The sequence below is a fragment of the Roseburia sp. AF20-18LB genome (genome assembly GCF_003461185.1).
Taxonomy (GTDB): domain Bacteria; phylum Bacillota; class Clostridia; order Lachnospirales; family Lachnospiraceae; genus Roseburia_C; species Roseburia_C amylophila.
The window spans coordinates 306-92,019 of record NZ_QTWP01000008.1; the positions used below are offsets into that span (position 1 = coordinate 306).

92 protein-coding genes, 11 tRNA genes and 1 pseudogene are annotated in these 91,714 nt (G+C 42.1%); 93 read left to right on the forward strand and 11 right to left on the reverse strand.

The window, feature by feature from the left end; all coding sequences use genetic code 11:
- Nucleotides 1–9 precede the first annotated feature (9 nt).
- The 29 genes from DWX65_RS12420 (at nucleotide 10) to DWX65_RS12555 (ending at nucleotide 19,331) form a co-directional block, all read left to right on the forward strand.
- Nucleotides 10–83: transfer RNA gene (locus DWX65_RS12420), tRNA-Asp, on the forward strand.
- A gap of 4 nt (nucleotides 84–87) precedes the next feature.
- Nucleotides 88–160 (forward strand) — tRNA-Val (locus tag DWX65_RS12425).
- A 3-nt stretch (nucleotides 161–163) separates the two neighbouring features.
- Nucleotides 164–247, forward strand: a tRNA-Leu gene (locus DWX65_RS12430).
- 31 nt (nucleotides 248–278) lie between these two features.
- Nucleotides 279–352 (forward strand) — tRNA-Arg (locus DWX65_RS12435).
- 75 nt (nucleotides 353–427) lie between these two features.
- A complete protein-coding gene (gene nudC, locus DWX65_RS12440; protein ID WP_117841675.1) occupies nucleotides 428–1,369 on the forward strand; it encodes an NAD(+) diphosphatase in 942 nt (313 codons plus the stop codon).
- Between the two features lie 79 nt (nucleotides 1,370–1,448).
- Nucleotides 1,449–2,057, forward strand: a complete 609-nt coding sequence (locus DWX65_RS12445; protein ID WP_117698507.1) for a hypothetical protein — start codon at nucleotides 1,449–1,451, stop codon at nucleotides 2,055–2,057.
- 39 nt (nucleotides 2,058–2,096) lie between these two features.
- Complete coding sequence (locus DWX65_RS12450) at nucleotides 2,097–2,540, forward strand: DUF1700 domain-containing protein (protein WP_117841676.1); 444 nt, start codon at nucleotides 2,097–2,099, stop codon at nucleotides 2,538–2,540.
- Between the two features lie 54 nt (nucleotides 2,541–2,594).
- Complete coding sequence (locus DWX65_RS12455) at nucleotides 2,595–4,964, forward strand: Crp/Fnr family transcriptional regulator (RefSeq protein ID WP_118173533.1); 2,370 nt, start codon at nucleotides 2,595–2,597, stop codon at nucleotides 4,962–4,964.
- Nucleotides 4,965–5,239: 275 nt separating this feature from the next.
- Nucleotides 5,240–5,416, forward strand: coding sequence for a hypothetical protein (locus DWX65_RS15035; RefSeq protein ID WP_022243479.1), 177 nt, complete (start codon nucleotides 5,240–5,242; stop codon nucleotides 5,414–5,416).
- A 115-nt stretch (nucleotides 5,417–5,531) separates the two neighbouring features.
- Entirely contained in the window at nucleotides 5,532–5,822 is a 291-nt protein-coding gene (locus DWX65_RS12460; RefSeq protein WP_117698510.1) for a rhodanese-like domain-containing protein, read from the forward strand.
- 63 nt (nucleotides 5,823–5,885) lie between these two features.
- A complete protein-coding gene (locus DWX65_RS12465) occupies nucleotides 5,886–7,043 on the forward strand; it encodes a THUMP domain-containing class I SAM-dependent RNA methyltransferase (protein ID WP_118173534.1) in 1,158 nt (385 codons plus the stop codon).
- Entirely contained in the window at nucleotides 7,040–8,755 is a 1,716-nt protein-coding gene (locus DWX65_RS12470; protein WP_117698512.1) for a lectin like domain-containing protein, read from the forward strand. The genes DWX65_RS12465 and DWX65_RS12470 overlap by 4 nt, the downstream gene beginning before the upstream one ends.
- 11 nt (nucleotides 8,756–8,766) lie before the next feature.
- Complete coding sequence (locus tag DWX65_RS12475; protein WP_117698550.1) at nucleotides 8,767–9,846, forward strand: N-acetylmuramoyl-L-alanine amidase family protein; 1,080 nt, start codon at nucleotides 8,767–8,769, stop codon at nucleotides 9,844–9,846.
- 1 nt (nucleotide 9,847) lies between these two features.
- Nucleotides 9,848–10,447 carry an XTP/dITP diphosphatase gene (locus DWX65_RS12480; RefSeq protein ID WP_117698513.1) on the forward strand — a complete coding sequence of 200 codons (600 nt, stop codon included), beginning with the start codon at nucleotides 9,848–9,850 and terminating at the stop codon, nucleotides 10,445–10,447.
- 13 nt (nucleotides 10,448–10,460) lie between these two features.
- Nucleotides 10,461–10,970, forward strand: coding sequence for a metallophosphoesterase family protein (locus DWX65_RS12485; protein ID WP_117698514.1), 510 nt, complete (start codon nucleotides 10,461–10,463; stop codon nucleotides 10,968–10,970).
- A 124-nt stretch (nucleotides 10,971–11,094) separates the two neighbouring features.
- A tRNA-Pro gene (locus DWX65_RS12490) sits at nucleotides 11,095–11,169 on the forward strand.
- 6 nt (nucleotides 11,170–11,175) lie between these two features.
- Nucleotides 11,176–11,246, forward strand: a tRNA-Gly gene (locus DWX65_RS12495).
- Nucleotides 11,247–11,268: 22 nt separating this feature from the next.
- A tRNA-Arg gene (locus tag DWX65_RS12500) sits at nucleotides 11,269–11,342 on the forward strand.
- A gap of 46 nt (nucleotides 11,343–11,388) precedes the next feature.
- A tRNA-His gene (locus DWX65_RS12505) sits at nucleotides 11,389–11,462 on the forward strand.
- Between the two features lie 36 nt (nucleotides 11,463–11,498).
- Nucleotides 11,499–11,570 (forward strand) — tRNA-Gln (locus DWX65_RS12510).
- 70 nt (nucleotides 11,571–11,640) lie between these two features.
- Nucleotides 11,641–11,713: transfer RNA gene (locus tag DWX65_RS12515), tRNA-Lys, on the forward strand.
- A gap of 306 nt (nucleotides 11,714–12,019) precedes the next feature.
- Nucleotides 12,020–12,247, forward strand: a complete 228-nt coding sequence (locus DWX65_RS12520; protein WP_118173535.1) for a hypothetical protein — start codon at nucleotides 12,020–12,022, stop codon at nucleotides 12,245–12,247.
- A complete protein-coding gene (locus DWX65_RS12525) occupies nucleotides 12,244–12,732 on the forward strand; it encodes a pyridoxamine 5'-phosphate oxidase family protein (RefSeq protein WP_117698516.1) in 489 nt (162 codons plus the stop codon). Before DWX65_RS12520 ends, DWX65_RS12525 begins: the two co-directional genes overlap by 4 nt.
- A gap of 242 nt (nucleotides 12,733–12,974) precedes the next feature.
- A complete protein-coding gene (locus DWX65_RS12530) occupies nucleotides 12,975–13,643 on the forward strand; it encodes a response regulator transcription factor (protein WP_022243470.1) in 669 nt (222 codons plus the stop codon).
- On the forward strand, nucleotides 13,631–14,551 hold the full coding sequence (locus DWX65_RS12535) for a sensor histidine kinase (RefSeq protein ID WP_022243469.1): 921 nt from the start codon (nucleotides 13,631–13,633) through the stop codon (nucleotides 14,549–14,551). The genes DWX65_RS12530 and DWX65_RS12535 overlap by 13 nt, the downstream gene beginning before the upstream one ends.
- A complete protein-coding gene (locus DWX65_RS12540) occupies nucleotides 14,527–15,234 on the forward strand; it encodes an ABC transporter ATP-binding protein (RefSeq protein WP_022243468.1) in 708 nt (235 codons plus the stop codon). The genes DWX65_RS12535 and DWX65_RS12540 overlap by 25 nt, the downstream gene beginning before the upstream one ends.
- On the forward strand, nucleotides 15,227–17,779 hold the full coding sequence (locus DWX65_RS12545; RefSeq protein ID WP_158564743.1) for an ABC transporter permease: 2,553 nt from the start codon (nucleotides 15,227–15,229) through the stop codon (nucleotides 17,777–17,779). The genes DWX65_RS12540 and DWX65_RS12545 overlap by 8 nt, the downstream gene beginning before the upstream one ends.
- Before the next feature lie 101 nt (nucleotides 17,780–17,880).
- Complete coding sequence (locus tag DWX65_RS12550) at nucleotides 17,881–18,399, forward strand: RNA polymerase sigma factor (protein WP_118173537.1); 519 nt, start codon at nucleotides 17,881–17,883, stop codon at nucleotides 18,397–18,399.
- Between the two features lie 110 nt (nucleotides 18,400–18,509).
- Complete coding sequence (locus tag DWX65_RS12555; protein WP_117698521.1) at nucleotides 18,510–19,331, forward strand: hypothetical protein; 822 nt, start codon at nucleotides 18,510–18,512, stop codon at nucleotides 19,329–19,331.
- Between the two features lie 69 nt (nucleotides 19,332–19,400).
- On the opposite strand, the gene DWX65_RS12560 is transcribed toward DWX65_RS12555, so the two are convergent.
- Both DWX65_RS12560 and DWX65_RS12565 read right to left on the reverse strand, forming a co-directional pair.
- Nucleotides 19,401–19,480: transfer RNA gene (locus DWX65_RS12560), tRNA-Leu, on the reverse strand.
- A 49-nt stretch (nucleotides 19,481–19,529) separates the two neighbouring features.
- Nucleotides 19,530–19,781, reverse strand: coding sequence for a kinase to dihydroxyacetone kinase (locus tag DWX65_RS12565; protein WP_117698552.1), 252 nt, complete (start codon nucleotides 19,779–19,781; stop codon nucleotides 19,530–19,532).
- A 259-nt stretch (nucleotides 19,782–20,040) separates the two neighbouring features.
- Between DWX65_RS12565 and dltA the strand changes: the two genes are divergently transcribed.
- The 11 genes from dltA (at nucleotide 20,041) to DWX65_RS12620 (ending at nucleotide 29,924) form a co-directional block, all read left to right on the forward strand.
- Entirely contained in the window at nucleotides 20,041–21,579 is a 1,539-nt protein-coding gene (gene dltA / locus DWX65_RS12570; protein WP_118173538.1) for a D-alanine--poly(phosphoribitol) ligase subunit DltA, read from the forward strand.
- Complete coding sequence (dltB, locus tag DWX65_RS12575) at nucleotides 21,576–22,730, forward strand: D-alanyl-lipoteichoic acid biosynthesis protein DltB (RefSeq protein ID WP_117698523.1); 1,155 nt, start codon at nucleotides 21,576–21,578, stop codon at nucleotides 22,728–22,730. The genes dltA and dltB overlap by 4 nt, the downstream gene beginning before the upstream one ends.
- A gap of 86 nt (nucleotides 22,731–22,816) precedes the next feature.
- Nucleotides 22,817–23,056, forward strand: a complete 240-nt coding sequence (gene dltC / locus DWX65_RS12580; RefSeq protein ID WP_118173564.1) for a D-alanine--poly(phosphoribitol) ligase subunit DltC — start codon at nucleotides 22,817–22,819, stop codon at nucleotides 23,054–23,056.
- A gap of 2 nt (nucleotides 23,057–23,058) precedes the next feature.
- Nucleotides 23,059–24,255 carry a D-alanyl-lipoteichoic acid biosynthesis protein DltD gene (dltD, locus tag DWX65_RS12585; RefSeq protein WP_117698524.1) on the forward strand — a complete coding sequence of 399 codons (1,197 nt, stop codon included), beginning with the start codon at nucleotides 23,059–23,061 and terminating at the stop codon, nucleotides 24,253–24,255.
- The gene (locus DWX65_RS12590; RefSeq protein ID WP_117698525.1) at nucleotides 24,224–24,373 is read left to right on the forward strand and encodes a teichoic acid D-Ala incorporation-associated protein DltX; all 150 of its coding nucleotides are present in this window, start codon (nucleotides 24,224–24,226) and stop codon (nucleotides 24,371–24,373) included. Before dltD ends, DWX65_RS12590 begins: the two co-directional genes overlap by 32 nt.
- Before the next feature lie 214 nt (nucleotides 24,374–24,587).
- A complete protein-coding gene (locus DWX65_RS12595; RefSeq protein WP_117698526.1) occupies nucleotides 24,588–25,739 on the forward strand; it encodes an ABC transporter substrate-binding protein in 1,152 nt (383 codons plus the stop codon).
- A 97-nt stretch (nucleotides 25,740–25,836) separates the two neighbouring features.
- Nucleotides 25,837–26,712, forward strand: a complete 876-nt coding sequence (locus tag DWX65_RS12600; protein WP_117698527.1) for a branched-chain amino acid ABC transporter permease — start codon at nucleotides 25,837–25,839, stop codon at nucleotides 26,710–26,712.
- A 9-nt stretch (nucleotides 26,713–26,721) separates the two neighbouring features.
- Nucleotides 26,722–27,801 (forward strand): branched-chain amino acid ABC transporter permease, encoded by a 1,080-nt coding sequence (locus DWX65_RS12605; RefSeq protein WP_117698554.1) that lies wholly within the window; start codon nucleotides 26,722–26,724, stop codon nucleotides 27,799–27,801.
- Between the two features lies 1 nt (nucleotide 27,802).
- The gene (locus tag DWX65_RS12610; protein WP_117698528.1) at nucleotides 27,803–28,561 is read left to right on the forward strand and encodes an ABC transporter ATP-binding protein; all 759 of its coding nucleotides are present in this window, start codon (nucleotides 27,803–27,805) and stop codon (nucleotides 28,559–28,561) included.
- Between the two features lie 13 nt (nucleotides 28,562–28,574).
- Nucleotides 28,575–29,285, forward strand: a complete 711-nt coding sequence (locus DWX65_RS12615; RefSeq protein WP_117698529.1) for an ABC transporter ATP-binding protein — start codon at nucleotides 28,575–28,577, stop codon at nucleotides 29,283–29,285.
- A gap of 9 nt (nucleotides 29,286–29,294) precedes the next feature.
- Nucleotides 29,295–29,924, forward strand: a complete 630-nt coding sequence (locus tag DWX65_RS12620) for a cytidylate kinase-like family protein (protein ID WP_117841843.1) — start codon at nucleotides 29,295–29,297, stop codon at nucleotides 29,922–29,924.
- A gap of 128 nt (nucleotides 29,925–30,052) precedes the next feature.
- On the opposite strand, the gene DWX65_RS12625 is transcribed toward DWX65_RS12620, so the two are convergent.
- Entirely contained in the window at nucleotides 30,053–30,703 is a 651-nt protein-coding gene (locus DWX65_RS12625) for a potassium channel family protein (RefSeq protein WP_117698530.1), read from the reverse strand.
- A 33-nt stretch (nucleotides 30,704–30,736) separates the two neighbouring features.
- Nucleotides 30,737–32,080 carry a TrkH family potassium uptake protein gene (locus DWX65_RS12630; protein WP_118173539.1) on the reverse strand — a complete coding sequence of 448 codons (1,344 nt, stop codon included), beginning with the start codon at nucleotides 32,078–32,080 and terminating at the stop codon, nucleotides 30,737–30,739.
- A 216-nt stretch (nucleotides 32,081–32,296) separates the two neighbouring features.
- Here DWX65_RS12630 and DWX65_RS12635 point away from each other — a divergent pair, with 216 nt between their 5' ends.
- Together DWX65_RS12635 and DWX65_RS12640 are read left to right on the forward strand one after the other, a co-directional pair.
- Nucleotides 32,297–32,824 (forward strand): hypothetical protein, encoded by a 528-nt coding sequence (locus tag DWX65_RS12635; RefSeq protein ID WP_118173540.1) that lies wholly within the window; start codon nucleotides 32,297–32,299, stop codon nucleotides 32,822–32,824.
- Nucleotides 32,825–32,853: 29 nt separating this feature from the next.
- Nucleotides 32,854–33,408: a DUF1653 domain-containing protein gene (locus DWX65_RS12640; protein ID WP_118173541.1), complete on the forward strand. Its 555-nt coding sequence runs from the start codon at nucleotides 32,854–32,856 to the stop codon at nucleotides 33,406–33,408.
- On the opposite strand, the gene DWX65_RS12645 is transcribed toward DWX65_RS12640, so the two are convergent.
- Nucleotides 33,401–33,856 carry a CYTH domain-containing protein gene (locus DWX65_RS12645; RefSeq protein WP_118173542.1) on the reverse strand — a complete coding sequence of 152 codons (456 nt, stop codon included), beginning with the start codon at nucleotides 33,854–33,856 and terminating at the stop codon, nucleotides 33,401–33,403. The genes DWX65_RS12640 and DWX65_RS12645 overlap by 8 nt on opposite strands.
- A 208-nt stretch (nucleotides 33,857–34,064) precedes the next feature.
- Between DWX65_RS12645 and DWX65_RS12650 the strand changes: the two genes are divergently transcribed.
- From DWX65_RS12650 to DWX65_RS14855, 11 genes are all read left to right on the forward strand, one after another.
- The gene (locus DWX65_RS12650; protein ID WP_118173543.1) at nucleotides 34,065–34,616 is read left to right on the forward strand and encodes a DJ-1 family glyoxalase III; all 552 of its coding nucleotides are present in this window, start codon (nucleotides 34,065–34,067) and stop codon (nucleotides 34,614–34,616) included.
- Between the two features lie 124 nt (nucleotides 34,617–34,740).
- Nucleotides 34,741–34,956: an alpha/beta-type small acid-soluble spore protein gene (locus tag DWX65_RS12655; RefSeq protein WP_022243446.1), complete on the forward strand. Its 216-nt coding sequence runs from the start codon at nucleotides 34,741–34,743 to the stop codon at nucleotides 34,954–34,956.
- Nucleotides 34,957–35,211: 255 nt separating this feature from the next.
- Entirely contained in the window at nucleotides 35,212–36,555 is a 1,344-nt protein-coding gene (gene tig, locus DWX65_RS12660; protein WP_118173544.1) for a trigger factor, read from the forward strand.
- A gap of 115 nt (nucleotides 36,556–36,670) precedes the next feature.
- Nucleotides 36,671–37,252 (forward strand): ATP-dependent Clp endopeptidase proteolytic subunit ClpP, encoded by a 582-nt coding sequence (clpP, locus tag DWX65_RS12665; RefSeq protein WP_022243444.1) that lies wholly within the window; start codon nucleotides 36,671–36,673, stop codon nucleotides 37,250–37,252.
- Nucleotides 37,253–37,381: 129 nt separating this feature from the next.
- Entirely contained in the window at nucleotides 37,382–38,635 is a 1,254-nt protein-coding gene (gene clpX, locus DWX65_RS12670; protein WP_117698536.1) for an ATP-dependent Clp protease ATP-binding subunit ClpX, read from the forward strand.
- Nucleotides 38,636–38,651: 16 nt separating this feature from the next.
- Nucleotides 38,652–40,979, forward strand: a complete 2,328-nt coding sequence (gene lon / locus DWX65_RS12675; RefSeq protein WP_118173545.1) for an endopeptidase La — start codon at nucleotides 38,652–38,654, stop codon at nucleotides 40,977–40,979.
- Nucleotides 40,980–40,993: 14 nt separating this feature from the next.
- Nucleotides 40,994–41,587 (forward strand): ribosome biogenesis GTP-binding protein YihA/YsxC, encoded by a 594-nt coding sequence (gene yihA / locus DWX65_RS12680; protein WP_118173546.1) that lies wholly within the window; start codon nucleotides 40,994–40,996, stop codon nucleotides 41,585–41,587.
- Nucleotides 41,577–42,581 (forward strand): metal ABC transporter substrate-binding protein, encoded by a 1,005-nt coding sequence (locus tag DWX65_RS12685; RefSeq protein WP_118173547.1) that lies wholly within the window; start codon nucleotides 41,577–41,579, stop codon nucleotides 42,579–42,581. The genes yihA and DWX65_RS12685 overlap by 11 nt, the downstream gene beginning before the upstream one ends.
- A complete protein-coding gene (locus tag DWX65_RS12690; RefSeq protein WP_022243439.1) occupies nucleotides 42,578–43,324 on the forward strand; it encodes a metal ABC transporter ATP-binding protein in 747 nt (248 codons plus the stop codon). Before DWX65_RS12685 ends, DWX65_RS12690 begins: the two co-directional genes overlap by 4 nt.
- A complete protein-coding gene (locus tag DWX65_RS12695) occupies nucleotides 43,321–44,136 on the forward strand; it encodes a metal ABC transporter permease (RefSeq protein WP_118173548.1) in 816 nt (271 codons plus the stop codon). The genes DWX65_RS12690 and DWX65_RS12695 overlap by 4 nt, the downstream gene beginning before the upstream one ends.
- Nucleotides 44,111–44,560, forward strand: coding sequence for a hypothetical protein (locus tag DWX65_RS14855; RefSeq protein WP_147339168.1), 450 nt, complete (start codon nucleotides 44,111–44,113; stop codon nucleotides 44,558–44,560). The genes DWX65_RS12695 and DWX65_RS14855 overlap by 26 nt, the downstream gene beginning before the upstream one ends.
- On the opposite strand, the gene DWX65_RS12700 is transcribed toward DWX65_RS14855, so the two are convergent.
- The gene (locus DWX65_RS12700) at nucleotides 44,466–45,785 is read right to left on the reverse strand and encodes a DNA polymerase Y family protein (protein ID WP_118173549.1); all 1,320 of its coding nucleotides are present in this window, start codon (nucleotides 45,783–45,785) and stop codon (nucleotides 44,466–44,468) included. The genes DWX65_RS14855 and DWX65_RS12700 overlap by 95 nt on opposite strands.
- Before the next feature lie 165 nt (nucleotides 45,786–45,950).
- Between DWX65_RS12700 and DWX65_RS12705 the strand changes: the two genes are divergently transcribed.
- The gene (locus DWX65_RS12705) at nucleotides 45,951–46,709 is read left to right on the forward strand and encodes an adaptor protein MecA (RefSeq protein ID WP_118057272.1); all 759 of its coding nucleotides are present in this window, start codon (nucleotides 45,951–45,953) and stop codon (nucleotides 46,707–46,709) included.
- A gap of 18 nt (nucleotides 46,710–46,727) precedes the next feature.
- Nucleotides 46,728–47,111, forward strand: coding sequence for a hypothetical protein (locus tag DWX65_RS12710; protein ID WP_118173550.1), 384 nt, complete (start codon nucleotides 46,728–46,730; stop codon nucleotides 47,109–47,111).
- 94 nt (nucleotides 47,112–47,205) lie between these two features.
- Here the strand turns inward: DWX65_RS12710 and proC are convergent, their stop codons facing one another.
- Entirely contained in the window at nucleotides 47,206–48,024 is an 819-nt protein-coding gene (gene proC / locus DWX65_RS12715) for a pyrroline-5-carboxylate reductase (protein ID WP_117947573.1), read from the reverse strand.
- A gap of 81 nt (nucleotides 48,025–48,105) precedes the next feature.
- Entirely contained in the window at nucleotides 48,106–48,900 is a 795-nt protein-coding gene (locus tag DWX65_RS12720; RefSeq protein WP_022243431.1) for an enoyl-CoA hydratase-related protein, read from the reverse strand.
- Nucleotides 48,901–49,591: 691 nt separating this feature from the next.
- Between DWX65_RS12720 and DWX65_RS12725 the strand changes: the two genes are divergently transcribed.
- From DWX65_RS12725 to DWX65_RS12745, 5 genes are all read left to right on the forward strand, one after another.
- Nucleotides 49,592–50,761, forward strand: a complete 1,170-nt coding sequence (locus DWX65_RS12725; protein WP_118087975.1) for a pyridoxal phosphate-dependent aminotransferase — start codon at nucleotides 49,592–49,594, stop codon at nucleotides 50,759–50,761.
- 114 nt (nucleotides 50,762–50,875) lie between these two features.
- A complete protein-coding gene (locus tag DWX65_RS12730; RefSeq protein ID WP_117698545.1) occupies nucleotides 50,876–51,070 on the forward strand; it encodes a hypothetical protein in 195 nt (64 codons plus the stop codon).
- A 58-nt stretch (nucleotides 51,071–51,128) separates the two neighbouring features.
- The gene (mutY, locus tag DWX65_RS12735) at nucleotides 51,129–52,217 is read left to right on the forward strand and encodes an A/G-specific adenine glycosylase (protein WP_118173551.1); all 1,089 of its coding nucleotides are present in this window, start codon (nucleotides 51,129–51,131) and stop codon (nucleotides 52,215–52,217) included.
- A gap of 346 nt (nucleotides 52,218–52,563) precedes the next feature.
- Complete coding sequence (gene glf / locus DWX65_RS12740) at nucleotides 52,564–53,709, forward strand: UDP-galactopyranose mutase (RefSeq protein ID WP_022243429.1); 1,146 nt, start codon at nucleotides 52,564–52,566, stop codon at nucleotides 53,707–53,709.
- 30 nt (nucleotides 53,710–53,739) lie between these two features.
- Nucleotides 53,740–54,756: a glycosyltransferase family 2 protein gene (locus DWX65_RS12745; protein ID WP_117698548.1), complete on the forward strand. Its 1,017-nt coding sequence runs from the start codon at nucleotides 53,740–53,742 to the stop codon at nucleotides 54,754–54,756.
- A gap of 174 nt (nucleotides 54,757–54,930) precedes the next feature.
- Here the strand turns inward: DWX65_RS12745 and DWX65_RS12750 are convergent, their stop codons facing one another.
- Nucleotides 54,931–56,379 (reverse strand): nicotinate phosphoribosyltransferase, encoded by a 1,449-nt coding sequence (locus DWX65_RS12750; RefSeq protein ID WP_118173552.1) that lies wholly within the window; start codon nucleotides 56,377–56,379, stop codon nucleotides 54,931–54,933.
- 263 nt (nucleotides 56,380–56,642) lie between these two features.
- Between DWX65_RS12750 and DWX65_RS15425 the strand changes: the two genes are divergently transcribed.
- The 13 genes from DWX65_RS15425 (at nucleotide 56,643) to DWX65_RS12815 (ending at nucleotide 70,963) form a co-directional block, all read left to right on the forward strand.
- Nucleotides 56,643–57,215 carry a DUF4190 domain-containing protein gene (locus DWX65_RS15425; protein WP_242997873.1) on the forward strand — a complete coding sequence of 191 codons (573 nt, stop codon included), beginning with the start codon at nucleotides 56,643–56,645 and terminating at the stop codon, nucleotides 57,213–57,215.
- 20 nt (nucleotides 57,216–57,235) lie between these two features.
- A complete protein-coding gene (locus DWX65_RS12760) occupies nucleotides 57,236–57,784 on the forward strand; it encodes a DUF4190 domain-containing protein (protein ID WP_117699086.1) in 549 nt (182 codons plus the stop codon).
- Nucleotides 57,785–57,967: 183 nt separating this feature from the next.
- Nucleotides 57,968–58,744, forward strand: coding sequence for an ABC transporter ATP-binding protein (locus DWX65_RS12765; protein ID WP_117699085.1), 777 nt, complete (start codon nucleotides 57,968–57,970; stop codon nucleotides 58,742–58,744).
- Nucleotides 58,741–59,928, forward strand: coding sequence for an ABC transporter permease (locus DWX65_RS12770; RefSeq protein WP_118173553.1), 1,188 nt, complete (start codon nucleotides 58,741–58,743; stop codon nucleotides 59,926–59,928). The genes DWX65_RS12765 and DWX65_RS12770 overlap by 4 nt, the downstream gene beginning before the upstream one ends.
- A 120-nt stretch (nucleotides 59,929–60,048) precedes the next feature.
- Complete coding sequence (locus DWX65_RS12775; RefSeq protein WP_117841706.1) at nucleotides 60,049–61,074, forward strand: branched-chain amino acid aminotransferase; 1,026 nt, start codon at nucleotides 60,049–60,051, stop codon at nucleotides 61,072–61,074.
- Between the two features lie 647 nt (nucleotides 61,075–61,721).
- Nucleotides 61,722–64,880: an isoleucine--tRNA ligase gene (gene ileS, locus DWX65_RS12780; protein ID WP_118173554.1), complete on the forward strand. Its 3,159-nt coding sequence runs from the start codon at nucleotides 61,722–61,724 to the stop codon at nucleotides 64,878–64,880.
- Between the two features lie 88 nt (nucleotides 64,881–64,968).
- Nucleotides 64,969–67,443 (forward strand): glycogen/starch/alpha-glucan phosphorylase, encoded by a 2,475-nt coding sequence (locus tag DWX65_RS12785; protein WP_118173566.1) that lies wholly within the window; start codon nucleotides 64,969–64,971, stop codon nucleotides 67,441–67,443.
- A gap of 323 nt (nucleotides 67,444–67,766) precedes the next feature.
- The gene (locus tag DWX65_RS12790; RefSeq protein ID WP_118173555.1) at nucleotides 67,767–68,138 is read left to right on the forward strand and encodes a hypothetical protein; all 372 of its coding nucleotides are present in this window, start codon (nucleotides 67,767–67,769) and stop codon (nucleotides 68,136–68,138) included.
- A 30-nt stretch (nucleotides 68,139–68,168) separates the two neighbouring features.
- Nucleotides 68,169–68,690 carry a hypothetical protein gene (locus DWX65_RS12795; RefSeq protein ID WP_118087774.1) on the forward strand — a complete coding sequence of 174 codons (522 nt, stop codon included), beginning with the start codon at nucleotides 68,169–68,171 and terminating at the stop codon, nucleotides 68,688–68,690.
- Nucleotides 68,691–68,717: 27 nt separating this feature from the next.
- The gene (locus DWX65_RS12800) at nucleotides 68,718–69,266 is read left to right on the forward strand and encodes a histidine phosphatase family protein (protein WP_117699079.1); all 549 of its coding nucleotides are present in this window, start codon (nucleotides 68,718–68,720) and stop codon (nucleotides 69,264–69,266) included.
- Nucleotides 69,267–69,319: 53 nt separating this feature from the next.
- Entirely contained in the window at nucleotides 69,320–69,946 is a 627-nt protein-coding gene (locus tag DWX65_RS12805) for a YczE/YyaS/YitT family protein (RefSeq protein ID WP_118173567.1), read from the forward strand.
- Between the two features lie 170 nt (nucleotides 69,947–70,116).
- Nucleotides 70,117–70,470: a hypothetical protein gene (locus tag DWX65_RS12810; RefSeq protein WP_022243417.1), complete on the forward strand. Its 354-nt coding sequence runs from the start codon at nucleotides 70,117–70,119 to the stop codon at nucleotides 70,468–70,470.
- Between the two features lie 115 nt (nucleotides 70,471–70,585).
- On the forward strand, nucleotides 70,586–70,963 hold the full coding sequence (locus DWX65_RS12815) for a hypothetical protein (RefSeq protein WP_118057280.1): 378 nt from the start codon (nucleotides 70,586–70,588) through the stop codon (nucleotides 70,961–70,963).
- A 117-nt stretch (nucleotides 70,964–71,080) separates the two neighbouring features.
- Here the strand turns inward: DWX65_RS12815 and DWX65_RS15430 are convergent.
- Nucleotides 71,081–71,259 (reverse strand): annotated as a pseudogene (locus DWX65_RS15430) (ATPase); the annotation flags it as partial.
- Between the two features lie 191 nt (nucleotides 71,260–71,450).
- Between DWX65_RS15430 and DWX65_RS12825 the strand changes: the two are divergent.
- The 8 genes from DWX65_RS12825 to DWX65_RS12860 all read left to right on the forward strand — a co-directional run bounded on the left by DWX65_RS12825 (nucleotide 71,451) and on the right by DWX65_RS12860 (nucleotide 78,596).
- Nucleotides 71,451–71,876, forward strand: a complete 426-nt coding sequence (locus tag DWX65_RS12825; RefSeq protein WP_118173556.1) for a GNAT family N-acetyltransferase — start codon at nucleotides 71,451–71,453, stop codon at nucleotides 71,874–71,876.
- A 28-nt stretch (nucleotides 71,877–71,904) separates the two neighbouring features.
- Nucleotides 71,905–72,531 (forward strand): alpha/beta fold hydrolase, encoded by a 627-nt coding sequence (locus DWX65_RS12830; protein ID WP_118087772.1) that lies wholly within the window; start codon nucleotides 71,905–71,907, stop codon nucleotides 72,529–72,531.
- Nucleotides 72,515–72,925, forward strand: coding sequence for a VOC family protein (locus DWX65_RS12835; protein ID WP_330414822.1), 411 nt, complete (start codon nucleotides 72,515–72,517; stop codon nucleotides 72,923–72,925). The genes DWX65_RS12830 and DWX65_RS12835 overlap by 17 nt, the downstream gene beginning before the upstream one ends.
- Before the next feature lie 208 nt (nucleotides 72,926–73,133).
- A complete protein-coding gene (locus tag DWX65_RS12840; RefSeq protein WP_118173557.1) occupies nucleotides 73,134–73,271 on the forward strand; it encodes a helix-turn-helix domain-containing protein in 138 nt (45 codons plus the stop codon).
- A gap of 211 nt (nucleotides 73,272–73,482) precedes the next feature.
- Nucleotides 73,483–74,175, forward strand: a complete 693-nt coding sequence (locus DWX65_RS12845) for a response regulator transcription factor (protein WP_015533258.1) — start codon at nucleotides 73,483–73,485, stop codon at nucleotides 74,173–74,175.
- Nucleotides 74,172–75,203, forward strand: coding sequence for a sensor histidine kinase (locus DWX65_RS12850; protein ID WP_118173558.1), 1,032 nt, complete (start codon nucleotides 74,172–74,174; stop codon nucleotides 75,201–75,203). The genes DWX65_RS12845 and DWX65_RS12850 overlap by 4 nt, the downstream gene beginning before the upstream one ends.
- A 220-nt stretch (nucleotides 75,204–75,423) precedes the next feature.
- Entirely contained in the window at nucleotides 75,424–76,089 is a 666-nt protein-coding gene (locus DWX65_RS12855; protein WP_101872281.1) for an ABC transporter ATP-binding protein, read from the forward strand.
- 14 nt (nucleotides 76,090–76,103) lie between these two features.
- Nucleotides 76,104–78,596: an ABC transporter permease gene (locus tag DWX65_RS12860; protein WP_118173559.1), complete on the forward strand. Its 2,493-nt coding sequence runs from the start codon at nucleotides 76,104–76,106 to the stop codon at nucleotides 78,594–78,596.
- Nucleotides 78,597–78,852: 256 nt separating this feature from the next.
- Here the strand turns inward: DWX65_RS12860 and DWX65_RS12870 are convergent, their stop codons facing one another.
- Nucleotides 78,853–79,893, reverse strand: a complete 1,041-nt coding sequence (locus DWX65_RS12870) for a DUF6076 domain-containing protein (protein WP_008816376.1) — start codon at nucleotides 79,891–79,893, stop codon at nucleotides 78,853–78,855.
- A 302-nt stretch (nucleotides 79,894–80,195) separates the two neighbouring features.
- Here DWX65_RS12870 and DWX65_RS12875 point away from each other — a divergent pair, with 302 nt between their 5' ends.
- The 12 genes from DWX65_RS12875 to DWX65_RS12930 all read left to right on the forward strand — a co-directional run bounded on the left by DWX65_RS12875 (nucleotide 80,196) and on the right by DWX65_RS12930 (nucleotide 91,665).
- Nucleotides 80,196–80,420 carry a helix-turn-helix domain-containing protein gene (locus DWX65_RS12875; protein WP_005362423.1) on the forward strand — a complete coding sequence of 75 codons (225 nt, stop codon included), beginning with the start codon at nucleotides 80,196–80,198 and terminating at the stop codon, nucleotides 80,418–80,420.
- A gap of 147 nt (nucleotides 80,421–80,567) precedes the next feature.
- Nucleotides 80,568–80,771, forward strand: coding sequence for a hypothetical protein (locus tag DWX65_RS12880; RefSeq protein WP_004614949.1), 204 nt, complete (start codon nucleotides 80,568–80,570; stop codon nucleotides 80,769–80,771).
- A 286-nt stretch (nucleotides 80,772–81,057) separates the two neighbouring features.
- Nucleotides 81,058–81,375 carry a DUF3847 domain-containing protein gene (locus DWX65_RS12885; protein WP_008816380.1) on the forward strand — a complete coding sequence of 106 codons (318 nt, stop codon included), beginning with the start codon at nucleotides 81,058–81,060 and terminating at the stop codon, nucleotides 81,373–81,375.
- Between the two features lie 2 nt (nucleotides 81,376–81,377).
- Nucleotides 81,378–82,850 (forward strand): MobQ family relaxase, encoded by a 1,473-nt coding sequence (gene mobQ / locus DWX65_RS12890; protein WP_074104019.1) that lies wholly within the window; start codon nucleotides 81,378–81,380, stop codon nucleotides 82,848–82,850.
- 47 nt (nucleotides 82,851–82,897) lie between these two features.
- Nucleotides 82,898–83,638, forward strand: a complete 741-nt coding sequence (locus tag DWX65_RS12895; RefSeq protein WP_014079457.1) for a CHC2 zinc finger domain-containing protein — start codon at nucleotides 82,898–82,900, stop codon at nucleotides 83,636–83,638.
- The gene (locus DWX65_RS12900; protein ID WP_009321442.1) at nucleotides 83,523–84,863 is read left to right on the forward strand and encodes a virulence-associated E family protein; all 1,341 of its coding nucleotides are present in this window, start codon (nucleotides 83,523–83,525) and stop codon (nucleotides 84,861–84,863) included. The genes DWX65_RS12895 and DWX65_RS12900 overlap by 116 nt, the downstream gene beginning before the upstream one ends.
- 270 nt (nucleotides 84,864–85,133) lie before the next feature.
- Nucleotides 85,134–85,319: a hypothetical protein gene (locus DWX65_RS12905; protein ID WP_004849804.1), complete on the forward strand. Its 186-nt coding sequence runs from the start codon at nucleotides 85,134–85,136 to the stop codon at nucleotides 85,317–85,319.
- A 107-nt stretch (nucleotides 85,320–85,426) separates the two neighbouring features.
- Nucleotides 85,427–87,049: a recombinase family protein gene (locus DWX65_RS12910; protein ID WP_008791695.1), complete on the forward strand. Its 1,623-nt coding sequence runs from the start codon at nucleotides 85,427–85,429 to the stop codon at nucleotides 87,047–87,049.
- Between the two features lie 69 nt (nucleotides 87,050–87,118).
- A complete protein-coding gene (locus tag DWX65_RS12915; RefSeq protein ID WP_118173560.1) occupies nucleotides 87,119–87,637 on the forward strand; it encodes a hypothetical protein in 519 nt (172 codons plus the stop codon).
- On the forward strand, nucleotides 87,630–87,929 hold the full coding sequence (locus DWX65_RS12920) for a hypothetical protein (RefSeq protein WP_118173561.1): 300 nt from the start codon (nucleotides 87,630–87,632) through the stop codon (nucleotides 87,927–87,929). Before DWX65_RS12915 ends, DWX65_RS12920 begins: the two co-directional genes overlap by 8 nt.
- A 279-nt stretch (nucleotides 87,930–88,208) precedes the next feature.
- Nucleotides 88,209–89,927, forward strand: a complete 1,719-nt coding sequence (locus tag DWX65_RS12925; RefSeq protein WP_118173562.1) for a methyl-accepting chemotaxis protein — start codon at nucleotides 88,209–88,211, stop codon at nucleotides 89,925–89,927.
- Between the two features lie 46 nt (nucleotides 89,928–89,973).
- Entirely contained in the window at nucleotides 89,974–91,665 is a 1,692-nt protein-coding gene (locus tag DWX65_RS12930; RefSeq protein WP_118173563.1) for an EAL domain-containing protein, read from the forward strand.
- Nucleotides 91,666–91,714 lie beyond the last annotated feature (49 nt).

A 91,714-nucleotide genomic window follows, 5' to 3' on the forward strand; every position in this document is an offset into this window, starting at 1 on the left:
AATTTATTTGGCCCAATGGCTCAGTTGGTTAGAGCGCCGCCCTGTCACGGCGGAGGTCGCGGGTTCGAGTCCCGCTTGGGTCGTTTTGGGATCTTAGCTCAGCTGGGAGAGCATCTGCCTTACAAGCAGAGGGTCACAGGTTCGAGCCCTGTAGGTCCCATATGCCCGCGTGGCGGAACTGGCAGACGCGCAGGACTTAAAATCCTGTTGTGGTGACACAGTACCGGTTCGATTCCGGTCGCGGGCATTCATACCGATGGTATGTAATAATTTAATATGTGCGTGTAGCTCAGCTGGATAGAGCACTTGGCTACGGACCAAGGTGTCGGGAGTTCGAATCTTCTCACGCACGTGGAAAAAGGACTTTGAATCTTTGTTTAGCAGAGATTTGGGGTCTTTTTATTATATAAAAAAGGGTGGCGCAGGTATGATACAGGATATTGCACCAATGAAATTTCACAATGAATATCAACAGAGAGAATGCCGGGATAAGGATATCGTATTTTTATTTTCGGGAAATAAACTCCTGGTAAAAAAAGATTCTAAAATCAGTTTCTTCTATATAAAAGAGTTTTCAAAAGAACTTATAAAAGAGACAGAACAAGAGGCTGACGGATTCGGTAACAAAAGATTGCAATATCTGTTTTCTATTGATGATGTACAGTATTATCTGCTGAATGTATGGACAAAGGAAGAAGCAGAAAAAGAGGTAGAAAAGCAGCTTGATGAGCAGGTCAATAGGCAGAGCAAAAAGCAGAACCATAATATTGGAAATATGGAATGGGTTACGATTCGCAGCCTGCGGGAAACAGTTTCAAAGAAAGATTGTTTTGCTGCGGCAACGGCATATCATTTGTATGTGTGGTATCGGGATAACCGTTATTGTGGCAGATGCGGAAAGGAATTGCAGCCGGATACGAAGGAGCGGATGATGCGTTGTGCATGCTGTGGCAATATGGTTTATCCGAAAATTGCTCCGGCAGTAATTGTGGGAGTAATATACGATAATAAAATATTGATGACAAAATATTCAGACAGGGAATATAAGAAATACGCATTGATTGCAGGTTTTACAGAAATTGGCGAAACTGCGGAAGAGACAGTTCGCAGGGAAGTCATGGAAGAAGTAGGATTGAAAGTAAAGGATATTGTATACTATAAGAGTCAGCCATGGGGCTTTGATTCCAATCTTCTGATGGGATTTTATGCCAGAGTGGAAGGAACAGATGCCATTACTTTAGATAAGAATGAACTTTCACTGGCTGAATGGGTACCAAGAGAACAGGTTGCAGGCATGGATGATAAAATCAGTCTTACCAGGGAGATGATGGAGAATTTCTATCAGAATGGCGAAAAATGTTTGCAATAACTACATTTTCTTGACAGTTTTGCATAAAAAATATATGATATAGAAGTGAAAAATCTTTTCAGAGAGGACTGATTTATTAATGAAGAATGAGAGTAAAAAGGCGAATGCAAAGCTTACATCAGTTCTTGCAGCAGTGCTTATTATAGTAGTAGCCATTGTAGCGGTAATTGCTGTAAAGACAAAGGATAGTGGAAGTCTTGGAACTTATTCATGTGAAATTATGTCAAGCGATAATTCATCGACTGTTTTTGAAATTACATTTAATGAAAAGAATAATACTTATAAAGAGAATATCAGTGTGGGAGACAAGGCAGTAGAGCTGGCATCAGGAACATTTGTCATGGATGGAAATAAGCTTACACTGACCTCCGATGGTGGCGATGTACAGAATCTTGTAAAACAGGGAAAATACCTGATTGCAAAAGATTATTTATATGAAGGTGAGATACCGGATGGAGATACTTTTGATGCTACCTGTACATTTAAGAATAGTAATAATGTGGTATATTCCATTACCTTTAAAGCGGATGGAACTTATGTACAGGATGATAATGGAGATGTATCGGAAGGAACTTATACGCGTGACGGAGACTGGATTAAACGTGAGAGCAGTTCTGGCACAAGCGTAGGAATTGATTATTTGATTTATAGCGGAAGAATAACTAATTCCTACTATATAAAAAAATAAAACAAAAAAGTAATGGAATAGAAGAGTTGAGGAAAATAAATGTCAAGAGAGGAATTCCTAACAGAATTAAGAAAGGCTTTGCAGGGAAGGGTAAGCCAGCAGGCGGTGAATGATAATCTCCGCTATTATGAAGAATATATTCTTACAGAATCTCATAAAGGAAAGACGGAGGCTGAAGTAATTGCAGAATTAGGAAATCCAAGACTTCTTGCAAAAAGCATAATTGATGCAGAAAATGCAACGGCAGAGAAAACTACAGCAGAACCACAAAAGGGAATGGATGGGCAGGAAACAGCTTCCGGAGAGTATTCTTTTAAGAAGATTAAAATTCGAATCTGGCTTATATTAGCGGCAGTATTTCTGTTTGTAATTTTGCTTATAATTCTGCTTGCACAGGTAGTTGCATTTTTACTTCCGGTTCTGCTTCCGGTAGCAATCATTTTCTTTTTATTTATAGCAATGGGTATGAACAAAAGATTTTAATAAGCAAGTATAATAAAGTAATTTTAATATAGAAATAACAGAGGAATTGGTGTTATGGCAATGATTAAGGTCCCGGCAGGGAAATGCTTTATCAAGCATGGAACAGCGGTAAATGCACTGTATATGGTAATTCATGGAACAGTGAGACAGGTGTCTAAGCTGGAAGAAGTGCAGATTGGAAGCGGTAATATAATAGGTCTGATGGATTGTGCAGAAGAAGAATATATAGCAGATTATGTGGCAGCGGATGATGTAACACTTTATCCGTTTCATTATCATGCTCCGGAGGACTTTGGTAAGATATTTATCAGTCAGCCGAAATATGCAGCAGCATTTTTATCTGTGGCAATTCGTGAGGCAGACCATATGCTTGGACGAAACCAGAGATTTCAAAACAGTACAGAAAAATATTATAGCTTTGCACTGGCAATGTATCAGAAATATCAGGAGTTATGTAGAAAATATTGCATTCAGGAGAAAAGTTTCCGGAGAATAGAGAGCCTGCAGCCTTATGTAAGAACCAATATGGCACCGAAATGGGAAGCGGATTATTTCCATGAACTGGCAGAACTTGGGAATAGTGGAACTATGGATTTCTTTCAGCAGAAAGAGGATTTGCTGACGGGACAGATTATGCAGGCAGCAAGAGCTATGTGCAAAGCGGTAAGAGAGATTGACCATGCAAAAGAATATTTACAGGAGCATGTAAATCTGTATCTGGATATCAATCGAATGGATTTATTACAGCTTTATTTTGACATGGCAGCCCGTGCAGCAGCAAGTGGAGCTGACATCGAGGAAATACGACAGGCAATAGAGCCATTGTTACAGTTTATCAAGGACAACCGTCTGGGAGATGCAGGAGAACGGGACAAACGAATTACGGAATATCAGACTTATGATTTTAGCAATATAAAGATAAAGGCAGATGCAATATATAACTTTGCAGGAGAACTGATTGGTGAAGTACCAAAGCCGCAGGCAGAGGATAAGCTGGTTCAGGGAACGGAAGATTTACTGGAACAGGAATATGCGGAAACCGATGGAGAAGAGGAAGAAGAAACAGAGGACTGTCTGGTACATATCTTAGAATATGCAGGAGTGGCAGCAGAGGATGTACATAAAATTCGAAGCAAAATGCATGAATATGATGCAATTCCGGATAATTTTGATAATGATGAGAAAACGAGAAAACTTCGGAAAGAGTTGACAGCATTATTCTATGCTACTTATAAAAATGTATTTAAGCATGCCATGAAAGATGCGGATGACCTAGACCCGGTTATTCAGATGTTTTTGAATTTTGGATTTATGGATGTGGGAATGGTAGGAGAAGATACCGCTAATGAACTTTATGATTTGACAGATAAACTGTTCAAGTGTAAAAGCGACCATGTCTATACCATGTTTGAGTGGCTAAAGAGCATCTATGAAGGAAAGAATGAACCAAGCCGGAATGAATTTGACCTGGATTATAATGGATATCTGGCAGAGCAGAAGCGGATGGGTAAGCTGGATGCAGCAGGAATGGAGCGGTTGAAAACAGACTGCTGGGAAAAGACCAAATATGAGATGAATAATATGTTTGTGTCAACGAACCGGGCAACTTATGGAAAAGTAAGTACCTTCTGTCCGATTCTGAGCAAGCATGACATGGTGCAGGAAACAGAGAAGATGCTGGTGACTGCAGAGCGGATTGAGGAGGCAATCAAAAAAGTCCGTGAAGTTGATTATTCGTTGTTCTACCGTGAAGTGATTTTTTCAGATCCGATGCATGGTGTAAATGCTGAACCGGTGCAAAAAGAAGTATTTCCAGATGTTATTCTGATGCCGAATGTGGGAATGAAAGCAATGATGTGGCAGGAGACTGCCGGAGTAAAACGTGATACATCCGCCCGATTTGTTTTCCCGGTTATGACTATCTACAGCCTGCAGGATATGATGATAGAGACCTGCGGAAGATTCCGTTGGGAAATGTGCCGTAAGATACAGGGAATGCGTTGGAATGATATTACAGAGAAATCCCTTACTTCAGAATATTGTGATTATATCCAGTACTATCGGAAAAACCGTGATTTATCCACAGAGGCAAAGGAGAAGATTAAGAATACACTCTGGAAGTCAAAGAATAACTATCGTGAAGTATTTATTTCTGATTATATCGGATGGATTAAATACGAGGCAGGCGGCAGTTTCCGCCTGAACCGTGTAGCAAGGGATATTCTGTTCCGTTATTGTCCGTTTGCCAAGAAATACAGGGATGCATTAGAGGCAAACCCGATGTATCAGGATATGATCAGCCGGTTTAAAATATTCCAGGAACGTAAACTGCGTCATATCGATGGATTCCGTACCAGATATGAGAAGAACGGCGGCGAGATGAATATGGAACTGCAGGAAAATATGAATTTCTATAATATGTAAAGAACAATAACTACGAGAAATACGTTTTGCGAGCTACTCGTGTAAATAAGAAAGCCACATGAATCTTAGGATTCCTGTGGCTTTCTTGAGGGGAGTATAAATAATTAATAAGGGGTATAACTGTATAAAAAAACAATTCTTATACGAAAAAAATTATAATATAAAAGTTTTTAAAATGCAATGCAAATGAGAATAATAATAAGAAATTAAGAAATAATATCACTGTATCAGAGAATCAAAAGAAAAAGTATCTGATAAAAAAAGGAGGCGATATTATGGCAAAAAATGCAGATAATGCAAAAAACAAAACAAGCAATGTAAACCGCACAATGAATGCTGATAATGACTTTGAAAATGCGGATAACAAAACCGGCAACAAAGCAGGCAATAGGACCAGCAACAGAAGTGATAACAAGGCGGATAACAAGACATCCAACAAATGCAATTACTAGGTCAATCTTATTGAAAAACTGCATATATTAAAATAAGAAACAGATTACAAGGAACACTTTGTAATCTGTTTTTTCATAGCAGAAAAAGTCAGGAGATTTTTGGGGGAGATGGCATATGAGATTTACGGCTATCAGTGTAGCGGAATTATGGAAACTAAAAGATGATCCACAGATATATATTGTTGATTTGAGAAGCAGGGAGGATTTTCAGGTATTTCATTTGAGAAATGCCCATTGTTATCCTTATGATGAGATAGAACACTGGGAGCATAAGCTGCCGAAAAATCGCAAGATACTGCTGTGTTGTGAGTATGGAAATACAAGTATGTATGCAGCAAAAAGACTGACGCGGCAGGGATATCAGATATATACTCTGATTGGAGGCCTAAATGCACTAAATGGATAGAAAAGAACATTGACAGTGTCATTTAGAACAGATAAGATAGTAGTGATAATGGAGAAAGAACATATGAAAACATACGAATTAACAGTGCCATGTCATTTTGGCTTAGAATCAGTTTTGAAAAAAGAAATATATGATCTGGGATATGAAATCTCAGAGGTGGAAGATGGAAGAGTGACTTTCATTGGTGATGCAGAGGCAATCTGCCGTGCAAATATTTTCCTGCGTACAACGGAGCGTGTGCTGCTTCGGGTAGGAAAATTTAAAGCGGAGACATTTGATGAATTATTTGAAGGAATCAAGGCACTTCCATGGGAAGAGTATATTCCGGAAAATGGTAAATTCTGGGTCACCAAGGCTTCTTCCATAAAGAGTAAATTGTTCAGTCCGTCAGACATCCAGTCTATTGTTAAGAAGGCAATGGTAGAACGGCTGAAACAGAAATATCATACCAATTGGTTTGAAGAAAGTGGTGCATCCTATCCGGTACGAATTTTCCTGTTGAAGGATGAAGTAATGGCAGCATTAGATACCTCCGGAGAATCTTTACATAAGAGAGGCTACCGGACTCTTACCAGTAAGGCACCAATCACAGAGACCCTTGCAGCAGCATTGATAATGCTGACACCATGGAATAGGGACAGAATTTTAGTAGATCCATTCTGCGGAAGTGGAACATTTCCGATTGAAGCAGCAATGATTGCAGCCAATATAGCACCGGGCATGAACCGTAGTTTCCTAGCAGAGCAGTGGACAAACCTGATACCGCGTCAGCTCTGGTACGATACAGTAAATGAAGCCCAGGAAATGGTGGATACCAATATTAAGGTGGATATCCAGGGATATGATATTGATGAAGAAATTGTGCGTGCAGCAAGAGAAAATGCAAAGCGTGCCGGTGTGGATGGCATGATTCATTTCCAGCAGAGACCGGTAAGCCAGTTGAACCATCCGAAAAAATACGGTTTTATCATATCCAATCCGCCATATGGTGAGCGATTGGAAGAAAAGGCGGCATTGCCGGAATTATACCGGACAATTGGTGAGGCATACAGAAGGCTGGATTCATGGTCTATGTACCTGATTACCAGCTATGAGAATGCACCAAAGGATATCGGAAGAAAACCGGATAAAAACCGCAAGATTTATAATGGAATGTTAAAGACATATTTCTATCAGTTCATGGGACCGAAGCCACCAAAACGGAAAGGGACAAAAGAGTGAGGGAAAAAGTACGTTATTCTAAGAGATATGTAGTATTCACGTTACTTTTAGTTCTTGCATTGATACTGAAATTTGCCAATTTTAAGGGTGTAACCGAAGAAATCGGACAGTTCCGTGGTGCAGATTTGCAGAGCAGCGACTGGAACCCTCTGATTGCAAAAAGCATCAATGAGAAGAATCTTACGGTAGCGATTGATAATAAAGTATATACCAACAAGGACAATGGAATCTATATGGATGAAAATCTGAATCTGATGGTACCATTGGACTTGATCCGGGACAGTTATAACTGCAGCGTGCATCTTTACGATGACACGGCTCTTTTGATAGAAAAATATTCAGACAGCTTGTGGATGAGCTTAGATGACCAGGAAGTACAGATAAATGATGAGAAGGAGAAATTTTCTTCTACATTGACACGGATTGATGACCGTTATTATGTGCCGGCAGAGGTCATTGCCTCGAAGCTTGGTTATTCTTATGCATGGGATGTTAATAAAAATGAAGCAGTGGTGGTGAATACTTCTTCTGAGACAAGCATTCTGCCATCTCATTATGACTTGCGGGAGAAAGGAAGAGCACCGCAGGTGAAGAACCAGGGAAATAAGGGAACCTGCTGGGCTGCATCTTCTCTGGCAGCACTGGAATCCATGCTGCTTCCGGAAGAAAATGATATATTTTCCACCGATAACATGAGTCTTGGAAACAGTTTTGGCTTAGGACAGAATGATGGTGGGGAGTATACTATGAGTCTGGCATATCTGACTGCATGGCAGGGTCCTGTATTGGAAAAGGACGACCCATATGACGGTGAGCTGACAAAGAATTTAGCTCCGGTCAAACATGTGCAGGAAGCACAGATTATTGAAAGCAAGGATTTGGAGAAGATTAAAGAGGCAGTTTTTAAATATGGTGCAGTCGAGACTTCTATTTACAGTACATTGCAGAATGTCAACAGCCGTTCCGAATATTTTAATCAGGAGACCAATTCTTATTGCTATGTTGGTTCAGAAAAGCCGAATCATGATGTGGCGATTATTGGCTGGGATGACAGTTATGCGAAAGAGAATTTCCCGGGAGATTTAGAGGGAGACGGTGCATTTATCTGCCAGAACAGCTGGGGAAAAGATTTTGGAGACAATGGAGTATTCTATGTCTCTTATTATGATACCAATGTAGGAATTCACAATCTGGTTTATACCGGAGTAGAAGATACCGATAATTATGATATGATTTATCAGTCCGATTTATGTGGCTGGGTCGGTCAGCTGGGATACAACCGTGATACCATTTATGGAGCAAATGTATATACAGCGGAAAGCAATGAAAATTTAGAGGCAGCAGGCTTCTATGCAACCGGGAAAAATACGGAATATGAAGTATATGTAGTAAAGGACTATGATGGAAGGGAAAGTCTGTCCAAACGGCAGAAAGTAGCTTCCGGAAAGTTTGATAATGCAGGTTTCTATACCGTTACTTTTGATAAGAAAATTGCAGTGAACAAGGGAGAAAAATTTGCCATTGTACTGATGATAAAGACTCCGGATTCCGTGCATCCAATGGCAATTGAATATAAGGCAGATGAATCAACCAGAAACGTAGATCTTTCCGATGGAGAGGGATATATCAGTACCAACGGCAAAAACTGGGAAAATGTAGAAGAAACCCAGTCTGCAAATCTTTGTATAAAAGCATATGCAAAAGAAAGGTAAGTCAGAGCGGGATGGAAGAGAAAGTTATTAAAGCAGCTACCGTGATTATTACTGCCATAAGCATTATTGTGGCAGGAACGCTGCTGTTTTTTCCACAACTTCATATCCGGGCAGAGGAAAACAGGGAACTTCGGGCACAGGAAGCCATCGAGCGCAAGGAAAATATGGATGCGCTGGAAATGCTGCAGTATAATACGGCAAATGTAGACAGCCAGGAGGGCATCAGCTTTGACCAGCAGCTTCGTATTGCGTTACCGGAAAATGTGACACCGGAAGATGTCAGCGTAGAAAATGACTATCTGACCCAGACCATTATCATTAAAATTCCGGGAGCAGATGAGAATTATCTTTATAACTATCCCATGATAGGAAAGAGCTATCATATAGATAATCTGACTTATGAAAGTGAGCCGGAATATGGTGTAATTGAGATCTCTTTAGATAGTGTGGTGGAATTACAAAAGACATCTGACGAGCATTATATTTATATGGATTTTTTGACACCACATGAAGTCTATGATAAAGTTGTGGTAATAGATGCAGGACATGGTGGAAATGCACCGGGAGCTACAAAGCAGGGCATTAATGAGAAAGATATTGACCTTGCTATAGTGCTTAAAGTAAAGGAATTATTTGATGAAGCAGGAGATGAGAGCGTCGGAGTCTACTATACGAGAACGGATGACAGCAATCCAAGTCTTGAACAGCGTGTAGATATGGCAAATAAAGCCGGGGCAGACCTCTTTATCAGCGTACATAATAATTCTACCAAGAGCGGAAGAATGTCCAGTATCAACGGAACAGCAGTCATGTATGATGAAGAGAAGGCATCTGAGGAAAATGGAAGTATGCAGTTAGCCCAGATTTGCTTAGAAGAAATGACAGCGGCGTTAGGAAGTACCAGTAAGGGAATTGTAAAAGGACACGAGATTTATATTATACGAACAGCAGAGATGCCGGTAGCATTGATAGAAGTAGGCTTTATGACAAATCAGGATGAACTGAACCGGTTGAATGATGAAGCATATCAGAAAGAGGCAGCACAGGCAATTTATAATGCAATTTACCGGGCATTTCAGGAGGGATATTAAGATGAATAAAATAATATTTGCAACAGGAAACAAGGACAAGATGAAAGAAATCCGCATGATTTTATCGGATCTTGATGTAGAGATTCTTTCTATGAAAGAAGCCGGAATCAGTGTGGATATTGAAGAAAATGGAACTACTTTTGAAGAAAATGCACTGATTAAGGCAAATGCTGTGGCAGCATATACAGATGCTATTGTTTTAGCTGATGATTCTGGTCTGGAAATTGATTATCTGAATAAGGAACCGGGTGTATATTCCGCCCGTTATATGGGAGAAGATACCTCTTATACCATAAAAAACCAGAATCTTTTGGACCGTCTGAATGGAGTACCAAAGGAACAGCGGACCGCACGCTTTGTATGTGCAATTGCGGCTGTATTACCGGATAAAGAAACACTGGTAACCCGTGAGACAATTGAGGGATATATTGGATTTGAGCCTCAGGGTGAAAATGGATTTGGCTATGATCCAATCTTTTATGTGGATGAATATAACTGCTCCACAGCAAGCTTGCCACCGGATAAGAAGAATGAAATGAGCCATCGTGGAAAAGCATTACGCGCAATGAAAGAAGCACTCATGGGAAAAGGTTTATCATAAAGGAAGATAAAAGATGAGAGTATTGATAGTAAGTGATACCCATAAGAAACATGAAAATCTGATAACGATTATGGAAAAAGAAAGACCTTTTGACCGTATGATTCATCTGGGAGATGCAGAAGGTTATGAGGACTATATTGCGGAACTGGCAGGATGTCCACTGGACATTGTGGCAGGAAATAATGACTTTTTCTCTGAACTTCCGAAAGAAAAGGAAATTGAAATCGGAGGATTAAAGGCATTGATTACCCATGGACATTACTATTATGTTTCTGCCGGCCTGGAGGATATCAAGAAAGAGGCAAGGGGAAGAGGCATGGATATTGTAATGTTCGGACACACCCACAGACCGCTTATAGAAAAGGATCATGGTGTAGTGGCATTGAATCCGGGCAGCACATCATATCCTCGTCAGGATGGACATCTGCCGTCTTATATCGTGATGGAAATCGACGCAAATGGTACTCCGGACTATCAGCTCAAATATCTTTCTGAAGAAGAAAAATCAAAAAAACCTTTATAAATTGGGGCAAGATTCGGAGTTGTAAAAATTTTTTGAAAAAATTTGAAAATAAATGTTGACAATTGGTATATGCTATAATATAATATGTCTTGCGTCACGGAAAAAGAAATTTAAATAGCGTTGACGGGGTGTGGCTCAGCTTGGCTAGAGCGCCTGGTTTGGGACCAGGAGGTCGCAGGTTCGAATCCTGTCACCCCGACTTCATGCGGGTGTAGTTCAATGGTAGAACACCAGCCTTCCAAGCTGGATACGTGGGTTCGATTCCCATCACCCGCTTTCTAATTGGAAAATTAGATATGTGTTCGTAGCTCAGCTGGATAGAGCAACGGCCTTCTAAGCCGTGGGTCGGGGGTTCGAATCCCTTCGAGCACATTTTCCCAAGAGGGAAGAGAGACCGCCTGATGGCCGGAATCTTATGGTGGGTATAGCGCAGTTGGTTAGCGCGCCAGATTGTGGCTCTGGAGGCCCAGGGTTCGAATCCCTGTATCCACCTTGATGCGATGGTTAGAGCATCTTTTGTAAAATTGATGGGCTATCGCCAAGCGGTAAGGCACAGCACTTTGACTGCTGCATACGTTGGTTCGAATCCAACTAGCCCAGTTAAGCTGTGATGTATCTTGAAGGATTCCAAAAGGATTTGGAAAGAGCACTTATCGAACTAAATATGTATGGGATATTAGCTCAGTTGGTAGAGCACTTGACTTTTAATCAAGTTGTCCGGGGTTCGAATCCCCGATGTCTCATTAACAGTGAAAAGCGTCATTCATATGAATGACGTTTTTTTGTACGAAAAAATATCTGTAAAGCCGCTATTAATGCGGGGGTTGTGGGAAGAATGAAACAGCACGGAAATGTAAAGTCCGATGAGAAGAGTAAAGAAAAATAATACTAAGAGGCTGACATTTTTATCTTTATTTTATTTTTAAGAGGGATTTTGAATATCTTCGTCTTCATTTCATCTTCAAAAGGAGAAAAAGAAGCGTTTGCGTAATTAGGTAGAATGCTTTATGATTAAGACAATGAGGTGTTAGGAAGGCTTTCAAAAATCTTTGGAGAAATATATAAAGATTGGAAGGAATGGTGAAACAATGTATTATGGGAAAGAAACAGGTGAATTAAAAAAAGCAAGAGAAGAGTATGAAAGTATTTTTGGTTATGACCCAAATGGAGAAATAGAATTAGAGTTTAATGAACAAGACGAATATTTAGCAGTTTTATTACAGTGCATAGAAGAAAAGAAAGATATGTTTGATGTACTTGGAGGAGAGAAAGCATGACAAGAAGAGAACGTGAAGTAACAGATATAAATGAAATCCTTAAGATTATGGATGCCTGCAAGATTGTGCATGTGGGACTTGTGGATGGTGACCAGCCTTATGTGTTACCGATGAATTACGGCTATACCTATGAAGATGGGAAAATGGTGATTTACCTTCATGGAGCAAAGAAGGGATATAAGTATGATTTAATAGAGAAAAATCCAAAGGTATGCTTTGAAATGGAGTGTGATGTGGTGCCATTTGAAGGAAAGGTGGCATGTCAGTATGGTAATTCCTATTCCTGTGTTATGGGAAAAGGGAAAGCTGTTATCGTAGAGGATGTAAATGAGAAAATGCAGGCACTTTCCATTTTGATGAAATGCCAGACCGGAGGCGATTTTACTTTTAATGAAGAACTGGTATCCATTGTCAATGTGATTCGGATTGATGTAAGTGAATTCAGCGCAAAAAGAAGACCGATTCCGGAAGGATTGAAAAAGTAACAGAATAACAGAAGATTGAAAAAGAAATATTGACAAAGAAATATTGATAAAGTAGAAAGCAGGATTATGAAAGTGTAATTCCTGCTTTTTTCTATCCAAAATCATTTATCACAAAACTGTGACAATCTATTCGTTGCGCGACGTAGGAAGCATTTGTATAATGAGACATAGGAATGAACCGGGGAAAAGTAGGAAAGAAAAAAACGAATGACAACAGATAAGAAAAAGGATGTTTAGGGAAGATGGATAGAATATTAGTAGTGGAAGATGACCGGGAACTGAACCAGGGAATTTGCTTTGCACTGCAGCAGGCAGGGTATGAGACAGAAAGTGCCTATTCCACTCAGGAGGCAAAGCTTGCGGGTTTGCAGCAGGAATATTCGCTTATGATACTGGATGTAAATCTTCCGGATGGAGAGGGCTTTGGCTTTTGTAAATGGATTATGGAGCACAGGAAAGTGAAGGTCATGTTTCTTACGGCAAGAGATTTGGAAGAAGATGTGTTATCCGGGTATGAGTTGGGAGCAGAGGATTATGTGACAAAGCCATTTTCCATACATATTCTGCTAAAGAAGATAGCGGTCATTTTAAAACGGGAGACGGAAAATCCAAGAAATATTTATGAAGATGGATATCTGCGGATAGACTTTGACCGGGTCAAGGTAGAAATAGAGGGGAAAGAGTGCATGGTAACACCTACGGAATTTCGGATGTTACGCTTATTTATTGAACATGCAGGACAGCTGCTTTCTTATAATGTGCTGTTAGAGCAATTGTGGGACTGTGATGAAGCATATGTGGACCGACACACACTGGCAGTCAATGTGAACCGGCTCCGTGGAAAGATAGAGGATGCAGAACACAAATATATTTCAAATGTATATGGGATGGGATATCAATGGTTGCGATAGGAATAATAGCAGGCTGTGGCATTGTGATAAGTTATCTTCTAGTCAGACTGTATCGGCAGAAGAAGGAAATCTATGATTTTACGGAAGAACTACAGCGGTGTCTGACGCTGATGAAAGCAGGTGAAGACATTGGAAATGAAGCGGAGTTTAAGGACAGCCTTTGGGATAAGATTTATCAGGATTTGCAGGAGCTTATGGATGTTTGGAACAGGAAGAACCGACAGAGCCATAAGGAAAAAGAACAGATAAAAGAGCTGATTTCTGACATTTCCCATCAGGGCAGAACGCCAATGGCGAATATTAAAATATATCTGGAAATTTTAGAAGAGGAACAGGAAGATAAGGTGCGGCGGCAGGAGTGTATTGGAAAGCTGATAAAACAGACAGAACGGCTGGATTTCCTGATGCAGAGTCTGGTGAAGCTTTCGCGCCTGGAAACCGGAATCATAGAAATATGTGAAAAGGACACAAAGATTTTTGAAGTGTTAGGACTAGCGGTTGCGGCAGTGGTACCGGGAGCGGAAGCAAAAGAGATTTCTGTCCATGTGGACTGCCCGGAGACATTGAAACTGTTTTGCGATGCCAAGTGGACACAGGAAGCAATTTTTAATCTTTTAGAGAATGCAGTGAAATATACTCCAAAAGGGGGAAGCATCTATATTTCAGTAATGGAACAGGAGGTTTTTGGAAAAATCAGCATCCGGGATACCGGAAGGGGAATCCCTGCGGAACATCAGGCACAGATTTTTCAAAGGTTTTACCGGGAACCGGAAGTCCATGATGAGGATGGAATCGGGATTGGCCTGTATCTGGCACGAAAGATTGTGACGATGCAGGACGGCTATATGGAAGTGCATTCAGAAAGTGGAAAGGGGGCAGAATTTTGCATTTATCTGCCAATGAAATAAAAGAAGTAGTACGGACAGAGGAGTTAAAGAAATATTATCCGTTGGGAACCCATACGGTAAAAGCCTTAGATGGAGTGAACCTTACCGTAAAAGAGGGAGAATTTGTGGCAATCACCGGAAAGTCCGGAAGCGGGAAAAGTACGCTGCTGCATATGTTAGGAGCATTGGATGTGCCAACATCCGGAGAAGTCTATATTGATGGGAAAAGCCTTGCGTCAATGACGAGGGAAGAGCAGGCAGTCTTTCGAAGAAGGAAGGTTGGTGTAGTATTTCAAAGCTATAACCTGATTCCTGATTTGAGTGTGTATGAGAATATTGTGCTGCCCATCGAGCTGGATGGAGGTTATGTGGACAAGGCATATATAGAAGAATTGTTAAGGCAACTGAAAATAGAAGATAAGCGGGATGCACTGCCGGGTACGTTATCTGGCGGTCAGCAGCAGAGAACAGCAATTGCCCGGGCATTATCTTATAAGCCGGCTATTCTTTTAGCGGATGAACCCACGGGAAATCTTGACACACAGACCAGCCATGATGTTATGGGATTGTTAAAAACAGTGGCACGAAAATATCAGCAGACTACAATTCTGATTACCCATGACATGGACGTGGCGCAGTTGTCAGACCGGATTGTATACATGGAAGATGGGAAAATCAGGAAGGAACGAAAGCTCTATGCTTAAAAATAATAATCAGGCTGTCATCCGTAAGATGGCAGTCCGTTCCATAAGGAGCAACAGAAAGAAAAACAGCCTGTATCTTGTGGCAATTGTATTGGCGGTGCTGATGCTGTTTACGGTTATGCAGACAGGGGCTTCCTACATGCATATGCAGTATGTCTGGCGGCTGCATTCTGTGGGGGAACTCTATGATGGAATTCTGATGGGCGGAGTCACAAAAGAGCAGGAAGAGACGGTAAAAGCAGATCCTGGTATTGAGGTAGTTGGAATTACAGAATTTATGCTGGGAAGCATCGGTGAAAAGAATATTTCTATCATATATGAGGATAAAAATTACCGGGAGAAAATGCATCAGCCCGGCATTCTGCGTCAGGAGGGAAGGTATCCTGAGACAGCCGATGAGGTGATGGTTACAAAGACGCTGTTGGAAAAGCGGAAGTCGGAAAATTTTACAATTGGTGATACGCTGCTTTTAAGCTATCAGAAGAAAGATGGAACCCAGGTAGAAAAGCCCATGAAAATTACGGGCATCATAGATGACTATGAAGAAACTGCCAACTGTTTCGTGACGGAAGAGGTGTTTCAACAGGCAGGCTACAGCCAGGCAGACTATGGCTGTGGTATTCTCTACTATCAATATCGCTTCTGGTTTGCATCAGACCGGATAGAGAACCGGCTGAAAGAAGAATTAAATCTGGAACGGAAGCAGAACATTCAGACAACGTGGGACTGTGATAAGGTAAAGGGAATTTTTCTTGGAATGATAGGAATCATTATGTTAACCTGCCTCAGTGCCTATTTACTGATTTACAATATCATGTATTTATCCATAGAAGATAATATCCGCTATTATGGATTGCTTCGTGCTGTGGGAATGACAGAAAGCCAGATGCACCGGCTGTTGTGGCAGAAACAGATTATTCTAAGTGGAATCGGAATTTTAATGGGAATAGTTTTAGGATTTCTGACGTCCTATCTTGTGATTCCCGGAACAATCCGGGTACTGGGACTTCGCTCAGAAAAGATGGCTGTAACGATAAAACCGGAATTTCTGGTGCTGACGATTGCTATTATGGCAGTAACCGTCTATTTTGCCAGCCGTAAGCCGGTAAGAGTAGCAGAGCGCATTTCTGTCATGGAGGCACTGGGATATCAGACTTCGAAGGTAGTCTATACCGGAAAGAAAAGACGAACCGGGAAAAATATTATTTACCGTCTGGCATGGCAGCAGCTGTGCCGGATGAAGAAGAAAACAATCCTTGTCATCCTTTCACTATCAACCAGCCTGACTGTATTTTTATGTGTGGTAACGCTGGCGGGAAGCCAGAGCAAACGGACAGCGGAACTGCAGTATATGAATGCAGATATGGAACTGACCAATAAGAGTATGGTGGCAGATGTATCAGACTGGAAACAGCCTTTTGATGATGCATTTTGTGAGAAACTTTTAAAAATAGATGGAGTGAAGGAAATTCATAAATTAAATTACAGTACAATCGTTGTACCCTGGGAGCCGGATTTTTCGGATCAGTGGATGCGTGATTTCTATGACCAGTGGATGTATATAAAATATGACGATGTAAGAGAAGAATATCAGCAGAATCCGGAACATTTCATGGCGCTGGTGGTTGGAATCGATGAAAAAACATTTCATTATATCAATCAGCAGAATGAAACGGCAATCGATGAGAAATCATTTTTGGCAGGGGAAAGCTGCCTTTTATGCCAGCAATATATGGGATATACCAATGCGGATGTCAAAAATAAGAAAATAAGCTTTTATTTTCCGGGGCAGGAAACAAAGAAATACAGCACATCTGTTGCAGGGCTGCAGAAGGATGACAGCCCATATCGTGGACCCAGCGAGGTAAGTTTATCTGTTGCGGGAATACAGGAGGATGACAGTCCGTATCTCGGTCCGACTGCCATGGGACCGACGATTATGATTTTAGTCAGTGACTCTTTTTTAGAGGATAAGGCAGAGAGCCTGTGGACATACAAGGTATCGGTGATTTATGACGAGGAATACGATAAGGAAACAGAAAAGAAAGTCAAAGAGCTGATACAGGAATCTAAGGATGCAAAAGATATTACCTGGAGCAGCAAGTTAAAGGGCATCAAAGAGCAGAAGCCGGCAGAACAGAAGATGTGGCAGCTAGGAATGGGAATCGCTATAGTTTTGGGATTTATCGGTGTGATGAATTATATCAATACAGAGCTTGGCAGTATATCCGGCAGAAGGCGGGAAATTGCAATATTAGAAAGCATTGGCATGACCGGAAAACAACAGAGCAGACTGCTTTTGACAGAAGGGATGTATTATGCGGGAATTTCGCTTTTCCTGACGGCAACGGTGGGACTTGGCATTGATGTGCTGCTGTTTCAGCGGATGAATTATCATAAGGTAGCATTTTCCATCCCTGTCATTCCGGTGGTTGTCATGATAGTGACACTGTTTGCACTGTGCATTTTCGTACCGTTGGCAGCAGGTAGATTTATGGAAGGAGATGGCACTCTGGTAGAGCGGATTCGTCATGTGGGAGAATAAAAAATAACTTTCACTGCAACCGTTTCTTCTGTTATTACAATATATAGGTGTAAGGGAAACATCCCAAAACAAATGACGGCGCGGTCTGGGAGATTGGAAACATGAACAAACAATTACTGGAACATTACATTGAGGCATACGGAACGGACATTTATTCCTTTTGTATCCGGCTGACACAGAACTGGGAACAGGCAGAAGAACTCTATCAGGATACCTTTCTTGCAATGTGTGAGAAGGAGGACTGGAAGGAAGAGGGAAATGTCAAAAGCTATCTGCTTGGAATTACCATAAAGCTCTGGCAGAACCGGAAGCGGAAATTTGCCTGGCGAAAGCGAATCGCAGCGGAGATTCCCATATCGAAGGAGCAGGGACTGGAAGCATTTTCGGCAGATGAAAATTTAGAGCAGCATATGGTAAGCAAAGAAGAGCAGGAAGCCGTGTGGAAGGCTGTATACAAATTGCCGGAGCAGCTTCGCATCGTGATTCTTCTATATTATATGGAAGATTTCAAGGTGGCTGAGATTGCAGAAAAGCTGTCCCTCTCTATCAGTAATGTGAAAAGTAAACTGATGCGTGCACGTAGATATCTGAAGCAGGAATTGGAGGATTTTATCATATGAAACCAACCTTAGATGATTTATTACACAACTCCCTTATAGCAACTGATATTCCCTCGGAAGAACTCAACGAGAGGATTTTAAACCAGTCAACCCAAAAGGAGGTTGTACCTATGCGGAAGAAAGAAACGAAGAAACCATGGAAAATGGCACAGACAGCAGCGGCTGTGGCACTTCTTGTTTTAGTCACCGGCTGTGGTGTATATGCGGCAGAGCGGATCCTTGCACAAAAACAGATTGCTATTATTGATAATGAAACGGAATTTATGGAAAATGTCACAGAGACAACGATTCATTATGAAGAATTTTCAGGAGAAAATCTTGATTTTGCAGACAGCAAGGTGACCGACCGGACAGAGGAATTTATTCAAACTTCTGATTTCGTTGGAACCGTTACCGAAGGAACCAAGGATGATCTATGGAGCTTGAAGGCAGAAGAAAAGATTGATGGCAAAATAGAGGTGGGTTATGTCTATCCGAAATTAAGCGATGCTTTTAAAGACCAGAATATTGGCATTGACCTTTCTTATATAGAAGCAAATTATCCAACACTCTGGAGTGAAAAAGCCTGTCAGCTTTGCTATGATTCCAGGGATGCAGACACTTTTTCCCGGGGAGCATTCTTTGCCAGTTACCGGAAGGGAGACAGTCAGGCGGTGTCTATCCAGTATGAAGTATCGGATATAACAAATGAGGATGATTATATTTTTAAAGAAGCTTATGACAGCACCGGTACTTATACCACAGCAGATGGTGTGACACTGACCATTACCAGTCAAACAGCAGACAGCGGCTATACGATTACCTATGCCCACATGATTACGGAATATAGTGATTTCGTTCTGACATTGCGGGGAGATTTTTCAGAAGAAGAAAGCCATGTGATTTATGACAGCTTAAATCTTTCTTCTATCTGTGAGACTGGGAAGCAGTAGTGGAAATACCTGTGAAGGCATAATAAAAAACGGTTCAGGATAATTCCTGAACCGTTTTTGTGGTTGGACTGCGGGCAACAGGACTTGAACCTGCACGGTCTCCCACTAGAACCTAAATCTAGCGCGTCTGCCAATTCCGCCATGCCCGCAAGACAAGAACTATAATAATATAAAAATGCAGTTCATGTCAAGTGTAGATTAACCCTGAAGCCCCCGTGCCTGACGGTCCATATCTTCTACTACAATGTCATAGATTTCACCAAGACCTGCGCAGTATTCTAAGACCTTCCAAGGCTCGTTGGTGTGATAATGAATCTTAATCAGTTCTTCATCACCAACTGCCAGAAGGCAGTCTCCTTTGAAATTTTCAGTAAAGTAATCATTAATTGCATCCTCGTTTAGATTTTCCCCTTCAATTAAGAGCTGAGTGTCATATCTGAATTCTAACATCATCGAATCCTCTCTTTCTGTCTATTTCCCTTTTATCAGGAATAAATTTCAAACACAGTATAGCATAACGTGGTAAGAGAAGAAAGTATTTCATAAAGCAGCAGGACTTTGTTGAGACAGATTAACCAAGTAGAAAGTTTTAGATTTCTTTAAGAACTGCCTAAGCAAAGATTAATGTTCTTTAAGAATTCGTAACTGTGATATTCTTGTGATTTTATTGTGCTATAGTTGTCCCTAGAAAAAAGAAAAGAGGGATGATATGGATATTTTAAAGAACATCAGAGAAACTGCCCTGACACATCCGAAGCGGTGTGCAGTGCAAAGCAGAGAACAAAAGCTGACTTATGAGGAGTTAGAAGAATATTCCAACCGGCTTGCAGTATGGATTGCGAAGAACAGCCAGAACCGTAAGCGGCCGGTTATTGTATATGGACATAAGAACCCGTATATGGTGGTATGCTTCCTTGCCTGTGCCAAGGCAGGTAGAAGCTATGTGCCGCAGGATATCTGCATTCCGGTAAGCCGGGTGGATGAGACGGTATTAAGCGTAGAACCGGAACTGACCTTTGTGGTAGAAGGTGTTTATCAGACAGAAATCGGAATGGTAATCGGAAAAGAGAAGATAGAAGAAATCGTAAAACAGGAGACAAACGAGACCGATGTGCTACAGCCTCTGGCCAAAGATGAAGTATGGTATATCATATTTACTTCCGGAAGCACCGGAAAGCCTAAGGGCGTAGAGATTACAAGAGACTGCCTCAGCCATTATCTTGACTGGTCGGTGCAGTTAGGCAGCACCATGGAAGAAAAGGGCGGTGCCCATTTTATGAATCAGGCACCATTTTCTTTTGATTTATCGGTAATGGATTTATATACTTCCCTGGTCTGTGGCGGAACGCTTTATACCATGGATAAGAAGATGCAGAGTGACTATAGTGAGATGTTGGGCTTCTTAGAACAGTCAGAAATAGAAATCTGGGTATCGACACCGTCCTTTGCGGATATGTGTCTGGCAGACCGGAATTTCTGTGGGGAAAAGATCAAAGCCTTAAAACTTTTCTTATTCTGTGGGGAAGTGCTTACTACAGCTACGGTGGAGAAGTTAAAGGAACGTTTCCCGGAGGCAGTCATTATCAATACCTATGGCCCGACAGAATCTACGGTGGCAGTCACAGATGTGACCATAACAGAGAAATTATTGCAGGAGACCATTGCCCGGGGCAAATCCCTTCCGGTAGGCCATGAAAAGCCAGGAACTTATATCGAAATCTGGGATAAAGCCGGAAAAGTGTTGCCGGAAGGAGAACAGGGCGAGATTGTTATTATCGGAGATACGGTAAGCTGTGGTTATTATATGAGAGCAGATTTGACAAAGAAGGCATTTTTCCATTGTATCCTTGATGGAAAAGCTTACCGGGGTTATAAGACCGGAGATGCCGGATATTTAAAAGGCGGGCAGCTTTATTATAATGGAAGAATTGATTTGCAGGTGAAGCTGCATGGATACCGCATTGAAATTGAAGATATTGAGAATAACATGGTAAGACTTCCTCAGATTGACCATGCAGTCGTAGTGCCGAATCTGGAAGAAGGAAAGGTAAAGAGCCTGACGGCATTTGTGACAGGAGCACAGATGGCAGGAAAGAAAGCATCTGAGATTTCAAGACAGGTAAAAAACGGTCTGAAGGAATTCCTTCCGGGTTATATGATCCCAAAGAAAATAAAATATATCGAAACCATGCCAATGAATAACCATGGCAAGGCAGACCGAAAATATCTTGGAGGTCTGGCAGAATGAGTTTTTACAGCGGAGCACCATTCTTTGGCACATTGATTCTGTTATTGCTTTTCGCATTGATTCTTGGCTGTATGGAAAGGAGCCTGCGCTGGTATAACCTTATCGTATCCGGTGTAATGGTTGTCTGCGTGTTAGGCGGAAATCTGACGGCGCTTGCGTATTTTGCAGGATATTTTCTGATTGAGTGGATGCTGGTCAGAGGATATGAATACATAAGAAAGAAATATGGAAGAAAGGCAGCATTTTATCGCAGTTTTGTGCTGCTTTCCATTCTGCCACTTGCATTATGTAAATTATGTGATCTTCCATGGTTAAAGGAGATGAATCTTTTTCAGTTTACCGGAATTTCCTATCTTACGTTCCGGGTGGTGCAGATTATCATTGAACTTTATGATGGCACCATAGAAGAGGTGAAAATCCTTGATTTTTCAGCATTTTTAATCTTTTTTCCAACCTTTAGCTGTGGACCCATTGACCGGAGCAGAAGATTCTTGGAGGATTATCATAATGTGCCGGGAAGAAGAGAATATCTTGAGCGGTTTGGAATTGGTTTACAGAAGCTTGTTTTAGGAGCAGCATATAAATTCGTATTTGCGGATTTCTTCTATCAGATTATGAACCAGTTCATGAACCAGACAGCAGGGAATATGGTTTGTTATGCATACAGCTATGGTTTTTATATGTTTTTTGATTTTGCGGGATACAGTCTGATGGCAGTGGGAACCGGCTATATGCTTGGCATCTGCGTACCGGATAACTTTAAGAAACCGTTTATCAGCCGGGATATGAAAGAATTCTGGGCAAGATGGCATATTTCCCTGTCCGAGTGGTTCCGGGATTTCGTCTTTTCCAGATTTATGATGTTATCCATGCACAAAAAATGGTTTAAAAGCAGATTAAACGGTGCAGCAGCAGGCTTTCTTATCAATATGCTGGTGATGGGTGTGTGGCATGGTCTGACGGTGCATTATATTTTGTACGGACTCTATCATGGCATATTGCTGGCAGTTACGGAAATCTATCAGAAGAAGTCGAAGTTCTATAAGAAATATAAGAAGAAAACCTGGTATGCACTGGCATCATGGGGAATCACATTAAATCTGGTGATGTTTGGTTTCCTGATTTTCTCAGGACATTTTATTACAATTTAGGTTATCCCAACTTATATATAGAAGAAAAATTTTAGATGCAGAATCATTTGCAAAGAAAAATAGAAAGAGAAAAAGGAGATTATAAGATGAAAGAAAAGATTTTGGATATTATTGAAAAAGTATGTGAGGATGACAGCATCCGGGAAGACCTTACGATGAATCTTTTTGAAGAGGATTTACTGGATTCCTTAAGCTTTGTAGCACTTCTGGTGGAACTTGAGGATAACCTTGGTGTTGTAATTTCACCATCGGAAGTAATAAGAGAGGATATGGATACACCGGAGAAAATTATTGCGCTGGTAGAAGCGAAAGCACAGGAGAAGTAAGCATGAAAACGATAAAAGCATTTGCAGTTTCGCTGCTGTTATGCGCACTTACGATAGTGGGACTGCATTTATACAGCGGCAGAGGTTTTTCGGCAGAGGGAAAAGCAGGCACCTGGGTCAGTGATGCAAAATCCCAAAGCGGCAGTACATTAAAGAAGATGGCAGCCGATGAAAATGCATTGCTGATATTCGGCTCTTCGGAGCTGCGGCATGGACAGGGCAGTGGATTCCATGGAGATACGATTTTTGATGGTGCGGATATGGATCCCATTTATGTAGGAAAAGCAGGGTATCAGAGCCTGACCCATGCCATTACGCTGGGCGCGGTGGGCAGTCAGGCAGCCAATAAGAAGGCAGTATTAATCGTTTCGCCCCAGTGGTTTAAAGAAAATGGAGTAAAATCCACGGCGTTTGAAGCTGCTTTTTCAGAAGAAGAATATATTGCATTGCTGGAAAATCCGGATATCAGTCAGGAAACCAAAGATTATATCAATGGCAGACTGCAAAATATCATGGCAGATAATGAAAACATGTCAGAAAGAGTAAAAAAAGCCAGGGAATGGTATCAGCCGAAGGATGATAATACAGCAGAACAACCAGGCTGGCTGGAGCAGAAAAAAGCAGATTTTCATAAGGTACTGTTGGAAGAAAAGAATAATTATAAAGTGATGGCAGAGGCACTGATGGATGGAATCAGCAATCATAGGAGCAGGGAAAGTGGTGCAAAGCTGTCACAGGCTACCTGGGAGCAGCTTCGAAAGGAAGCTGAAACAGAAGGACATAAGCTTTCGGATGGCAACGACTATGGCATGTTTGACAGCGTATATAAAGGAACGTACCAGACGCTGATTGCCAATGGAAAACATAAGAATCCGAAGTACACCTTAGATTCCATGGAATTTTCGGATTTGGAATGTTTTTTGTCAATTTGCAGGGAGGAGGGAATAGAGCCTTTGGTAGTAATCCTTCCCTTTAATGGATACTGGTATGATTATACGGAACTGACGGCAGAAGAGCGGAGTGCATTTTATGAAAAGATAAGATGCATAGCAGAAGATTATGGTGTGCAGTGTGCCGATTTGAGTGGAAATGAATATACAGAGTATTACTTTGAGGATAATTCCCATCCAGCATTGAAAGGACTGGTAGATTTAAATGAAGCGATTTATGAATTTTATCGGAAAGATAAGACAGAATGAGAAGGCAGTATTTCTTGGTAAAGTGATTTTCTTTTACCTGCTGCTGATGATTCTATGGATGCATTTTATGCTGGCAAAGGATTCTGCAGCACCGGCGTTTATTTATGAGCAGTTTTAAACTATACCGGTTTGGAATGCGATATATAACCTGCGGTTATATATTAAAATAAATCAACCTAGTAAAATCAATACGTCTTTAGTACTTTAACGCGGTGAAGGGCATGAAAAACCTAGAAAAATCAAGGAGTAGCAGGGAAAATGAGTATTGCTTTTCAAATTTTCATGTAGTAAGATAAGGCACATGAAACCTAGGAGTTAAAGGAGGAACTATTATGAAGAAAAAAATAGTCAGTGTAATACTGGTCGCAGCGATGGCAGTTGGATGCCTTGCAGGTTGTGGCTCAAAAGAAGCAAAAAATGAAGATGCATTCTATATCGGAGGAATTGGACCGGTTACCGGTGATGCAGCAATTTACGGAACAGCCGTTCAGAACGGTGCACAGATTGCTGTCGATGAGATTAATGAAGCCGGTGGAATTAACGGTCATCAGATTGAATATAATTTCCAGGATGATCAGGGAGACCCTGAAAAAGCAGCAAACGCATACAACACCTTAAAAGACTGGGGTATGCAGGTATTAATGGGAACTGTTACAACAGGTCCTTGTGTATCTGTGGCAGATTTAACTGCAGCAGATAATATGTTCCAGATTACACCATCTGCATCATCTACAGATGTAATCAAGAACGACAATGTATTCCAGGTATGCTTTACAGACCCTGCACAGGGAACAAAATCCGCACAGTATATCGGTGAGAATAACCTTGCCAAGAAAGTGGCAATTATTTACAACAGTTCAGATATCTATTCATCAGGTATCGAAGCAAAATTCGTAGAAGAAGCAGCAAACCAGAACTTTGAGGTAGTTGCAGAAGAAGCATTTACTGCAGATTCCAAGACAGATTTTTCTACACAGTTACAGAAAGCAAAAGATGCAGAAGCAGATTTGGTATTCCTTCCAATCTACTATACAGAAGCATCTATTATCTTAACCCAGGCAGATTCTATGGGATATGCACCGACATTCTTCGGATGCGACGGTATGGACGGAATCTTAGGTGTTAAGAACTTTGATACTTCTTTAGCAGAAGGACTTATGTTATTAACACCGTTTGCAGCAGATTCGAAAGATGAAAAAACTGCAAACTTCGTTTCTAAATATGAAGAGAAATATAAAGATACACCAAACCAGTTTGCAGCTGATGCTTATGATGCAATTTATGCAATCAAAGCAGCATTGGAAGAAGCAAATGCAACACCGGATATGAGTGCTTCTGATATTTGTGATTTATTGAAAGACGCAATTACAAAAGTCAACATTGATGGTGCAACAGGTAGCGGAATGACATGGTCAGCAACTGGTGAAGTAAACAAAGATCCTAAAGCGGTTGTAATTCAGAATGGTGAATACGTAGGAATGTAATGTATTTTATCAGATAAGCCAAAGAGGGGTTGCCAATGGCAGCCCCTTTTATGTATTATAGAGGTATATATTCTAAGAGAAAGCAAGAGGTGTTGTTATGAGATTCATAACGTATTTAATCAACGGTATCAGCCTTGGCAGCATCTATGCAATCATTGCACTGGGTTACACCATGGTGTATGGAATTGCTAAGATGCTGAATTTTGCCCATGGTGATGTTATCATGATTGGCTGCTATGTCGTATTTATGACAATGAGCGGCATGAACATGAACCCGCTTTTGAGCGTAATCCTTGCAGTTGTAGTCTGCACTGTGCTTGGCGTGATAATTGAAAAAGTGGCATATAAGCCTTTGCGTAAGGCATCTCCACTGGCAGTATTGATTACCGCAATTGGTGTCAGCTATTTGTTGCAGAATATTGCATTACTGATATTTGGTGCAGATACCAAATCCTTTAGTTCTGTGGTTCCACTGCAGAATATTAAGATTGGCGGAATTACCATAACCGGTGTTACGGTAGTGGCAGTCCTGGCATGTATTGTTATCATGATTGGTCTGATGATTTTTATTAAAAAGACAAAAGCAGGACAGGCAATGCTGGCAGTATCCGAGGATAAGGATGCAGCACAGCTTATGGGGGTAAATGTTAACGGGACAATTTCACTTACTTTCGCAATTGGTTCCGGACTTGCGGCAATTGCAGGTGTGTTACTGTGTTCAGCATATCCGACACTGACTCCATATACCGGCGCTATGCCTGGTATCAAAGCATTTACTGCAGCTGTATTTGGTGGAATCGGTTCCATTCCGGGAGCATTTATCGGAGGAATCCTTCTTGGTATTATCGAAATCTTAGGAAAAGCTTATATTTCTTCACAGCTTTCCGATGCTATCGTTTTTGCCGTGTTGATTATTGTGTTATTGGTTAAGCCTACCGGTATTCTTGGTAAGCCAATTCATGAGAAAGTGTAGGTGGCAGGAATGAGTAAAATGAATTTAAAAACAATGAAGAAGACAACAAAGAGTAATCTGATTACATATGCTATGGTAATCGTCATTTTTGCCGTAGTACAGATTCTGGTAGCAACCGGAAGCATGTCCAGTCTGATGCAGGGACTTTTGGTACCCCTTTGTACTTATTCTATCGTTGCAATCGGATTGAACCTCTGTGTAGGCTATCTGGGTGAATTAAGTCTTGGTCATGCAGGCTTTATGTGTGTCGGCGCATTTTCCAGTGCTTTCTTTACCAGATGTATGGAAAATTCACCGATGAATCCAACCCTGCGTTTTATCATCGCTTTATTAATCGGAACTGCTGTTGCAGCATTCTTTGGATTCTTAATCGGAATTCCGGTACTTCGTTTAAGAGGTGATTACCTTGCAATCGTAACACTGGCATTTGGAGAGATTATCAAGAATGTCATCAATGTTCTTTATGTAGGCAAAGATGAAAACGGTCTGCATTTTGCAATCAATGACAACAAGGCTCTTAATATGTCGGGAACCGGAGAAATGATTATCGATGGTGCAAAGGGAATCACCGGAACACCAAGACAGTCTACTTTCTTAATCGGTGTTATTTTAATTCTGGTTGCATTGTTTGTAGTATTTAATCTGGTTAATTCCAGAAGCGGCCGTGCTATCATGGCAATCCGTGATAACCGTATTGCAGCAGAATCCGTTGGCATTAATATTACAAAGTTTAAACTGATGGCATTTACTATTTCAGCAGCAATCGCAGGAGCAGGTGGAGTGCTTTATGCACATAACCTTTCCAGCCTGATTGCCCAGCCGGCAAACTTTGGATACAATATGTCCATCATGATTCTGGTATTTGTCGTACTCGGTGGAATGGGAAGCTTCCGTGGTTCCATTATTGCAGCCGTAGTACTGACCATGCTTCCGGAAGTATTGCGTGGACTGCGTGATTACCGTATGCTGATTTACGCAATTGTTCTGATTGCAATGATGCTCTTTAACTGGGCACCGGCAGCAATTACCTGGAGACAGACACATTCTTTGAAGAATTTATTTGCAAAGAAAACGAAGGAGGTACAATAAGATGGCAATGTTAGAAGTAAAGAATCTTGGAATTTCCTTCGGTGGACTCCGGGCGGTAGATGGATTTGAAATGCAGATTGAAAAAGGTCAGTTATACGGACTGATTGGACCGAACGGTGCAGGTAAAACAACCGTATTTAATATGCTTACCGGTGTATACAAACCGGATGATGGAAGCATTGTACTGGATGGAAAAGATATTACCGGAAAGAAAACCATAGATATTAATAAAGCCGGAATTGCAAGAACCTTCCAGAATATCCGCCTTTTTAAAGACCAGTCCGTGCTGGATAATGTAAAAGTCGGACTGCATAATCATCATACTTATTCTACTTTAACCGGAATTCTAAGACTTCCGAAGTATTTTAAAGTAGAAGCAGAGATGAATGAAAAGGCAATGGAGCTGTTAAAGGTATTTGGTCTTGAGGATGAAGCAGATTATCTGGCATCCAATCTTCCGTATGGTAAACAGCGTAAACTGGAGATTGCAAGAGCACTGGCAACTGAACCAAAACTTCTGCTTTTAGATGAGCCGGCAGCCGGCATGAACCCAAATGAAACCAAAGAATTAATGGATACCATCCGCTTTGTAAGGGATGAATTTGATATGACCATTCTTCTGATTGAACATGATATGAAACTGGTATCCGGTATCTGTGAGAAACTGACTGTATTGAACTTCGGCCAGGTACTGGCAAGCGGAAATACCAGTGACGTATTGAATAATCCACAGGTTATCAGGGCATATCTGGGCGAATAGGAGGGATGATAAAATGGCAATGCTTGAAATAAAAGATTTGGAAGTATATTACGGCGTGATTCAGGCAATTAAAGGGATTTCCTTTGATGTCAATGAAGGAGAAGTCATTGCATTAATCGGAGCCAATGGTGCAGGTAAGACAACTACACTGCAGACCATCACCGGAATGCTCAGTGCCAAAAAGGGAAGCATTCTTTTTGAAGGAACAGATATCACCAAGGTTCCGGGACACAAGATTGTATCCATGGGAATGGCACATGTTCCGGAAGGAAGACGTGTATTTGCAGAGCTTTCAGTATATGAAAACTTAAAGCTGGGTGCATATACCAGAAAAGATAAGCAGGAAATTGCAGAGTCTTTAGAGCGTGTATACAAGAGCTTTCCAAGATTAAAGGAACGTAAGAATCAGCTGGCTGGAACCTTAAGTGGTGGCGAACAGCAGATGCTTGCCATGGGCCGGGCGTTGATGAGTAAGCCGAGGATCATCCTTATGGATGAGCCGTCCATGGGATTGTCTCCAATCTTTGTAGAAGAGATTTTTAACATTATCAAAGAAATATCTGCATCCGGTACAACTGTTCTATTGGTAGAACAGAATGCAAAGAAAGCATTATCGATTGCAGACCGTGCATATGTACTGGAAACAGGTAAAATTGTATTGAGCGGTGATGCCAAAGAGCTTATGAATAATGAGTCTATTAAAAAGGCATATTTAGGAGAGTAGGTGTTAAATATGAAACATACGGTAATAACCATTGCAAGAAGTTATGGAAGCGGCGGAAGAACGCTGGGTAAGAAGCTGGCAGAAGAACTTGGAATTCATTGCTATGACCGTGAGTTAATAAGAATGGCTTCTGATGAAAGCGGAATCAATGAGGCATTGTTTGGAGAGGCAGATGAGAAACTGCGTAAGATGCCACTGTTTCGTATTGCGAAGAAAGCATATCATGGGGAAGTGCTTCCACCGGATAGTGATGAGTTTGTATCCAACGACAATCTCTTTAACTATCAGGCGAAAATTATCCGTGAGGTAGCCAAAGAAGAGTCCTGTATTATTATCGGACGTTGTGCGGATTATGTTTTAAAAGATTGTGATTATGTAAAGAGTCTGTTTTTCTACGCACCGCGTAAGGACTGCATTGAACGTGTCATGCAGCAGAATGGTGGAACTAAGAAGGATATTGAAAAGAAGATAGACACCATTGATAAGTATCGCGCAGATTATTACAAATACTATACCGGCAGGGAGTGGAACGATGCCAGAAATTACGATTTCTGTCTGGACACTACATCCTTAAGTTATGAGAAGCTGGTACAGGTTGTAAAAGCATATTTAGAAATCAGTGAGGCAGAGGAGCCTTAGGAACAATATTGTAGCAGAATATGAGAAAGAAGAGGTATCTGATGATTCGGGCATCGGATACCTCTTCTTTCAATGCTTATGCGGGTAGTGGGAAAACGCTGGACTTGTAAAGCATGTTTTCTGTAGTTTTACAGTTTCTTTAAAATTTTATCGATGTCATTTCTGTGGCCTAATATCATCAGATGGTCCGTGTCTTTAAAAATATAATTGGCATCCGGCAGCAGGCTCATGACACCATCTGTTTTAATACCGATGATATTGGCATGATAGCAGGCACGGAAATTTAGATCCTTAATACTCTTTCCAATCCATTCCGGTAATGGCGGAATCTCATAAATGGAGAAGCCACCGCCTAATTCAAAGTAGTCAAAGACCTGGTCGGCAGAGAAACGGACTGCAGTTTTTTCAGCGATATCCCGGTCAGGGTAGATAACTTCGTCAGCACCGTTCCGCAGCAGAAATTTGGCATGAATATCACGGTTTGCTTTGCTGACGACATATCTGGCACCCATTTCCTTAAGCAGGCTTGTAATCTCTAAGCTGCTCTGGAAATTACTTCCGATACAGACAAAGCAGACGTCAAAATTGCCAACACCTAAAGTGGCAAGTACTTTTTCATTGGTGCAGTCGCCAATTTTTGCACTGGTGACAAAAGAGAGAACATCTTCCATTACGGCTTCATTCTCGTCCACAACCATAATCTCATTATCCAGTTTGGATAAGTCTTTGCAAAGGTGAGTGCCAAATCGGCCCAGTCCAATAATTAAAAATGATTTCATAGAATCCTCCTAGTATAATCAAGATATTTGATATTAACCGACATTGATTTTTTCTACCGGCTGCATCACATGCGCAATCCTTTTCTTATCCGTAAATGATAAGGCAAAGGAAAGGCTTCCCAGTCGTCCTAAATACATTAACAGAATTAGAATGATATGACAGCTGGTACTAAGGCTGCTTGTAATACCGGTTGACATTCCGACAGTGTCAAGAGCTGAAAATGCTTCAAAAGCCACATCAATGACTGGATAACCGGAAATAGCAGTAATTGCCAGTGTGGCGCTGAGTGCCAGCGTCAACTGGAACATAAGGACGACGACTGATTTGGTGATAACAGATTCTTCCAGTCTGCGTCCGAAAATATTTGTTCCGGTAGTACGGGTTAAGGTGGAACGTACGGATAACAATAGAACAAATATGGTTGTAACCTTTACACCGCCGGCGGTAGAACCCGGGGCACCACCGATAAACATAAATACAATAGAAAGAAATTTACTGCTTTCGCTTAACGCACCATTATCAACAGCGTTAAAACCGGCAGTTCGTGGGGTAACAGTACAGAAGAAAGAATTCAAAAGCTGTTCTCCGAAACTCATACCGGCAAATAAGCGGTTATGCTCAAAAAGATAAAAGAGCAGCGTGCCGCCAAAGAGGCAGACTGCAGTAGCACTTAAAACCATTTTGGTCTGCAGGGCATAGTGGCGGCAATGCAGCCCGTGTTCCCTAAGGTCATTCCATACAAAGAAACCAATACCACCAATCAGGATCAGGGCACTGATGGTAAGAATTACTACAGGATCATTGTAGAATCTGGTAATGGATGAAAATGGACTGTAACGCCCCATTAAATCGAATCCTGCATTACAAAAAGCTGAAATAGAATGGAAGATACCATAATAGATGGCATGTAAAACATCCATGTCTTTCAGAAAACGCAGTGTAAGAATGAATGCACCTGACATTTCAAAAAGAAATGTGCCTCCGATGACACGGCGGACAAGCCGCACGACACCGCCGATTTCAAGGGTGTTTAAACTTTCTTTAATAAGACCACGCTGCTTCAGCCCGATTTTCTTACGTAACATCAAAGAAACAGTAATGCCAATGGTGATAAAACCAAGACCACCAATCTGAATCAGAACTAATAAAACAAGCTGTCCGAAAATGCTCCAGTGGGTAAAGGTGTCGACCAGAACCAGACCGGTTACACAGGTAGCACTGGTTGAGGTGAAAAGGGCAGTTATAAATGGAGTCCATTCACCATTCCGGCTGGAAACCGGAAGCATCAGAAGTATGGTTCCGATAAAGATGAGCAATAGAAAACCAAGAGCTATCATCTGTGTACCGGACATACGTTTTTCAAATTTCCCAAACATAATAAAATTCCTATTCCTGATTTAAATAATTTTCGATAAATCTTATTTATCTATTATAGTAATTCTACTCCGCTTTGTCCAGAAAAGACAGTCTGACAGCAAGAAAAAATTATAGAATGAGTTGTTGTCTTAGCTGGTTTGTTTGAGTATAATAAAATAATAGGGTAAACTTGAAAAGAAAAAACTTGAAAAGGATAGAAAAAGGTAGGTTTTTATATGGGACTTTTTATTGTATTTATCATTATTATCATATATGTTGCTTTGTCCCAGAGTGTAAAGCAAAGCAATAATCAAAACAGGCGTGGAAATAATCCGGCTATGGGGCGGCCGCCACAGCAGATATATCGTCCACAGATGAACCAGCCGCAGCGTACATATCAGCAGGTGCCAAACCAGCAGCATACATATCAGCAGACCATGAACCAGCCACAACGGGCATATCAGCAGGCACCAGTCCAGCCGCATCCCATGTATCAGCAGGCACCTGATCCGCAGATGAACAGACAGCAGGCACAGCAGCAGTTAAAGAACCGGCTGGCGGAAAAATATCAGTCTGCAGCGGCAGAGGAAATGTCTGCCATGGAAGTAATAGAACCGATGGAATTTACTTATGATATTCCACAAAGTGATAATATGAAGAAAGTGCAGGAGCTGATGGTAACTGGCTTCAGCGGCAATCTGAATTTTGAAAGAGATTTTGTGGCAGAAGGAATTGAAATGTTAAACCGTTTTGAATTACAGTAAAGAGCATAGATAAGTGGAGGATGACAGCAATGGAAGGCAGAAGACCGGCAACCGGGGAGATTTACAGACATTTTAAAGGAAAATTATATCAGATTGTAGCCATAGCAACACACAGCGAAACAAGAGAAGAACTGGTGATTTATCAGGCACTTTACGGAGCTTATAAAGTATATGCAAGACCGCTTGCCATGTTTGTAAGCGAAGTTGATCATGAGAAATATCCGGCAGCAGAGCAGAAATACAGATTTGAAAAAGTAAAACTGCAGGAAGAAGCAACTCCACAGGAAGCGGTAAGGGTTAGTCAGGAGACAACACAGCCGCAGGCAACAGCCCAGCCGCAGGAAACTTCAGAATCCGAAGAGCAGGCGAATCCGTTCCTGCTGCGTTTCTTAGATGCAGATACCTATGAGGAGAAATATAAGATTTTAAATGAGATGGAAAATGATATTACAGACCGTCTGATTAATGATTTTTCCGTAGTATTGGATGTGGTAATTCCGGAAGGAGATTTAACCGGCCGTTATATACAGTTAAAGCAGTGCGTGGCAACCATGTGCCGTTATGAGACTACCCGCCTTAGGTAGGCAGTCCCATACGACTTAAAGTGCTGTTGTGATAATCAGAGGAGAAGGTGACATCTTTCCCAAACCACTTCGGTGGAAGGAAGGATTCAGCTTCTTCTTTTGTTTCAAATTCCACTTCGGCTAATTTCAACGGAGCAAGGTCTCCTTCGAAAATATCAAGCTCAATGGTCAGCCTGCCAGTCAATGGAATCAGATAGCGCTTCTTGGAAATGATAATGCCATCGGCTTTTTGAATCAGATGCCGGTAAGCATCTTCGTTCAGAGGAAGATTATATTCTTCCCGTACCATAAGACCGGAGCCTTTGTAAGTAAGAATATATTTGTCATTGGAGCGGCGCACCCGCACTACAGGATCCGTATTGAGATACCCCTGCTCAATGACTTTGCAGGGATAGTCTTTTAAATCAAAAGGAATCTCATCAATTAAATATTTGCATTCAATTTCCATAATAGCCTCCATATAGTCAGGAAAATAATGATACATTTATTGTAAAATATTTTAAAATCCACTGCAACCATGGAATTGAAAAAGCGCAGTAACCATGCTAACATAAGAGACAGCATAGAAAAATTTCGTGTTAGAAAATTTAATATCAGAAAAAGTAATATCAGAAAAAGTAATATCAGAAGAGAGTAGAAAACAGGAGGAAGATAATATGAAGAAAATCGGAATTTTTATGGCGGATGGCTGTGAAGAGATTGAAGGACTTACCGTAGTGGATGTGGTACGCAGAGCAGGAATTGCGATTGATATGATTTCCATTACCGGAAAGAAAGAAGTGGCAGGAGCCCACGGAATTACGTTTGCAGCAGATGTACTGGCAGAGGAAGCTGATTTTGACAGCTATGATGGAATTGTACTGCCGGGCGGAATGCCTGGAACCTTAAATCTCGGAAAGCATGAAATTGTAAAGAAAGTGATTACATCTTATGCAGCAGATGGCAAACTTACCGCAGCAATCTGTGCTGCACCAAGCGTATTGGGTGAGAATGGAATATTAGAGGGCAAACATGCAGTCAGCTATCCGGGCTTTGAAGAAAAGCTTCTTGGAGCCAGGGTCGGAGCAGAAAAAGTTGCAGTAGATGGCAACATCGTTACCAGCCGGGGCATGGGAACAGCCATTGAATTTGCCATGGCTATTGTAAAGTGGCTGGATCCACAGGCAGATATTGATGCGATGGAAGCAAATATCATGTATTTTAAATAAAAATAACCAGAACTTACCAACATAATTTATTCTCTGGAAGCCATACTAAAAACAGGATAAGCAACCAACAAAAGCTTATCTGAAAATAGATAACAAAGAGAAGAAACTATGGAGGTAGAAACAAATGAGTGGAACAAACAGTTCTAATTCAAGTAACCAGATGGCAGTGCCACAGGCAAAAGAGGCAATGCACCGTTTTAAACAGGAGGTTGCATCTGAAATCGGAGTACCTTTAAAAGAGGGCTACAACGGTGACCTGACATCCAGACAGGCTGGCTCTATCGGTGGAGAAATGGTTAAGAAAATGATCATGAGACAGGAAGAGCAGATGTCTAAATAAGAAGAAAGACAAAAAGCCTTCGGGAAAAGCGCGAAAGTGCATTTCCCGGGGGCTTTTTACATGACTGTCACCAATTGAAATCGGGTTAAAATCTTGTACAGAAAAAAAAGCTAGTAATTTTACAAACGGTGTGTTATAATCTCTAAATGACTGTTAGTAGCTCTAAGTATGCCTATTTTTAGGGAACAGTCGTAAGATAAGAAAATATTTGTACATGTATATTTTATATATAGTTATAAGGAGGAAGAAACAAGAATGAGTGTACAGGTTGAAAATTTAGAGAAAAATATGGTAAAGCTTACAATTGAAGTGGCAGAAGATAAAGTGGCAGAGGCTTTGAAAGCTGCATACAATAAGCAGAAAAACAAAATCAGCATCCCTGGATTCCGTAAAGGAAAAGTTCCAATGGCTATGGTAGAGAAAATGTATGGTCCGGAAATCTTCTATGAAGATGCTGCAAATATCATGATGCAGGAAGCTTATCCGGCAGCAATCGATGAGAGCGGTGTAGATATCGTTTCCCAGCCAACTGTTGATGTGGTTCAGTTAGAAAAAGGAAAACCATTCATCTTCACAGCAGAAGTTGCAAAGAGACCAGAAGTTAAACTTGGCAAATATAATGGTGTAACTGTAACAAAGATTGACACATCCGTATCTGATGAAGAAGTTGCAGAAGCATTAGAGAGAGAAAGAAATAACAATGCAAGAACTGTAACTGTAACAGACAGACCTGTTGCAGAAGGTGATACAGCAGTTATCGACTACGAAGGATTCGTAGACGGTGTCGCATTTGAAGGTGGAAAAGGAGAGAATCATCCATTAGAGATCGGTTCCCATTCCTTCATCGATACATTCGAAGATCAGTTAGTAGGAAAGAACACTGGCGATGAGGTAGAAGTAAACGTTACATTCCCGAAGGAATATCATGCAGAAGACTTAGCTGGAAAACCAGCAGTATTCAAAGTTAAGATTAACGAGATTAAGACAAAAGAACTTCCAGAGTTAAACGATGAGTTCGCATCTGATGTTTCTGAATTCGAAACTTTAGAAGAATACAAAGAGAGCGTGAAGAAGAACTTAGAAGAGACCAAAGAGAACAATGCAAAACGTACCAAAGAGGACGAAGCAATCAAGAAGATTATTGAGAAATCTGAGATGGAAATCCCGGATGCAATGATTGAATCCCAGGTACAGAATATGATTCAGGAATTCGCTCAGAGACTTGCCCAGCAGGGATTAAGCTTTGACCAGTATATGCAGTTTTCCGGAATGACTATGGACAAGATGAAAGAGCAGGTTCGTCCAGAAGCATTAACAAGAATCCAGAGCAGCTTAGTATTAGAACAGATTGCAAAAGAAGAAAACTTCGAGATTACAGAAGATGATGTAAATGCTGAAATCGAGAAGATGGCAAAAGCATACGGAATGGAAGCGGATAAGCTCAAAGAGTATGTAGGCGATGCAGAGAAAGAATCCATGAAACGTGATATTGCAATTGAAAAAGCAGTTCAGTTCATCATGGACAATGTAAAAGAAAGAGCAAAAGCTAAGACTAAAAAAGAAAAAGAAGCAGAAGCAGCAACTAACGCAGAAGCATAAGAGAAGCACGTAAAGAGACAGACTGACTTGGAATCAGGTCGGTCTGTTTTACGCAAACCACTTGAACCAGAGATAAAGTTGCAGCAGAATGTATGGTAGAAATGGAGGTTATCATATGAGTTTAGTACCTTATGTCATTGAACAGACCAGCAGAGGAGAGCGTAGTTACGACATATACTCCAGATTATTAAAGGATAGAATTATTTTCCTTGGTGAAGAGGTAAATGAGACCACAGCCAGTCTGGTAGTGGCACAGCTTTTATTCTTAGAGTCCGAAGATCCGGGAAAAGACATTCAGTTATACATCAATTCTCCGGGTGGAATTGTAACAGGCGGATTGGCAATTTATGATACCATGCAGTATATCAAATGTGATGTATCTACAATTTGTATCGGACTTGCAGCCAGCATGGGTGCATTCCTGTTGTCCGGTGGAACAAAAGGAAAGAGATTTGCATTACCAAATGCAGAGATTATGATACATCAGCCTTCCGGTGGAGCAAAAGGACAGGCAACTGAGATTCAGATTGCAGCAGAGAATATCTTAAAGACCAAGAAACGTTTGAACGAGATTTTAGCTGCAAATACCGGAAAGCCATATGATGTAATTGCCGCAGATACAGAGCGTGACTATTATATGTCCGCAGAAGAGGCAAAGGAGTATGGCCTGATTGACGGTGTAATTACAGCAAGATAAGAGAAATAAGAAAGAGGCTGTCTCTGGGCGGATTATCCGAAGCACATATGCGGAATTCGACTGCGGGCAGCCTTTACCTTTTTTACGAAGGATTTAGAAAAGATAGATGGAAATAATCGAGGTGGAAAGATGGCAGGAAGAAATAGCGAGGACAAAATCAGATGTTCCTTTTGCGGAAAATCACAGGATCAGGTACGCAAGCTGATTGCAGGACCAAACGGTGCATATATCTGTGATGAATGCGTGGACATCTGTGCAGAAATCATAGAGGAGGAATTCGAAGATGAGGAGATTTCCGGAAAAGGAAAGGAAGATTTAGAAGAAATCAACCTGATTAAACCGGAAGAGATGAAGAAATTCTTAGATGAATATGTAATCGGTCAGGACGAAGCCAAAAAAGTCCTTTCTGTAGCCGTATATAATCACTATAAAAGAATTACTTCTGATGTAGATATGAATGATGTGGAATTGCAGAAGAGTAACATTCTGATGTTAGGACCGACCGGTTCCGGTAAGACACTTCTGGCACAGACACTGGCAAGAGTCTTAAATGTACCGTTTGCCATTGCAGATGCCACCACATTAACAGAAGCAGGCTATGTCGGTGAAGACGTAGAGAATATCCTTCTGAAACTGATTCAGGCAGCAGATTACAATATCGAGCGCGCCCAGTGCGGTATTATTTACATCGATGAGATTGATAAGATTACGAAGAAATCTGAAAATGTATCCATTACCAGAGATGTGTCCGGTGAAGGTGTACAGCAGGCATTATTAAAAATCTTAGAGGGAACTGTGGCTTCCGTTCCACCACAGGGTGGAAGAAAGCATCCACAGCAGGAATTAATCCAGATTGATACTACGAATATTTTATTTATCTGTGGTGGAGCATTTGATGGATTAGAGAAGATTATCGAGCAGCGTATGGATCAGAAATCCATCGGCTTTAACGCAGATATTGCAGACCGTACCGAGCGTAATCTGAGCGAAGTCTTAAAGCAGGTACTGCCGGGAGATTTTATTAAATTCGGTCTGATTCCGGAGTTTATCGGACGTGTTCCGGTAAATGTATCCTTAGAGCAGCTGGATAAGGAAGCGTTAATCCGTATCTTAAAGGAGCCGAAGAATTCACTGATTAAGCAGTATAAGAAGCTGTTTGAAATTGACGGTGTAGAGCTGGAATTTGAAGATGATGCAGTAGAAGCAATTGCAGAGAAATCCTTAGCCCGTAAGACCGGTGCCCGTGGACTTCGTGCAATTATGGAAGATACCATGATGGATTTAATGTATCAGATTCCTTCTGATGAGAGTATTGTAAAATGCACCATTACAAAAGAAACGGTAGAAGACAAGAAAGCGGAGATAGAATATCGTAACGCATAAAAAAGAGGAGAAAAAGATGAGCAGGACAGTAATTCATTTACCGGCAGTTGCACTTCGTGGAATGACCATTCTGCCGGGAATGGTGGCTCATTTTGATATTAGCAGGGACCGTTCCATTCATGCCATAGAAGAGGCGATGGTTGGAGACCAGAAAATATTCCTGATTACACAGCAGGATGCTTCCGTAGAGGAGCCGGCCAGGGATGATTTATATCAGATTGGTGTTATTGCTGAAGTAAAGCAGGTAATAAAGATGCCAAATGAAATCGTGCGTGTTTTGGTAGAAGGATTGGAAAGAGGCGAGTTAGCCTCTTTTCTGTCACAGGAGAAGTATCTGATGGCAGAGGTCATCCTTTTTGATGAAAAAACGGCAGAAGAGGAAGAACTGATGCCGGAAGCGAAGGAAGCAATGCTTCGCTGTATCAGGGAAACCGTACTGAAATATCAAAAAGCCAATGGACATATGAGCAAAGAATTCTTACGTCAGGTAGAAGAACAGCAGGACGTTGGAACTTTGATGCAGCAGGTTGCATACAATCTGCCGCTTTATTATACCCAGAAACAGAAAATCTTAGAGGCAGTAGATCTCACTTCCCAGTATGAGACTTTAATGGCAATTCTGCTGAATGAAGTAGAAGTTATTTCCCTGAAAAATGAATTTCAGGCGAAGGTGAAAGAACGCGTGGATAAGAATCAGAAGGAATATCTTTTGCGGGAACAGATGAAACTGATTCGGGAAGAACTAGGTGAGGATAATACACAGTCAGATGCGGAACACTTTTTAGAGGAAGTAAAGAAACTGAAGGCAGATAAGACGGTTAAAGAGAGAATTAAAAAAGAGATTGAGCGTTTTAAGAATATTGCATCCAGTTCTTCGGAAAGTGCAGTCAGCAGAGGCTATATTGAGACATTGCTGGAACTGCCATGGAATAAGGCTTCTAAGGATAATAAAGATTTAGCTAATGCAGAGAAAATTTTAGACGAAGACCACTACGGACTGGAAAAAGTAAAAGAGCGTATGCTGGAATTCTTGGCAGTCCGGAATCTGACTCATAAAGGAGAAAGTCCAATTATCTGTCTGGTGGGACCTCCTGGAACCGGCAAGACAAGCATTGCCCGTTCTGTGGCAAAAGCATTGAATAAAAAGTATGTCAGAATCTGTCTCGGCGGTGTCCGTGATGAGGCAGAGATTCGTGGACACAGAAAGACCTATGTGGGGGCAATGCCGGGCAGAATTATCAATGGTTTAAAGAGTGCCGGAGTAAAGAACCCGCTGATGCTTTTAGATGAGATTGATAAAGTTAGCAGTGATTATAAGGGAGATACATCTTCTGCACTGCTGGAAGTATTGGATAATGAGCAGAACAGCCATTTCAGGGACCACTATGTGGAGCTTCCGGTAGATTTGTCTGAGGTATTGTTTATTGCGACAGCCAATTCCGTACAGACAATACCAAGACCTCTGTTAGACCGTATGGAGCTGATTGAGGTAAGCAGTTATACGGAAAATGAAAAGGCTCACATTGCAAAAGAGCATCTTATAGCAAAGCAGATTGAGAAAAATGGCTTAAAGGAATCAGAGCTTACATTCCAGAATGGTGCAATTGAGCAGCTGATTCGCAGCTATACAAGAGAAGCCGGTGTGCGTAACTTAGAACGCAAAATCGGTGAAATCTGCAGAAAAGCAGCAAGAGAGATTTACGAGGGCAAGAAAAAGAAAGTTACTATAAGCACAAAGAACTTAGAACATTATCTTGGCAAAGAGAAATATACCTTTGATAAGAAGAATGAGAAGGACGAGGTTGGTATTGTCCGGGGACTGGCATGGACCAGTGTCGGTGGTGATACATTAGAAATCGAAGTAAATGTAATGCCGGGAAAGGGTGAATTTAAACTGACAGGACAGCTTGGCGATGTCATGAAAGAGTCTGCACAGGCTGGAATCAGTTATATCCGTTCTGTCAGTGAGCAGTATCAGATACCGGACGATTTCTTTACCAGACATGATATACATATCCACATTCCGGAAGGAGCCGTACCAAAGGATGGACCGTCCGCCGGTGTTACCATGGCAACCGCAATGCTTTCTGCCATTACCGGGAAAAAGGTGCGTGCTGATGTTGCCATGACAGGAGAGATTACCCTCCGCGGCAGAGTGCTTCCGATTGGTGGATTAAAAGAGAAAACATTAGCAGCGAAAAATGCCGGTATCCGGACAGTCTGTGTGCCGGGAAAAAATGAAAAAGATATCGAGGAACTCTCAGCAGAGATTAAAAAGGATTTAGAAATTGTCTATGCAGATACCATCGAAGATATCTTAAAGGTTGCTTTTGTAAAAGAGTAGTAAAGGAGCAGAAAATGGTTATAAAAGAAGTAAACTTGGAAACGGTGTGTGGTGTTACCAGTAAGATTCCGGAGAATACATTGCCGGAGGTGGCATTTGCAGGAAAATCCAATGTTGGAAAGTCGTCATTAATTAATGCACTGATGAACCGGAAATCCCTTGCAAGAACCTCTGCACAGCCGGGAAAGACACAGACCATTAATTTCTATAATATCAATGATGCCATGTATCTGGTGGATTTGCCGGGATATGGTTATGCGAAAGTAGCAGAGAGTGAGAAAGCAAAATGGGGTAAAATGATTGAAAATTATCTGCATACCTCAAAGCAGTTGCGCCGGGTATTCTTACTAATTGATATCAGGCATGACCCGTCTGCCAATGATAAACTGATGTATGACTGGATTATCCATCAGGGCTTTGATCCGGTTATTGTGGCAACCAAGCTGGACAAGCTGAAGAGAAGCCAGGTGCCAAAATGTATCAAGGCAGTAAAAGAAGGTCTGAAAGTAAAACCGGGAACGGTAATTGTTCCGTTTTCTGCAGTAACCAAGCAGGGCAGGGAAGAAATCTGGCAGATTATGGATGAGGCTGTTGGCTATGAAGAATAAATATGTATTTGTAACGGTTCTTCTGCTGGTACTTTTATTGACTGGTGCAGGACTGACACAATTATATGTAAAAGAAGAGACAAAACAGCAGGATAGTGAACTTACGGTAGTAACATCCTTTTATCCGATGTATATTGCAGCAATGAATGTCATCGGAGACACTCCGGGTGTGGATTTGCAGAATCTCAGTGAGCCGCAGACCGGCTGCCTTCACGATTACCAGTTGACTCCGGCAGACATGAAGCTCCTTTCCGGTGCAGATGTGTTTATTGTAAATGGCGGCGGAATCGAATCTTTTTTATCGGATGTGGCAGCAGATTATAAGAATCTTTCCATTGTAAATGCCTGCGAGGGACTTAATCTTTTGTCCGAAGAGGATGAAGGAGAGGAACATGCTCACGGAGATGCCCATGAAGATGCTGCAGAGGAGCATATCCACGGAGATACCGAGGATACTCATGAAGATGGACACAATCACGGAGATGTGAATGCCCATGCATGGATGAGCATTGCGTTATATAAGCAGCAGGTGAAAAATATTTTAGAAGGTCTTTGCAGGATAGATCCGAAGCATCAGGATGCCTATGAAAGCAATGCAAAGGAGTACCTGGCAAAGCTTGAGGATTTAGAGAGCGAGCAGCAGTCCTTAAAGGAAGAATTAGCAGGAAAGCATATTGTTATTTTCCATGAAGCCTATGCCTATGTGGCAGAGGACTATGATATGGAGATTTCCTATACCATGGATTTGGATGAGGAGCGTCAGGTCAGTGCCGGTGAAGTGGCAGATGTGATGGGAGCCATTGAAAAGAATGATATATCAGTGGTGCTGGCAGAAGAACTCTATGGCAAAGATATGGGAGATACGGTAGAACGGGAGACCGATGCGAAAGTATGTTATCTTGATACCTTAACCCGCGGGGAGTATGAAAAGGACAGCTATCTTGATGCAATGAGACGTAATATGGAACTGCTGAAGGAGGCTTTTGCAGAATGAGAAAAATAGTAAAACCATGTGGACTGCATTGTATCCGGATTAACCATCTGGGTGTTACTATTGGAGAACAGCAGATATTGTCAGATGTGAATCTGCATATTCATTGTGGAACACTGACGGTACTGATTGGTCGGAACGGAGCAGGAAAATCAACTCTGATCCGGGCTATTTTAAATGACATTCCACACACGGGAAGCATTGAATTTAAGGACCGGGAAAATGGTCATATCCAGAAGCTTAAGATTGGTTATGTACCACAGAATCTAAATATCGAGAAATCCACTCCGGTCAGTGTCTATGATATGATTGCAAGCTATCAGTCCAACCGGCCGGTATTTTTATATAAGAGCAAAAAGCTATATCAGGAAATCAAAGAAAGCTTAAAAATGTTTGAAGCCGAGCATTTGATTGACAAGCAGGTATGTAATCTTTCCGGTGGGGAATTACAGCGTGTACTTCTTTCCATGGCAGTGATGGATGAACCGAATCTGCTGCTTTTGGATGAGCCGGTGTCTGGTATTGACCAGAATGGTATGGAGTTATTTTACCGGAATATCGAATATCTGAAGGAAAATTTTGACCTGGCAGTTTTACTGATTTCCCATGACCTTGATTATGTAAGAAAATATGCAGACCATGTGGTTCTCATAGATGGCAAAGTGCTGACCCAGGGAACACCGAAGGAAGTCTATGACAGTGATGCTTTTAAACAGGTATTTACAGATATGGAGGTGCGGGGATGATAGAATTTTTTACCGCGTGGTGGTCTTATGGATTTATGCGGAATGCATTTATCGCAATCCTGATTATCACACCATTGTTTGGAATCCTTGGAACCATGATTGTAAATAACAAAATGGCATTTTTCTCAGATGCATTAGGTCATTCAGCATTGACGGGAATTGCTCTTGGCGTTGTGATGGGAGTTGCAGATACGACCTTATCCATGATTATTTTTGCAGTAATTTTTGCATTATTACTAAACTATATCAGCAGTAAAGCATCGGCATCCAGAGATACGATTATCTCCGTTTTTTCTTCAGCATGTATTGCTGTGGGACTGGCCATCTTATCGAAAGGTGGCAATTTCAGCAAATATTCCAGTCTTTTGGTAGGTGATGTTTTAAGCATCTCTAAAAAGGAAATTATTTATCTGATTCTGATTTTTGCAGCAACACTGATTTTCTGGGGCGTGGCATTTAATAAGTTAAATGCGGTAAGCCTGCACCGGGCGCTGGCAAAGAGCCGGGGAATTCAGGTGAAGCTGATAGAAAATATTTTTGCAATTTTTATTGCATTAATTGTAATGCTTTCCATTAAATGGATTGGAATTTTGATCATCAATGCACTGCTGATTCTTCCGGCAGCAGCAAGCCGGAATATTTCGGTCAACATGCGGGAATATCATTTATTTTCCGTTATCTTTTCCCTGTTTTCGGGATTGCTCGGCTTGCTGATTTCCTATTTTACCAATGTTGCAACAGGTCCGATGATTGTGATTGTAGCAGCCATCATTTATTTTGCAACTTATGTATACGGAAGGAGAAATGCATGATGAGAACCACGAAAAAAGGAAGAAAAGGCGCACTTTTACTTACCTTTCTTCTGGCAGGAAGTTTACTGCAATCCGCTATGAGAATGAAAGTAAGAGTTACATTATAGATAAAGGGGCATTTCAGCTGCCTTATGGTGAGAATACGACGGTGCAGGCACAGCTTGACGACTGGATTGCACAAGAGGACGGAAGTTATCTTGTAACGGCCTCCCTCTTAACCTATAGTGATGCAGAGGGAAGCAGTAACAGAACCTTCCAGTTTATATTAAACGATAATGGATATAAGGATGAACTTCCGGATCCATTATTCTACTATACCATCTCAAACGTCAGTCCGATGGATGATTCTTTTTCGAATCTGACTCAGGAGACGGAAGAAAACTCCCCCGGACAAGAGCCTTCGACCCAAAACGTTTCCGAATAGAATCAATGGCTGCATCCAGTTGCTTTTGCTTATTGGCAGAAGGCATCTGGGTGCAGCTTTTTTTATTGCCATCTGGGAGCGGACTGCCGGAAGCTGTACTTTCTGTGGAAATCATGGCAGATGCCGATGAATCGGCTGTATAATCAAAAATAGAAAGCTGCACCGGTGCATCTTCAGGAAGCAGACGGCTGGTACGGATGCCAAGGAGCCGGACAGGTTCCTTATTCCAGAGCTGCTGGAAAAGGGAAACGGCAGTTTTATAAAGGGCATCTGTAGTATTTGTGGCTGAGAGGAGACCGCACTGGTGGGAAGTATTCGTAAAATCATGATAGCGGATTTCTACCGTGATACTCTGGGCTAACATTTTTTCTTTCCGGAGGCGCATGGATACAGATTCGGAAAGAGAGAGAAGAACCTTTTTTGCATCTGCTAAGGTGCGGGCGTCCTCCTTTAAAGTGGTGGAATTGCCAATCCCCTTGGCTTCCCGTTTGGTAGAATGCACATGGTCATCTCCGATTCCATTGGCATATTCCCACATCAGTGTGCCGTGGCTTTTGAATTCCTGCCGGAGGTAATCCGGGTCAGTGGCTGCAAGTTCTCCGATGGTACGGATGCCAAGTGCTTTCAACCGGGCAGCACTGGAATGCCCTACCATGTAGAGATCATCCACCGGAAGCGGCCACATTTTTTTTTCAATTTCATCCGGAAAAAGAGAGTGAATCCGATCCGGCTTGGTAAAATCGCTTGCCATCTTCGCCAGAAGCTTATTTGGAGCAATTCCAATATTAACGGTAAAACCAAATCGTGATTTAATATTTGTAGAAATAATTTTGGCTGCTGCAAGAGGAGATTCATACCGGTGGGCAATGGGCGTAAAGTCAAGAAAACATTCATCTATGGAAAGCTGCTCGATATCATCGGTGTAGGTATGTAGCAGTTCCATAAGTGCATGGCTTTTTCTCTGGTACATGGCATGATCCGGCGGAACCAGCATAAGGGTAGGACATTTACGTAAAGCATTGGCAACCGGTTCGCCGGTGACAATCTTATAGGCTTTGGCAGGCACAGACTTGGCAAGAACCACACCGTGTCTTGTAGCAGAGTCACCGCCAATAATTGCCGGTATAGTGCGGATATCTAAAGTTTCACCATGCTCTAGGCGGTCAACAGCACTCCAGCTTAAAAAAGCCGAATTGACATCAATATGAAAGATAATGCGGTGCATAATGCTCCTCCTTTACCGTATTATGGAATTGCCGGCTGTTTACGGGCTTAATATCTTGGATACCTATATTATAAAAGCTTTCCGGTTGAAAAGAAAGGGCTTTTAGTGTATAGTAAGGTTACAAATAAGGGAAAACGCAGCGAGAATAATGGCAGGTGATTGTTTATGAGATTTAAAAGAATCGATGTGGATACGGTGCGCTGTATTATTTCAGAAGAAGAATTAATGGAAAATGGGCTGGAAGTAGATGATTTTCTGCAGAATGACGGAAGAACAGAATCGTTTCTGCGTAAGATTATTTCCATGGCAGAAGAAGAGGTCGGATATAAAGTACAGGGTGGAAATATTACCATTCAGGTTGCAGTACTGCCGGAGCATACGCTGGCACTTACTTTTTCGGAGAAGCCGGAGCTTGGCATCAGCAATATGTTGGAAAATCTGAAGTCTGCAGTAGAAAGTCTGGTTAAGAATGCTCCTGATATTGAAAAGCTGAAACAGACGTCAAAAGAGCTGGCAAATCAGAATCATACGGATGAAGGCATTGCAGAAATACAGCCGGAGCAGTCAGATTCCAAGGCAGAAGAAAGCACAGATAAGAAACAGTCTACCGGTGGCTTTACACTAAAAGACCGGAATTTTTATCAGCTTTGCTTTGCAAGCATGGAACGTGCAATTTGTTATGCCAAGGGCGTCCGTCTGGAACTGCCGATGAAGAGCAGTCTTTATTATCTGACCAGAGAGGATGCTTATTATCTTTTGCTTGAGAAGGGAGAACTTAGTGATAAACAGCTTTGTCGTCTTTTAAGTGCTTCTTTGGAATTTGCAGATGATATTTATGCGCATGGACCGACCCGGGCATATATTATGGAGCATGGAAAATGCATTTTGCCGGAGCAGGCGTTAGAACATTTACAGGAAATTTAGACAGACAGAGGAATTGGAATGGAAGAATATAAAGATAAAGCATCTTTTGAAGAATTTTTTAAGCAGAACTATGTACCACTGGATTATAAATCCATTCGGAATGAGATGCGGGAGGCAGCCGGAGATGGCTGGAGCCTTTTTACCGATGAATACAAATTCCGTGGAAAGATAGATAAGAAAGATTTTATTGTGCATATGACAGGCGATGCCTACTGCACGTTTGAAGAGATTGTGGAAAATGCAATTGATGAGTTGAACAGCGGAATCCTTGATATTGTGATGGAAATCGGCAATGAGATGGAATTTGACAACGATGCAGCAGAAATTTATTTTGATACCATTGAAAAGCAGTTGAAGGAAATGTTAGATGCCCTTTATGATGATGTGCTTAAAGATTTATAAAAGCAGGTAAAATAAACAGTAAAGATAGAAAAGACCCTGGAAGAACGATTGTATGTAAATTAGTTCTTCCGGGGTTTCTTATATGTCTTTAATATCAATCGGAGAGTTTGCTCATGGCACGGGATTTTTCAGAGCAGGCATTCTGGGCAGCAATTACGGTGCTGCGGAAGGAGCCTTCCTCTAATTTAGCCACAGCAGCAATGGTAGTTCCGGCCGGGGAGCAGACTGCATCCTTTAATTCGCCCGGATGTTTACCGGTCTCTAATACCATTTTGGCTGCACCAAGAACGGACTGGGCAGCAAATTTATAAGCCTGGGCACGCGGCATTCCGTCATTAACGGCTGCGTCAGCCATTGCTTCAATAAACATATAGACGTAAGCCGGTGAGGAACCGCTGACTCCGACTACGGCATCCATAAGACTTTCCGGTACAATTTCTGCTTTACCAAAGCTTTCAAAGAGAGAGACAACCATTTTGGATTCTTCTTCTGTGATATGCTCATTTGGGGTAATGGCAGACATGGCTTCCTGAACCATAGCCGGTGTATTTGGCATGGTACGAACCAGTTTAATATCTTTGCTGAATAAAGATTCAATCCGTGAAATGGTCTGTCCGGCAGCAATGGCAACTATGATTTTGTCATCGGTAACACTGTCTTTGATTTCTTTGATGACTGTTTCATAAAGATATGGTTTTACAGCAAGAAAAATGATATCGGATTCTACAGCAACAGTCTCATTGTCTAAGGTGGTGCGGATACCATACTGCTCAGAAAGTGTATCCAGTGTGACCTGGGTTTTCGCACTGGCAATCAGGTGGCTGGCAGGAACCAGACCGGAAGAGATAATTCCGCCAATCATGGCACGACCCATATTACCGCTTCCGATAAAACCAATTTTTTTATCTAACATGATGCATTCTCCTTTTATGAAAGGGGATATCCCAGATGCTACTGGAATATCCCCTTTGATATTGTCTAAGTATAAGTTCAATTAGAAATCTGTTAAGTCAGCGGCTCTTCTCTCTAAGAAAGCACTCATGCCTTCTTTTTTATCATGGGTAGAGCAGGTTACGCCAAACAGGTTAGCTTCCATTTCAACAGCATTCTTGATATCCATATCATATCCGTTGTTGATAGCAGCTTTTGCGATAGATACTGCATAGCTTCCTTTAGAGATAATTTTCTCTGCCATAGCTTTTGCGGTTGGCATTAATTCTTCTTTTGCAACAACTTTGTTTACAAGTCCGATGCGGTATGCTTCGTTTGCATCAATGTTATCGCAGGTGAAGATCATTTCTTTTGCACGTCCCATGCCAACAAGACGGGCAAGTCTCTGTGTACCACCGAATCCTGGGATGATTCCAAGACCACACTCAGGCTGTCCGAATACTGCGTTGTCAGAAGCAATACGGATATCACATGCCATAGAAATTTCGCATCCGCCACCTAAAGCGAATCCATTAACAGCAGCGATAGTTACCTGTCTCATATTCATTAATTTAAAGAATGGAACAGAAGCTTTCATACCGAATGCTCTTGCTTCAGCAGCAGAGAAGTTAACCATCTCAGCGATGTCAGCACCAGCAACGAAAGATTTGAATTCGTTACCTTTCTTATCAGCACCACCGGTTAAGATAACGACTTTGATATCGTCTCTTCCTTCAATTTCGGTAAGAACAGTGTTCAGTTCATCCAATGTTTCGGAATTCAATGCGTTTAATGCTGCAGGTCTGGTAATAGTAAGAACTGCAATTTCGTTTTCAACTGTTAAAGTTAAGTTGTTCATGAAATAGGACCCTCCTGATTGATAAATTATTAACAATGTTTCAATACTTATAATGGTATAACTTTTGGGGGGATTTGTCAATAAAAACTGGTATTTTACAGGGATTGTGCTACAATAGGAAAAGACTTGTCATGTGATTACGCAATGGTTTTTGTGAGAAAGCGGATTTTTGGAATTTTAAGCAGCTTTTCTATAAGATTTTTTGTTGAAAGCAGAATGTATACAATTCTTAAAAGTGCTTTTTTCTTATTGTTGTCTGTTTTGCCGCCTGCTTTGACCGGATGCCTTTTGTGGTCCGTCTGTTACGGATATCTAAGGCACCTTTAAGCAGCTCTAGGCATTTCTGCTTATAAAGCTGTTTTTCCGGCAACCGGCGCATAGTCACATCCGTGCTCCAATGCGCCTTCCTGACACATCCATGTGCCAGGATTGCCAGTTGACAAAAGAAATGCCAAGAGCTGCTAGCAAGGCACCTAAATGATATCCGTAATCAGGCGAACCGCAGAAGGCATACTGTCAAACATTGGAAAAACAGGCATTATCCCAAGAGAAAAAAGCTCTTTTTTAGAATTGTAGCATTCTGATTTCTAAAAAGGCTATAGAAAAGCTGCTTAAAATTCGAAAACCACTGCTTCTAAAAAATAATTGCGTAATTACATGACAGGACTTGTACAAAGAGAGGTCAATGAAAATGAAAGATACAAAATCATACTTATCAAAAACCGTACAGGATATGCCGGATTCCGGAATCAAGGATTTCTTTGATGTGGCAAATACCATGGAAGGCGCACTTTCACTGGGTGTAGGCGAACCGGATTTCCCGACACCGGAGCATGTAAGAGAGGCAGCGATTGCTTCTATAAAAAAGGGGGATACCAAATACACCGATAACCGCGGAACGGTAGAGCTGCGTGCAGCGGCAGCGGATTATCTGACAAAATTTGATTTGCATTATGATAAACAGGACGAAATACTGATTACCATGGGAGCCAGCGAAGGAATTGATTTAGCTCTTCGGACACTGGTGAATCCGGGAGAGGAAGTCTTAGTGGCAGAACCTTCCTACGTTTCCTATATTCCATGTATTGAATTATGTGGCGGTGTTCCGGTATCATTAAAATTAAGAGCGGAGAATAAATTCCGTTTGACCAGAGAACAGTTAGAGGAAAAGATAACGGAGAAATCCAAAGTCTTACTGATTTCCTATCCGAACAATCCGACCGGAGCCATTATGGAAAAGGAAGATTTAGAGGCAATCGCAGAAGTGGTAAAGGAACATGATTTGTTCGTGATTACCGATGAAATCTATGCAGAATTAACCTATGGAAAGAAACATGTTTCCATCGCATCCCTTCCGGGCATGTATGAGCGCTGCGTTGTATTAAACGGATTTTCCAAAGCATTTGCCATGACCGGATGGCGTATGGGAATTGCAGCAGGACCAAAGGATGTTATTTTCCATATGAATAAAATACATCAGTTTACAACTATGTCAGCAGGAACCACCAGTCAGTATGCGGCATTGGAAGCATTGACCAGTCCGGTGAGAGATGAAGAGATTGCAGTCATGCGGGAAGAGTATGATGCCAGAAGAACACTGATGGTAGAGGGATTCCGTAAGATGGGATTATCCGTAGCAGAACCGGAAGGTGCATTCTATGTATTTCCGGACATTCGAAAAACAGGACTTACCAGTGAAGAATTCTGTAACCGCCTGTTGCAGGAACAGAAGGTAGCCGTTATCCCGGGAAATGCCTTCGGTACATGCGGAGAAGGCTTTGTACGGTGCTCCTATGCATATTCGCAGGATGTCATTCGTGCCTGTCTGGAGAAAATTGCTGAATTCGTAGCACAGTTCTAATAATTGGAAAATTATTATGTGATGCATTTGATTTACGTGAGTAGATGGTATTGTTGATAAGATACCCGGACAGTCCGTTAAGTAAGGATGCCTGATAAAGGCGGTTAGTGGCACTTGGAATTTCGTCCGGCATCCGGCAACGCTGGCACAGGGATGTGCCAGCGAGGTGCATATGAACATGGATGTGAATTTGCACCGGTTGCCAGCGAAGGCTGTATCCCTTCGAAATTCTTAGTGCCACTTATCGGCTTTATGTGGCATCAGAACTTAACGGACTGCCGGGATATGCTCGGTTCAAACTATCGATAGCAACGTACAACCCTGCACCCACGAAACAGAAATAGAATTAGAATTAGAAAGAGGAATCATGAGAGAACCATTTGACCTGACAACCCTGATAGAACCATTATTAAATTGGTTTAAAGACCATGCCAGAGTGTTGCCCTGGCGCAATGAGCCGACCCCATACCGGGTGTGGGTGTCTGAAATTATGCTGCAGCAGACCAGAGTGGAAGCGGTAAAACCATATTTTGACCGGTTTTTAAAGGAGCTGCCGGATGTGGCAGCGCTTTCAGACTGCCCGGAGGAGAAGCTTTTGAAACTCTGGGAAGGACTTGGATACTACAACCGGGTGAGAAATATGCAGATTGCAGCACAGACGGTCATGGAGAATTATCATGGAGAGCTTCCGGCAGATTATGAGGCACTGACAAAGTTGAAAGGAATTGGTCATTATACGGCAGGAGCCATCGCATCTATCGCATTTGGCATTCCGGTACCGGCGGTGGATGGAAATGTGCTCCGTGTCATATCCCGGGTAACAGAGGATGATGCGGATATCATGAAAGCATCTGTGCGGACGGCAATGGAACAGGATTTATTAGAAATTATGCCGGAAAACAGGGCGGGAGCTTTTAACCAGGCACTGATGGAGCTTGGTGCAACGGTATGTCTGCCGAATGGGGCACCTTTATGCGAAGCATGTCCTTGGAAAGAAGTCTGCCGGGCACAAAAGAGCGGACGCTGGAGAGAACTTCCGGTAAAGAGCAAGGCGAAGGCAAGAAGGATAGAGGACAGAACAGTTCTTGTTATAAAGGCAGAGGATAAGGTTCTTTTGCATAAACGGGCCAACAAGGGACTTTTAGCTGGACTCTATGAATTTCCAAATGTGGAAGGGCATCTTAAGGAAGAGGAAGTTATTACCTATCTTAAGAAAATGGGGTTGTCACCGATTCGTTTGAAAAAATTAGAAGACAGCAGGCATATTTTTTCCCATATTGAATGGCATATGACAGGATATGCAGTGCAGATTGATGAGACGGAGCAGGAGTATCAGAATATGCTCTTTGTGGATGTGAAAGAAACGGAAGAACAGTATCCGATTCCGGCAGCATTTTCCAGATACACAGGATATATGAACATTCGTCTTGGAAATGACAGATATAAGGAAGAATAGCAGAAAAGCCATAGAAAAAAGAGGGAGCCGGTGATTATCACCGGCCTTTCATATGAAAAAGATTTTTTATGGTAAGTGTTAAAAACACTATTTTTTGGGAGGAACCTTGCATCAGCTGCAAGGTCTATGAAAAAATAAAATTATCGCTTTTTTCTTTCTCAGCTTAGTTATAGTATAAAAGCAGAATGTGAAAACAATATGCCCGGATTGTTAGAAGGCTGTAAATAAAATATGAATAAATTGTAAACGAAGTGCCTTAAAGAAATCCTAAGAAAAAATGAATTGGAAAACAAATGACAAATGTGTATAATTGAATGAGGATTACCAAGGGGGAAGGAGAACAGAAATGTACGACAGCATTGTAATCGGAGCCGGAATTGCCGGCAGTGTGGCAGCAAGAAAGTTGGCAGAAGAAGGAAAGCAGAAGGTTCTTTTATTGGAACGGAGAAATCATATTGCAGGAAACTGTTATGACAGACCGGATGACCATGGAATTGTAATACATGAATATGGTCCACATATTTTTCATACAAATAAGGAAGAAGTATATCAGTATCTGTCAAGATTTACAGACTGGTATTTCTTTGGTCATGAGGTAGTAGCAAATGTGCATGGAACACTGATTCCGGTACCATTTAACCTGAATACTTTACATATGGTTTATGGGAAAGAGCAGGCAGACCGGTTAGAGCAGAAGCTGATTGCCGCATACGGAGAGGGAAGCCGGGTTCCGATTATGAAATTACGGGAAAATGAAGATGCAGATATCCGGAAGATTGCGGATTATGTATACGAAAATGTTTTCCTTTATTATACGATGAAGCAGTGGGGACAGAAACCAGAGGAGATAAGCCCGGAGGTAACAGGACGTGTGCCGGTGCTGATTTCTTATGATAACAGATATTTCCAGGATAAATATCAGGGTATGCCAAAGGAAGGTTATACCGCAATGTTCGAAAAGATGTTAGACCATCCGGACATTGAGGTGAGAACTGGTGTAGATGCCGGAGAGGTACTGAAATTTACAGAGGACGGCATTTATTTTGATGGAAAGAAATTCGAAGGAAATGTCATTTATACCGGAGCATTGGATGAGTTGTTTGCATGCTGTTATGGAAGACTGCCATATCGTTCCCTCCGCTTTGATTTTGAATATTATGACAAACCGGATTATCAGGGACACAGTGTTGTAAATTATACGGTAAGCGAGGATTATACCAGAATTACGGAGTTTAAGTATCTGACCGGGCAGCAGGCAGATGGAACCACGATTGTAAAGGAATATCCATTTGCATACAGTGGAGCAGAAGGAGAGATTCCTTATTATGCCATTTTAAATGAAGAAAATCAGTCATTATATGAAAAATATAAAGCACTGACCGGAAAATATCCGAACATGCATCTTTTGGGAAGACTGGCAGAATACAAATATTATAATATTGATGCCATGACAGAGAAAGCATTAGAACTTACCAAAGAACTTTTAAAATAAAATGTTTCGAAAAACGATTGGAGAAAAAGAATGAAATTATTATCAGTAACCATTCCATGTTACAATTCACAGGATTATATGGAACATTGTATTGAAACACTGCTGACAGGTGGAGAAGATGTGGAGATTTTAATCGTAGATGACGGCTCAAAGGATGCAACAGCAGAGATTGCTGACCGTTATCAGAAGAAATATCCTACTATTATTAAGGCAATCCATCAGGAAAATGGTGGACACGGTGCAGCTGTAAATACCGGTATTGCCAATGCAACCGGACTGTATTTTAAAGTGGTAGACAGTGATGACTGGGTAGATGAAGAGAGCTATCACAAGATTCTTGCTAAATTACGGGAACTTGTGGGCGGAAGTACTACTCTTGATATGTTTATCAGCAATTTCGTATATGAGAAGCAGGGCGCAGAGCATAAAAAAGTAATGAAATATACCAGAATGTTCCCGGAAAATGAAGTCTTTACCTGGTCTGATGTAAGGCATATCAGCAAGGGACATTATATTCTGATGCATTCTGTTATTTACCGTACCCAGTTATTAAAGGATTGTGGACTTGAGCTGCCAAGACACACCTTCTATGTGGATAATCTTTTTGTATACAATCCATTGCCATATGTAAAGACCATGTATTATATGAATGTGGATTTCTATCGTTATTTTATCGGAAGGGAAGACCAGTCTGTCAATGAAAAGGTTATGATTGGAAGAATTGATCAGCAGATTAAGGTAAATAAACTGATGATAGAAGAAGTGAATTTGTGGAAAATTGCAAACCCAAAATTAAGAAAATATATGTTTAATTACCTTGAAATTATTACTGTAGTATCAACAGTACTTTGCCTGCGTTCCGAGACAGAAGAAAATCTCATGAAGAAACGGGAACTGTGGTCTTATATCAAAGGTTATGATCTTCGTCTCTTCCATCATTTAAGAAGGGGGATTTTAGGACAGTCCATGAATCTTCCGGGTAAGGGTGGAAGAAAGATTTCCGTTGCAGCATATAAGCTGACCCAGAAGATTGTCGGATTTAACTAAGCTGAAAGAAAAAATGTGAATAAACGAGCGTAGGTTTGTAGAAAAGAAAAACAACAGAGGGCATTATTGCTTATATAAAGAAACCACCTTATGCCGGGAAAAACGGTAAAGGCGGTTTCTTTTTTACGCGAGTAACGAGAAAAATTGTATGCTCGCAAAGAGTGTTTCTTGTAGTTACATATGCTCTTTATTTAAGAGAGCAGTTTTCATTTCATATAATTTGTCGGATAAATCAACGTAGATTTCCTGTGGATTTACGAAACGTTTTGTCTCATCCCAGATGGTATCTTTTTCTCTGGTGCAGTAACGCTGAATATCCATAACACTTGGAGATTCGTAAACACATTCGCCCTTCTGGAAAACCGGAACAAGAAGTTCACGCAGTGTATAGCTTCCACCAGGAAGAGTTGTTTTCTTCCATGGGGCGTTCGGGTCAAAGAGCTTCATGTCCTTGGATGCATCAAAGACTTCGCCCACCAGACAGATAAGGTCAGCCTTAATCTTACCGGTTTCTTTATCATAAATACGATAAACAGTTTTATTGCCAGGATTTGTAACTTTTTCCACATTTTCGGAAAGCTTAATCTTTGGAATGAATTCACCGGCTTCATTCTGGATAGCAGCCAGCTTGTATACACCGCCGAAAGCAGGATTGTCTTTGGAAGTAATTAAGTTGGTTCCAACACCCCAGGAAGTAATGGTAGCCCCCTGAATCTTTAAGCTTTCAATCAGATACTCATCCAGATCATTGGAAGCGGAGATAACTGCGTCCGGGAATCCGGCATCATCTAACATTTTGCGGACTTTCTTGGAAAGATAAGCAAGGTCGCCACTGTCCATACGGATTCCGTAGTAGGTAAGCGGAATGCCGGCATCTCTCATTTCTTTAAATACCTTGATGGCATTTGGCATACCGGATTTTAAAGTATCATAGGTATCGACAAGAAGGATGCAGGCAGATGGATAAAGCTCTGCATATTTCTTGAAGGCGGTATATTCATCCGGGAAACTCATAATCCAGCTATGGGCGTGGGTTCCAAGTACCGGGACGTCAAACATCTGACCGGCAAGTACGTTGGAGGTACCTTTACAGCCGCCGATAACAGCAGCTCTGGCACCGTAGGTTCCGGAATCAGGACCCTGGGCGCGTCTTAAACCAAATTCCATGACGCCATCGCCCTGGGCAGCGTAGCATACGCGGGCAGCCTTGGTGGCAATCAGGCTCTGGTGGTTGATGATATTTAAGACTGCAGTTTCGATTAACTGGGCTTCCATAATCGGAGCAATCACTTTTACAAGAGGCTCTCTTGGAAAAATCAGAGTTCCTTCCGGAATTGCATAGATATCACCGGAGAATTTAAAGTTACTTAAATAAGTTAAAAAGTCTTCATCAAAGATGGATAAACTTCTTAAATAGGAAATATCCTCTTCGTCAAAATGAAGATTCTTGATATAGTCAATCATCTGGTCTAATCCCGCGCAGACTGCATAACCGCCATCACATGGATTGGTGCGGTAAAAAGCGTCAAAAACAGCCACATCACGGTTGCCGGTTTTAAAGTATCCCTGCATCATTGTCATCTCATAAAGATCAGTCAACAATGTCAAATTTAATGTACTCATATGTGATATTCCTTTCTTTTACATCTGTAAATACAGGTGTCTTGTCAGATGAATTATAGACTTTTACTTACAAAAAAGCAAGTAATGAGTATAAATATGCTTCATTATAACCATTTTTTTCGGATTTGCAAAGTTTATGATAAAATATATGAGAAAAAATTTATAAAAATTTTATAATTTCATTTATTTTTCTTGTAATGGGGGTAGGCATTTGTTACAATAAATGGGAGAAAATATTTTATACTAATGGAGGATGTATTATAATGAGTGAAGAAAATTTCAACACTGAAAATGGAACGAATGAGCAGACATATAGCCAGCCACAGCAGACATATAGCCAGCCACAGCAGACATATAGTCAGCCACAGCAGACATATAGCCAGCCACAGCAGGCATATGAACAGCCACAGCAGAATTATGACCAGCAGGCTTATAACCAGAATCAGCAGTATGCACAGCAGAACTATGGTTATGACCAGTCCCAGCAGGGATATGGAACTTATCAGCAGCCACAGCAGCAGGCATATGGAAGCTTCGACCAGACACAGTATGGTTACAACCAGCCGGCTTCATCCGGAAAAGGAATGGCAATTGCATCCATGGTACTGGGAATTGTATCCATCCCGGCAATCTGTTTCTGGATTGTAGGACTTCCTTGTGCAATTGTAGGATTAATCCTTGGCATTCTTTATAATAAGAAAAACGAGCATTCCCCAATGGCAACAGCAGGTATTGTTTGCAGTATTATTACCATTGCACTTCTGGTGCTGGTACTTATCCTGTACATCGTTGGTGCAGTATCATTAAGTTCTTTGGAATATAGCTACTATTATTAAAAAGGAATTGGTGAAGCAGAATGTATCCAGATAACAGGAATCCATATCCGTTGAATCAAAATCAGAATCCGCAGTATGGGAATCCATACCCGCCGAATCAGAACCAGAATCCGCAGTATGGGAATCCATACCCGCCGAATCAGAACCAGAATCCGCAGTATGGGAATCCGTACCCGCCAAATTACAATCAGCGTCCGGCAGATAACCGGAAAGAGGAGCCGGGAAAAGGTTTCGCAGTTGCATCCATGGTGTTGGGGCTGATTTCACTGGTATTATTTTGCACCGGAATCAATATTATAACTGCAATTCTGGCAATTGTTTTTGGAATTATACATCTGGTGAAACAAAAACAGAACCCTGGAATGGCAGTTGCAGGTATTGTAACAGCTGTAGTTGGTATACTTGCATTTGTAACGTACTGGCTTTTGATTATTCATGCAGCAGGCAGAACCAGTGGGCCGGATGAATTCCTAAGACGTTATGAATATCAGTTTGATGGTGAAATGAAAGCACCGGATGACTATCAGGATTTAGAGGATTATCTGCAGCATAATTTTGAGAATTTTTAAGAAGAACATAAGAAGCATTGAATGGAGAATCAAATCTGTTCAGTGCTTTTTGCTTCATTTACCTGGAAATACCGGAAAGTAAAAGGAAAGCACTAACCGTTGAAAAAAATAGTGCTTGACGCACAGACACACAAGTGTAATAATACAATAGTACAATCAAGACGATAACTGAAAGGAGAAGTTATGGAGGAGATTATGAAGGTAAAGGGTCTCAATAAGACCTTTACATTATCCCAGAAACAACAAAAGATTGAGAAAACCAATGAGAAGAAGCGAATTGCAGTGCATGATTTATCATTTACTTCTTATCGGGGAGAGGTGTTTGGACTGCTTGGACCAAACGGAGCCGGAAAGACAACCACACTTCGTATGCTGGCAACACTGATTAAACCGGATTCCGGAGATGCTGTTTTAGATGGCAGCAGTATTGTTAATGCACCGGAAGAAGTACGTGGCAAGATCGGCTTTCTGACCAGTGAACTGAAACTAGAGGGCTTTTTTACACCAAATTATTTATATAATTTCTTTTCGGATTTATATGGAGTAGAGCCGGCTGTCCGGGATGAAAGAAAGAAGAGACTTTTTGACCGCTTCGGCATCACACAGTTTGCAGAAGTGAAAGTAAAGGATATGTCTACCGGTATGAAACAGAAGGTTTCTTTGGTTATTTCCTTAGTCCATGACCCGGAAATCATTATCTTTGATGAACCGACCAACGGCCTTGATGTTCTGACAGCCAAAGTAGTAACGGATTTCCTGTTAGAGCTTAAGAAAGAAGGAAAGAGCATCATCGTTTCTACCCACATTTTCAGCCTGATTGAGAAAATCTGTGACAGAGTCGGAATTATCATCAAGGGAGAAATGATTATCTGCGATACATTAGAGGCAGTGAAAAATGGCAAATCATTAGAAGACAGATTCTTTGAAATCTATGAAGAAACGGTAGGTGAAGCAGAATGAGAAACAATCTTATGACAATTATAAAGAAAGAACTTGCCCGCTTCTTCGGGGATAAGAGAATGGTATTTACGACTATTTTAATGCCGGGCTTACTGATTTATATCATGTACAGCTTCATGGGAAGTGGACTGACCTCCAAATTCGAAGCAGATGAGGATTATACTTACCGTATTTATGCAGAAAATATGCCATCTACTGTTTCTTCCATGATAAAGGGCAGTGATATTAAATTGGAATATTTAGACAGAGATGGCATCAGCGAAGAGGATATGAAGCAGGCGGTAACCGATAAAGATGCGGAAATGCTGATGGTATTTCCGGAAAATTTTGAAGCAGATGTACTGGCATATGACAGCATGACTGCTACCACACCGGCTCCGCAGGTAGCCTTATATTATAATTCTGCAGATACCGAATCCACAGCATGTTACCAGATTATGACTGCAGTATTAGATGGATATGAAGCTTCTATGGCAAACAAGTTTGATGTCAACAGCGGGGACACAGAATATGACCTTGCCAGCAAGGAAGACAGCACCGGACAGATTTTCTCCATGATGCTTCCAATGCTGCTTATGATATTCCTCTTCTCAGGATGTATGGCAATTGCACCGGAATCCATAGCAGGGGAAAAGGAGAGAGGAACTATTGCTACCTTATTGGTAACACCGATGAAACGTGGGCAGCTTGCTATGGGAAAAATCATCAGCCTTGGCATTATCGGACTTTTAAGTGGAATTTCCAGTTTTGTGGGTACCATGTTATCCCTTCCAAAATTAATGGGAACAGAATCCAATGCAATGGATGCCAGCGTATACAGCGTCACTGATTATATCCTTTTATTGCTGGTGATTCTTACCACAGTATTGGTACTGGTTGGAGCATTAGCTGTAATTTCAGCATTTGCAAAGACAGTAAAGGAAGCCGGTTCTATGATTATGCCGCTGATGGTTGTGGTAATGGTAATTTCCATTACATCCATGCTTGGAAGCGGAGCACCGAAGGAATTTTACTGGTATCTGATTCCTTTCTATAACAGTGTGCAGGGCATGACCGGAATTTTTGATTTCTCCTACAGCGGAATCAATATTGTGGCATGTCTTGTCAGCAACCTTATTTATACCGGTATTTTATCAACGGTACTGGCGAAAATGTTTGGCAGTGAGAAAATTATGTATTCCTAGAAAAAAATACTAGACAAATAGCTTTTATAGGACTAAAATAATGAAAAAACATAGAACAATAGAAAGCTATAACACCAGGTTATAACATCTATTTGCGACAAATGAATGGAGGATGTTATTATGGAAAAGAAGGACTTAGACTGGTCTAATCTTGGATTCGGTTATGTAAAGACCGATAAGAGATATGTATCAAATTTCAAAAACGGAGCATGGGATGAGGGAGCTTTAACCGATGATGCAGATATTGTATTGAATGAATGCGCGGGTGTATTCCAGTATGCACAGACCGTATTTGAAGGATTGAAAGCATATACAACAGAGGATGGACATATCGTTACTTTCCGACCTGACTTAAATGCAAGCCGTCTTGCAGATTCAGCACGCAGACTGGAAATGCCGGTATTCCCGGAAGAGCGTTTTGTAGATGCAGTACAGAAGGTAGTAGAAGCAAATGCAGCATATGTTCCACCATATGGTTCCGGTGCAACACTTTACATCAGACCATACATGATGGGAACAAATCCTGTAATCGGTGTAAAACCAGCGGATGAATATCAGTTCCGTATGTTCTGTACACCGGTAGGACCATATTTCAAGGGTGGCGCAAAGCCAATTACCATCCGTGTCAGTGACTATGACCGTGCAGCACCTTGCGGAACCGGTAATATCAAAGCTGGTCTGAATTACGCAATGAGTCTTCATGCAATCGTAACTGCACATGCAGACGGATTTGATGAGAATATGTACTTAGACCCTAAGACAAGAACTAAGGTAGAAGAGACAGGTGGAGCAAACTTCATCTTCGTTACCAAGGATAATAAACTGGTTACACCGAAGTCAGATTCTATTCTGCCATCCATTACACGTCGTTCACTGGTATATGTTGCAGAACATTATCTTGGAATGAAAGTAGAACACAGAGAAGTATACTTCGATGAAGTAAAAGACTTCGCAGAGGCAGGACTTTGCGGAACAGCAGCAGTTATTTCTCCAATCGGAAAGATTGTTGACCACGGCAAAGAAATCTTAATTCCAAGTGGAATGGAAGAAATGGGACCTGTAACAAAGAAACTTTATGATACTCTGACCGGAATCCAGATGGGACGTATTGAAGCTCCGGAAGGATGGATTAAGAGAATCCTGTAAGAGACATATTGTAAATGAAATATAAGAAACACTCATTGCGGGTTTCCTACATAAACGAGAGGCGGTATCCGGAAGGATGCCGCCTCGTTTTGTGTTGTTCAGTATTTGTAAGAAGCTGCCAGAAATCTGTAAGAAGCTCCCGGTAGTAGCATCTGTAGATATAGAAAATTTGAAAATAGGAATTGACATTTAAAAATACAGGTTCTATACTTATTAAGAATATGAAAAGACGATGACGAAGAGAGTAGTTTTCCATGGAAAGTCAAAGAGAGCCGGGGCAGGTGGAAACCGGCATGAGTAAATGGAAAATGAAAATCACTTCCAAGTTGCAGTTCGAACAGGCAAAGCTGCGTTAGTAGAAACTGACGGATTTCCCCCGTTACGGGAACGTATATGCGAAGCAGTAAGCTTCAAGTATGTTGTAACAAGGTGGTTAGAAACGGCAGGCGCGCGTCCTTATTACAGGACGGCGTCTTTTTTACTTTACAGGAAATTGTTTCCCCGTAAAGTAAAAAACGCTCCGCAAGGATGCACACTGCGGCGTATAAGGTAGATGTCGCAAGCGACCGCCGCAGGCGCGAGAATGTGCCAAGGAACATTCTTTTTTACGCGGGTAGCGAGAAACTGAAATTTTAAGGAGGACTAACATGTACGAAAAAGTTTCCCCAAATCTGAATTTTGTGGACAGAGAAAAGCAGACTGTAGAATTCTGGAAAGAAAATGACATTTTTAAGAAAAGTATGGAGAACCGGAAAGAAGGCGAGACCTATACTTTCTATGATGGACCGCCAACTGCAAATGGCAAGCCACATATCGGTCACGTATTAACCCGTGTTATCAAGGATATGATTCCAAGATACCAGACCATGAAGGGCAAATATGTCCCACGTAAAGCCGGATGGGATACCCATGGACTTCCGGTAGAGCTGGAAGTAGAAAAGCTTTTAGGCTTAAACGGAAAAGAGCAGATTGAAGAATATGGTATGGAGCCATTCATCAAGAAATGTAAAGAATCCGTATGGAAATACAAAGGAATGTGGGAAGATTTTTCAGGAACCGTTGGATTCTGGGCTGATATGGATAACCCATATGTAACCTATGATGATAATTTCATTGAATCTGAGTGGTGGGCTCTTAAGAAAATCTGGGATAAGAAGCTGTTATACAAAGGCTTCAAGATTGTTCCTTACTGCCCGAGATGTGGAACTCCGCTTTCTTCCCAGGAAGTAGCACAGGGATATAAGACGGTAAAAGAACGTTCCGCAATCGTAAGATTCAAAGTAATCGGAGAAGATGCATATTTCCTGGCATGGACCACAACTCCATGGACACTTCCATCTAACGTTGCACTTTGTGTAAACCCGGACGAGACTTACTGTAAAGTAAAAGCTGCTGACGGATATACTTATTATATGGCAGAAGCACTGTTAGATAAGGTACTTGGCAAATTTGCGGATGAAGAAAATGGCGTAAAAGCATATGAAGTATTGGATACTTTCCCAGGAAAGTCCTTAGAGTACAAGGAATATGAGCCATTATTTGACTGCGCAAAGGAAATCTGTGAGAAACAGCATAAGAAAGGCTACTATGTAACCTGTGATACTTATGTAACCATGACAGATGGTACCGGTATCGTTCACATCGCACCTGCATTTGGTGAAGATGATGCCCAGGTTGGACGTAGATACGAACTTCCATTTGTCCAGCTGGTAGACGGAAAAGGAGAACTTACCAAAGAGACTCCATATGCCGGTGTATTTGTAAAGAAAGCAGACCCAATGGTATTAAAAGACCTGGAAGAAAAAGGACTACTCTTTGATGCACCAAAATTTGAACATGAATATCCACACTGCTGGCGTTGTGATACTCCTCTGATTTACTATGCAAGAGAATCCTGGTTCATTAAGATGACCGCAGTAAAAGAGGATTTGATCCGCAATAACAATACCGTAAACTGGATTCCGGAATCTATCGGAAAAGGACGTTTCGGTGACTGGCTTGAAAATATTCAGGACTGGGGTATTTCCCGTAACCGTTACTGGGGAACTCCGCTTCCTGTATGGGAGTGTTCCTGCGGACATCAGGAGTGTATCGGAAGCCGTGCAGAATTAGCAGAACGTAGCGGCAACCCGGATGATGCCAAAGTAGAATTACATCGTCCATACATTGATGCTGTAACCTTCAAGTGCCCGGATTGTGGCGGCGAAATGCATCGTGTACCGGAAGTAATTGACTGCTGGTTTGACTCAGGAGCAATGCCATTTGCACAGCATCATTATCCATTTGAAAATGAAGACCTCTTTAAACAGCAGTTCCCTGCACAGTTTATTTCCGAGGCAGTAGACCAGACCCGTGGATGGTTCTATTCCCTGATGGCAGAGTCTACCTTATTATTTAATAAAGCACCATATGAAAATGTTATCGTATTGGGACATGTACAGGATGAAAATGGACAGAAGATGAGTAAGTCCAAAGGAAATGCCGTTGACCCGTTTGATGCATTAGAGACTTACGGAGCAGATGCAATCCGCTGGTATTTCTACATTAATTCTGCACCATGGCTGCCAAACCGTTTCCATGGAAAGGCAGTACAGGAAGGACAACGTAAATTCCTTGGAACACTTTGGAATACTTATGCATTCTTCGTGTTGTATGCAAATATTGATGAATTTGATGCAACCAAATATACACTGGATTATGAGAAACTTTCCGTTATGGATAAATGGCTTCTCTCCAAACTCAATACACTGATTAAGACTGTAGATAATAATCTGGGTAATTATCGTATTCCGGAAGCTGCAAGAGCACTGGATGAATTTGTAGATGAGATGAGTAACTGGTATGTAAGACGTTGTCGTGAGCGTTTCTGGGCAAAGGGCATGGAGCAGGATAAAATCAATGCATATATGACTCTTTATACTGCACTGGTAACTGTATGCAAGGTAGCAGCGCCGATGATTCCTTTTATGACAGAAGAAATTTACCAGAACCTGGTATGCAGCATCGACAAGAGTGCGCCGGAAAGCATCCATCTTTGCGACTATCCGGTGGCAAACGAGAGCTGGATAGACAGTGAATTAGAGAAAAATATGGACGAAGTATTGAAAATCGTTGTTATGGGCCGTGCCTGCAGAAATACTGCAAACATCAAGAACCGTCAGCCGATTGGAAATATGTTTGTAAAAGCACCATTTGAATTATCCGAATACTTTACAGAGATTATCGAAGATGAGCTGAATGTAAAGAAAGTGACATTTACAGAGGATGTCAGTGCATATACTAGCTATACCTTCAAACCACAGCTTCGTACCGTTGGACCGAAATTCGGTAAATATTTAGGTCAGATTCAGAAAGCACTTGCAGAATTAGACGGCAACAAGGCAATGGCTGAGCTTAAGAGCACAGGTGCACTGAAACTTGACAGTATAAGCGACGAAGTTGTATTATATGAAGAGGATTTACTTATCACCATGACACAGCAGGAAGGTTACATGACAGAAGGTGATAATGAAGTGACCGTAGTTCTTGATACGAACCTTACTCCGGAACTTTTAGAGGAAGGAATGGTAAGAGAATTAATCAGCAAAATCCAGACAATGCGTAAGGAAGCAGGATTTGAAGTAATGGATAAAATTACTGTTTCTTATAAGGCAGATCAGAAAGTAAAAGACATCTTCGCAAAATATGGAGATGAAATTGCAAAAGAAGTTCTGGCTGAGAGCGTTGTGGCTGATACGGTGAACGGATATCAGAAAGAATGGAACATTAATGGTGAAACAGTTGTGCTTGGCGTGGAAAAGAAATAAGCAGAATAAAGATAAGGGAGCGGAGCCGACAGGGGTCTGCTCCCTTTTTGCACAAAAAACACCGGAATCGAAACAAAAGGAGAACATTATGAAAAGCAAAATGTTTGAAAAGGAAACCTTCAAAAAAGAGGTGGTTGAGAATGTAAAACACCTCTATCGTAAGACAATGGATGAAGCAAGCGAGCAGGAAATTTTTCAGGCAGTATCCTACGTTGTAAAAGATGTAATCATTGACCAGTGGCTTGCAACCCAGCAGGAATTTGATAAAGCAGATCCAAAGATTGTATACTATATGTCCATGGAGTTCTTAATGGGCCGTGCATTAGGCAATAACCTGATTAACTTAACGGTATACAATGAAGTGAAAGAAGCTTTAGAGGAAATGGGAATCAACTTAAATGCCATAGAAGATCAGGAGCCGGACCCGGCACTTGGAAATGGTGGACTGGGAAGACTTGCTGCCTGCTTTATGGAATCTTTGGCAACTCTGGGATATCCGGCATATGGTTGTGGAATCCGTTACCATTATGGAATGTTCCGTCAGAAAATAGAAAATGGTTATCAGGTAGAAGAACCGGATAACTGGTTACAGAATGGATATCCATTTGAATTAAAACGTCCGGAATACAATTTCGAAGTAAAATTTGGTGGATATGTACGTGCAGAGGCACAGCCAGATGGAAGAACCAGATTCGTACAGGAAGGCTATCAGTCTGTAAAAGCAATTCCTTATGATATGCCAATCGTAGGTTATAACAATAATGTAGTAAATACATTGATGATCTGGGATGCAGAGCCAATGGAATGCTTCGAGCTGGATTCCTTTGATAAAGGTGATTATCATCGTGCAATCGAACAGCAGAACCTTGCAAAGAACTTAGTAGAAGTTCTCTATCCGAATGATAACCATATCGCAGGAAAAGAGCTTCGTTTAAAACAGCAGTACTTCTTTGTATCTGCCAGCTTGCAGCGTGCTATTGCAAGATTTAAGAAGAATCATCCAGACATCCATATGCTTCCTGAAAAAGCAGTATTCCAGATGAATGATACCCATCCAACCGTAGCAGTTGCAGAGTTAATGCGTATCTTACTGGATGAAGAAGGCTTAGAGTGGGAGGATGCATGGAATATTACAACAAAATGCTGTGCATATACCAACCATACCATCATGGCAGAAGCATTAGAGAAATGGCCAATCGAGATTTTCTCAAGACTGCTTCCTAGAATTTACCAGATTGTAGAAGAAATTAACCGTCGTTTTGTACTGGAAATCCAGCAGAAATATCCTGGAGACAACCATAAGATTGAGAAGATGGCAATTGTATATGATGGTCAGGTTAAAATGGCTCATCTGGCAATCTGTGCAGGATATTCTGTAAATGGTGTAGCGGCACTTCATACAGAAATCCTTAAGAAACAGGAATTAAAAGATTTCTACGAGATGTTCCCGGAGAAATTTAATAATAAGACCAATGGTATTACACAGCGTCGTTTCTTAATGCATGGTGATCCATTGCTTGCAGACTGGGTAACCAAATATGTTGGAAAAGACTGGATTACAGACCTTTCCCGCATCAAGAGATTAGAATTCTATGCAGATGATGAAAAGGTTCAGCAGGAATTTTTAAATATCAAATATAAGAACAAGCTGCGCCTTGCTTCTTATATTGAAGAGCACAATGGTATTGAAGTAAATCCACGTTCTATCTTTGATGTACAGGTAAAACGTCTGCATGAGTACAAACGCCAGCTCTTAAATATTCTTCATGTAATGTATCTTTACAATGAATTAAAAGAGCATCCGGATATGGAATTCATTCCAAGAACTTTCATTTTCGGAGCAAAAGCAGCAGCAGGCTACCGCAATGCAAAGCTTACCATCAAATTAATCAACTCTGTTGCAGATGTCATCAACAATGATAAGTCTATCAACGGAAAGATTAAGGTTGTATTTATCGAAGACTACAAGGTATCCAATGCAGAGATTATTTTTGCAGCAGCAGATGTCAGCGAGCAGATTTCTACCGCAAGTAAGGAAGCATCCGGAACCGGTAATATGAAGTTCATGCTGAATGGAGCGCTTACCATCGGAACCATGGATGGTGCAAACGTTGAGATGGCAGAAGAAGTCGGCAAAGAAAACATGTTTATCTTCGGTATGAGCTCTGACGAAGTGATTGCTCATGAGCAGAAACGCGATTATGACCCAATGCAGATTTTCAACAATGATCAGAATGTCCGTAAAGTTCTGATGCAGTTAATCAACGGATTTTATTCACCAAATGATCCGGAATTGTTCCGTGACCTTTACAACTCACTGCTGAATACACAGTGCACACAGTACGCAGATACTTACTTTATTCTGGCAGACTTCCGTTCTTATGTGGAAGCACAGAAGAAGATTAATGCTGCATATGCAGATGAAAAAGAATGGGCTAGAAAAGCAATCTTAAATATTGCAGCTTCCGGCAAATTCTCATCTGACCGTACGATTCAGGAATATGTGGATGATATCTGGCACCTGAACAAAATCACTGTTACAGTAGATGACAAAGCAGAATAAAATTAAGAAATAAGAGCATAAGCATAAAAACAGAAAGAGGCAGCAGCCCGGCAGGGTTGTTGCCTTTTTCTGTTCAAGCAAATCAATTCTGCTCTTCCACAAGACTGCTGTAGATTATGTTTTCGGGTTATGTCTGCCGGAAAAAATTTACTTGTATTCAAAGAACTTATTTGTTACAATCAACACAAAGCATATATTCTGATTTTCGAATGGCGAAAGCCAGTCTAAATTTCTAGTATCAATTCAATGAATTCTATGCTTTTAAATTCTAATTACAATTAATAAACGCATAGTGCATTGAAGAGGCGGAAGTTTAGGAAAACATGAGATATATGCAATCCTGCTTTTCACTGCATTACATGGAACATTCATCCGTAGAGAATGCTTCCACCGAGAAACTGAAAAAGTTACACCGGATGGTAACTGCAGTCAAGCGGGATGGAGAGGTAGGTCTTGCATATATGAAGAGCTTTGAGAGAGAAGAAAGAATTCGGAAACAGGGCGAAGAGGAAGGCAGAAAAGAAGGAAAAAGAGAAGGCTTGGAAGAGGGCGAAATAGTAGGAAAAACGAAGGAAGTTATAAAACTTGGACGCAGATTCGGAAAGTCAGAGAAGGAAATTATTTTATTGCTGCAGGAGGAACTGCATATAGATAAAGATAAGGCAACGGATTTTCTGGAAAAGTATGATAAGTAAGACGATTAGAAAGAATGTGAGAATTACAGCATGAGCAACAAATTGGCGAAGCATCAGAAACAAAAAGAACGATTAACCGGAAAGCAGAAGAAAGTTCTGTTCTGGAGTTGTTTTGCTGCTTTAAGCATAGCTTTTCTGGCGGTCTGGTTAAACGTATTTTTGACGTCGAAGGCACTTCACAGGCAAATGGAAGAGATGGTATTAGGAGAAGATTATGATAGAGAAGATGTTGTGATAACGGATAAAAAGAGTGAAGATGCTACGGCGGATAATGCCATATCTCAAAATTATTTCTTCTATTATCATGGTGGCAAAACGAATGAATATAATAAGCGGATGCAGGTGCCGGAAAGTGTATATACAGAATATGAGGTGGGAGATACCATAACTGCATATACTACAGATCATATAAAATATTCTTATAATAAAGCGGGCATTCTTCCAGATAAAAAATTTAGGAACAATGAATTAATGAAAGTAGCCGGAGTGGTGCTTGGGGCTGCAATAGGTTTCCTGAGTTTGTGGGGCTTATTAAACAGAAAGATAAGTTAAAAACTATGATTTTAGGAGAAATTCAAGATGTTATATATTATGCGGCATGGAAAAACAGAATGGAATGCATTACATAAAATACAGGGAAGAGCGGATATCCCATTGAATGAAGAAGGACGCCTGATGGCGGAAAAAGCATGGGAAGAGTATAAGGATTTGCACATAGATGTGTGTTATTGTTCTCCGTTGATAAGGGCTGTTGAGACAGCACAAATTGTGTTAAAAAACCGGGAAATTCCAATAATAAAAGATGAACGGCTGATGGAAATGAGTTTTGGTGATTATGAGGGAATCGAAAACAGCTTTGCTATTCCGGATTGCCCGATTAATATTTTGTTTCAAAAGCCGGGAGAATATCACGAATCGATAGGTGGAGCAGAAACCTGGGAGGAACTCTTTGCAAGAACCGGAGCATTTTTGAAGGAAGTGATAGACCCGCAGCTACAGGAAGGTAAGGATATCCTGATTGTGGGACATGGTGCGATGAATGCAAGCATTATCTGTCAGGTGAAAGGTATGCCGATTGAGGAGTTTTGGAGTGCGGGACTTGAACAGTGTAAAATTTTGGAAGTGTAAATTGGATAGATGTTGGAATATGATAAGTGAATGGAATGGAAAAACGGAATGACATGAGTAAATTGGAGTGGACAATAAAATTAATTATTATAGTGGCTGGTTCAGTCGTTGCGGCATATGGCATTACGCTGGCGCTGTATGCGGGATTTGGTGGTGCCACCCTTGCGGTATTATGGCAGGGAATTTCAAAAACATTTCATGTAAGCATCGGTATGGCATCCATGATAGTAGCCATAGTTATGATTGTATTTGCGTTTTTCTATGACAGGTCACAGATACATATCGGCACGATACTTTATCAGATTGTATATAGCCTTTGTGTAGATTTGTTTGCAAATGCACATGTGTACAGTACGCATATATGGGTAAATGCACTTATCATGTTATTAGGAATTGTGATTTTTGCCATAGGAACCGGATTTTATGCGGCAGCCTCCCTGGGGCGGGGTTCTTATGAGGCACTGACTTTTTCTCTTGCAGAGAAGAACAACTGGCAGGTAAAAATTGTACGAACGGTACTGGATGTCGTGATGGTTGTGACAGGTGTTATGCTGGGCGGAAAATTTGGCATATGCACCATAGTAACAATCCTCATTTCCGGACCGGTCATCCAGTTTACTGCGGCAAAAACGAAAAAGTTAATTTGTGTTGCTTGTGGCAACGACCGTTCTGATATCTAATAGAGGTATCAAAACAAAGGAGGCACATAGGACTGTCCCACTGTGCATCTTATAATTCAAGAATAACTCCTTTGCCGGCATATGGAGAATGCGAAGAATAAGAAACAGACCGAGTCGGAGAGGGCAGAAGCAGAGAGAGTGGAAGCAGAGGCTGAATTGGAGGAATAGACATGGCAGCTACAATTATTTATTTGGTAATTTCATTATTGGTTTCACTTATTTTTATCATACTTGGAATTATGCAGTATAGGTCTGAAAAACCAGTATCAATAAATACAGGAGAGAAACCACTTCGTAAAGATGAACTGACAAATGTTACGGAATGGAACCATAGACATGGCAGAAATTTTATTATTTTGGGTTGTGTGCTATTTATTACACAAGCTGTTTTTGGATATTTTATTAAAAAGCTGGATGGCGTTGTGGTTCAGGTGGTTATTTATATGATAGTTCTATTTTCTGAAATCGCATGGGTTGAGTTTGAACATAATATGATGAAAAAGAAAATGATAAAAAAGCATTGAAATAACAACTTATAATTGACCGAGCTCTTTGAGTGAGGGATACTTCTTGTCCGAAGGGTAAGAAAGTGGAACTGAGAAGAATTAAAACAATCGGAAGTTATAAAGGAGAAACACTATGGGATTATTTGGTAAAAGCAAAAAAGAGCGAGAAAAAGAGTATATGAACAGATTAGATGTTCCATTATGTTTAAAAGAAGACTTTGAATTGATTATTGATGATGTATTTACAATTATGGGGGTTGGAACAGTTGCCACAGGAAACATATCAGCAGGAATGTGTAGAGAAGGAGAAAATGCGTGTGTTTATAAAACAAATGGAGGTGTATTAGAGACTATAATTACTACCATCGATATACATACAAAAGAACGAAAATCAAATGGTTGTGGATATAAAACAGAGCATGTTGGACTTGGGTTAAGAGGAGTTTCTAAGGAACAATTAGAAAAAGGAGATAGAGTGATTGTAAAGAATGCCAATATGTATGGAATGTAATTACAAATTCCAGTTTGATGGAGAAAAAATCATTCATGCCCTATGTTATATAGTTTTTGTATGTTTTCATGAAGACTCCTTTATATAGTTCGTTTTGCCTTCCTGATAATGTTCTTACACATAGGCGTGTAAGGAATGTTATTCCTTGATTTTTTTCATACGCCAAATCCATGAAGTCGATGAAGATAATCTTGATGTCAGGAGTGCCATTCAGTTCAATGATTCTATCGATATATTTTGCTCTCGTGATTGCTTTTTATATAGGCACCCACTTTCAAAAACACAAATTTTTTTATTTTTTGAAAGTGGAAACTATGTAAAGGCAACCCGAAGGCTGTCCGGACATCAAAGCCTATAGAAACGCTCAGAGGCTGTTTTACAGTGGGGAAAAAGAAAAAATATCAAAAAATTGATGATTAATGGTGAGCTTGTGATAGAATGAAAAAAGAGAAAAGCAGAAAGGATGTAGTTGTGGAGAATATTTGTTATGATTAGAAAGTTGCTGAACGGAGATATCGATAGAGTTGCTGACATATGGTTAAAGACAAATCTGAAAACGCATTATTTTATTTCCAATCAATACTGGAAAAGTAATTATGAATTAGTGAAAGAAATGATGTCACAATCCGAAGTCTATGTGTTTGAAGTGGATAAGATGATACAAGGATTTGTAGGACTAAATAATGAATATACTGAAGGTATTTTTGTTTCTGAAGAAATGCAGTCATGTGGCATAGGTAAGCTTTTATTGAATTATATTAAGGATAAAAAAGATAGATTACAATTAAATGTATACCAGAAGAATGCCAGAGCAATTTCTTTTTACCAAAGAGAAGGGTTCATTATTCAATGTAAAGGTTTGGATGAAGTTACTGGTGAAAAAGAATACACTATGCTATGGAAACAAAAATAGAAATCAAAATTTGACGGAGTGACAATATATGAAGTATTTATATTTGCATGGACTAGGGCAAAAACCAGACAGTTGGAATAGAGTAATAAAAGAAACGAAAGTATCGAAAAGCAGTTGCAGTTTGAGTTTATCAGAGCTGTTAGAAAGGAAATCTGCTACATATAAGGAATTATATTCAGCATTCTCATCAGAATGCGACAAGGAGAACGAAGAAATTGTCTTGTGTGGGCTTTCTCTAGGAGCTGTTCTGGCACTTAATTATGCGATAGACCACCCGGATAAAGTAAAGGCACTCGTATTAATTGCAGCACAATATAAAATGCCCCGAAAATTATTGAAAGTTCAGAATATATTGTTTCATCTTATGCCGAATTCGGCATTCAATAAAATGGGCTTCAAAAAAGCAGATGTTATTAACCTATGTGGTACGATGGCTGAATTAGATTTCAGTGACTCACTGCATAAGGTGTCTTGTCCGGTATTAATCGTTTGTGGAGAGAAGGACAATGCAAACAAAAAAACTTCAAAAGAACTTTGCCATTATCTGAACAATTCCTACTTCCATGAACTTATGAAAACAGGTCATGAAGCAAACATAGAAGCCCCGGAAGAGTTGGCGATTGTGTTGCAAAGATTTTATGATAGTATCAGTTAACTTCCTGCTTGTGAGGATTGCACCATTTGCATTATATGTAAATAATCTGGAAGAAGCAAGAAATTTTTTTGTGAAATATTTTGATGCAAAATCAAACGATGGATATCATAATTTTCAGACGGATTTCCGCTCTTATTTTCTTTCATTTGATGATGATACACGCATAGAGATTATGAATAAACCAGAAATGTCGGATTGTCCCAAAGAGCTTACTCGTACCGGATATGCGCACATTGCTTTTAGCGTAGGCAGCAAAGAAAAGGTTGATGCTTTGACTGCAGAGTTAAGGGCGGATGGTTATAAAGTTGTCAGCGGTCCAAGAAAGACTGGAGATGGTTATTATGAAAGTTGTATTGTTGCATTCGAAGATAACCAAATTGAAATTACAGTCTGAAAAATAGGAGGCACAAATCGGAAATGGACGAGGTTTGGAGAGATAATCAAAAAGCAGGCAATGCAGGAAGAGAGGGAAAACCTTGAATCCTGCATTTTTTATACGCACTAAACCAGGAGTAGAGTGCAAAAATATCGAAATTCATATAGAATAAAGGTATCAAAATATCAGGGAGGAGAAGAAGTCCGGCAAACGGACGAGGAGGGGTATGGATAAAGAAAAAACAGGCGAATATATCAGAAACCTTCGGAAAAAGAAAGGCTGGACACAAATGCAGCTTGCAGAACAGCTTCATATTTCAGACAAAGCAGTTTCGAAATGGGAGCGCGGAGTTTCCCATAGTTAAAGATACCACACCAAATATGATGAACCCACGCTTATACACTACCAGCTATAATAAACCGCAAGGACAGCAATTTGATGATACTGCTGTCCTTTCTTTTATAAAATTGCAGTACACATAAAAAAGCTGTAAAATGATAAATATATTTGTCCTTGTAACAATTCTCGGACATTTGCCTGTTATACTATCTGCAAAAAGCAAAGGAAGTGAGAATATGGAGCAGATTTTAATTGTCGAGGACGACAGTTTTTTGAATAAGATGTTAGACTATAACCTGACCGCAGACGGCTACGGCGTGACTTCTGCCCTAAATGCCAGAACCGCAGCCGAAGCCATCCGCCAGCGGGAATTTGATTTAGTGCTGCTGGACATCAACCTGCCGGACGGGAACGGTTTTGAACTGTGCAAGCTGATAAAGCCCCAGCACCCGGACACCATCGTAATATTCCTGACCGCCAACGATCAGGAGAGCGACCAGATACGGGGCTATGAGGTGGGCGCGGTGGACTACATCACAAAGCCCTTTGTGATCGGGGCCTTGCAGCGAAAAATCAAAGCCATGTTCGCCATGCTGGAACACCACAAACCGGCCAAGGACATTTACGACGACGGGCGGTTGTTTCTGGACTTCTCGGAGCAGACGGCTTCCTTAAACGGCAAGCCCCTGACTCTATCCCCGATGGAGTACAAAATGCTGAACCTGTTTCGTAAAAATCCCCGGCAAGTGCTGACCCGTGGGCAGCTTTTGGAAAAGCTGTGGGATATAGACGAGCGGTTTGTGGACGAACACACCCTGACAACCTCCATCAGCCGGATTCGCAGCAAGATTGAAGCCGACGGCGGCGCACCCTACATCAAGACCGTTTACGGCATGGGGTATCAATGGACGGGAGGCGAGGTAAAATGAAGTTTCAAAACCTCTCGGTAAAGCGGCTGTTTGGCCGGGTGGCAATGGAGCTTGTCCTCTCCATGTCCGGGATCACCATAGCCCTGTTTCTTGTGACAAAACAGATTGCGGTGCTGCTGACAGGCGGGACGCTGCTGCTGTGCGCCCTTGTGGGGATTTTTGTACTGACGCAGGCGTTTGGAAAGCGGCTGTCGCAGTTTACCGCTGACCTGTGCCAGACCTTAGACCACATGATCGCCGGGAATGAAGCGCCAAAACGCCCGGAGGACAGCGAAACCCAGCTTGCCAGAATCGGACACCGGCTGGCAAGGCTTTACCAGATCATGCAGGAGAACCGCCGCCGGGTGGACGAGGAACGGCAGGAGTTACAGACCCTTGTATCGGATATTTCCCATCAGGTGAAAACGCCGGTAAGCAATCTGAAAATGGCGACGGACACCCTGCTGGAAAAGCCTATGACCGAGGCGGAGCGCACCGACTTTATCCGTGGAATCCGCACCCAGACAGATAAACTGGACTTTCTCTTTCAGGCCCTTGTGAAAACCTCCCGGTTGGAAACGGGCGTAATCCAGTTGAATAAGAAACCGGTCTGCCTCTTTGATACCGTGGCGCAAGCCATGAGTGGGATCGTGTATGCAGCGGAGAAAAAGGAAATTGCCGTGTCCGTGGACTGCCCGGAGGATTTGACCTTTTCCCATGACAGCAAGTGGACATCCGAAGCCCTCTTTAACCTGTTGGACAATGCGGTGAAGTATACTCCGGCAGGTGGAAAAATTACGGTGTCGGTGATACCGTGGGAAATGTATGTGGAGATCAAAGTAGCCGATACCGGCAAGGGCATTTCCGAAAGCAATCAGGCCGCTATCTTCCGGCGCTTCTATCGTGAGGAAGAAGTACACGAACAGCAGGGTGTGGGCATTGGCCTGTATCTGGCCCGCGAGATCGTAACACGGCAGGGCGGCTATATCAAAGTGGTTTCTGAGCCGGGCAAGGGTTCAGAATTTTCCATTATGCTGCCGACAAAATAGAATGCGGCGGACGGTCATTCTCGGCTGCCCGCCGTAAGTCTTTTCGCAACAGTGTGCCGATAAAGCTGCCAGTGGCAGTTTTTCGGCGGAAATGTCCGAGCGTTGTAACATTTCACCCCGATTTTCGATGAAATTTTTTGGCCGCTGTAACATTTCGCGGACATTTGGGTTTTACAATGACCTTATCAACAGGCAGAAAGCCTTGAAAGGAGTTTTGAGTATGAGCGTTTTGCAGACGATTGATCTGAAAAAGTATTACGGCACAGAGCCGAATATCACCCGCGCCCTTGACGGCGTGAACTTCTCCGTGGAGGACGGTGAGTTTGTGGCCGTTGTGGGAACCTCCGGCAGCGGCAAGTCCACCCTGCTTCACATGATGGGCGGGCTGGACACTCCCACCAGCGGAACAGTGATTGTCCGAGGCGAAGAACTGGCAAAGAAGAACGACGAACAGCTCACCATCTTCCGCCGCCGCAACATCGGCTTTATCTTCCAGAACTATAACCTTGTTCCGATCCTGAATGTGTATGAGAACATCGTCCTGCCGGTGGAGCTGGACGGGGACACGGTGGATCAGAAGTTTTTGGACGAGATCGTTCATCTGCTGGGGCTGGAAGATAAACTGAAAAACATGCCGAACAATCTTTCCGGCGGACAGCAGCAGCGTGTGGCTATCGCACGCGCCTTGATTACCAAACCGGCTATTGTGCTGGCCGACGAGCCGACCGGCAACCTTGACAGCAAGACCAGCGCCGAGGTGCTGGGGCTTATCAAGCGCACCAGTGCAGAGTTCCGGCAAACTGTTGTGATGATTACGCACAATGACGACATTGCCCGCCTTGCAGATCGGATTGTCCGCATTGAGGACGGCAGGATTGTGGAATAAGGAGGTGGCAAGCTATGACATGGCCTTTTGAAAATGATACCAGTGACATTGAAAAGAAGCTGGCAAAGCGCAGTTTGCATCGTGAACGGCAGCGTAATTTATTTGCAATCATTGCTCTTGTGCTAACTGCATTTATGATAACTGCGACATTCAGTATTGGTTTTAGTTACTTTGAAACCTACCAAATGCAACAAATTCGGTTAATGGGAACTACCGCTGATGTCGGAATCACAAATGTAACAGAAAATCAGTTGGTTGAAATTTCAAAATCAAACCTTGTCCTTGACGTAGGTATACAGCAGCGTTTAGGCAGTGTTGATACAGAGCAACTGCAAAATGCGAGATTAGGTATAGTTTGGATAGATGATACCGAGTGGGAACACCACCGTCTTCCTACTATATCAGGTGTTGTAGGAAATTACCCATCAAGTAAAAACGAAATTATGCTACCTACATGGGTGCTTGAACAGATGGGCATTTCTGATCCGCAAATAGGGATGGAGATTGTGTTGTCATACCAAATTGGCGATAGCTATGATTATGTCACGGACACCTTTTTGCTGTCGGGCTACTATACGGACTACATTCCAATGCGCACAAATAATCGTGGTTATGTTTATGTTTCATCCGCTTTTAAGGATAGCTTAAATGTATCACTGGATAATAGTGTTACGGCAATGATCCGTTTTCAAGGCAATGATAATGCTGACAAAAACTGTGAAAGATTGCGGCGTGAGATTGACTTTACAGAAGGGCAAACATTTGAAATTGTACCATTAGAACAGGCAAATGGTGGAACTATTATTTTAGCTGTAATAATTTTAGCAGTTTTTATATCCTTTAGCGGCTATTTGCTGATTTATAATATTCTTTATGTCTCTGTCATAAAAGATGTGCAATTCTATGGCCGTCTTAAAACGATTGGAACGACTCAAAGGCAGATAAAGAGAATTATCTATAAGCAGGCAATCAGAATCTCTTGTATTGGTATTCCGATTGGTCTGTTACTTGGTGCGGTTGTTTCCTTTGGCATTGTTCCTTACTTCCTGAATATGATGTATTCAACAAATTCTGATGTGGGAACAAAAGTATCTTTTTCGCCGTTTATTTTCATAGGAGCGGCCATATTTACGTTCATTACCGTTATGATTGCAAGCATGAAGCCCGCCAAAATTGCCGGAAGTGTTTCACCAATAGCAGCACTCCAATATACAGCAGCCAGCACAAAGAGCAGCGCCAGAAATTGTAGCAAAATGAAGTTGTCCAGAATGGCATGGAACAATGTCTTTCGTAATGCTAAGAGTACAACCCTTGTTTTTGCATCGCTTTTTTTCGGCCTTTCCTTGTTCCTTGTCGTCACAGGGCTATTACATGGTTTAAGCCCGGAGAATTATGTGAGCCAATGGGGAGTAAGCGATTTTGCACTCACATATAGTATCCACGAAAGAGAAGATTTAATTTCCAGCGAAATGGTTTCAGAGATTGGTCAGCTTGACGGCATTGAGAATTTGAGGTTGACCTATGCACCTTATCCTCAAGTAGCAGTAGATGTTGTATATGACGATGCTGTATTTCACGAGTTTCTTGAGTCATTAGACGGAGTAAACGGCATTGATTTTTCTGATCCGGCAAAATTAGAAAATTATCAGCAAAACTTTTTTAGCGGGGTTTTTGGAATTGACAGTGCATATTTGGAAGAAATCAATAAAACCTTAAACTTGCCTATTGACACGTCTGCCTTTGAACAAGGAAAGGTTGTGCTGCTGTCCAAAACAGTAGAAGACCTTATTCAGCCGGGGCAGGAAATAACAATCCAGACGCAGAACGGACAGCATTCCTTTATTGTAGCGAACGGTTATTTGAATGAAGGGTTTCGAGCAGGAGGAGGCAATGAGAGAGGGACGGCTCCTGATTTGTATATTAGTCAAACAGCTTTGAAAGAACTCTTTCCGCAATATAGAGTGTTCCGCGTGGCCTTTGATACGGATGGTCAACATGACGAAAGTATACTGCAAGAATTAAAGCAAATCACCGCATCACAAGCTAACATTGATATTATATCCCGATATGAACGGCGAGAAGAAATGCAGGAATATCTCATTACAGCAAAGGTTTTAGGAACAGGGTTGTCCGTGATCCTGCTGCTTGTTGGTGTCATGAACTTTGTCAATACAATGGTTGTCAATGTAAATACTCGGCGCTATGAATTAGCTGTTCTTGAAAGCATTGGAATGACAAAGCGACAAATCAAACGAATGCTATTTATGGAAGGTTTCTATTATTGGGGCGTTTCCCTTTCCCTTGCAGTCACCATTGGAACAGCAATCTTCATCTTGCTATATATGATTTTTAGTAAAGTGGCCTATTATGCTGTTTTCTCTTATCCATTTATCCCGCTGGTGCTGGTGTCTGGACTGGTGTTGCTAATCTGCCTTATTGTGCCTATATGGGTCTACAAAACTGACGTTAACCTTCCAGTTGTGGAGCGATTGCGGTTGACAGAGTGAGTTTAATCAAATAGCAAAACATCCTTAGATCAATCATATCGAAGCGGAGCAGATTTTAGCTGCTCCGCTTCTTTAGTATTTTTCAAAAAATTCTTTTGAAATGTCCGAGCTTTGTAACAATTCAGCCTGTTTTTTTGTCGAAATCAAAGGCACCTCGGACATTTATAGTTCTTCCAAAAGTTTGATGATAATATTACCATTCATGGAAGAAGCAATCTGTTATTGCAATAATGCGAAATTGACGATAGAAAGTTTTTCATATCTCGGTCAGCTCAACAATTACATTACTCTGCTGATACAGCCAGTCCGTAAATTCTTTCGGGCTGGCCGTTCCTGTTTTTACAGCCTTTTTTCTCTGTAAGGCTTCTTTCTTAAAGTCGGAAAAGGAAGCCTGTATTTTTTCCAGACGGTCAGCCGGAAAGCCTGCGGTATTTTTTACCCGGTTTATTTTGTTGCGCCAGTTCTGGCATTCATTTTTATAAAGCAGGTCATAGTTATTTTCTCTTGACCTCTCGTCAAATTCCCGCTTGTTTTGAAGCGCCTGTGCTTTTCGGCACTTGTCGCTGCACAGCTCATACCGCTGGCTCTTTGCCAGAAAATATTTTCCACAGACCTTGCACCGCCGGAAGCAAAGCCCCCAGTCATTCAGCCTGTTCAGATAATAGGTAATCAACGGGTAGAGGGACGCATAGGCAGACACACATTCTTCTGTGCGCCGGTTGTCCGGGAACCAGAGGTCAAGCCGGGTATCTTCTGACGGTGCGCCTTTGAAATAAAGGCTGCCAGCTTGAAATTGTTTCGGTTTTCCTGTCTCCCTGTCAAAGCTCATGGTTTCGTTTTGGAATACCCCGGTCAGTCTGCTCATTTTATCCATGAAGCGGTCACAGGCAGCGTTACGGTCACGGGGTTCTCTGGCAAGCAGATAGCTGTTCCAGATACGGAACGCCACATACATTTTCAGAGGGTCGTTGCTAAGATATTTCTCCCAAAGAAATTCGCTTGCCGCCTGCTCCAGCTCCGGCTGTTTCCATCGGTTGGAGTGGAGAGCTTGCCGCAGCGGAGAAAGCCCGTATAAGTTCCAGTCTCTGTCCGTGTCACGCTCAAAGTTTATCAAAAAAGTTCCCAGTGGGCGTGTCATATCACAAAGCACCTCTGCGTTTTGGCTCCCGTTCAGACGGAAGCGGATCTGCTGTTCTTCCCCAATCAAAATCCGCTCTTTCATTTTCTTCCTGTCCAGCGTCAGGACAAACAAAATCCTCTCAAAACATGGCTCATGCCGTATAAACTGATTCTCCATCCCTATCCCCTGCCTTTGTTTATGGTAATTATATAATTCAGTTATATCCGTTACACTCATGGTATCGCAGAATCATTGTTTTGTCAAGGATAGTACGCTATGATGATTGCGGTTGGTAATTTCGTACCGCACAGTACCTTGACAAGTGAATGACCGTCCAAAAGGGATATGACCGGCAGGAGAAGTGACGCATTCGGCGCACCAATGCAGGGAAACACCGCAGGAATGGGGCAGGAAAACGGCTTTTGGGGAGAACGGCAACAGGAAGCATTTTAACCTATTTGATTTATGGGAGGAACAGAATGAACGATAAAAAGAGATTGAACAGCTACGAGGATTTACCGCTGGTTCTGGATGTGGCGGACATTCAGCGGATTATGGGAATTTCAAGAGCGAGCGCCTATGAGCTGGTACACACACCCGGCTTTCCAGCGTTCCGCAGGGGCAGACTTATCAAGGTCAGCAAAATTGCTTTCTTTGAATGGATGGCAAAAGGCTCCGAAACCGTACCGGGAAGCGACAAATAAGCGTGAGGTATCATTCCCTGACTTGCAATACTGCCGCACTTTCCAAAGGGGCATACAGAGGGAAAAAAACTTAAAAATGATACCGAGACGCTACATCAAAACAGCCTATCTGCGTACATCAGATAGAAACGGAGAAAGGAGCCGGTTATGGCAAGAATGAGTAACAAGCGGCGGTTGGAATGGTCTTTCTTCTTAAATGACCGCAGCCGTATCACTTACAACGAACTGTGCCGGAAATGCCAGCACGAATGTAAACAGAGCTTCCGGGCGGTTGTGGTTGACTGCCCGAAGTATCTTTCCAAGCGTTCCAAGAAAAAGGACAAGACTGCCGGAAACGGCAAAATCCCTTAGGAACTAAGGGCGCACTTCTATACATAGTCTAAAGACCATGTATCGTGCGTCCTGCGGAGCTTACCTCTGCCGCTGATAAAATCAGCAATCCGAGGTCTGCGTTCGCTTCGCTCCGACAAGGTGGCTACCCCCCCTTGCGCCGCTAAAGCGGCTATCCCCTGTGTACCCGCCGCAAAGAGAAATCCGCTCTGCGGTTTTCCCTTTTCATCGGGTTTTATAGAAGCACTGACACACGGACTGTCTGCGGATGGTCTTTCTTTATCTTATCAGCAAAGGATGTGAGAACATGGAAAAATCTTTGGAACAGTTGAAGCAGGAATATGAAAAAACCACTGTCCTGCTGGAACAGGAAAAACGGAAAATGCAGCGTTTGAAAAACCGGCAGGCGTATCTGGAAAGCGGTTCCCGGAAACAGAGGACGCACCGGCTGATTACCCGTGGGGCAGCTATTGAGAGCATTGCACCACAGACAAAGGAGCTATCCGAAGCGGAATTTTATTCCCTCATGGAAAGCATTTTGAATCTGCCGCAGGCGGAGCATTTCATCCGGTCTGCCACAGAGAACCACGCCCGTATTTCCGGGCAGGAGAAAGGCGGTGACTAAGGATAGCACTTTATCATTTTTCAATCGCACAGATCAAGCGCAGCGCCGGTCAGAGCGCCATTGCCAGCGCAGCCTATCGAGCCGGGGAGCGTCTTTACAGCAGCTACTATGGAGAAGTCAGCGACTACACCAAAAAGGGCGGCGTGATCGCTTCGGAAATCATGCTGCCGCCCCATGCGCCGGAAATATATCTTGACCGGGCGACCCTCTGGAATGCTGTGGAGAACTGCGAGAAACATCCAAAAGCACAGCTTGCCTATTCCTTTGATATTGCCATGCAGAATGAATTGACGCTGGAAGAAAACATGGAGCTGGCGAGGAAGTTCGTACAGGAGCAGTTTGTGACAAAAGGCATGATTGCCGACCTTGCTTTTCACAGCCCGGAGAAAGAGGACGGCGGCATCCCTAACCCGCATTTTCATGTGATGACAACCATGCGCCCTTTGAACCCGGATGGCACATGGGGACAAAAACAGCGTCGGGAATATCTTCTTGATGAAGATGGAAACCGAATCCGGGATAAAAACGGCGATTATATGTTTAACGCTGTCCATACAACAGACTGGCATGAGCCGGAAACGCTGGAACACTGGCGGGAGCAGTGGGCGGCTGCCGTTAATACAAAATTTGAGGAAAAAGGGCTGGATGTGCGTATCGACCACCGTTCCTATGTGCGGCAGGGGCTTGACCTGATACCTACTGTCCACGAGGGAGCTAATGTCCGGCAGATGGAAGCAAAGGGCATCCGCACCGAGAAAGGGGAACTGAACCGCTGGATTAAAGCCACCAACCGGCTCATGCAGGATGTGAGGAAGAAGATCAAAGCCCTGTTTGTCTGGATGGCAGAGGTAAAAGAAGAACTTTCCAAACCGCAGACACCGAGCCTTGCCGACCTGTTGATCGCTTATTACAACCAGCGCAACGCAGGGGCATGGAGCAATAAAGCCAGAACCGGAAACTTAAAGCAGTTTGCCGAAGCCGTCAATTATCTGACGGAAAACAAGCTGCTCACATTAGAGGATTTGCAGGAGCGTCTTTCCTCTGTCAACGAAGAATTTGAAGCGTTAAGCGACTCCATGAAAAAGAAATCTGCCCGGATAAAGGAATTGCAGGAATTGATACGGGAGGGCGAGAATTACCAGCGGCTAAAACCTGTTCATACGGAATTGAACAATATCAAGTTTAAGAAACAGAGGGAGAAATTTGAAACATCCCACGATGCGGAGTTACGGCTGTTTTATGCCGCCCGCCGTATTTTGAAAGAAAAACTGGACGGAAAACCCATTGCCCTGAAAGCATGGAAACAGGAATACGCACAGTTAAAAACAGAGTATGCCGAACTGTCTCCGCAGCACAAGCCACTCCGGGAGGAAGTCATACGGCTACGGCAGGTGCAGAACGCCGTAGATACCGCACTGCGCCGGAGGGAGCAGCCACAGGCAGTACAGAGAAAGAAACATGAGATGGAGCTATGATATAACCGGCAGCTTTACCGCTACCAGTATTTTTATGGAGGGAGCATTTGAATGTATTTGAAGCGGTGAAACAGTCTGTTACCACCCGGCAGGCTGCTTCATTCTATGGAATCCGGGTGGGGAGAAACGGCATGGTCTGCTGTCCATTCCACAATGACCGCACGCCCAGCATGAAAGTGGACAGCCGCTTTTACTGCTTCGGCTGCGGGGCTTCCGGGGATGTGATCGACTTTGCCGCTTTGCTGCATGGATTGGGGAAACGGGAAGCTGCGGTCAGGCTTGCGGAGGACTTCGGCGTTTCCTATGAGAAATCCGGCAATGCGCCGCCAGATAGGAAGCGTCACAACAGGTCACAGCCCCGACAAAAATCAGCGGAGCAGAGATTTCAGGAAACGGAACGGTATTGTTTCCGGGTGCTATGCGATTATCTGCGCCTGCTGGAGCATTGGAAAACAGCACACGCCCCACAGCCGCAGGATGCCATCTGGCATCCTCTTTTTGTGGAAGCGTTGCAGAGGATAAGCTACACAGAATACCTTTTGGATATTTTGTTATACGGAGAAATAGAAGAAAAAGCGGCATTGATCGCCGCACAGGGAAAGGAGGTGTTGCGGCTTGAACAGCGAATTTCAGAGCTTGCCGCCGGAAACGCAGGAAGCGGTCAAAAGGACGATGGACACAATGGAACCGGCGCAGACACCGGCAGAAATCCGGGAAACATTAGAGGGGACGCAGAAAGGCGGCGTGAAGAACAGCATCCGAAACTGCCTGACGGTGTTCCAGCGTGACCCTCTGTTTCGCGGGGCGCTGCGCCTGAACCTTTTGACGGAGCAGATTGACATTGTGAAGCCGCTGGGCTGGGAGCGCACCAGTACCACGCTGACCGACATGGACATGAACTACCTGCTTTTGTATCTGGAAGAAAATTACGGGCTTACCAGCGAGAAAAAGGTGCAGAGCGCCATCAAGATTGTTGCCAATGAAAACCGCTACCATCCAGTCAGGGATTACCTGAACAGCCTGCAATGGGACGGCACAGAGCGCATCCGTTACGCCCTGCATCACTTTCTGGGAGCCGATACGGACGAATACACCTATGAAGCCTTGAAACTGTTCCTGATGGGAGCCATCCGGCGGGTATTCAGACCGGGGAGCAAGTTTGAGGTCATGCTCTGTCTGGTTGGTGGTCAGGGAGCCGGGAAATCTACCTTTTTCCGGCTGCTGGCAGGCAGGGACGAATGGTTTTCAGACGATTTGAAAAAGCTGGACGATGAAAATGTGTACCGCAAGCTGCAAGGGCATTGGATTATCGAGATGTCGGAGATGATTGCCACAGCCAACGCCAAGAGTATTGAGGAAATCAAGTCATTCTTAAGCCGCCAGAAAGAAACCTACAAAGTGCCGTATGAGACACATCCGGCAGACCGGCTGCGGCAATGTGTATTTGGAGGGACGACCAACCGGCAGGACTTTTTGCCCCGTGACCGCACCGGCAACCGGCGCTTTCTCCCCGTGACGGTGTACCCGGAACGGGCGGAGGTTCACATACTGGACGATGAAGCGGCGGCGAGGGCGTATATCGAACAGATGTGGGCGGAAGCCATGACGGTTTATCGCAGTGGGAAGTATAAGCTGTCATTCAGCATGGAAATGAACCGATACCTGAACGCCCACCAGCAGGACTTTATGCAGGAAGACACACAGGCCGGCATGATCTACGCCTATTTGGAGGACTACACCGGCGACAGGGTATGTTCCAAGCAGCTTTATGAGGAAGCGCTGGGGAACTTAAATTCCCCGGCAGACTGGGAGACACGGGCAATCTGCGAGATTATGAATACCGGCATTGCGGGCGGCATCATACAGGGCTGGGTAGCCTACAAAAGCCCGAAGCGGTATAAGAAATACGGTTCTCAAAAAGGCTGGGAGCGTGTCAACCAAGCTCCGCCGGAGGGGGACGGTTTTCAGGAAATCACGGAAGAAGAAGCCCGGCAAATGGAACTTCCATTCTGAAAAGCCACCGGTTGACAGTTTGGTTGACGCTTTGGTTGACAGCCGGTTGACGGGGAAAAGCCTGATATTTGGGGCATTTCTCTCCTTTGTCAACCATGTCAACCAAGAAATCAAAGAAAAAGTAAAAAGTAATAATAGAGCGCCTATGGATTGTTTTCAAAGTCTTTTCTGCCGGTTGACACGGTTTGGTTGACACGGAGACAGTCTGCGGCTGTACACCTGTCTGACATTCCCTTGTCGGGCATATTTCATTTATGGAGGTAACTGCCTATGGCAAAAAGCAAAAACGAGAGCAATAACAAAAACAGCGGCACCCTGCTTACCGAAAAAGACGGCACCCAGTATTTTGTCATGGGGAAAGTCCGTATCAAGGTATCGGAGCATTTCGCACAGGATGGGAAGCCGCTTGACAGCCTGCTGGAAGATGTGATCCAGCACGCTGCCGCCGCTTCCTGAAAAAATACGGAATAACGACTGTCAATCAGCCCACGCTTATGATATACTTGTACCAGCGAGTATTGTATAAGCGTGGGTTGTTTCTTTTAGAAGGAGGATTTTTAACCGTGAAACAACCATACAATACAACGATTTATAACACTGCACTATATTTGAGATTGAGCCGTGACGATGAATTACAGGGGGAAAGCGGCAGTATCCAGACCCAGCGCATGATGCTTAGACAGTATGCCGCAGAGCATGGGCTGACCGTTGTAGACGAGTACATTGACGACGGATGGAGTGGGACAAATTTCGAGCGTCCAAGTTTCCAAAGGATGATTGATGACATCGAAGACGGGAAAATCAACTGCGTTGTCACAAAGGACTTATCCCGTCTGGGAAGAAACTATATCCTGACCGGTCAGTACACGGAAATCTATTTCCCCAGCAAGGGAGTACGCTACATTGCCATCAATGACAATGTGGACACCATCAACGGAGAAAGCGAGCTTGCACCGTTCTTAAACATCCTGAATGAAATGCACGCCCGACAGACCAGCAAAAAGGTCAAGGCTGCCATGCACACAAGATTTGCCAATGGCGCACACTATGGAGCCTATGCACCGCTGGGCTATGTAAAAGACCCGGACAAAAAAGGTCATCTTCTGATCGACCCGGAAACACGCTGGATTGTAGAGAAGATTTTTGACCTTGCTGTACACGGGCGTGGAGCCGCCAGCATTACACGGATTCTGGTGGAGGAAAAAGTACCTACCCCCGGCTGGCTGAACTATGAAAGATACGGGACTTTCGCCAATATCTACGCCGGTGCGCCCGCAGAAAAAGCCTATGCGTGGACGATAGCACAGGTCAAGAGCATTTTGAAAGAGGAAACCTACATCGGTCACAGCATTCACAACAAGCAGAGCAACATTTCATTCAAGAACAAGAAAAAGGTGCGGAAGCCGCAGGAAGAATGGTATCGTGTGGAAAATACCCACGAAGCCATCATTTCTGAAGAAGTGTTCCAAAAAGTTCAGGAGCTGATTGCAAGCAGACGCAGGAAACGCAGAAACGGTACGACACAGATTTTCGCAGGATTGATAAAATGTGCAGACTGCGGATGGTCTTTAGCCTATGGGGAAAACAAGCAGAATAAGAACCCATACGGGTACTACCATTGCAGCAAGAACGGGCAGGGATTACGCCAGTGTTCCATGCACTATATCCGCTATGATGTACTGTATGCCTATGTGCTTGCAAGACTGCAATACTGGTCTATGCTGGCACAGAAAGACGAGGACAAGCTGCTGAAACGCCTGCTCAATGCCAGCGACAGGGAAAGAAACTCTGCGAAGAAAAAGCAGGCTGCGGAGCTGAAAAAGGCAGAGAAGCGTAAAGCCGAGGTTGACGGGCTGTTTGCTAAAATGTATGAGGACTGGTCTGCCGGACGCATAACCGAGTATAACTTCAATATGCTGTCCGAGAAGTACCAGAACGAGCAAAAGGAGCTTGAAACAAAAATAAGACAGCTTCACGAAACGATGGAAGCCGCCGTACAGACCGCAGCGGATGCTGAAAAGTGGATTGCCCTGATGAAACAGTATGTCAACCCTGTGGAGCTGACCGCCGAACTTCTGAACACTCTAATTGAAAAAATAACCGTCCACGAAGCTGTCAAGGGCGAGGACGGAAGCCGTGAGCAGGAAGTAGAAATCTACTACCGCTTCATCGGCAAAATCGACTGACCTTTCTTTTTTACCCAACAATATCTTTAATTAAGGGAGACGGGAATCTCATTTCCGGATATTGAATTAATGGAGAAGCTGGCACAGGTATTTCAGGTGGATGTTGCTGATATTATCCGGGGAGAAGAGGCTGGCAGGGCAGAGCATACGGTAAATGAGCTGGTAAAAGATACTATAGATATTGCAAAGAGGGAGAAAAAAAGACAGATACGAAAGTACCGGTGGGTGTTGTGTATTCTGTTTGTGCTATTTGGAGTTTTAATCGGATACAGTGTAGAGAACATTCAGAAAAATTATATTTTAGAATATCATTTATGCATGAATGCAGTGGTTGAATCGAAGGGTGAGGTGATTTATGTAAGAGAGACAGATACAAATGGAAAAAATCCCGGAAAGGTATATCGTCTGGCGCAAGATGATGCAATCCCGGTAACATTACCGGATGGAAGTGCCGGAAGTTTTAAAGATATTAAAGAAGGACAACATATTCAAATCTGGTATTTGGGACACCGGGTATTATGGAAAAATGCATGGATACCGGGCGTAGAAGAAGTAGAGATTACAAAGGAGGTTAAAAAAGATGTATAGAATAAAAAAAGTAATTTGTTGTGTGATAGTATTGGCAATATTGGGGAGTATGCCAGTAAATGCAAAAGAAGTATTACAGAATGAAAATGAGGCATGGGATATAGAAAAAGGAAACGCAAGAACTATATTAATAATTACAAAAGATGTTTGGAGTCCTTCTGATAGAGTGTGTGTACGGGCAACATTACAGATTCAAGATTCATATAGCCAGATAGTGGGAATATCAAATGTAGAAATATGCGGCTCGTTAGCAACAGGAGTATCAAATATGAAAGCAAATACCTTCAAATGAGGTTGTTATACTACCATCATTACTTAATTACGGTTGCAAAAAAATAAGCTAAAAAGAAATATCCACTTGTAAGGACAATCTTATAAGTGGATATATTTTTACTGATATTTTTCAAAGTAAAGGTAACGATTTGTTACTTTAGATATGAAAAATTACCGTAGAAAATAATTTAATGCTTTTTTGATAGATTTTTCCAATAAAGTATGCTATTTTAGTTCTATATATGGATAAACAAATGTGATAAAAGATCCATAATTTACAAAGGAAGGGAAAACTATCATGGAAAAGATCAAAAAGCGTATAGCTAACTTAAAGGTTGCAGGAAAATTAAAAGTATATCGAATGACAGTGCTTGTTATGACATTATTTTTAGTGTTGGTGGCACTGATCTCGACATTAGTGATCCGTTCAAATATAGAGAAGATTACGGAGGTCTGGTCTCCGTCATTGGAATATCTGCAGGATTTAGAGACAATGACTGCGAAATACAGAATCAAACAGTATCAGCATCTGGTAGAATCAGATGATGCAGTCATGAACTCCTGCGAAGAAGAAATCCAGAAGCTGGAGAGTCAGATCCAGGATACCAGTGTGAATCTGGATGCAATCATGTCCGCAGACAGTGATGCTCAAAAAGGACAGGATGATTACAAAGTAGCAAGCGCTGCATGGGAAACATACAGAGATGCTTCAGATGAAATCCTGAAGTTGAGCCGTGAGGGTAAACAGCAGGAAGCATCGAAACTGATGACCGGAGAGGTGTATGAAGACTATAAGTCATTTGCTGAGAAATTAACTAAATTAAGTGATGCGTTCCAGGCAGAATTAGACCGGGCAAAGACCATGGCCAATGTATGCACCATCATCATATTTGTCGTGATCGTGGCAGCAGGTCTTGCGATTGCTGTAGTGACGACACTGATCGGAAAGATCATTACCAATTCCATTACCGAGCCGGTAGAACAGATAGAGGCAGCAGTTGCCAGCCTGCGTAAGGGCGAACTGTCTAATGTAGAAATGCTTACCTATGAGTCTGAGGATGAGCTTGGCGATACCATCAGAAATCTGAAAGAAGCCATGGGTATTCTGGCAGATTATGTCAGCGAGATCTCTGTGGAGGTAAAGGCAATAGCGCAGGGTGACCTGACCAGAAATGGTGATGATATTACAGATTTCCTAGGAGATTTCTCGGAATTGAAGGCATCACTGCTGTATATTCTGAAACGGTTTAACAGTACCCTGACCGAGATCAGCAATCTGGCAGAACAGGTATCATCGAATTCATCCGAGGTGGAAAATGCATCAAAATCCCTGGCGGACGGTGCAACAGAGCAGGCAGGAGTCATCGAGGAATTGAATGCCACCATTGATACGGTCGTGGATCTGGCGGCAAATACAGCGAAGGAAACACAGAGTGCATCTGCACGTGTAAAAGCCTCTGCAAATAAAGCGAATGAAGAAAAAGAAAAAATGAACGATCTGCTGAAGGAAATGGAGCACATTACAGAAATCTCCAAGGAGATCGGTAATATTATCACAGATATCGAGGATATTGCATCCCAGACCAACCTGTTATCCCTGAATGCTTCCATTGAAGCTGCCAGAGCAGGAGAAGCAGGAAGAGGATTTGCAGTAGTGGCAGATCAGATTGGCAAGCTGGCAGCAGACAGTGCAAAATCTGCTGTAAATACAAGAGATCTGATCGATAAGACCTTAGTGGAAATCGAAAAGGGCAATATGATTACAAGAACAACAGCAGAATCATTCAATCAGATCATTGCAGATATGGAGTCCTTTGCAGAGCTTGCAGAGAACACCATGGAGAAAGCCAACTCCCAGGCAGAGTCCTTGGAGCAGATTGGCCAGGGAATTGAACAGCTGTCCGGCGTAGTACAGGGCAATGCTGCATCCTCCGAAGAGAATACTGCAATCAGTATTAATCTGGCAGAGGGAGCATCCAAGATGCATGACCGTGTGAATATCTTTAAGCTATTCTAGAAAATGGCAGGAATAGAGTGAAGTTGTCGGAAGGAAGGTTCTTGTTGTGATTAATGATATATTTAGAGTGTTTGGAGAGCAGACAGCAGAAATCTTATTTGAGATCATTACAGGATGTATGGATGATTACCTGTATATATTTGATTTGCAGAATAATACCTTTGAGATTTCACAGTCAGCTGTGAAACGGTTTAATATGTCGAAAAATGTTCTGACAGATGCTGCAAATGAAGTTATGAAGGTAGTATATGAGGAAGACCGCAGGATGCTTGCAAAGCATCTTGCGGATATATGCGAAGGAAGAGAAAATGTACATAATCTTCATTACAGGTGGCTTGATAAAGAAGGTATGCCGGTCTGGATTAACTGCCGTGGTATCGTGATCGTTGATCAGCAGGGAAAGGCAGAGTATCTGGTCGGGTGTCTGAATGAGACCGGCAACAGGAGAAGAGCCGATAATGTCACAGGACTGCTTGGCGGGCCGGAATTCCTTGCTTATCTGCGTGCACAAAAGGAACCCATTTCCAAGGGGTTTCTTATGCATATAGGAATTGATGATTTCGGAGCAATCAATAGCTCCAGGGGAACTGATTATGGTAATTATATCCTGAAAAGCGTAGCCGGCTGTATGAAGGAATGCCTTTCAGACAAGCAGAGAATTTACCATCTGGTAGCGGATCAGTATGTGATCGTGGATCTGGAAGCTTCCTCCGCAGAAGACGCTGTGGCACTGAAAGAAAAGATTACAGATAAACTTCATAATTTCATAGTAGCCGAAAATTATGAAGCTATATTTTCTATTTCGATTGGTGTTATAGATGCAGCAACATTTTGTGAGGGAACCGAAGAATGCCGCAAAAAGTTTGAATTTGCCTTGAAACAGGCAAAAAGCATGGGTAAAAATGGATTCTATATTTTTGACCAGGATGACTATGAGGTCTTTTTACGAAAAGGAAGAATCATAGCAACACTTCGTAATGCTATTGTGAACCATTATGATGGCTTTGAAGTATACTACCAGCCGATCGTGGACTGTCAGTCCGAACAGATCATTGGAGCAGAGGCACTGATGCGTTTTTCCATGATAACGGAAGAAGGGCGGGAGTTTGTTTCACCGATGGAGTTTATCCCATTATTGGAAGAGACCGGATTGATCATTCTCGCTGGAAGATATATTTTGAACGAAGCTGCAGCAATGTGCTGTGAAATGCAGAAATATATTCCTGACTTCCGGATGAATGTAAATGTATCCTATGTTCAGATTCTGCAAGGCAATGTGGAGCGGGATATTCTGGATGCAATTCAAAAATATTCATTACAGCCGGAATGCTTATGTGTTGAAATGACAGAAAGCGGATTTATGGATATGACACCTTCGTTCTGTAAATTTCGTAAAACTCTGGACAAGAACGGAATTCCCTTTGTGGTCGATGATTTTGGAACAGGATATTCGAATCTTCATTGTATCCGTGATATGAATCCAAGTTACGTGAAAATGGATAGGGATTTTACTGCCAAGGCGATGAACAGTGCGAGGGATTATGAATTATATAAAAATATCATCCCAATGGTACATAGTATTAACGTCAGGATATGCGCAGAAGGCATCGAGGAAAAAGAATGGCTCCTAAAAATGAAAGAAATGAAGGTTGATTATCTGCAGGGATATTATTTTGGAAGACCATGTGGAGAGAAACAGTTTCTACAGCAATATGTCAGTGGCATCAATGTTAAATAAAGAGAGTAAGAGTTATAGGACAAAATGTGTTGATGAAAACCGCTTTCAA

What these genes read in the sequence shown, in the direction of transcription:
- DWX65_RS12445 (WP_117698507.1), top strand. Translation starts at nt 1,449, where the DNA reads ATGAAGAATGAGAGTAAAAAGGCGAATGCAAAGCTTACATCAGTTCTT.
- DWX65_RS15035 (WP_022243479.1), top strand. Translation starts at nt 5,240, where the DNA reads ATGGCAAAAAATGCAGATAATGCAAAAAACAAAACAAGCAATGTAAAC.
- DWX65_RS12790 (WP_118173555.1), top strand. Translation starts at nt 67,767, where the DNA reads ATGAGATATATGCAATCCTGCTTTTCACTGCATTACATGGAACATTCA.
- DWX65_RS12595 (WP_117698526.1), top strand. Translation starts at nt 24,588, where the DNA reads ATGAAGAAAAAAATAGTCAGTGTAATACTGGTCGCAGCGATGGCAGTT.
- proC (WP_117947573.1), bottom strand. Translation starts at nt 48,024, where the DNA reads ATGTTAGATAAAAAAATTGGTTTTATCGGAAGCGGTAATATGGGTCGT.
- DWX65_RS12625 (WP_117698530.1), bottom strand. Translation starts at nt 30,703, where the DNA reads ATGAAATCATTTTTAATTATTGGACTGGGCCGATTTGGCACTCACCTT.
- DWX65_RS12690 (WP_022243439.1), top strand. Translation starts at nt 42,578, where the DNA reads ATGAGAAAAATAGTAAAACCATGTGGACTGCATTGTATCCGGATTAAC.
- DWX65_RS12700 (WP_118173549.1), bottom strand. Translation starts at nt 45,785, where the DNA reads ATGCACCGCATTATCTTTCATATTGATGTCAATTCGGCTTTTTTAAGC.
- DWX65_RS15425 (WP_242997873.1), top strand. Translation starts at nt 56,643, where the DNA reads ATGAGTGAAGAAAATTTCAACACTGAAAATGGAACGAATGAGCAGACA.
- DWX65_RS12750 (WP_118173552.1), bottom strand. Translation starts at nt 56,379, where the DNA reads ATGAGTACATTAAATTTGACATTGTTGACTGATCTTTATGAGATGACA.
- DWX65_RS12845 (WP_015533258.1), top strand. Translation starts at nt 73,483, where the DNA reads ATGGAGCAGATTTTAATTGTCGAGGACGACAGTTTTTTGAATAAGATG.
- DWX65_RS12860 (WP_118173559.1), top strand. Translation starts at nt 76,104, where the DNA reads ATGACATGGCCTTTTGAAAATGATACCAGTGACATTGAAAAGAAGCTG.
- DWX65_RS12785 (WP_118173566.1), top strand. Translation starts at nt 64,969, where the DNA reads ATGAAAAGCAAAATGTTTGAAAAGGAAACCTTCAAAAAAGAGGTGGTT.
- DWX65_RS12825 (WP_118173556.1), top strand. Translation starts at nt 71,451, where the DNA reads ATGATTAGAAAGTTGCTGAACGGAGATATCGATAGAGTTGCTGACATA.
- DWX65_RS12905 (WP_004849804.1), top strand. Translation starts at nt 85,134, where the DNA reads ATGGCAAAAAGCAAAAACGAGAGCAATAACAAAAACAGCGGCACCCTG.
- DWX65_RS12770 (WP_118173553.1), top strand. Translation starts at nt 58,741, where the DNA reads ATGAGAAACAATCTTATGACAATTATAAAGAAAGAACTTGCCCGCTTC.
- nudC (WP_117841675.1), top strand. Translation starts at nt 428, where the DNA reads ATGATACAGGATATTGCACCAATGAAATTTCACAATGAATATCAACAG.
- DWX65_RS12885 (WP_008816380.1), top strand. Translation starts at nt 81,058, where the DNA reads ATGGAAAAATCTTTGGAACAGTTGAAGCAGGAATATGAAAAAACCACT.
- DWX65_RS12800 (WP_117699079.1), top strand. Translation starts at nt 68,718, where the DNA reads ATGTTATATATTATGCGGCATGGAAAAACAGAATGGAATGCATTACAT.
- DWX65_RS12830 (WP_118087772.1), top strand. Translation starts at nt 71,905, where the DNA reads ATGAAGTATTTATATTTGCATGGACTAGGGCAAAAACCAGACAGTTGG.
- mutY (WP_118173551.1), top strand. Translation starts at nt 51,129, where the DNA reads ATGAGAGAACCATTTGACCTGACAACCCTGATAGAACCATTATTAAAT.
- DWX65_RS12655 (WP_022243446.1), top strand. Translation starts at nt 34,741, where the DNA reads ATGAGTGGAACAAACAGTTCTAATTCAAGTAACCAGATGGCAGTGCCA.
- DWX65_RS12835 (WP_330414822.1), top strand. Translation starts at nt 72,515, where the DNA reads ATGATAGTATCAGTTAACTTCCTGCTTGTGAGGATTGCACCATTTGCA.
- yihA (WP_118173546.1), top strand. Translation starts at nt 40,994, where the DNA reads ATGGTTATAAAAGAAGTAAACTTGGAAACGGTGTGTGGTGTTACCAGT.
- DWX65_RS12840 (WP_118173557.1), top strand. Translation starts at nt 73,134, where the DNA reads ATGGATAAAGAAAAAACAGGCGAATATATCAGAAACCTTCGGAAAAAG.
- DWX65_RS12745 (WP_117698548.1), top strand. Translation starts at nt 53,740, where the DNA reads ATGAAATTATTATCAGTAACCATTCCATGTTACAATTCACAGGATTAT.
- DWX65_RS12600 (WP_117698527.1), top strand. Translation starts at nt 25,837, where the DNA reads ATGAGATTCATAACGTATTTAATCAACGGTATCAGCCTTGGCAGCATC.
- DWX65_RS12815 (WP_118057280.1), top strand. Translation starts at nt 70,586, where the DNA reads ATGGGATTATTTGGTAAAAGCAAAAAAGAGCGAGAAAAAGAGTATATG.
- DWX65_RS12525 (WP_117698516.1), top strand. Translation starts at nt 12,244, where the DNA reads ATGACAAGAAGAGAACGTGAAGTAACAGATATAAATGAAATCCTTAAG.
- DWX65_RS12475 (WP_117698550.1), top strand. Translation starts at nt 8,767, where the DNA reads ATGGAAGAGAAAGTTATTAAAGCAGCTACCGTGATTATTACTGCCATA.
- DWX65_RS12810 (WP_022243417.1), top strand. Translation starts at nt 70,117, where the DNA reads ATGGCAGCTACAATTATTTATTTGGTAATTTCATTATTGGTTTCACTT.
- DWX65_RS12775 (WP_117841706.1), top strand. Translation starts at nt 60,049, where the DNA reads ATGGAAAAGAAGGACTTAGACTGGTCTAATCTTGGATTCGGTTATGTA.
- ileS (WP_118173554.1), top strand. Translation starts at nt 61,722, where the DNA reads ATGTACGAAAAAGTTTCCCCAAATCTGAATTTTGTGGACAGAGAAAAG.
- DWX65_RS12650 (WP_118173543.1), top strand. Translation starts at nt 34,065, where the DNA reads ATGAAGAAAATCGGAATTTTTATGGCGGATGGCTGTGAAGAGATTGAA.
- DWX65_RS12870 (WP_008816376.1), bottom strand. Translation starts at nt 79,893, where the DNA reads ATGGAGAATCAGTTTATACGGCATGAGCCATGTTTTGAGAGGATTTTG.
- DWX65_RS12915 (WP_118173560.1), top strand. Translation starts at nt 87,119, where the DNA reads ATGGAGAAGCTGGCACAGGTATTTCAGGTGGATGTTGCTGATATTATC.
- clpP (WP_022243444.1), top strand. Translation starts at nt 36,671, where the DNA reads ATGAGTTTAGTACCTTATGTCATTGAACAGACCAGCAGAGGAGAGCGT.
- DWX65_RS12630 (WP_118173539.1), bottom strand. Translation starts at nt 32,080, where the DNA reads ATGTTTGGGAAATTTGAAAAACGTATGTCCGGTACACAGATGATAGCT.
- DWX65_RS12685 (WP_118173547.1), top strand. Translation starts at nt 41,577, where the DNA reads ATGAAGAATAAATATGTATTTGTAACGGTTCTTCTGCTGGTACTTTTA.
- DWX65_RS12710 (WP_118173550.1), top strand. Translation starts at nt 46,728, where the DNA reads ATGGAAGAATATAAAGATAAAGCATCTTTTGAAGAATTTTTTAAGCAG.
- DWX65_RS12635 (WP_118173540.1), top strand. Translation starts at nt 32,297, where the DNA reads ATGGGACTTTTTATTGTATTTATCATTATTATCATATATGTTGCTTTG.
- DWX65_RS12725 (WP_118087975.1), top strand. Translation starts at nt 49,592, where the DNA reads ATGAAAGATACAAAATCATACTTATCAAAAACCGTACAGGATATGCCG.
- dltC (WP_118173564.1), top strand. Translation starts at nt 22,817, where the DNA reads ATGAAAGAAAAGATTTTGGATATTATTGAAAAAGTATGTGAGGATGAC.
- DWX65_RS12765 (WP_117699085.1), top strand. Translation starts at nt 57,968, where the DNA reads ATGGAGGAGATTATGAAGGTAAAGGGTCTCAATAAGACCTTTACATTA.
- DWX65_RS12450 (WP_117841676.1), top strand. Translation starts at nt 2,097, where the DNA reads ATGTCAAGAGAGGAATTCCTAACAGAATTAAGAAAGGCTTTGCAGGGA.
- DWX65_RS12620 (WP_117841843.1), top strand. Translation starts at nt 29,295, where the DNA reads ATGAAACATACGGTAATAACCATTGCAAGAAGTTATGGAAGCGGCGGA.
- DWX65_RS12880 (WP_004614949.1), top strand. Translation starts at nt 80,568, where the DNA reads ATGGCAAGAATGAGTAACAAGCGGCGGTTGGAATGGTCTTTCTTCTTA.
- DWX65_RS12590 (WP_117698525.1), top strand. Translation starts at nt 24,224, where the DNA reads ATGAATTTTATCGGAAAGATAAGACAGAATGAGAAGGCAGTATTTCTT.
- clpX (WP_117698536.1), top strand. Translation starts at nt 37,382, where the DNA reads ATGGCAGGAAGAAATAGCGAGGACAAAATCAGATGTTCCTTTTGCGGA.
- DWX65_RS12705 (WP_118057272.1), top strand. Translation starts at nt 45,951, where the DNA reads ATGAGATTTAAAAGAATCGATGTGGATACGGTGCGCTGTATTATTTCA.
- DWX65_RS12605 (WP_117698554.1), top strand. Translation starts at nt 26,722, where the DNA reads ATGAGTAAAATGAATTTAAAAACAATGAAGAAGACAACAAAGAGTAAT.
- DWX65_RS12535 (WP_022243469.1), top strand. Translation starts at nt 13,631, where the DNA reads ATGGTTGCGATAGGAATAATAGCAGGCTGTGGCATTGTGATAAGTTAT.
- DWX65_RS12695 (WP_118173548.1), top strand. Translation starts at nt 43,321, where the DNA reads ATGATAGAATTTTTTACCGCGTGGTGGTCTTATGGATTTATGCGGAAT.
- DWX65_RS12720 (WP_022243431.1), bottom strand. Translation starts at nt 48,900, where the DNA reads ATGAACAACTTAACTTTAACAGTTGAAAACGAAATTGCAGTTCTTACT.
- DWX65_RS12640 (WP_118173541.1), top strand. Translation starts at nt 32,854, where the DNA reads ATGGAAGGCAGAAGACCGGCAACCGGGGAGATTTACAGACATTTTAAA.
- DWX65_RS12875 (WP_005362423.1), top strand. Translation starts at nt 80,196, where the DNA reads ATGAACGATAAAAAGAGATTGAACAGCTACGAGGATTTACCGCTGGTT.
- DWX65_RS12555 (WP_117698521.1), top strand. Translation starts at nt 18,510, where the DNA reads ATGCGGAAGAAAGAAACGAAGAAACCATGGAAAATGGCACAGACAGCA.
- DWX65_RS12805 (WP_118173567.1), top strand. Translation starts at nt 69,320, where the DNA reads ATGAGTAAATTGGAGTGGACAATAAAATTAATTATTATAGTGGCTGGT.
- DWX65_RS12455 (WP_118173533.1), top strand. Translation starts at nt 2,595, where the DNA reads ATGGCAATGATTAAGGTCCCGGCAGGGAAATGCTTTATCAAGCATGGA.
- glf (WP_022243429.1), top strand. Translation starts at nt 52,564, where the DNA reads ATGTACGACAGCATTGTAATCGGAGCCGGAATTGCCGGCAGTGTGGCA.
- DWX65_RS12760 (WP_117699086.1), top strand. Translation starts at nt 57,236, where the DNA reads ATGTATCCAGATAACAGGAATCCATATCCGTTGAATCAAAATCAGAAT.
- lon (WP_118173545.1), top strand. Translation starts at nt 38,652, where the DNA reads ATGAGCAGGACAGTAATTCATTTACCGGCAGTTGCACTTCGTGGAATG.
- DWX65_RS12480 (WP_117698513.1), top strand. Translation starts at nt 9,848, where the DNA reads ATGAATAAAATAATATTTGCAACAGGAAACAAGGACAAGATGAAAGAA.
- DWX65_RS12900 (WP_009321442.1), top strand. Translation starts at nt 83,523, where the DNA reads ATGGACACAATGGAACCGGCGCAGACACCGGCAGAAATCCGGGAAACA.
- DWX65_RS12530 (WP_022243470.1), top strand. Translation starts at nt 12,975, where the DNA reads ATGGATAGAATATTAGTAGTGGAAGATGACCGGGAACTGAACCAGGGA.
- DWX65_RS12855 (WP_101872281.1), top strand. Translation starts at nt 75,424, where the DNA reads ATGAGCGTTTTGCAGACGATTGATCTGAAAAAGTATTACGGCACAGAG.
- dltA (WP_118173538.1), top strand. Translation starts at nt 20,041, where the DNA reads ATGGATATTTTAAAGAACATCAGAGAAACTGCCCTGACACATCCGAAG.
- dltD (WP_117698524.1), top strand. Translation starts at nt 23,059, where the DNA reads ATGAAAACGATAAAAGCATTTGCAGTTTCGCTGCTGTTATGCGCACTT.
- DWX65_RS12615 (WP_117698529.1), top strand. Translation starts at nt 28,575, where the DNA reads ATGGCAATGCTTGAAATAAAAGATTTGGAAGTATATTACGGCGTGATT.
- DWX65_RS12485 (WP_117698514.1), top strand. Translation starts at nt 10,461, where the DNA reads ATGAGAGTATTGATAGTAAGTGATACCCATAAGAAACATGAAAATCTG.
- DWX65_RS14855 (WP_147339168.1), top strand. Translation starts at nt 44,111, where the DNA reads ATGTATACGGAAGGAGAAATGCATGATGAGAACCACGAAAAAAGGAAG.
- DWX65_RS12565 (WP_117698552.1), bottom strand. Translation starts at nt 19,781, where the DNA reads ATGTTAGAATTCAGATATGACACTCAGCTCTTAATTGAAGGGGAAAAT.
- DWX65_RS12925 (WP_118173562.1), top strand. Translation starts at nt 88,209, where the DNA reads ATGGAAAAGATCAAAAAGCGTATAGCTAACTTAAAGGTTGCAGGAAAA.
- DWX65_RS12550 (WP_118173537.1), top strand. Translation starts at nt 17,881, where the DNA reads ATGAACAAACAATTACTGGAACATTACATTGAGGCATACGGAACGGAC.
- DWX65_RS12465 (WP_118173534.1), top strand. Translation starts at nt 5,886, where the DNA reads ATGAAAACATACGAATTAACAGTGCCATGTCATTTTGGCTTAGAATCA.
- DWX65_RS12920 (WP_118173561.1), top strand. Translation starts at nt 87,630, where the DNA reads ATGTATAGAATAAAAAAAGTAATTTGTTGTGTGATAGTATTGGCAATA.
- DWX65_RS12645 (WP_118173542.1), bottom strand. Translation starts at nt 33,856, where the DNA reads ATGGAAATTGAATGCAAATATTTAATTGATGAGATTCCTTTTGATTTA.
- DWX65_RS12460 (WP_117698510.1), top strand. Translation starts at nt 5,532, where the DNA reads ATGAGATTTACGGCTATCAGTGTAGCGGAATTATGGAAACTAAAAGAT.
- DWX65_RS12795 (WP_118087774.1), top strand. Translation starts at nt 68,169, where the DNA reads ATGAGCAACAAATTGGCGAAGCATCAGAAACAAAAAGAACGATTAACC.
- tig (WP_118173544.1), top strand. Translation starts at nt 35,212, where the DNA reads ATGAGTGTACAGGTTGAAAATTTAGAGAAAAATATGGTAAAGCTTACA.
- DWX65_RS12545 (WP_158564743.1), top strand. Translation starts at nt 15,227, where the DNA reads ATGCTTAAAAATAATAATCAGGCTGTCATCCGTAAGATGGCAGTCCGT.
- DWX65_RS12850 (WP_118173558.1), top strand. Translation starts at nt 74,172, where the DNA reads ATGAAGTTTCAAAACCTCTCGGTAAAGCGGCTGTTTGGCCGGGTGGCA.
- dltB (WP_117698523.1), top strand. Translation starts at nt 21,576, where the DNA reads ATGAGTTTTTACAGCGGAGCACCATTCTTTGGCACATTGATTCTGTTA.
- DWX65_RS12610 (WP_117698528.1), top strand. Translation starts at nt 27,803, where the DNA reads ATGGCAATGTTAGAAGTAAAGAATCTTGGAATTTCCTTCGGTGGACTC.